This is a genomic window from Acinetobacter sp. YH12252 (assembly GCF_013417365.1).
GTDB lineage: Bacteria > Pseudomonadota > Gammaproteobacteria > Pseudomonadales > Moraxellaceae > Acinetobacter > Acinetobacter towneri.
Genome location: NZ_VPEA01000009.1, coordinates 1 through 86,651 on the forward strand (window position 1 = coordinate 1; position 86,651 = coordinate 86,651).

Sequence of the window (86,651 nt, forward strand, 5' to 3'; positions counted from 1 at the left end):
TCAACAATACAAAAAATTTCTGTAAAATCGTACATGGTAGTTAGAGCCTTTGGGTTGTGTCGTAACTTTCTAAATGGCTCTAACTACCTTTTTTTCAAGGGCTTTTCTTATCCGTAATTCGGGTTAATATAGTAATGAATCGGCTGTTTTAATGCGGCAAGTGCCTGAATAAAATCATGACGACTGCTGGCATCAATTAAATCACAACGCAGACTGTGTAATTGCAACTGAGGATACTGCTGCGCCAGACTTTGCTCTAGTTGTTGCAAGGTGTCTTGCTTACGCCCAACCAAAATTAAGTTTAAGCCTTTTTCAGCAAAATGATGCGCAATCGCATGACCAATCCCGCCTGTTGCCCCGAAAATCACCGCAGTTAAATTTGACATAAAAGATACTCTCAATTTTAAGATATTCGATACAACTCAATTATAAAAATGCAGGATTCAGTCCCAAGCCCATACAAATATAGAGTTTACGATCTTCTAATGGCACCAATATTTCACGTCTGCCATGCATAAAGCGCTTGTTATCAATGAGCACCACATCACCATCTTGCCAGTCAATTTCTGAGGTTTCACGCTCGCATCGCTCTGCCAACTCTTCCAATAATTCCGCTTGGATTTCGCTGCCATCGGCAAAGTAAAAACGCGGCTTTTCGTAATTATAAGAAGGCCCCAACAAGGTGTTGGCAAAGGCAGGCACAGCTTTTAAATTGTCATGGCGAATCATCGGCATGCTTAAATCGTACTGTACGCCTTCATCATGCGCAGGGCGAATCCGTTGTCTAGGAATCATCGCAATAAAATGAGCGAGTTCCCGCTGCCCGACATGTGCAGCATCGGCAATATTGAGTGCAGTTGCCACATACTTTTGCCACATTACTTTAGGTAAGTAACGGCTGATGGTCATCGGTTCAGCAAATTTCTGTTTCAGTGTATCAGGCAGTTTTTTCCATACCTCATGTCCATCACATAAGGTGGTCTGCGAACCACGCGAAGCACTTTTTTCACTAAAAAAAGCAATAATATCAGGCGGCATTGGGGTTGAACCATTTTCTATATGCAGCCCCATTGCCTGCGTACCTGCATCTACTTTTTGCGATTGTCGGGTCACATTTTCACGTGCAGGGTCATAGGTCAGCTTTTGGCAAATATTGCTCATCAGCCCACTAAACGCATTCACATCATAATGTTCATTTCTAAGTAAAACCCAACCGTGTTCCACCAAACGATCTTTAATTTGTTGTGGGGAATGTTTGAATTGCTGTTGTGCAATATTCATGTGATTTCTCTCTATCTCTATTGATGACTGACAGGTATGTCTATCTGTGAAACATCTCCAAGATCAGCCATTTAATACGTTGTAGGATGTGCCAAAGCTGTCTGATACTGTTGCTGAATGACTGCTCTACGCAATTTTCCGTTATCGGTTAACATCTGATTATTTAAAGAAAAAGGTTGTTCAGCACGGCACCAGTGTTTAATTTGGGCATAATCAGGCATACGGGTATTGGCACGATAAATCGCGGCTGCCAATTGCGCATCTGAACGATGTTCCTCGGCATAAATCACTGCAGATAATGACGGCTGCGCTTCACCAAACACGGCAATCTGTTGAATTTCAAGCTCACTCAAACTGTTCGATTCAACCCATTCTGGTGAAATATTGCGCCCAAAACTGCTGACAATAATTTGCTTGATACGCCCCGTGATATATAAATAGCCATCTTCATCAAAATAACCTGCATCGCCTGTGTGAATATCGGCTGATACCGCATCCTGCTCACGCCCAAGTTCATGCATATATCCCAACATGGCATTGCCCTTGACCACCACTTCTTGATTGGCAGCAATTTCGACTTGAACATGCGGTAATACGCGGCCAACACTGCCAATTCTGCGAGCTTCAGGCAGGTTTAAACTCACGACCGATGCACATTCAGACAGACCATAACCTTCATAAACAGGTAAATTGAATTGCTGACACTGCTTGAGTAAATCTGCAGACACCTTGCCACCACCCACGGCAATAAACTTCAAAGTGCGCAAGCCCAAATCGCCGTGTTGATGGATATATTCCACAATCGCTTTGAGCATTTGCGGCAATAAAATCACGCTTTCAATGCAATATTGCTGCACGGCATCGACAAAGCGTGAAACATCAAACTCATGGTTGGTCAGCAAACCGAACTGGCTGACTTCACCCACCACCACTGCACGTCCCATGTGAAAAGGCACATACACGCCTGCGATATTTTCAAGCAATGTTGCAAATGGAATTAGACACAAATGCCGCCCAAGCTGGCTACTTTGTAATGCCTGACTTAAAGAGTGTGTAATTGAATTGATGGTGGCTTCTGCCAAACACACACTTTTGGGTGTACCTGTACTGCCCGAGGTATAAGTAATTTTTGTAGGCTGCTCAGCAGAATTTGGGGATAAATGCGGTTGTGCTGTTTCAACGCTTAGACGAAACAACTGCCCTTGATATAAATCTGATGGTGGCAAAACCTGTGCCTGAACTGCATCAATCATCTCCAACAAAGCTTCTGGAATAGCAGTATTTCCAATAGCCGAGTTAACATTGGACGGAGTATCGCTTTGTGCAGTATCCGTCAAAATACACAGCAACTCCGCTTGGCTGTCTTGCAGTAAATGTTGCACTTGTGCAGCAGTAAAAAATAAAGGCACAGGAATGACTGTCATTGCAGCTTTACGTGCGGCTAAATCGACCACAATCCAATCGGCCTGGTTCACACCCCACAACGCCAAACGCTGTACTTGATAAGTTGCCAATTCTGCACTGAGCAACTCAACCCGTTGCTGTAATGTGGCATAACTCAGTGTGGTTTGTGCCGTCACAATTGCTTCACGCTCAGGGTCTGTTTGAGCATAGTGATTCAGGTTTTCAAATAACTCTTTCATCTTTCAATTTCCGCCTTTCTGCATGACCTTAGGCATAAAAACAATATTGCTGTTGCGTGACCGCCAACGCTGCTGCAACGTCAATCGCCAGTACATAAGGCTTCTGTTGGTAATAACTGCCCCATTGATGCTGTGCATCGCCCAAGGCTTCGGGGTTGGCTTTTTCTAGTACCTGAAAATGCAAACCCATTTGCTGTAACACATAGCGCACTGCTGCTGTTCCTGTGCAAACTGCCCACGACACATTGTTCTGCGATAAGTGAAAGACCAAAAAAGCCACCATCAATTTGGCTTTGCTCATGTCTTGCGCTGCCAAGTTGCCAATTTCAACAATCTGCGCGCGCGTTACAGGCACTTGGCTCAATTGGGTTAAAATGGTTTCAATGGGTGCACCTAAATACTGTTCCAAAAAGGCTTGGTTTGCGCCCAATGGTTGCATGCCAATCACCACTTGCATGTCGTGGTTTACATAGCCTGCAAACAAGGTATCTGAAAAAGTATTTATGGATGCCTGATGGACTTTTTGGTATTTATCTCGAATAAAATGCTCTAATGCCAAGCGTTGTTTGCTAGCATCTTGGGTCACAGTTGTCACATTTAAATGTTGTGCTGTTGTGTGTGCTTGAATCACCGAGGCATAGCTGTGTAATACATCTAAATGTGGCTGTTCTAGGTTCAACTGTTTTGGGTTCGTTTGTGGTTTATACGGCTGCGCTACAGATGCATACCCGTTGAATTGTTTTTTATTTTTTTGCTGATGAAAATTCGCATCCAGAAAATGCGTTTGACTGGATGATTGAGCATCAAAATTAAATTTGATCATGTGCATCACATTGGATAGAAAATAACTCAATGCTCAAGATAGAAATCTAAACTTAAAGAAAACTTAAGTCGCTACAAACTGTCACAATTCAAAAAACTCTTCATGCACACAAAAAAAGGAGATGATCACTCAACTCCTTATATGTTTAAAACAATAAACTAATCAAAAATAAACAGTCATCCAATTATGCAAAACACAATTGTTCGCGCCCTACCTTAGATTTTAATAGGCATAAGACGCAATTGCCGTTGCAATTGGTTTATCTTCATCATTGACCATCGTCATACGCATGGTGCAGCCTTTACGCCCTAAACGCAAAGTTTCCGCACGGGCAATAAAATACTTGCCGCGTCCCGGTGCTAAATAATCCACTCGCATATCTACGGTAGCCAAACGAGTGACTTTTTTAATGGTATCGGGCAAATCGTCAGGTTCTGTCCGTTTATATAACTCCCCCATTGCCACAATACCGCCCACACTGTCCAAAATGGTTGCAGCAACACCACCATGTAAAATTTGGAAAGCCACGTTGCCCACCATATACGGTTGCATCTCAATATAGGCTTCAATTTGACCATCTACCACACGCATGCTCATGCCATTGTGTTGAAAAAATGGCGATCCATTAAATGCATTGACCAATTGTCTTAGCACGACATCAATATCGACTTTCGCGCCTAAATGTATATTCCCAGTCCAATTTTTCTCTGCATTACTCATAACGTGCCCAAAAGTCCAAACAACTCAATTTACCAACAATAAAAACAGCCAATGTATGCCCAAATGAAATTTAAGGGGCTACAATAGTCGTCTAGTTTAATACTGATCAGTGAGATTTTTATGACCTATACGTTCAATCGCCCTGCATTTCCTGCCACTCGTATGCGTCGTATCCGTAAAAATGATCAATTACGCGCCATGGTTCGCGAAACTCACTTAACCACAGATCACTTGATTTATCCTGTATTTGTTTTACCGGGACAAAATCAAACCCAAGATATTCCAAGCATGCCGAATATTCAGCGTTTATCGGCAGACTTATTACTCAAAAAAGCCGAGCGTTTAATGCAGTTGGGCGTGTCTAAACTGGCATTATTTCCAGTCACACCACAAGAAGACAAAAGCCTGACCGCAGAAGCAGCATGGCGTGAAGATGGCTTGGTGCAAAACACACTACGCCTGCTGAAAAAAGAATTGCCAGAGATGGTACTTATTACCGATGGCGCACTCGACCCGTACACCACTCATGGTCAAGATGGCATTATTGATGACACAGGCTATGTCCTGAATGATGAAACGGTTGAATGTCTAATTAAACAGGCTTTAAGTCATGCCGAAGCGGGTGCAGATGTGGTTGCGCCAAGTGACATGATGGATGGCCGTATTGGTGCGATTCGTCAGGCGTTGGAAAGCAACGGGCATATCTATACCTCTATCATGGCTTATTCAGCCAAATATGCCTCTAGCTTTTACGGTCCTTTCCGTGATGCAGTCGGTTCTGCCAGCAACCTAAAAGGCGGCAACAAATACAATTATCAAATGGATATTGGCAACCGTGCCGAAGCCTTGCATGAAATTGCACTGGATATTCAAGAAGGTGCAGACATGGTGATTGTAAAACCAGGCATGCCTTATTTAGACATTGTACGTGAAGTGAAAGATAACTTTGGTGTGCCAACCTTTGTCTATCAAGTGAGTGGTGAATACGCCATGCTTGCTGCCGCGATTCAAAATGGCTGGTTGTCGGACAGTGTGATTATTGAATCGCTAATGAGTTGCCGCCGTGCAGGTGCAGATGGTATTTGGACATATTTTGCCGAAGAAGCAGCACTCAAACTTAAAGATATGGCATAAACAGGCGACTTTCATGCACATCGCAATCATTGGTGCAGGCATCAGCGGTTTGTTGTCTGCACTCGAACTGGTAGAGCAGGGCTGCTCTATCAGTATTTTTGATCAACAACAAGCAGCACAAGCGGCATCATGGGCAGGTGGTGGAATTCTTTCTCCCATGTATCCGTGGCGTTATCCTCAAGCGGTCAATGACTTAGCCCAATTTGCCAAACCGCAGTACCAAGCATGGAATGAAAAACTCAAACCTATTACAGGCATTGATTTTGAAATCCATGAAACAGGCATGTTGATTTTTGATGAAGATGATTTTGAGATTGGTATAAATTATGCCGAACGTCATCATGAACCGATGCAGCAAGCTGAATGTCTGAATCGGGAACAGCTCGAACAAATTAACCCGCATATCCACCCCAAATTTAAACAAGCCCTGTATTTCTCACAACTTGCCAATGTGCGCAATCCGCGTTTATTACAATCGCTCACGCAATATTTGAAACAACATCCGCGCGTGCGATTTTTTGAACACTGCCCAATTCAGCAATTTCAGATCACTGAAGATCGTATTCAAGCCATTCAATCTGCCGATGGTCGCTTGCATCGTGCAGATCATATCGTGCTTGCGACAGGTGCATGGTCACAGCACTGGGCGGCACAACTGGGTTTAGAGATTCCTGTACAGCCTGTACAAGGGCAAATTGTGTTATTTAAAACCCCTGCACAATGGTTGCCAAGCATGTGCATGAACAAGGTAATGTACTTGATTCCACGTCAAGATGGGCATGTGCTATGCGGTTCCAGTATGCGTCACGTTGGTTTTGACACCACACCAAACCCGCAAACCCAACAAGATATTTTAACGGCTTGTTTTGAAATGGTGCCTGAATTGGCACAGTTCCCCATTGTGAAACAATGGGCTGGTTTACGTCCAGGCTCGCCTACAGGTGTGCCGTATATCGGCAAAGTGCCAAGCCTAAATAATGTATGGATGAATTTCGGACACTTCCGTAATGGCTTATGTATGGGCACTGCTTCAGCGCAGTTATTAAGACAGCTCATGCTTGGGCAAGAAACGATTGTTGATCCTGCCGCTTATGATCCAAAGCAGTTACAGCCCACCTCAATCTGTGCATAACACTCAGCAGCATCCTCTGTTTAAGTAGAGGATGATGCACCCAGACAAGCCGCTAGCGCCTGTTCAAGTTTTGGATATTGAAAGCAATAGCCTGCTTGTTCTAACGCTTGTGGTTTAACATATTGCCCATTCAGCACCAATTGCGATTGCTCGCCCAATAACCAACGCAAGACAAAAGCAGGTAACACCAAAAATGGACGACGTTTTAAAAGCCGAGCTGCGGTTTCGGCAAAGTCTTGCTGACTGGTTTTTTCAGGTGCAACCACATTCAAAATTTTGGCGTCTACAGGTTGCGTCATTAACCAGTGAATGGCCTGTAAAACATCTTGTATATGCACCCATGCAACAGGCTGCCGTCCATGCCCAATCCGCCCGACGGCATTTAAACGAATTGGTAATAACATTTGCGGTAAAATGCCACCACCGCGCCCAAACACCACGCCCAAGCGCATAATTTTAGTATTTTGCTGGCTGAAGCTTAACGCAGCCTGTTCCCATTGCTGGCACAACTGCGACATAAAAATATCTTGTGCTGCACTGTGTTCGGTACATACTGCTGACCATTGTTCCTGCGGGTCAATTCCGTAATACCCCACTGCCGAGCCTGAAATAATACACTTGGGGAAAATACGGCGCTTTTCAAGATATTGATATAAGTGCAGTGTGGTCTGAACTCGACTATCAAGCAATTTTTGTTTGCGTGCTGCTGTCCATCTGCCCTGCCCAATACTTTCTCCCGCCAAATTAATCACATAATCAATTTGTTCGGTGTCGAGTTCATCTAACTGCTGAATCCAGCGTAATTGTGGATGTTTGGATACTCGATTGGGCTGTCGGGTTAGCCCCACCACCCGATAATCCTGTTGCAATAAAAACGGCAACAATTGTGAACCAATAAAACCACTTGCCCCTGTTACCAGTACCAAAGGTTTATGCATCTTCCAATCTCAGCATGATGAAAAATATAGTTTTAGCTATACGTGATTTAGACTGAATGTTCAAGTCTGAGCAAATCATCATCACATAACTGATCATGTATATTTGAAGAAAATCAGATATTAACAACTTCTTTTATCAGCCAAACATTTTAACTGCCATACGCTGTGCCTGTTTACCATAAAACCAATAGGTCAGCAGATACAATGGAATTGCGATCAACAAGAACATGATCACCACCACACTCATAAATTGTGGCTGTTGCAAATACTGTAAAAAATCTTGCCAAATGCTTGGGTTTTGGCGAGAAAATATCGCCAAACCTAATAATAAAAACGCCAAGTTATAGCCCCAAAAAATCAGGCTAAATCCTAAAGTAAATGTCTTGCGTTCCTTGTCATTCGGCGCACGGCGTTGTTGTTTTAAAAACTTATACAGCACTAAAATCATGGCAACCAAATAAGGCACCGCAGTTAAAATCCCGCCTACACCCGCAGGTAATAATGCAGCCAATACGCCACAAATACAGGTCATCACAAAGCAATACAAGAAAAACCAGATAAAATAACGGCTTAGCGATACCATAAAGATGACTCAGACAAAAGATTCAGCCTAGTATAAAAAAAATTGATTTTTTTTTCATGAAATTGTCAACCGAATACAAAAGCCTGACGTTATATAGGCTACAAGGTCACAACAACCGTTAATGTGTATGGCATCCACAATATTTTCGGTGACCTGACTAAAGCAATAAATCGCATACAGTCATGCTTTGAACAGCAGCCAAAGCTTTACTGTATCGCAAGTTTTTCTTTGACCGACGATTTCATCATCACTCGAATCGTCGGTCTTTATTTTTTAAGGTCTTTTTTTAGCCTTTCTAACATCAGTATTTTAACTCTCTATATTTTTCTATACAGATCACGACAGATTTTACTTTCCCTTCTCTTTAAAATCTCTACGACCTAAATTGTCGCTTTAAAAGCAGAAAACTGGTTTTTTGCCGCAGTGTTGCGCTCAGTTATGTTAAGTTATCCCATAATTCAACATCAAGATTGGAACACGCATGGCTGTTCATTTTTTACATACGTCTGATTGGCATTTGGGGCAATTTTTCCATCACCATGAACGTGAATATGAACATACTGAATTTTTAAATTGGCTCTTAACTCAAATTAAAAGCAAACAGCCGAATGCCCTGCTCATAGCAGGCGATATTTTTGATGTGGTCAATCCTGCTTCGAGCGCTCAGAAACAACTCTATCAATTCCTTACCGATGCGCATGTGCTTGCTCCACACATGCAAACCTTAATGATTGCAGGCAATCATGACTCTGGGTATCGCATTGAGCAAGTTGAACCCTTTTTAGACCGCTTCAACGCCAAAGCTGTGGGCGTGATTGGTAAAACAGCCGAGCAAAAATTAGATTTAGATAAACTCCTAGTGCCTATTTATGACGCTGCGCAAAATATTGTGGCATGGTGTCTGACCCTGCCCTATTTACGCAGTGCAGAAATTACAGGTTTAAATGAACATAGCAGTGACAATCAATCTGCGGTTGCTTACTTACATCAACAACTGATTGCAGAAGCCAAAGCTCGTAAACAGCCAAATCAAGCCCTGATTTTAATGTCACATGCACACATGCAAGGTGGCGAAACTTCCGACTCAGAACGCCCCATTGTAGTGGGGAATGAAGAAGCCTTATCGACTGCGCTGTTTGATGAAGTGATTGACTATGTCGCACTCGGACACTTACACAAACCGCAACAGGTCGGACAGCCACACATTCGCTATAGCGGCTCACCCATCCCTTTATCATTTAGCGAGCTGAATTATAAACACCAAGTCCTTGAAGTTAGGATTGATCCATTACAGGCTGATGCACAGCGTTTCCAATATGAAAGCTTGCTTATTCCACGTACGGTAGAGCTGCTTCGGATTCGCTGTGAACTTTCTGAATTAATCACCGAACTGAATAAATTGCCAAAAGATGAAATTGCAGAAGTTTGCGCACGGCATTTTTTAGAAATTGAATATATCAGCGATGCCCCGCCACCCATTGATTTACGCCAACAAATTGAACAAGCACTGCCTGCCAACCGCTATCGTTTACTGCGCATTGCACGACGCTTTCAAAACTGTGAAAACTCGAACGTGCAACAATCAAAAATTGATTTAGAGCCGCCTACGCCTGAAAAATTATTTTTAGATTTATGGGAAAAAATGGGCTATCAACCTGACCCAGAAGTGAGCCAAGATTTTTTACAGCTTTTGGCCGAAGCCCAACAAGAACTTGATCAGAATAAAGCTTAAGGATTTGCCATGAAAATTTTACGTTTAAGTTTAAATAATTTGGCATCTTTGGCAGGCACGCATGTCATCAATTTTGAAGATGAGCCACTGGCACAGGCAGGTTTAATTGCAATTACGGGCAAAACTGGTGCAGGCAAATCGACTTTGCTGGATGCCATGTGTTTGGCACTTTATGACGAAATTCCACGTTTGAGAGGTGCAACAGGCAGCCTGACCGATACCGCAGGCAAAGAAATTTCCTTAAAAGACTCTAAACATATTTTACGTCGTGGTACGACTTCTGGCTTTGCAGAACTTGAATTTATCGCGCTTGATCAAAAACGCTATTCGGCACGTTGGCAAATTCGCCGTGCACATAACAAAGTGGATGGAAACTTAAAAGTTGAACGTGCCATTACCTGCTTAGATGAACAACGGGTTTTAAATCAAAAAATTTCTGAAGCTACGCCGATTGTAGAACAACTGATTGGTCTTAGTTTTGAGCAATTCACACGCGCAGTATTATTGGCACAATCGGAAGTTGGGGCATTTTTAAAAGCCAAAGACCATGAACGGGCAGATTTACTTGAATATTTAACCAATTCGCAAATTTTTACCGAAGTCAGTAAACGTGCAGCCGTTAAATTTAGTGAAATTAAACAAAAGCGAACAGATCTTGAAAATGTCATGGGGCATGTGGTGCTCCTCAGCGATGAAACACTAAAAGACTTAGAAACCCAACAACATGACCTAAGTCAACAATTAGCTTTGCTGACCCAAACCGAAAAACTGTATGAAAATGATGTGAAATGGCACAAAGATTGCCATGAACTCTATGCCAGCACCCAAGCTAAAAAAGAAATATATGATGTTCAAGTCGATGCCGATCTTAAACTCGCCTCTCAAAAACAATTGCTCAAACATTTAGATGAATTTCAAACCATCCGCGAGCAATTTGTCTTGCGTCAGCAAGCAGATACCGAGCTAAAAAATCTGAATCAGCAGCTTTTGAAATTTGAACCAAACTTGCAACAAGCGGAATACGCACAACAGCAAGCGATTAGTCAGCAACAGCAAGCGGAAAAAGACCTTCAGGCATGGCAACAGCATGTTGAACAATTGAAACCACAACTTGAAATTGCGGCACAGTTACAACATGAAATTTCTAGCAAACTTCAACAATATACCGCTTTGGATGCTGCACAAAAATTATTTGCAGAGCAGCAAATTCAGCCTGTGCAAAATAATTTGAAGCAACTGACGACTCAACTTGCAACCGAGCAACAACAACAGCAACATTTACAACAGCAATTCAAACAGACTGCGGCATGGGCAAATTTTGATGATAATTTAGCCCTTACGTTGCAACGTCTGCAAGATTATTTGCAGCTTGAACAGCAGCTACGTCAGCAAAACCCTACGCTGTTCCAATCTGCATTAGATACTTTAATTGAGCAACAACAACATACACAGCAACAACTGTTGGTTTGGGAAAAACAATATCAACATCCTGAACAACTTGAGCAGCAACTCACGGCAGAGCAACAGCAATTACAACATGCTTTAAAGAGTGTGCATGTTTTAGAGCGCTTGCAACAGGCACTTGAACAATGGCAACAACAGACCACCCTATTTGAGCAGTTACAACAGCGTCAGCAAGAAACTTTAAGTCTGCAACAGCAGACACAGACTCAAATTCAAACCCAACAGCAGCAAGTGCAAATTACTGAACAAGCCTTGCAACAATTACAGCAGATCTTTGAACAGCAGCGTTTATTGCAGCATCAAAGTGTGCAGGATTTACGTGCCCAATTAAAACCGAATGAAGCCTGTATGGTCTGCGGCAGCCATGAACATCCGTTTATTCAGCATGAAAATTTACTCAGTGACGCTTTAAACCAATTGCAGGATCAGCAATTGCAGCAGGCCAAAACTGAATTTGAGCATGCGCAAAAACAGCTACAACAATTGGAGCGTGCTCGCAGTCAATACGATGCAACTTATCATCAACAACAACAACGCAGTCTTGAACTGCAACAGCAACTTGAACAACAACAGACATTGGTGCAACAGCTTGCAACATCCTTATCTTTAGATTTGGATGCAGCGCTGCCTGTTGCAAAGCAAATTGAACACGTACAGCAACATTGGGCAACAACACATCAATCCACTCAACACTTGCAGCAGAGTATTCAACAAGCAAACGATACCCTGAAACAATGGCGCAATGCTGCACAGCAGGCAGAACAACTCAAATATGCTATTCAACAACGCCAAGACCTCGCTCAGCGTTTACAGCCTATTTTGTCGCTTTTAGATGCAGAACAAAGACACGCTTGGCTCAATCAACCGATTGAATACTATCAAAATGCCTTACAACAGTTAGAGCAACGTCATCACTTGCAGCAGCAGCAAGTTCAACTGAGCAAAACGATTGAACAACTGACTCAACAACAGCAGCAAGTGCAAGAAAAGTTGCTATTTTTACAACAGCAACATGCAGAGAAAACCCTACAACTGCAGCAGATTAAAACTGCAGGAAGTGAGCTGCGTGATCAAATTAAGCAGCTTACAAGAACTCATGCGGGATGTGAATATCAGACCTATCAAGAATGGCAGCAGGCTTTAGATCAGCAACAACAGCAACTCAATCTTGCACTTAGCACACAACGAACTGTACTTAATCAAGCAGAACAGGTGTTAAAAGACTTACAACTGCAAAAACATGGTTTGGATAGTAGAATTCAACAGCGCATGCAGCAACACACTGAATGTCAGCAACACATTGCAACGTGGCAAGCGACACACACGCATTTTCAAGCCAGCATCATTGATAAATGTTTACAGATTTCTTATGCCGAACATCAGCAAATACGCAACATGCTGCAGCAACAACAAAACAGTTTGGAGAGTGCTAAAACGGCTTGGCAAACATTGGAAGAGCAATATCAAAAACACTTAAAGCAACAGCCACAACTGAGTTTTGACGAGGTCACCACGCAACTGGCAGCGCTGCAAACAGACAAAGCCAAACAACAGCAAAACTATAATGAGATTGAGGCACAGCTACGCCTGAATAGCACCAATCAAGGGATTTTTGCTACCTATCAAACTCAAATTGAAAATATCAAAGCTGAAGAATATCGTTGGGGACGTATTTACGATTTAATTGGGCATAAAGAAGGGACAAAATTTAAGAAAATTGCCCAAGAACATCACTTGGATATTTTGGTGGAATACGCCAATCAGCAATTGCTACCACTGAGTTCGCGTTATCAATTGCATCGTATTCCAGACAGTTTGGGGTTAGCGATTATTGATTTAGATATGAACAGTGAAATTCGCCCTGTTCTGTCTTTATCGGGTGGCGAAACCTTTTTGGTTTCTTTAGCTTTGGCACTGGCAATTGCCAATATGGCATCTGGCTCAATGAAACTGGAATCGCTATTTATTGATGAAGGCTTTGGCACTCTCGACCCGACTTCCTTGCACATGGTGATGAATGCCTTAGACCATCTGCAAAGTCAGGGACGTAAAGTGGTGCTGATTTCGCATATTCAGGAAATGCACGAACGAATTCCTGTGCAAATTCAAGTCAAACCAGTGGGTGCAGGGGCAAGTGAAGTCAATGTGGTGGGTTAAAGCCAATACTGCCTAAAATCTGAAGATTATTTGTCGATTGAAGAATTATTGAGATGACTGTGAGATTTCAGATTTTAGGCTTCCATGAAGTTGTATTGAATTTATTTTAAAATCACCCACACTTTAAGTACTTAATTTTATGGATATAAAAACGATTATTCTCTTTGCTGTATTGCCCAGTTTAAGTATTATTTTTCTCACATGGTTAATACGTTTCCCTAAACCTTGGGTTTTTAAAGCGGTTTTAATTTTTGAAATCATTCTCACCGTCTGCACTTTAGTCATTGAGTTGGATGCAAGAAAAACACCTGGAAATAGCGGTTGGACCATCATTTTCACAGGCTTCTTTCAGTTCTGTTTTTTGCTATTTTTACTGATTGCCCGTATTCGAATCTGGATAGAAAATAAATCTTGAATGTCTACTTCACCTATTTACTGGACGGGAGTGGCGCTTTCTAAAAATAGTGAAGGTTATTAAAAATAATCTACACAAGCCAAAACTTTGACAGCTTTACAGCATACATAACTAAAAAAGCCTCGACATCCTGTCGAGGCTTTCTAGATTCAGTTTTTGGTATAACTCCTGTCGTACCAAGCACTTCCGTGTTGTTCTATTTCTTATTCTTCTTATTTAGGAAACTCCCTGTTTCCCGATAAGTTCATATTAAGAAAATCCAACCTTCAGCACTAGCCGCAAAATTCCGCATTTCATGTCAGCCAAAACGTACAAGATAATGTTTGCAAAATCTTGGCAGATTCTTTGTTCATCTAGCAATTAAGCCTTGGAATAGTCACGTGCGCCAAACAATGCTGTACCAATCCGTACCATAGTTGAACCTGCTGCAATTGCGGCATTTAAATCGCCCGACATCCCCATACTCAAAGTATCCCAATCTTCAGGTTGTGCATGTTGTGCTTTCACTGCATCAAACAATTGTTTGGCATCTTGAAAAGCTTGAGGATGATCAGGTGCAGGAATCACCATCAAACCGCGTAGTTTTAAATGCGGTAATTGGCTGATCTGTCGGACTAATTCTGCAACTTCGCTCGGCTGACAACCATCCTTCGTGTCTTGCGCATCAATATTTACTTGTAAACAAATATTCAGGGGCACTTGTTGAGCATCGCGCTGATTCGATAAACGCTCGGCAATAATCAAACGATCTACCCCATGCACCCATGCAAATTTTTCTGCCAAATGTTTGGTTTTATTGCGCTGCACATGCCCAATAAAGTGCCATTCAATTTCTAAATCACTCAGGGCCTGCATTTTATCCAAAGCTTCTTGCAAATAATTTTCGCCAAAAGCGCGCTGCCCTGTCACATACATTTCACGCAAGGCTTCACTCGGATGAGTCTTAGACACTGCCAACAATTGCACCGTATTTGGCTCGCGCTGTGCCAACTGGCATGCCTGTTGAATTTGTTGCAAAACCTGAGTGCGCATAAGCTGCAGATTATTCATTGATGCATTTCTCATTTCATTCATCTTTTTTTACCTTGTCCAGCAACTAACAGTTGGTTAAGCTGATGGAAAGCCGTATTATTCTATCAAAATAATTAAGATTTAATTGATCTCGGGGACTTTCATGGATATTACAGAATTATTGGCGTTCTCCGCTAAAAACGGCGCTTCGGATTTACACTTATCTGCGGGCATGCCACCACTGATTCGTGTGGATGGTGAAGTTCGTCGAATTAACTTACCAGCATTAGAACATAAAGAAGTACACAAATTAGTGTACGACATTATGAATGATAAACAACGTCGTGATTATGAAGAAAATCTAGAAACGGACTTTTCTTTTGAAGTCCCAGACGTGGCTCGTTTCCGTGTGAACGCATTTAACCAAAACCGTGGTGCAGGTGCAGTATTCCGTACCATTCCTTCTAAAGTTTTGACCCTTGAAGATTTAGGCATGGGACAAATCTTTAAAGATATTTGTGAATATCCACGTGGTTTGGTATTGGTGACAGGCCCAACGGGTTCAGGTAAATCAACCACACTTGCCGCGATGATTGACTTTATTAATGACAATCGCTACGACCATATTCTGACCGTCGAAGACCCAATCGAATTTGTACACCAATCTAAAAAATGTTTGGTTAACCAACGAGAAGTACACCGTGATACGCATGGCTTTAACGAAGCATTACGTTCGGCACTGCGTGAAGACCCTGACATTATTCTAGTTGGTGAGATGCGTGACTTAGAAACCATTCGTTTGGCACTGACTGCTGCTGAAACGGGTCACTTGGTATTTGGTACGCTACACACCACCTCTGCAGCAAAAACCATTGACCGTGTGATTGACGTATTCCCTGCCGAAGAAAAAGACATGGTACGTGCCATGTTGTCTGAATCTTTACAAGCCGTCATTTCACAATCCCTGCTCAAGAAAAATGGTGGTGGTCGTGTAGCTGCGCATGAAATCATGATTGGTATTCCTGCAGTGCGTAACCTGATTCGTGAAAACAAAGTAGCTCAAATGTACTCGGCAATTCAGACTGGTGCCAACTACGGTATGACCACCCTTGACCAGAGTTTGAAAAACTTGGTATCGCGCGGTGTGATTAGCCCACAAACGGCTCGTACGGTTGCAAAACAGCCTGAATCATTCTTATAAGTTTAAAATTCGAGATACGCGATGGACTTTAATGATTTACTGAATTTAATGATTCAGCAAAAAGCGTCTGACTTGTTTATTACAGCCGATGTTGAACCTTCCATGAAAATTCATGGACAAATTGTGCCTGTAGCCAAAAGTAAACTTACAGGTGAAATTGTCGGTCAGCTGCTTAACTCAATTATGAGTGAAAAACAGCGCAAGGAATTTGCCGAAACCCGTGAATGTAACTTTGCGATTACCAACCGTGAAAAAACAGCACGTTTCCGTGTCAGCGCATTCCAACAACGTGATGAGCCGGGCATGGTACTCCGTCGGATTGAAACCAAAATCCCGACCATGGATGACTTGAAACTGCCACCTATTCTCAAAGATTTGGCGATGACCAAACGTGGCATCATCATTTTTGTAGGTGCGACTGGTACAGGTAAATCGACTTCTTTGGCGTCTATTATTGGTTACCGCAACCAAAACTCCAAAGGTCATATCATTACCATTGAAGACCCGATTGAATTTGTGCATGAACATGCAGGCTGTATTATTACCCAGCGTGAAGTCGGAATTGATACTGACTCCTTTGAAATCGCCTTAAAAAATACTTTGCGTCAAGCACCTGACGTGATTCTGATTGGTGAGATTCGTTCCCGCGAAACCATGGATTATGCAATTGCCTTTGCCGAAACAGGTCACTTGGTATTTGCCACCCTGCACGCCAACAACGCTAACCAAGCAATTGACCGTATTATTCACTTCTTTGAAGCAGACCGACATAACCAGTTGTTCATGGATTTGTCGCTAAACCTGAAAGCGATTGTGGCACAGCAATTAATTCCAACCATAGATGGCAACTCACGTCGTGCTGCGATTGAAATTTTAATTAACTCACCATTAATTGCAGATTTAATCCGTAAAGGTGATGTGCACGAAATTAAAGACCTAATGAAGCGTTCTCGCGAATTGGGCATGCAAACCTTTGACCAAGCTTTATACGACCTCTATAAAGCCAAGCAAATTAGCTACAAAGACGCACTTAAACACGCCGACTCGCCAAACGATTTGCGTCTACAAATCAAATTATCAGAAGAAGGTGGCGAGCGTTTGTTACATGCAACCTCGAATATTACCTTCGATGGGCAATAACTTCGCAACAATGCTTAAACACAAACAAAATAGGCTTCCATACGGAAGCCTATTTTTTATGCTTACAGCAAATTATTTCTTGCGTAAGGCTTCACGACATTCTGGCGCATCACAATAACCATATAAATTCAGCGAGTGCCCTGTGAGCTCAAAACCAAATTTTTCAGCTACATCATGCTGTTCTTTTTCAATGGTATCGTTAATAAATTCAACCACTTTGCTACAGTTCAAGCAAACCAAGTGGTCGTGGTGATCTTCCTGCATAATTTCAAACACAGAATGATTGTTCTCAAAATTATGACGCTCAATAATGCCTGCAGCTTCAAACTGTGTTAACACACGATACACAGTTGCTAAACCCACATCTTCACCCTGATCGAGTAAAGTTTTATAGATATCTTCTGCACTTAAATGATGTTGTTTTGAATTTTCTAATAATTCTAAGATTTTAATTCGTGGAAGGGTAACTTTAAGTCCAGCTTTGCGTAATTCTTGATTTGAAATAGGCATGAAAAAAGGTCTCTCAACAAAATTAAAGTTGGAATATGCAACAAAGTTAAGATGCAGTATGATCTAACACTGGATCAAGATCAAATGCATCATAATTAATTTGGGATAGTGTAGCAAAATGCAAAAAATCATGTTGACGTTATTGGTCACTTCACTGCTCGCAGGCTGTTCGACCTTGGGCGTTTATAAAGTCGATATTCCACAGGGTACACCTTTAACCCAAGCTCAAGCGTCTAAAGTCCAAGTCGGTATGAGTCATCAACAAGTCCGCTTTTTGCTGGGCAGTCCTACCATCGCCGACCCGATGAATCCATTACGTTGGGACTACATTTACAACTATATCCCAGGAACTTATGCTAAAAAAGCCAAGATCCCTGCCGCGCATGGTCAGCATTTGAAAATCTTTTTCAATCAAAATGGTATTGTAGAAAAAGTTGAAGGATTGGAAACGATTCCAGAATCTCAACCAGGCCTACCAGGATCGAAAGAAGCGATTCTCAACGCGCCACCACTATAGCCGCTTTAGAATAAAAAGAAACCCCTCACTGAAATTCATCTGAGGGGTTTTTTAAATCATTGCAATTGTCTCAAGCGATTGCTTTTGGCATAACGCCCTACTGGGTTCTTTGCGGCACGTTTACGACGAATATCTTTCGGGTTAATGGTCAAAGCACGATAAATCTCAACCCTATCACCTGCTTGTAATACATGCTGCGGCTCAACCCGTACACCAAAAATACCCAGCATCAACGGTTCAGGTAAAGTCGTTGCTGTCACAAGTCCACTCTGCTGAATTGCATCCAGTACAGTCATGCCCTGCTGAAATGCGACAGCCACATGCCATTGTTGTTCGGGTGTGGCATACGCCACCCAAACCTGCGCCATTTGACTCATGCGATCCACTGTCCAATTAACGCCACCATCGCCACTACGATAGATACAGGTAACACCACACGTACCGCAATACGCCAAATGTTATAAAAGGCTTCACTGCTAAAGTTCATGGCTTTACGCAAATGGCTGATTTTCATAATCCAGCCTGCAAAAATAGCGTAAATCAAACAAATAACTAAGCCCCAAAGCAATAAGGCAAAATTAAATACAGGACTAATGGCAGGAATTGCCCAAGCCAAAGTTGCTGCAATCAATACAACCCACTGAATCGCAACCACCATTTGACGTTGTGCCAATTGTTCACGTGCCAATTGTAATAAAACCGCTGCTGCTGCAACAGTTGCCACCACCAAAGCCAATGCTGGAATTTGTGCTTGCACGGCAAAGAATGCAAAAGCAACGACTGCCAATAGCTGAGCAATCCAAATTGGCAATACCGTTGAAGTTGCTGCAGATTGTTGCTGTACTTGCGGCAAACTAGTTTGCCAGTACAAGCCCATGCCTAAACCACTGGCCACCAAAGCCAAAACGGTTGCACTGCCCCATTCGCTAAACTCAATTGAGGTGACTTGCCATGCAGGGAGTTCTGAACCCATCACCATCGATAAAACCAAAGCCGCCACAACAGCAACAGCGGTACATAGCAATAAAATTTGACGCGGCACTAATGACAATGCCAGTGCGAAAATAGCCACAATCACAAACAAGACATGACTAGCCAAGTCTGCAGCGGCATATTGATTTAAAATTTGCGCAGCATTAGACAACAAACCGCCTGCTAAAAATGGAATGAACACCACTGCAAGCCAGCCCACCAAACGCCATTTTTGAGAAGCATCGGCATCACGGGTTAAACTTAAAAGTGCTTGTAATGCTGTCGTTTTTGAGCGTTTGGCTAAGGCAATTTCCAAATAAGTAATCGGTAATGCCAAAATCAGCATAGTTGCTAGCCACAACAACCAAAAGTCGAGCTGACGCTCAACCTGAATACCTGTCATTGGTGCGAGTGTGGCAATAATAATGAATGATAAACCAAATGCCATCAGCGGCGATAACCATCGTGACATAGCATTGTCCTGCATGACGCTGTCCTAATAAAAATCTACGGCTATTTTGCCTTTGTCATCAAGGAAAAGCAAAACCTCAAAAAAGAAAAAGCAAACTATCGTTAGATAGCTTGCTGCGCAAATTTATAATTTTTATTCTTTCATTTTTTATGGCTTCAGACTTATGAGAAGAAACGAGCGAACCAACCTTTACCTTTCTTCTTCTCATTTTCCTTAATAATGCCCATCATATTCTCTTTCACAGCACCAACATAATCGGCGTCATCGTGTTGAATATGATTAATTAACCATTTTGATAAGACTTCATGCAATTCGCCTTCAATGGATTGTCCCATTTCATAACGATCGCGATAAGACTCAATTTTTTTAATGAATAAATCATGCACACGTTTATGTGGTACGCGGTATTTATAACCCGCTTCTTCTTGTAATGATTCTTCAAACGTAAAATGCGACTGGGTGTAATCAATAATATTATCTAAAATCTGCTTTACACGTGCTCGATCTGTACCATCGCTAATTTCAACAATTTCATTAATATAATCGAGGATACGTTTATGCTGATCGTCAATCACATCGATACCAGTGTTGTATTCTGGAACCCATTTCATCTTCATACGACCACCTTACAGAAATAAATGATTAATCACATTGCGGAATGGTAGCCGTATTTCCCATAAATAAAAATGAAGCGAATTGGTAGGGATTGGTTTAAATCGCACAAAAACAACACAAGACATTGATTTAAATAAATTTTAACAAAAATACCCGACTAAAAGAATCAATTATTAATTAACCAATTTATACATTTTCATTCTTGATTTAATTGAATTGTACAATAATAAAATGAATATTTTTCAACCACACATACCCGTATAAATTAGTATTGATCCGCTTTGGTGATCCGTCTTAATTCAGGATTTAAACGCTCACGTTCCAAACGCGCAATATGTGTCATTTGGGTTTTAATTGGGCGTCCATGTTGAAATAAAATCATTTCACCTGGCTGAAATGCTGTCCATGTTTCATTTTGAGTCAAGGGTTCAGTGGTAATCACTGCCACACAATCCTCTGCTGTAGTAACTTGGCTAAAATCGACCTCAACATCTAAATCAATTAATTGTGCAGGTTGAAATGGATAAGCACGCACCAACCAATGTAATTTGGTCACCGCATAACTAAATAATGCCTGACCATTGGACAAACAAAAATTAAAAGTGCCATGTTCTGCAATTTTAGGAGAAATTTCGGCTAACAAGTCAAAAATTTGCGTCAGGCTAGGCTCATCATAACCAAAACGATTAACAAATTGATCAAGTAAATAACAAAATGAACGCTCACTGTCAGTATTACCCACAGGGGTAAAACGTCCCGACAAACGTGGATGAAAATCGTGTAAGTCTCCATTATGGGCAAAAATCCACTGACGCCCCCACAATTCACGGCTAAACGGATGTGAGTTTTCTAGATTAATTTTACCTTGTGTGGCTTTACGAATATGCGCAATCACGTTACGTGATTTAATTGGATAATTACGGATCAGCTCGGCAATTGGTGACTCGACTGCAGACTGATTATCGACAAATAAACGACAAGCTTTATCTTCAAAAAAAGCAATTCCAAAGCCATCTGAATGATCTGATGTAATTCCAGCGCGCTGCGAAAATCCCCGAAATGAAAAGGTAATATCGGTAGGTGTCGCACAATTCATTCCAAGCAACTGACACATAAGGCTTTATCTATACACAATAATTAGTTAATTTTATTATTGTGCATCAGCCATCATGATATTTCAAATCAGAAAATTTGAACTGCAGGCTTATGACGCTTTGACTTTCTTTTGTCGAATAAAATGCTTTGCCATCTGCTTCACATCTAACAATACAAAATAGTCCAAACAATTAAATTCGCGGTCATAAAATGCCTGAGTTGAGAGTTTGGCATTCATTTTTAAATACACGTCAAATAATTTAGGGATACGTTCATCTTGACTAAAGCTATGACTTGGACAACTCGGCACAAATGCATCTTGAGATTGAATATCACAGCGTTGATTTTCAGACAATTGCTGAATCGCTTGATGGGTGTAATAGGCACGTGCTTCATTACCTTCCAAGCGAATACTGACACAGCCAATTAAATGTTTGGCACGCATTTCCCATAAAACTTTTGGAATCAAATTCAGCCATAAAATAGACAAGGTTTTTCCCGAACGGTAGCGTGGATGCACACAAGTTCGCCCCATTTCAACAATATTTGAGAAATGTCCCAATTCATCTATAATTTTAAATTCATGTGCACTATAACTATTGGCTAGCTCATGCCCTTGCCAAAGTTTTAAACGGGTATACGCCACAATTTCACCCGTTGCTTTATCTCTAAGCACAGCATGTTCACAGCTAAAATCATATAAGTCTTGGTCTAACCCTGACGCAAACTCAATGCCAAATTGTTTAGAAAATTGCTGAGCACGAAAGCGTTGTACCTCTTGTAATTGTTTTAAATTTTCGACCCATTCAAACGCATATTGTGTGGCTTTGCTATTTTTTTTCTGTGCTTTGCCAACTTTGCTTAATGGAAAACTTAATTGTTGACGGTATTGATTTAATTTTTGCAGCATCATAGATACCTCGTGTTTTCTCTTACACTAGGACAGCTGCATGACACTATGATGACTGATTTTTAGCAGAATTCTGTTTTACTCAAATCAGCCTGATTCGGCATTTAAAATCAACAAATGACTATTGTACGGCATAAAAAAAGAGCCTCCTTTGAAGCTCTTTTCAATCTTTTGCAGACTTAGCACAATGTGCAAACCCACTCAAATGAACTATTACTTACGTGCCTGCACTCGGTTGGTAATTAAAGTACCAACTCCATGATCGGTAAAGATTTCCAGTAAGGTTGCATGCGGCACACGACCATCTACAATATGTGCGCTGATTACACCGCCTTTGACTGCATCTAATGCACAGCCAACTTTAGGAATCATACCGCCATAGATCACACCAGTATCAATCAAACGATCCACTTCCTGCGTAGTCAAACCGGTCAATAAGTTTTTATTTTCATCTAGCACACCAGTAATATTGGTGAGTAGAATCAGTTTTTCTGCACCTAATGCTTCTGCAACTTTACCAGCCACCAAGTCGGCATTGATGTTATAGGTATTGCCTGTATCATCGACACCTAAAGGTGCTATGACAGGAATAAAGTCGCTGCTGGTAAACATTTCTAAAACGTCAGTTTTTACCCCAACCACTTCACCGACTAAACCAAGGTCAATCTGCTCGACTTCGCCTGTTTCGGTGGTTTTTTGCATCAATAATTTTTGTGCACGAATCAAATTACCATCTTTACCTGTCAAACCAATGGCGCGACCACCATGTTGGTTAATCAGATTCACAATGGACTTGTTCACACTACCACCGAGCACCATTTCCACCACTTCCATGGTAGCAGGATCGGTCACACGCATGCCGTCAATACGGTCAGACTCGCGTCCCAATTGCTTAAGCATAGAATCTACTTGTGGGCCGCCACCATGCACAACAATTGGGTTTAATCCAACTGTTTTAAGCAGCACGATGTCACGTGCGAAAGAACTTTCCAGCTCAGGATCAGTCATGGCATTGCCGCCATACTTTACAACAAGGGTCTTGCCCGCAAAACGTTGAATATACGGCAAAGCTTCAGTCAAAATTTGTGCTTTGTCGATACCAGTCTGTTGATGTGGCATTCGCCTCTCCTTATTGAGCATCTAGAATGTCTTGGGCGATTTCAGGGTATCGCTCACTTAACATGGAAACAAATGTATCGCGAATATCATTCAGTCGTGATGGATTATCGGCATCAAAACGCACCGTAAAATATTCGCCCGTATTGGATGCTCGAATAATGCCAAATCCATCTTCAAAATCAAGCCTTACGCCATCAATTTTACTTAATTGTGCGCCACTCTGCTGACTACAGCTTTCTACATCGTTTAAAACAGTGCTTGGTTCAATATTATGCGTACTAATATAAGTATCTTCTGTACAGCAGCGCTCAGGATATTTCTGCATCAGTGCTGAAATGCTACCGGCTTCACTTTGACTTAAATATTCCAGTACCCGCAAGGCGGCGTATATACCATCGTCATAGCCAAAACCACGCCCGTCATTAAATACATAATGCCCTGCATATTCGCCACCAAACACGGCTTTACCCTGCGACTGAGCTAAATAACGGCGCAAGAAAGTACTACCTGTACGAATCATCACCGCTTGACCGCCTAAATCACGCACGGTATTGCGTACCATAGTGGAGCATTTTACATCAAACACCACCTCATGCTGTGGATGAGTTTTTAGACACATTTCTGCAAATAAGGAAAGCAAACGGTCTGCTGAAATAACCTTTGCCTGTTCATCCAGCAATACCACACGGTCACCATCCCCATCTAAAGCAATGCCAATATCTGCCTGATGTTCAAGTACCGCAGTTTTTAAATGTTGTAAGTGCTTTTCTTGAGATGGGTCTGGCGCATGATCTGGAAAATGTCCATTGGCCACACAGCGTAGTACCACCACCTCACAGCCCATTTTTTGTAATACCAATGCAGCGCAATGCCCTGCCGAGCCATACATACCATCCAGCACCACTTTATAAGGGCGTGCCAAATGAATGTCCTGTAACATGGCATTTTGATATTGCTGGCAAGCATCTTCTATAAATTCATGTGAAGTAGTAGCGACAGAATTAGCCCATCCACTGTTACTTTGATTCAACACATAATATGGTGTGGCATCAATTGCCACTTGCTGAATCATTTCAGGCGTTGGCGGTTCACCCTGCATAATCCATTTAATACCATTGTCAGATTTTGGATTATGACTGGCGGTCAGCATAATGCCATTACCTGCAGTATGCCGTGCCATAAAATACAACATCGGGCTTGAGCAACAGCCCACCATCGTCACTTGAAAATGATGCGCAAGAAAAACCTGTCGCATCATTTCCGCATAAGCGGGACTATTTAAACGAGCATCGTAACCGATACTAATCTGGTTCTGTTGATGCTGTTGATACTGCTGTACTAAACCTTGTGCGATTGCATGTACGAGGTTTGCTGTTAATACGCTTTCTTTACCACGAATGTCATAAGCACGAAAAATATGCAGAGGAAATGGAGATAGTGGATGGTTCATAGGCTTACAACTACAAGAATGAGCCAACATAAATTGAATAAATCTCAGCTCTATAAATTTTAAAAATTCTAATTAGACTTTTTTAAGGATGCGTTATCGTCTCATATGATCTAGAAATATGCTTGTCATTATTAGTACATATTTGGTTACTTTTCAAGAATTGCAGGTAAAGTTTTAGATGAAACTTTACCAAGCATTATAATTCAATGAACAAACTATGTTTAAGTGACTAAAAAAATTAGTTTTTCCCTGTATGCCCAAAACCACCAGCACCACGTTCTGTTGCCACAAATTCATCGACCTGTTCAAATTCTGCCTGTACCACAGGGACCAATACATACTGTGCTAAACGCTCACCAGGTTCTAAACTAAATGCGGTTTGGCTGCGGTTCCAAACAGATACCATTAACTCGCCTTGATAATCTGAATCGATTAAACCGACCAAGTTACCTAATACAATACCGTGTTTATGCCCTAAACCTGAGCGTGGCAAAATAATGCCTGCAAAGCCTGTGTCCTGAATATAAATTGCCAAACCTGTTTTCACCAATACCGTTTGACCCGGTTCAATGACAGTGGTGCTATCCACACAGGCACGTAAGTCTAGACCCGCAGAACCTGCAGTGGCATAAGTTGGCATAGGCCATTCTGTACCTAAACGTGAATCTAATACTTTAACTTGAACTTTCATGAAATTTGTCCTGTTCTTCAATTTTTACTGTGGCTTTTGATGCAGTTTTTGCATCAATATAGCTGTATGTTTTTTAAACTTAGATTAGCGTTTAATCAGTGCGCGTAAATTTTCCAAATAATGCTGCGCCTGTTGTTTTGGATCAACATCACCTGCCAGTTTTTTCTTGCGTCCGAGCCATTCCAGCTCATCTTGCGGTAATTCATCCAAGAAACGACTTGGTGTCATTTGTTTCATTTGCCCACCCGCCTTGCGCTGTTCTGCCAAGGTAATGGTTAAACCCTGACGTGCACGGGTAATACCCACGTACATTAAACGGCGCTCTTCTTCAACGGTATCTGCCACAATCGAGTTTTTATGTGGCAACAACTCTTCTTCCAAGCCAATCAAATACACGTATGGAAATTCCAAACCTTTAGAAGCATGCAAGGTCAGCAAATTGACTTTGTCGGTGTCTTCTTCTTCTTGTTGCTGCTCAAGCATATCCAGCAGCACCATTTTACGAATCACACTTTCAATATTTTTTTCATCGACATCTTCAGCGCGGTTAATCAAACTTTGAATACTGCTGTATAGCACTTCAATATTGTCTAGCTTGGTTTTTTCCTGCGCAGGTGTGGCCGCTTGCTCTTTAATGTAATCAATATAACCTGCTTCTAGCATCATCTGACGAATGATCGGCACAGGTTCATCATCTTCCAATAAGTTACGCGTGAAATTGCTAATAAAATCTGCAAACTCAGCCAACTGTGTCGTGGCTTTTTTCGGAATTGCCATGGTTAGGCGCTGATCACCTGCAGCAGCCAATAATGACAAATGGTTTTCCTGTGCAAACAGCCCTAGTTTTTCCAAAGTCACAGGACCAATCGCGCGTTTAGGCGTGTTAATAATGCGTAAGAATGCGCTGTCATCTTCAGGGTTAATAATCAGACGCAAATAACTCATGATGTCTTTGATTTCAGCACGTGCGAAGAATGACTGCCCCCCCGAAAGCTTGTAAGGAATTTGCATTTGACGTAATTGGGTTTCCAGAATACGTGCCTGAAAGTTCCCACGGTACAAAATTGCATAATCTTTCCAGCTTTTGCCGTTCATCAGTTTATGTGTAAGTAAATCTTTCACCACGCGTTCTGATTCATCATCATCATTGCGGCATGTAATTACCCGAATCACTTCACCATGACCTTTATCTGACCACAGTTTTTTGTCAAAAATATGCGGATTATTACCAATCACGGTATTGGCAGCTTTCAGAATACGGCTGGTCGAGCGATAGTTCTGCTCAAGTTTAATCACTTTTAAATTTGGGAAGTCTTCTTTAAGCAAAGCCATATTTTCTGGCTTGGCACCACGCCATGCGTAAATGGATTGGTCATCATCACCTACTGCGGTGAACTGCCCCATCACGCCCACCAGCAATTTCACCAAAATATACTGTGCGGTGTTGGTGTCCTGATACTCGTCGACCAATAAATAGCGAACACGGTTCTGCCACTTGTCACGTACTTCAGCATTTTCTTGCAATAAACGAGTCGGCATCACAATCAAATCGTCAAAATCGACTGCGTTGTAAGCTCGTAAATTACGTTCATAGAGTTGATATAAATGCGCAAACTGAATGTCTTCTGGCGTTTCACAAGTGGTATGTGCCTGCTCTGGTGCTATCAGATCGTTTTTCCAATCTGAAATCATCTTCATGGCTTTGGCAATCAGTTCCTTGCTTTCTGCACCTGACAAATTATCACGGTGCATTAAATCCATCAGAATACGTTTGCAGTCATCGGCATCTAAAATAGAAAAATTGGCTTTTAATGGCGTATGTTTTAATTCAAGGCGCAACAAGTTCAGACCAAAGGTGTGAAAGGTCGACACCGACAAACCTTTGGCTTCTTCACGAGACAACAATTTGGTCACACGCTCTTTCATTTCACGTGCAGCTTTGTTGGTAAAAGTCATTGCTGTAATGCGATACGCAGGAATGCCGCAATGCTTAACCAAATAAGCAATTTTTCGGGTAATCACCGATGTTTTACCTGAACCAGCCCCTGCAAGCACTAACAAGGGTCCTTGAGTGTATTTCATCGCTTCAAGTTGCTTGTCGTTTAACTGACTTGCCAGTGACATAGTATTTCCTCTATTTCGGTTCGAGCTCGATTATAGTCATCTCAGACTAAGATGACTAATCTAAAATGCTGCTTTAGGCGTCATTGTCTATTTGCTGAGTGTGCAACTACGCAATACTAAATTTTTGACATGAAAAAACCGCCCGAAGGCGGTTCTTTACAACTTATGCTATGCCAAATTATTGGATTGCATAAATGCTGATTTCTACACGACGGTTTTGCTCACGACCTTCTGCAGTCGCATTCGATGCGATTGGGTTTGCAGCACCGTGACCTTGTGCATTAATACGTGAAGTTGATACACCACGGCTAGACAAGTAGTTTGCAACCGATTGAGCACGTGCTTGCGACAATGGGATGTTGATTGAGTCATTACCAGTGCTGTCAGTATAACCAGTCACTAAAATACCGCTCTTGTTATCTTGGGTTAGCGTTTGCGCTACTTTGTCCAAGGTAGAATAGAAGTTTGGTTTGATGTTTGATTTGTTAGTATCAAACGTGATGTTACCCGGCATGATCAAGCCAACAGAACCATCGGCATTACGGTTTACTTCTACGCCTGTACCAGCCATTTGTTGACGAAGTTGTTTTTCTTTATTGTCAAGATAAACACCCGCAGCAGCACCCACTACAGCACCAATTGCTGCAGCACGGTTGTTTTGTGCACTTGTATTTGCGTTACTTTTAGAGACCCCATAACCTGCAGCAGCACCAATTACTGTGCCTAACGCAGTTTTGTCATATTCCATACCACCAAGGTTGTTACCAGTCGTTTGACAACCAGTTAAAACCATTGCCCCTACGACTGCTGCTGAAATTGCTAGTGCACGCATGGCATGCCTCCTTACTTTGTGTTTTGTTGTATGATGCAAATATTGAATGAAAAAATAGACTTAGACCATTGATTTTTTGTTAATAAAAAAACTTTTGCTTACAAATCTTCATGATCGTGTACAAATCTTGGTATAACTTCATCACAATTTCTACACACTTTCACTTCAACACTTTTTTATTTTAAAAACAACATTTATATTGAGTCTATAAATCAATATGTGACGCATTGGACGATTTTTCTTCAGGACCGATTTTTATGTCATCGCAAGCTAAAAAACACCCTTTATTAAAAAAAATCACAAAAGGACTCACCGTGGGTACAGTCATTACTGGCAGTACATTTTTTCACGGTCCACCTGTGTTGGCGCTGGGCTTGACCAAACTGCTTAAACAGTCCCGCAAGGTCGATGAAACCAATATTCAAATTACCAACAGTTGGCTAAGTGTCAATAACTGGCTGATTGACCATGTTTTACCCAACACAAAGTGGGACATCAGTATTGATGAAGACTTGGCACTCAGTATGCAAGGTCGTTACCTGATGACCTGTAACCACCAAAGCTGGGTAGACACTACGGTCAATCAATATTTTGGTTTAACCCGCATGCCACTGACCCGCTTCTTTACCAAGTGGGAACTGATCTTTATTCCATTTGTTGGTCAGGCCTTTAAAATTTTAGGCTTCCCAATGATGAAACGGCATACCAAAGCCCAGATTGCTAAAAAACCTGAACTGAAAGATCGTGATATGGAAGAAGCACGTAAAGCTTGCCAACAGTTGTTGAGTCAGCCCTTTACCCTGCTCAACTATTTAGAAGGCACTCGCTTTACTCAAGAAAAACATGATCAGCAGCAATCGCCATATCAACATTTATTAAAGCCTAAAGCGGGTGGTTTAGCGCTGGCTTTGAATATTTTGGGCGATCAAATTGATGCTTTGGTGGATATGACCATTGTTTACCCAGACGGCGTGCCTGGCTATAGCGAGTTCTGGCTCGGAGAAGTTCCTCGCATTGCGGTAAATTTACGAAAAATCAACATTCCAGACTGGGTCTTGGGTGGTAATTACGAAGATGATGCGGAATACCGTGAGCGTTTCCAGCAATGGGTGCATGAATTATGGTTGGAAAAAGATCAGCTGATTGAATCCATGCAACAAAAATTTGCTGCCCCGACGGCCTAACCCAATCAGGTGAACCATGAAAAAGTCTGAAGAGCCTGTAATCAAATCCTCATTCCATACCCTGCCTAAAGATTCATGGGGTTGGAAAATTGCCTTAATTTATGACTTGTTCTTGATGGGTTTAATCATCTTCAACTTGTTCTGTTTAAGTGCCAATGCCATTTTAATGAGTGATTTTGGTGAATGGCTGTTCGACTTTATTCGCCTGCCTGAAATCTTACAGTTTTATCGGGGCGAGTTACGTCCTTGGGTGATTATCACCGAAGGTTGGTTTACCACATTTTTAATTGTGGAATTGGGGGTGCGCTGGGGCATTGCCATTATTTTTAAGCATCATCAACGTTGGTGGTTCTTTCCGTTTGTTCACTGGTATGAAATTCTCGCAATCATTCCACAGCTACGTTTTTTACGTTTATTACGCGCCTTTGCTATTGGCTACAACCTGCATAGTCACGGTTATAAAGTTATCCCAAATAGCTGGTATAAACGTGGCAACTTCTATTACAGCTTATTGATGGAAGAACTGAGTAGCCGAGTGGTACTGACGGTGCTGAATGGCGTACAGCGTGAACTGACCACCAGCACCACACACAAACAGTTTATTGATGATTTGGTCGAGCGGCATCGTCAGTTACTGGCCATTGCACTGGCGGATATTCTGCAAGAATCCTTGGGTAAAGAGTTGCAAGCCCAACGCCACCTGATTGCAAAAAACGTAGGGCTGGTGGTCAATCAAGCCATTGAAGATACACCTGAGCTAACTCAGCTTCTGCGTCTGATTCCATTGGTTGGCGGTCGTATTGAACAGCAAATTCAAAGTATTGGTCAGCGACTGGGCGAAAACATTACCCAAGGTTTGATTGAACCTTTTGCACAACACAACTCACAGTCCAGCAACCCGACGTATCAAATGATTGCCGAAAAAATTAGTCAGATAGAAGTTGAACATAATCAGCATATTGATAAATTAGTAGAGTCAGCAGTATTTGAAAGTTTGGAAGCCATTCGTAAACAAGTAAAAGTCAAACAATGGCAACAAATTTTAGATGAAGGACAACAACAGCATATTTCATGAGTGCGTTTTAACATTTTTACGATTGGGATAAATATTTTTAGTCATGCAACTAGAGAATTCACCCGATTTGTTCTAGGATTTGCTCTATTTATAATATGACTTCGACAACCAGCAGAGTCAGAAGTGTTAAGGAATTATTATGGCTGACATACGGATAAAAGGCAGATTGGTCAATGCGATTCGCATTAGCTTAGACACCAATGATCATGATGCGATCCGCCAGCAACTAAGCCCAATGTTGCAAAAATCATTTCCACCAGGTGTTTTGGTGGTCATTGAAAGTTCAGTCGAACAGGAACTGATTGCACTGATTCAATTACTCATCAGTTTAGAGGCACAGCCAATTGCGGTGACCGAAGGACTATTGGGCGATCAGGCACGTGCCATTCAATTTCCTGTGATTCCACAAGACCGCCCACTTCAGGAAGTGAAAGCGACCAAAGAACAAGTGGTGGAAGTTAAACCTGAGCCTGCCGCAGAACAACAGGCTGAAAATCAAGTCGCTGAAACGGCACCTGCAGTGGCACATATTACGTCGTATCACGATGAAATTTTGCGTACAGGCCAATGTCTGGTACAGCATCAGGGCGACATCATTTTAACCGCAGGCATTAACAGCGGTTCAGAAGTGATTGCTTCAGGAAATATACATATTTATGGTAGTGTACGTGGTAGAGTCATTGCCGGCGCGGGCGGGAATATTGCAGCACGAATTTTCTGCCATTCCCTAGAAGCAGAATTGGTATCTATTGCAGGCACATATTGCGTTGCGGACGACATTCCACAGCATGTGACCAAAAAACCTGTGCATATTTACTTAAATGATAACCAAGAGCTTGTATTTGAAGCTCTACAATTTTAATGTATAAATAATCACCAAAAATCCCCAAAAAATATAGGGGAATTTAAACCATAACAGGAGTGGATTCGGTGGCGAAAATTGTTGTCGTAACATCAGGCAAAGGTGGCGTAGGTAAAACCACTACAAGTGCATCTTTTGCAACAGGTTTAGCCCTACGTGGTCACAAAACTGTTGTTATCGATTTTGACGTGGGTTTACGTAACCTTGACTTAATTATGGGTTGTGAACGTCGCGTTGTTTATGATTTTGTGAATGTTTTAAATAATGAAGCGCGTTTACAACAAGCATTAATTCGCGATAAAGATATTGAAAACCTTTATATTCTTCCAGCCTCACAAACCCGTGATAAAGATGCCCTCACCGATGAAGGCGTGGCACGTATTATAGATGAGTTGGCACAAGAGTTTGATTACATTATTTGCGACTCACCTGCAGGGATTGAGCGCGGCGCTATTTTAGCGATGTATCATGCCGATGAAGCGATTATTGTGACTAACCCTGAAATTTCTTCAGTACGTGACTCTGACCGTATTATTGGTATGCTAGACAGCAAAACTAAAAAAGTAGAACAAAACGAAGGTCGTATCCGTAAGCACCTGTGTATTACACGTTACAACCCAGAACGTGCCGATAAACAAGAAATGCTGACGATTGATGACATTTCTAAAGATATTTTACGTGTACCTACTTTAGGCGTAATTCCTGAATGTAAGAGCGTACTTCAAGCATCAAACGAAGGTAAACCTGTCATTCTGTATAGCGATGCTGCTGCAGGTCAGGCTTATGATGACTTGGTTGCACGATTCTTAGGTGAAGAACGTCCGTTTCGCCATATTGAAGCGAAACCTAAGGGCTGGTTAGCACGATTATTTGGAGCGTAGACATGGCAGGATTTTGGAGCAAATTATTTAGCGGTGAAGATAAGCCATCTAGCGCACAAACAGCAAAAGATCGCTTAAAAGTGATTGTTGCTTCTGAACAAGGTCTTGGTAAACGCTTAAGCCAAGAAAAAATTGATCAGATGAAAAAAGAAATCATGCAAGTGGTAAATCGCTACGTGCGTGGTGTCGATGAACAACATATTCAAATGTCTGTGCGTTCAGAAGCCAATATTGAAATGTTGGAAATGAATATCAATTTGCCTGAAGAGCGATAATCTGAATACTGATTAGTCAAGCAAATTGAATCAGGGCAAAATATGAGACTGGAATAGCAAAGCACTGCTTTGCCCAGTCGCAAGACGAGAAGCTGTGCTTCGAGTGGACTGGATGTACAAAGTTTACTTTGCCGTCGCAAGACGAGAAGCTGTGCTTCGAGTGGACTGGATGTACAAAGTTTACTTTGCCGTCGCAAGACGAGAAGCTATGCTTCGAGATAAAGTGTACTAAAACACTTTTCCGCTTGTGAACTCATATTTTGCCTTTTTTATTTATAGAACAATACCTGGAGATTGCCATGGCATTATCTCAACCTGCGACCTTTAACGAAGCATGGTCGGATGAACGTGTATTTGCCTATTTGAATCAACTTCCACCTGCAGGTGTGAATGCAGATTTTCACGTACTCTATCACGCATTTAAACACATGCGTCCAAGTGACTATGAACGTCTATTGACACAATTTGTTGCCGATGGTCGCGATGTCAATGCCACTAATCCTGAAGGTCAGCGTATTCACGATGTGATTGCTGAATTTCCACGTCAAAAAGATGGTTTTTTAGCAGTTTTAGCCAAGTTTGCTTAAACTGTTTAAACACAATCTCTGGCTAAATTCAGCCAAAAAGATTGAGTGTAAAAAGAAAAAATCCCGCAATTGAATTGCGGGATTTTTTTATAGCACTACTTGATTCAAAATCAAACAGAAAGTGAAAGCTTTACACTAAAATTTCACGTTTCCCATTTGCTCCTTGCTCGCTCACAATGCCTTGCTCTTGCATCTGATCGACAATACGTGCCGCACGGTTATAGCCCAAGCTAAATTTGCGCTGTAAAGATGAGGTCGACACTTTACGTGTTTCCAAAACAAATGCTACACACTGATCATACAACACATCACGGTCTGGACTGCCTTCACCATCTTCAAAACCACGTGAAGATGGTTCTTCATCAAATGGCGTCAAGATTTCATCGACATAGTCAGGATCGCCACGCTCACGCCACGCATCACAAATACGGTTGACTTCATCATCCGAAATAAATGCGCCATGCACACGTTCTGGCTCAATTTTACCCGGTCCTAAAAATAGCATATCACCATGACCAAGCAGGTCTTCTGCACCGCCCGCATCCAAGATAGTACGTGAGTCAATTTTCGAGTTCACACGCAAAGCTACACGGGTTGGAATGTTGGCTTTAATTAGACCTGTGATCACATCCACCGATGGACGCTGAGTTGCTAAGAGTAAGTGAATCCCTGCTGCACGTGATTTTTGTGCCAAACGGGTAATCATTTCTTCCGCTTTCTTGCCCACTTGCATGATCATGTCGGCAAACTCATCTGCCACAATCACAATAGATGGCAATGGTGTTAAACGCGGTGCACGTTCTTGCGTTGCTGAATCTCCCGGCTTCCAAGTTGGATCAATTAAATCTTCACCATTGGTAATAGATTCTTCAACCTTACGGTTATAGTCGCTTAATTTACGAATTTTCAGGAAAGACATTAGCTTATAACGACGTTCCATTTCATTGACACACCAATTTAAAGCGCTGACGGCATCTTTCATATCAGTCACTACAGGCGTCAATAAGTGTGGAATATCGTTATAGTTGGCGAGTTCCAATTGTTTCGGGTCAATCAAAATTAAGCGTAATTGATCAGGCTTGTATTTCAGCAACATCGACAAAATCATCGAGTTCACTGCCACTGATTTACCTGAACCCGTTGTCCCTGCTACGAGCATGTGTGGTGCTTTGCCCAATTCAGTAATCACAGGATTGCCTGAAATGTCTTTCCCCATCGCCATAGATAAAATGCCGTTTGGATCTTCAAAAGCAGGCGTTTGTAATAACTCAATCAAACGTACCATTTCACGTGAACTATTCGGTACTTCAATGCCAATATACGGTTTGCCTGGAATCACTTCGACCACACGTACCGATGCCATCGACATTGAACGCGCCAAGTCACGAGAAATATTGGTTACTTTTGAAGCTTTGACCCCAGGTGCCAAATCCAGCTCAAAACGGGTCACGACAGGACCAGGCTGTGCTTCAACCACTTTGGCTTTGACATTAAATTCCTGTAATTTAATTTCCAGCAATTCCGACAAGCGCGATAATTGTTCTGCGGTGAAGTTCACTTTTTTGTTTGGATCGACTTTATCAAGCAAATCCAAACCTGGTAATGGCGATAAATCACGACGTTTTTCTGCAACCTGCATGGCGCGTGACATCGGACGACCATGTGCATCGGTCAGCGGCGCATCAAAATCAAAGTCATCTTCGTCTAGTGGTTTGCCTGCGGTTTCCTGCCAAGCTTCGATAAATGCTTCTTTGGATAACGCCACTTTTTCTGCTTGTTCAGCCTGTGTAGCAGTCGCTGCGTTTGCCATCACTGCGGCAGTGGCTGCCGTCTGAATAGGTGCCTGAACAAAAGCAGAACTTTGTGCATAGCTACTGGTACTACGCGCTACAGGCGCTTGATCTTGAAATGCATCTTGCTGTAACTCATCACCCAAAAGATCATCCACCAACAAGTCATCTAAACTGTCTAAATCATGCTGCAAATGGCGCTCTTGGCGTACAGCATGATTTTGCGTATTCGAAGCACTTGACGATGGCGGGTTAAAATCTGACTCAAATCTGCTGAGATCATCGTTAAAATTGTGAGCCGTAGGATTCGAGTGCGGATGCACTGTTTCTTGCTGGGTCACAGACTCATCTAAAGTATCCATTGCCCCGCTGTTTTGGAATGGGCTGTGTAAATCACTTGCAGCTTTGCCTTGCGGAACTGCTGCGAGCAATTCATCAAAAATTTGATCATCATCCCAATCTAACGAAGATTTTGCAGTGGCTTGAGATGCCGTAGATGCAGGACGCACTTCATCAAAAGGATTCGATTGTAGATGTGGCTCTGGTTCTTCAGAAGCACGTAATAATGCATGAATGTCTTGGTTATGCTGACTGTCGGTATTTTCTTGTAAAGCACGCCACACTTCGCCTGTCGCAACAATACGCTGGCTGTCTTGTTCTAAGCGATGCGCCTTTTCGATGGTTTTTTCTAACTCAACATCATCAATTTCATCTTGCACCAATAGCTGTTGCTGCGCCTGTTGCTCTTCTTCTTCACGTTGCTGCATGTGATTAAACATACGCTCTGCCGCAGGATGTGGCGCAGTTGTTTCAGCTTCTTTCGCCTGTGCAACCACGGGTTCACTTGCTGCTTCTAAATCAGTTGATGCCACTTCAACAGCAACCACAGGTGCAGCAGCGACAACGGTCTTTTTCACCTGTGGTGTAGAACGGTCAAAGTCAGATTCTGCTTCAGGTACATTGCGATAGAACAAATCTTGCAGATAAGCAGGTGTAGCTTTTAAAGTTGCCCACGTTCTGTTCCACTTCACCCCAAATGCGAGGGTAAATAAGAAAATCCAAAAGACGACTAAAAAAAGTGTTGCTCCATAAATGGTTAAAATTTGCGATAAACTTTTCCCAAGTTCAAAACCAATGATGCCGCCTGAGGCATTGTCTAACGTATCGGCAGGTACTTGCCAAAATAAATACAGCAAACTTGCTGTTGCCAATAAAATGAAGAATTGTGCAGCATAACGAAATGGTCGGTTTAAAAAACTACGTGGCCACCAGACTTGTAAGGCTTCAATAAAAAAATAAGCAGGAAGAAGCAGACTCGCCCAACCTAAAAAGCCAAACAGTAAATCGGCAATCCACGCACCTGCGATTCCACTCGCATTTGAAACCTGTTGGGTGTCACTGGAAATGTGCATCCAACCTGGGTCAAATGGAGTATAGGTCACCGTTGCAAGGAACAGATATATTCCAAAAGAGACCAAAAATAATGTCGCTATTAAGCGATGTGCATAAGCACCCGACACCGCAGTCATATATTGTCCTGTCGCCAATTCTTCATCAATGTTTTTTGTTTGTTCGATGGTCTTAAAAAGCCACCTGATTCGGAGCGTCTGTATTTCATTTAGCTGTGTCATTTAAGTTGCATTTCACGATGCAAGCTTCACCACACAGCAAGCTATAAATTATAACAGACCTTCTATTATGCATGTGTTGCCTAGAAAAAGATGCAAGATTATTGAAGTGTGTTGTTAACTTTTTCTATATAGCTCAAATCGATTTACATGATCAGTAATATCAACTTTAATCACACAGCAAACTCATCCTGTTTCACGTATAATTCCATAAATTTCTAAATAAAAAAAGGATGCTGTGCATGAGCGCTCGTCACTCACGTTTAATTATTTTAGGTTCAGGCCCTGCAGGTTATAGTGCTGCAGTATATGCTGCACGTGCCAACTTAAAACCGACTTTAATTGCAGGCTTACAATTGGGTGGTCAACTCACCACAACTACGGAAGTTGATAACTGGCCAGGTGATCCTGAAGGTTTAACAGGCCCAGCGTTAATGGAACGTATGCAAGCTCATGCGGAACGCTTTGGCACAGAAATCGTGTATGACCATATCAATGAAGTAAACCTGAATGTGCGCCCATTTGTACTGAAAGGTGATATGGAAGAATTTACCTGTGATGCTTTAATCATTTGCACAGGTGCGACTGCACAATATTTAGGTTTAGAATCTGAAGCAGCATTTATGGGTCAAGGCGTAAGTGCTTGTGCTACCTGTGATGGTTTCTTCTACAAAAACCAAAAAGTGATGGTCGTTGGTGGTGGTAACACGGCTGTTGAAGAAGCATTATACCTGTCTAACATTGCATCACACGTGACATTGGTGCATCGTCGTGATTCACTTCGCTCTGAAAAAATCTTGCAAGATCATTTATTTGCCAAAGAAAAAGAAGGCAAAATCAGTATTCTTTGGAATAACCAAGTTGATGAAGTCTTGGGCGACAACACAGGCGTAACTTCAGTACGTTTAAAATCAACCACTGATGGCTCTACTCAAATTGTTGATGTGTCTGGCTTATTCATTGCGATTGGTCACAAACCGAATACAGGCATGTTCGAAGGTCAATTGAACTTGCGTGATGGTTATATCCAAGTACAAAGCGGCACTTCAGGCAATGCGACTCAAACTTCTGTGGCTGGCGTATTTGCTGCAGGTGATGTGGCCGATTCAATTTATCGCCAAGCAATTACTTCTGCAGGTTCAGGCTGTATGGCTGCATTGGATGCAGAAAAATATTTAGATGCACTTGGTGAATAATTTTGTGACCAAGTTTAAAGACCGCTCTCCTTGAGCGGTTTTTTTATCACGACATTTTTAGGTATGATGAAATCAAGTTCATCGCAAAACTTCTTACGGCAATTGATATGCACACACTCCCAGCTTCACAATTCATTTTCCCTGATCCCCTTGAAGTTGATCCTGAAGGTGAAGGCTTGATTTGTGTAGGTGCAGACCTCTCCCCTTCTACGCTCTATGAAGCTTATACACATGGCTTATTTCCATGGTTTTCAGAGGGTGATCCTATTTGTTGGTGGAGTCCTGAGCCACGTTGCGTGATTATTCCGCAACATTATCAGCCGAGTAAGTCTTTAATCCGCAACATGAAAAAAATGGATTATCGCATTACTGTCAATCATGCCTTTGAACAGGTAATTCGCAATTGTGCCTTGCCCCGTAGCTATGCCAATGAAACTTGGATTTCTGAAGAGATCATTCAAGGTTACAGTCAGCTTTTTGCAGCAGGTTATGGCTACAGTGTCGAAGTTTGGGAGCAAGATCTTTTGGTCGGTGGTTTATATGGGGTCAGCATTGGCAAGGGCTGTTTTGGTGAGTCCATGTTTAGCCATCGCACTGATGTATCTAAAATGGCATTTTATAGTTTGATGCTGCTCGGACAAGAACAACAATTGCCTTGGATTGACTGTCAATTGGTCAATGACCATTTAATCAGTCTCGGAGCATGTACACTTTCTCGCCAAGACTATCTTAAATCGTTACAAGATGTTGTAAAACAACCTGCAATCAATTGGAAAAAATATCAGGACAGTGTATTTTCAAGTAAAACAATAGCGCAGTATGCGCGCCTACTTGAATGACAATAACAGAGAGGGATCTTGACAATGAATTCATATCACCCAAAATCCCTGCTAAATGATTTGCAGTATTACATTACTCCGCCGCATGATTGCAGCTATTTACCTGAAAAATCTGCGCGGATGGTTTTTTTAGATCCTGCACATAAAATTGATGTGCTGACTTTGTCTGAACTCTCTCGGGTCGGTTTTCGTCGCAGTGGCGATTTTGTCTATCGTCCTGAATGCCATTTGTGCCGCCAATGCCTTTCTTCACGTATTCCTGTCGCTGAATTTAAAATGAACAGCACGCAAAAGAAAGCTTGGAAACGCAATCACGATTTACAGATCAAAATCACCAAGCCACAAGATGCAGGTGATTTGCATTATGCGCTGTATGAACGCTATATCAATGAACGACATGCCGATGGCGATATGTTCCCTGCCAGCCGTGACCAATTTGAAAAATTCCTAATCCACAGTTGTACCAGCAGCTTCTTTTTAGAGGTTTGGCAAGATGATCGCTTAATTGCAGTATCGACCTGTGATTATTTAGATGATGGTATTTCTGCGGTCTATACCTTTTTTGACCCAGACGAAAGTCGTCGCTCACTCGGAACATTTGCGGTATTAAAACAAATTGAACAGGCACAGCATTTGGGACTGCAATATGTTTACTTAGGTTATTGGGTACCACATTCCAATAAAATGAACTATAAATCGCAATATGTGCCCCTTGAGCTACTGCTTGATGGTCAATGGCGACGCATTAACCGCAGCCTAAATACCGATGAGGTGCAGCAATTGGGAAACTCCTTAATGACCACGCTGCCCTTAGGCTGGAATAACTCCATCATCAAATAAAAATGTAATGATGCAATACTGATTTTTGCATCGATCAGATTCACTTAAACAAACTGGCAAAATCATCGCTACAAGATTTCACCATAATAATGGCATGCTCCCGTGTGCCATCCGTTTTAGGATAATAATTTTTACGTAAATCAATTTGATGAAAACCTGACTTTTCATACAGGGCTATCGCAGCTAAATTACTTTCACGTACTTCTAAAAAAATCTGCACAGGTTGGTTTTTCAAACCTGCAATAGAATGTTCTAGCAGTTGATAACCTAAACCTTTGCCTTGCTGACTTGGATGCACCGCCATCAACAACAAATTTGCTTCATCCAACACAGGTTGCAAAATACAAAAACCCACCACTCTCCCTGCATGTTCAATCACGGTACTGTGATAACTCTCTACCGCTTCGGCAAATTGTTTGGCACTCCACGGATGACTTTGTACCAAATTTTCAATCGCAACCACATCGGCGACATCATGGGCTTGCATTAAACGAATCATAAGAAATGATCTTGTGCTGTTCTAAGATGTAGGCATTATAGATTTCACGACAAAAAAATCGAGCAAAAAAAAAGGCAACTTACGTTGCCTGACCAAAAGGAAAAGTTTAAAAGCCTAATTTAGCTTTCCAAGTATTTAATAATGTTGTGGTATCAAAATCGTTAGGATGAAAATTCGGTTTGAAATAGAACAACATTTCTTTGCCCATGCCTGTAATAATCCCTTTAGATGGACTATAGGCATAACGATAAATCATGCGTAAATTTTCCAAATTCAACTGCTTGTCTTGTTTTAGTAAACGCCACAAAAAATAGTTTTGTACAAAAAATAAAGTCAGCATCGAAATAACCAAAGAACTTGTACGTAGTGCATAGGCTTTCAGACCTTTGCCAAACACACCTTCAAATACATCATACGCAACAGCTTTATGTTCGTTTTCTTCAATCGCATGCCACAACCACATAGTTTTCATGGTGTCATCGGTCATCAATTCTTGAATATGTGAATTGGTCAATAATTGTGAGGCAATCGTAGCTGTGAAATGTTCTAGCGCAGTGGTCGCAGTTAAATCTACCATTTTCTGTGTAATGCCAATCGGTTTAGCCAACTTTGCCATAAATTTGCGTGTAGTTTGAATCACAGTATCTGTATAACAATCCAAAGTATCAACATCATGCCCAAATTTCTGTGCAGAGGCATTAAAACCGACATGCTCATGCGTGTGCATGGCTTCTTGTCCAATAAATGCACTGATTTCTTTCTGTAAATCTGCATTGTCTTTCAGCATTGGGTGATAACGCACAGCACGCACACTGTCTATAAAGAACTTCTCACCTGCGGGAAATAACGCAGATAATGCAGTCATAAAATGCGTTAGACCTGCATTACCATTCATCCAATATTCAGGTACAGCATCAAAGTTGAAATTCATTCGACGGACAGGAAAACTCGCCCCTGCACGTTCACTAATACTCACTTTAGCATTCATGTTGCTCACTCCTGAGGTTACAACAATGAAGTCATTCATTTCCTGTAACCCGCTATATTTTTTATTTTTCGGTATGAGTTCATATTACGGTTTTCTGTGCGGTATTTAAGTGCAGTTAAGGACAGTGAGTTGTCAGTTCAGGACATGAGGAATAAAAAATAATGATAAGTGAAATTATTTTTTGTGACGCAAGAGTAAAAAATAGACAATGAAATTATTTTTACGACGCAAGAGTAAAAAAATAGACGATGATTTTTTATGACGTAAGAGCAAGAATAATTAGACAGCAAAATTATTTTTATGATGTAAGAGAAAAAAAGGCAACTAAACCGCAGCAAAAGAATGTTCATAAAATGGTTTTAGATTGATTCAAGGTTTAAAGAACAGCTATTTCATCCATCAATACAGTAGGACAAGCTTTCATCCACCTGGAAACTAGCACACAAAATACAGCCATAAAAAAAGCGCCCCAAATGGAGCGCTTTTTCACACTATAAAGTGATTATGCTGTTACTTTAGCAACAACACCAGCACCTACAGTACGACCACCTTCACGGATCGCAAAACGTAGACCTGGGTCCATTGCGATTGGGTGGATTAATTCTACTGACATTTCAACGTTGTCACCTGGCATTACCATTTCAACGCCTTCTTTCAACTGGATTGCACCAGTTACGTCAGTTGTACGGAAATAGAATTGTGGACGGTAACCGTTAAGGAATGGAGTGTGACGACCACCTTCTTCTTTAGAAAGTACGTATACTTCCGCATCGAATTTAGTGTGTGGCTTGATTGTACCTGGTTTAGCAAGTACTTGACCACGTTGTACGTCTTCACGCTTAGTACCACGTAAAAGAACACCACAGTTCTCGCCCGCACGACCTTCGTCAAGAAGTTTACGGAACATTTCTACGCCAGTTACAGTTGTTTTAACTGTGTCTTTGATACCAACGATTTCAACTTCTTCGCCTACTTTCACGATACCAGTTTCTACACGACCAGTTACTACTGTACCACGACCAGAAATAGAGAATACGTCTTCGATTGGCATTAAGAATGCTTGGTCGATTGCACGTACTGGCTCTGGGATGTAAGTATCAAGCGCTTCAACAAGAGCAACTACAGCATCTTCACCATATTGACCTGATTCACCGTTAAGTGCAGCAAGTGCTGAACCACGGATTACTGGAGTGTCGTCGCCTGGGAAGTCGTAAGTAGAAAGAAGTTCACGAACTTCCATTTCAACTAATTCAATTAACTCTTCGTCGTCTACGATATCGCATTTGTTTAAGAATACGATGATGTAAGGTACACCTACCTGACGAGACAGAAGGATGTGTTCACGAGTTTGTGGCATTGGACCATCAGTCGCTGAACAAACAAGGATCGCACCGTCCATCTGAGCAGCACCAGTGATCATGTTTTTAACATAGTCGGCGTGGCCTGGGCAGTCTACGTGCGCGTAGTGACGAGTTGGAGAATCGTATTCTACGTGAGAAGTATTAATTGTAATACCACGTGCTTTTTCTTCTGGTGCAGAGTCGATAGCAGCGTAATCTTTCGCTTCACCACCAAACTTACGTGCACATACTGTAGCAATCGCAGCTGTTAAAGTTGTTTTACCATGGTCAACGTGACCGATTGTGCCCACGTTAACGTGTGGCTTATTACGTTCGAACTTAGCCTTAGCCATGAGATCTTCCTTTTTAAAACAACTCATGGAGGATCACTCCATGAGCATTAGGTTTTTAACTATGAATTAGTTTGCGCTTATAGTAATCGAAAGATTACTCGTCGTCACCTTTTTTACCACCAGACTGGAATTTAGCAATAATGCCATCAGCCACGTTACGTGGAGTTTCAGCATATTTAGCAAATTCCATAGAGTAAGTCGCACGACCTTGAGACATAGAACGCATATGAGTTGCGTAACCAAACATCTCTGCAAGTGGAACTTCAGCACGAATTGCTTTAGTACCGCCAGGTAAGTCGTCCATACCTTGAACCATACCACGACGACGGTTTAAGTCACCCATGATATCGCCCATGTAGTCTTCTGGAGTTTCTACTTCAACTTTCATGATTGGTTCAAGAAGGATAGGATCTGCTTTCATGAAACCATCACGGAATGCGTAAGAACCTGCCATTTTGAACGATAATTCGTCAGAGTCGACATCGTGGTAAGAACCGTCGAACAATGTAGCTTTAATGCCTACAACTGGGTAACCAGCCAAGACACCATTCTTCATACGTTCTTGAATACCTTTGTCTACTGCACCGAAGAATTCTTTAGGTACTACACCACCTACAACTTCTTCAGCGAATTCGTAATCTTTACCAGCTTCAGGATCAAGCGGCTCTAAACGTACGAATACGTGACCGAATTTACCTTTACCACCAGTTTGACGTACGAACTTACCTTCTTGTTCGATAGACTTTTTGATCGTTTCACGGTAAGCAACCATTGGTTTACCAATGTTCGCTTCAACGTTGAATTCACGCTTCATACGGTCAACGATGATGTCAAGGTGAAGCTCACCCATACCCGCAATAATCGTTTGGCCAGATTCTTCGTCTGTACGTACGCGGAATGAAGGGTCTTCTTTCGCCAAGCGACCTAAAGCTACTGACATTTTTTCTTGGTCAGCTTTAGTCTTAGGTTCAACAGCCAATGCAATTACTGGCTCTGGGAATTCCATACGCTCTAGTGTAATCACTGCGTTTTCGTCACACAATGTATCACCAGTGGTTGTATCTTTAAGACCTACACACGCTGCGATATCACCCGCACGAATTTCTTCGATGTCGTGACGGTCATTTGCGTGCATCTGTACGATACGACCAATACGCTCACGCTTCATTTTCACTGGGTTATAAACCGGGCTACCCGCTTTAAGAACACCTGAGTAAACACGTACGAACGTTAAGTTACCAACGAATTTGTCGTTCATGATTTTGAACGCTAACGCAGCAAACGGTGCTTCATCAGACGCTTCACGAGAACCTTCAGTTTCGTCTTTGTCGTCTAAGATACCTTTAATTGCTTCAACGTCAGTTGGTGCAGGTAAGAATTCAATTACTGCGTCCAACATACGTTGAACACCTTTGTTTTTGAATGCAGAACCACACATTGCAGGTTGAATTTCACCCGCTAATGTACGTTGACGTAAACCAGCAATGATTTCTTCTTTAGAAAGTTCACCATTTTCTAGGTACTTGTCCATGAGTTCTTCTGATGCTTCAGCAGCAGCTTCAACCATGTTAGTACGCCATTCTTCAGCAGTTGCTTGAAGATCAGCTGGAATCTCGCCGTATTCAAACTTCATACCTTGAGAAGCTTCATCCCAGATGATTGACTTCATTTCGATTAAGTCAACAACACCTGTAAATGTGTCTTCTGCGCCTACTGGAACAACGATAGGCACTGGGTTAGCACCCAAACGTGTCTTCATTTGTTCAACTACGCGGAAGAAGTTTGCACCAGTACGGTCCATTTTGTTAACGAACGCTAAACGAGGTACTTTATATTTGTTTGCTTGACGCCATACAGTTTCAGACTGCGGTTGAACACCACCTACAGCACAGTAAACCATACATGCACCGTCAAGAACACGCATAGAACGCTCAACTTCAATTGTGAAGTCAACGTGTCCCGGTGTGTCAATTACGTTAATACGGTGTTGGTCAAATTGGTTACCCATACCTTTCCAGAAGCATGTTACAGCTGCTGAGGTAATAGTAATACCACGTTCTTGCTCTTGTTCCATCCAGTCAGTTGTTGCTGAACCTTCGTGAGTTTCACCAAGTTTGTGACTTTCACCTGTATAGAACAAAATACGTTCTGAAGTTGTTGTTTTACCCGCATCGATGTGCGCAGAGATACCAATGTTACGGTAACGAGAAATTGGGGTTTGACGTGCCATGATTTCTAGCATTCCTAAATTTTGTTGTTTAAAACAGGACGCTTTAAGCTGCTTAGCAACTTAAAGCGATTTGATGACAACTCAGTGACAACTGATTCATCACCCTCCTGATTAGGGCCTGTTTTATCCGCTTAGAAACGGTAGTGAGAGAAGGCTTTGTTGGCTTCAGCCATACGGTGCACATCTTCACGTTTTTTGATCGCTGCGCCTTTACCTTCAGATGCATCAAGCAACTCGCCAGCAAGACGTAACGCCATAGTTTTTTCAGAACGCTTAGCAGCAGCATCTACCAACCAACGCATCGCTAGAGCAGTACGACGGGATGGGCGTACTTCCATAGGAACTTGATAAGTAGCACCACCAACACGGCGTGCTTTTACTTCGACCATTGGACGAACTTTTTCAAGCGTAGCTTCAAAAAATTCAACTGGGTCTACTTTAGATTTTTCTTGAACGCGGTCTAAAGCACCGTAAACGATACTTTCAGCAATAGACTTTTTACCATCTTGCATTACGTGGTTCATGAATTTAGCGATTGTTTGGCTGCTGAATTTAGGATCCGGAAGGATTTCACGAGCAGCGACTACGCGACGTCTTGGCATTTTAAACTACCTATAAATATGACACTTCAGGGTGATCCAGCCGTAGCACAAAGTGTCGTGTGCATTTCGCTGGCCTTACTACACGTCGCTTGAATTTCACAAAATTAAATGCAGAAATCAGACAAGCGAGACGATAAAGGATTGCAGTTCTACGAACTAAGGGCTTAATCTTTAAAAGATTATTTCTTAGGACGTTTAGCACCGTATTTAGAACGTGACTGGTTACGATCTTTCACACCAGCACAGTCTAAAGAACCACGAACGGTATGGTAACGTACACCTGGTAAGTCTTTAACACGACCACCACGGATAAGAACAACACTGTGCTCTTGTAGGTTGTGACCTTCACCACCGATGTAGCTAGAAACTTCAAAACCTGAAGTTAAGCGAACACGGCAAACTTTACGCATTGCTGAGTTAGGTTTTTTAGGTGTAGTTGTGTAAACACGTGTACAAACACCACGACGTTGTGGACAAGCCTTCAACGCAGGAACTTTTGATTTTTCAACCAAAGTCGTACGACCCTTACGGATCAACTGATTTGTTGTTGCCATGTGGCAATTCTCCCGTTAATAAAAAGCCCCAAAAACATACTACTTTTTGAGGGCATGCAATTGTAAGCGAAGATAGAAAAATGGTCAATATTTCATAGGCAGTTAAAATACCAACCAAATTTCTACTTATCACTTGTTTTTATTCAGCTTTTGGCTTGCGAGTACTTGTACGAGTTCTCGGCTTTTTTGTAACCTGCTTTGCAGTTTCTGTACTTGATGTTACTGGATTTTCCGAAACAGTTTCAGCCACTTGGGTTGAATCTTCCACAGGCTCTAAAGCATCTTCCAGCCTATATTCATCAATTTCTTCTGCAGGTACAGCAGGTTTTTGCGGTGCAACTTCAGCATGTGGCTCTAGCATTTGATCTGCCAATTCTTCTAGACCTTGCTGAATATTTTCATCGAGCTGTGCTGCAGTTGTTTCCACTTTGTCCGATTTTTTCTGCACTTTTACCGCTCGGATACTTTCATGGTCTGATACGGTTTGCACTAAAGCATCTGACGGCGCAGATTCCGCGCGCTCTTGCCCCGCTACTAATTCATCTTGCTCCGCATGTTTAGCTTCATTGCCCTTCAATTGCTCCAAGAGTTTAGGCGCAGCCTGTGCCAGCAATTCCAACGATTTTTCATACGCATGAATGGCTGATAAATTGCTGTCTTTATGCTGAATTAAATAGCTACGGGCATTGGAAAACACTTGCTGTGCCTTGTGATGCACATCTTCCACCAATTTCCAGCTATATACTGCACTCACCGATGCGGTTGCTACAGGCGTGAGTTTATTCAACATGGAAAACTTAGGTACATGATTCAACCACGGCCATTTGACTTGACCTTGCTCATTCAAGAAGTATTTCTTTAATGCCTCATAATCATTGCTTGAACCGAGCATATTTTGTAATTGATGCACATCATGAGTTTGCAGCATATTGGATAAGGTTTTTAGCCCCATCAGTACCGCTTGCTTTTCTGCAATGACGCCTAAATCAATTTGTTTAAAAATAAACTGAACAATTTCTTGCTCGGTGTCTTTGTTCAGTTCAAAACCGTATGCACGTCCCACCTGATAAATGGTACGCAAAGACATCACAATAGATGCAGGCACATCAATAGTTGAACCGATTACTCCTGTTGCACCTGTCAATGCGCCTTGCAGTGATGCAATCCATTTATTTTGTTCTGCGAGTGCCTGACTAATTCGTTTAGAACGATCTACATCTTGAGTCAATTCTTCTAAATCGCGCACACCTGCTTGATCAAGCACATCATCAACAGAGCTAATATTGGAGGTAAAACTATTCAGCTGATCAAATAAATAATCTGAAATTTTGTCGGAAAAATCGGGCGACACAAAACTCGCTACCTGATTGACGCGATTATAGTGACGTCCTAAAAGCTGACGTGAAACTTGTGGCACATGCTGTCTGAGCATGTGTTGAGGATTGTCATACTGACGCGCTTGAAAAGCACTAAAACTACGTGCCTGACCTTCAATAATTTGCCCTGATTTTGCACTGTGCTCATCCTTCGCTACAGTACCCGGTGCAACTTGCTGCAATACATGGATGCCTGTACTGCTGAGCTTTTTAGCCACCCCAATCGCATTCGAGAAGAATCCGCTTGATTGTTTATTCTTGGAATCTGACATTCTTACTCCTCATTTTTAATTTCTATGATTTATGGGTAGATACTAGGTGTAGTCTAAGTTTATCTCAATATGATTGTGTATCTTTTGGTTGGCTTCCTGCATCTCATTTACCGCTTCGCTGCGGTTTGATCTTCCCTGCAAAGTGGCATCATATTTGCCATAAGAATTCAAAATTCTTTCTGCTATTATGAACGCAATTGTAAGACATGAGTCATACCGTATCAGCGATTGCTTGGCAGTCACGGTGTTCGGCTCAACATTATCACCATAAAAGGGATCTGTAGATGAAACGTGTTGTAATCACCGGCATGGGCATTAACTCGTGCATTGGTAATACTTTAGAAGCTGTGACTCATTCTTTACAAAACGGTATTTCTGGGACACGTTCCAACCCAACTTATGCTGAACTTAATTTCAAAAGCCACGTAAGTGCAGCAGCAGAACAAAACTTTAACCACATTGACCGTAAATTAAAACGCTTTATGGGCGTGTGTGCGATGTACGCTTACAACGCTGCAGTAGATGCCATTGAACATGCGGGCTTAAAGCAAGAAGATTTAGCAGGCAACCCACGTTACGGTATCGCGGGTGGTTCAGGCGGTAACTCAACTGCATCTGTTGCAGAAATGATTGAGCTACTTGAAGAAAAAGGCGCACGTAAAATTGGCCCGTTCTTCGTACCACGTAACATGTCGAACACCATTACGGCAAACTTGGGTGTTGCGTTCAAATTACAAGGTATCGCGCACTCAATTACCAGTGCATGCGCAACTTCTGCCGATGCAATTGGTTATGCCTACAACCTAATTCAATTGGGTAAACAAGATTTAATGCTTGCAGGTGGCGGTGAAGAAGATCACTGGTCACAAAGCTTATTGTTTGATGCGATGGGTGCTTTGTGTTCTAAATACAACGACACACCAGAAACAGCATCTCGTCCGTACTCTGCAGACCGTGATGGTTTCGTCATTGCAGGTGGTGGTGGTTTCGTGGTTCTTGAATCACTTGAACACGCACAAGCACGTGGTGCAAATATTTTAGCTGAAGTGGTTGCGTATGCTGCAAACTCTGACGGTGCAGACATGGTTGCACCAAGCGGTGAAGGTGCAACACGTTGTATCTTGATGGCTTTAGACGAAGCGAAACAACACGGTGTAGACGCAATTGACTATGTGAACACACATGGTACTTCTACTCCAGCAGGTGACGTGACTGAATTGAAAGCCATGGAACGTGCGTTTGGTGAAGGTAAAGTGCCTGCTCTTAGCTCAACGAAGTCAATGACTGGTCACAGCTTGGGTGCTGCAGGCGTTCAAGAAGCAATTTATTCTGTCTTGATGATGCAAAACGACTTCATTGCACCAAACATCAACGTCACTGAACTTGATGAAGGCGCGAAAGCATTTGATATCGTACTTGAAAAACGCGACACAAAATTGAATACTGTGATGAGTAACAGTTTTGGTTTTGGCGGTGTAAATGCCTGCCTTATTTTCAAGAAGTGGGATGAATAATCTCCTATAGGATAGTCGATGGATGCACCTTCTGATGCTTTTTTATGGGTAAAAGCATTACATATTATTGCCGTGGTTTGCTGGTTCGCTGCATTGTTCTACTTACCACGTTTATATGTTTACCATGCCATGAGTGAAGATACACTGAGCCATCAGCGTTTTGAAATCATGGAGCGCAAGTTGTACCGAGGGATTATGTGGCCGTCTATGATTGCCACCCTCATCACGGCACACTTTTTGGTAGATTGGGGCGATGCGACCCGCAATTACCACGATGCGTTATGGTTTTACCTGAAAGTAGCATTGGTCGGTTTATTGGTGATTTACCATTTGGTTTGTGGCTATTACCGCCAAAAACTGATTGGCAATGCGCATTATAAATCACACAAGTTCTGGCGATTCTTCAATGAAATGCCGACTGTGCTGCTATTAGCGATTGTAATTTTAGTCGTGGTAAAACCACAGTTCTAAAATTTGAAACGCCAAGTATCCTGACATCTCAACCTGATTCGGTTGTAAAAAAACCTCAGTGCAAAGAACTGAGGTTTTTTTATGGGTGACAACTAAAAACAGCACTTATGCTTTAATTCAACGTATTTGTGAGTAAGGCTGAAAGCCCAATGCCGCTGCTTGTTTCTGCTGAGATTGAGGAATCGTGACAATAGCAATTTTTCCATCTGCACCACCACAGACCTGTGCATACATCCGCCCATCTGAACCTACACTGGCCCGCTTCACCTGAATCTGTGCTTGCTGTAAACGCTGAACAATTTCCGTAAGGGTTAAACCTGAATCTGGCTCACACTGTCGATGTTGCAATGATGTGTACATTTCGACCTGCGCAGTAGGTGTTGTGGATGTAGCAGCATGATTGGCACATGCAGTCATCAGTATTGAAACCGCTACTACTGCAATAGATTGACTAAATATCTTCATCACATACCCTCTTTCAATATTAAAATTAAATATTCAAATTAAATATTGAAGCACGATCTTTGCAATAACACTGCGCTAGAAATGCAAACAGATGTAAGCATCTCGCTCATCCAGATAACTGTTCAAGCACCGACAAAATTTGCGCAAAACACTGAATTCTATGTTTTGGTGCAGCCAAGTCTAACTCCTGAGCCGAACCATAGCCGTATTCGACTGCAACACAATCGACTCCATTGGCTCGTGCACCTAAAATATCGTGTTCACGATCTCCAATCATTAAACATTGTTCAGGTTGCAATTGTTCTTGCTGCAAAATATAGGCAATTAAATCCGCTTTATTGGTACGCTCACCATTTAGTTCGCTACCGTAGGGATATTCAAAATATTGCAATAAATCGAAGTGATCTAAAATTTGGCGTGCATAAATTTCAGGTTTGGCTGTTGCTAAAAACAGTCGATAGCCTTGCTGTTTTAAATCTGCCAATGTTGCAGCAACATCTTCAAAGACATGATTTTCAAATAAGCCTGTTGCAGCAAAACGCTCTCGATAGCCTGCTAAGGCTTGCTCTGCCAATACGTCATGCACATCTACATGAAGTAATTTTGCCAAAGAGGCTTTTAAGGGCGGCCCGATAATCCAATCAATATTTTCCGTATCTGCAATAGGATGTCCAACCTTAGCCAAACCATAACGCGCAGAAGCGGTAATGCCCTCTTTCGGGTCGGTCAGCGTGCCATCTAAATCAATTAAAAGGTTCTTTATCACAATGTCAGCCTATGTGCCTAAATGACTATCGAGTGTTACTCCAAAGTTGCCTATACTAACGTAAATAGAAGCAATTAAGGATATGTGTGTGCGACCAACAGTACTATGTTTTTCTGGTTTAGACCCTTCGGGTGGCGCTGGTTTACAGGCTGATATTGAAGCCGTTGGCAATAGCGGTGCACATGCAGCGATTGCCTGCACAGCACTGACCATTCAAAACTCTCAGCAAGTATTTGGCTTTGAAGCAACGTCTAAAGAATTGTTATTGGCGCAAGCCAATGCGGTGGTGAATGATTTGCCCATTAAAGTTGTAAAGTCGGGCATGTTGGGCACCACTGACAATATTGCAGCGCTGGCAGATTTTTTACGTGCACATCCTGATTATTTATATGTGCTTGACCCTGTTTTGGTTGCCAATAGTGGTGGTTCTTTAGGTGATCAAGCGACTTTGGTTCAGGCATTTGTCGAGTTGATTCCACTGGCGACTTTAATCACGCCAAATACTGTGGAATTACGTGCCTTAACGGGTGAAGATGATTTAGAACGCGCAACAGCTAAATTATTTGCAATGGGCGCGCAGGCCGTTTTGGTCAAAGGTGGGCATGAAGATACCCCTGATCATATTCGTAATGCACTGTATATTAACAATGAAATGGTTTCAGAAACCCGCTGTCCACGGCTTGAAGGTGAATATCACGGTTCAGGCTGTTCATTGGCGAGCTTTATTGCAGGGCGCTTGGCAATGGGAGATCAACTGAAACAAGCGGTACAACATGCTGAAACTTGGTTGTTTGGTGTGCTTAAATATGCGGAAACGCCTGTACCGAACGGACAGAAAATTCCGAAAAGGTTTTAGTGCTTATCGTTCAACTCCTTCAAACCCTGATCACCTTGTATCAGGGTTTTTCATTGCAACTTTTTAACGTTCGTGCCGTTGTTTCAAATTTTCGACATGTTGACGATTGGTTTTCCAAGACTTATCAAGTAGTTCTTTTTCAATTCTCAGCTGAATACGTTTCAGTTTCATCGGTGAAATGACTTCATGCCGAAAACCTTTGACATACTCAACCCATGCACTGCCTTTAAAAACATTGTTGGGCAAAGAGGTCTTAAACTCACAGTCTGGCATAAATACAATCACAGAATGCAGATATTCAGGCTCGACAATATCGCTCAATACTGATTCCAAAACTTTTATATGCTTATAGTTCTGATAGACAGGATTTTGAAACTTGTAGGTCTTTTTATAAATTTTTTGTGTCCATACTTTTTGGCGTTCTCCACCAAAAATCCAGCCTTTATAGTTTTTTGTTTCAATCACAAAAACCCCAAAAGGACTCAATAAAATATGATCTATTTGGGTTGTTCCTGTGGATTCATCAGGCAAAGTTACATCATTCAACAAGATATAACGTTCATCTAAATACAACTTCACATGCGTACTTACTGCGAGTTCCCCCACCTTTCCCTTTAGAAAAGGTTTGAAAATTTTGATCAGCCCTACACCTGCAACAAGCAGAATAAGCCACCAAAACTGCAACAATAATGTTTTTAACATTTCCCCTGCTCTATTTTATTTTGATCAAAATTGTTGTTGAATCTCAGTCATTTAAACTTTTGAAGTTGAAGATTCTAACTTTAACAAAATCGCTTTATTATCCAACCCGCCTGCAAAGCCCACCAATTTTCCACTTGCACCCACCACCCGATGACACGGTGCAATAATCGAAATTGGATTTTTGCCATTTGCCGCCCCTACGGCACGCATCGCATTCTCACTACCAACTTGTTCGGCAATTTGCTTATAACTACGAGTTTCCCCAAAAGGAATGCTTAATAACGCCTGCCAGACTTTCTTCTGAAATTCAGTGCCTTCAAAATCAAGAGGCACATCAAATTGCTGACGCTGACCTGCAAAATACTCTTGGAGTTGCTGCTGAGTTTTGAGCAAAATTGGATGATCATCTTGTCGAACTAAACTGGCTAAACGTACCCGTTTATGATCTTCGTTATCCCACATTACCGCAACCAATGCGTGATCGTGAGCCACCAATTTAAGCACGCCTACAGGAGTGTCCATTTCAGTAAATGCCAATTGCATTATTTTTCTCCTCAAGCAGGTTGGGTATCAGGTCATCCTGTTTTTAACTCAAACCGATCTGTTATTGAGCACACACTAAAAGACTGCATTCCAAGTTAGCTGGATGAAATTTTCATAAGCACCAAACCTGAAATAATCAGAACTGCAGCCAACATACGCATAGCACTGGCAGGTTCGCCTAAAACAAAAATACCGACTAAAAATGAACCGACTGCGCCTATACCTGTCCAAATCGTATAAGCCGTGCCTAATGGCAAAGTACGCATGGCATAGGCCAAAAGCGCAAAACTTAAAATCATAAAAAAGATAGTCACGATACTGGGCGTTAATTTACTAAAGCCGTCAGACAACTTCATGGAGTATGCCCAAACCACTTCAAAAATACCCGCCAATATCAACATCATCCAGGCCATAACGCCCTCCTTCAATAGCATGAAATCAGGCCGTCCTGAAGATTTTTCTTGTCGAGTGTTCAGTCACTTTGACTATTTCTAAAAACCCAAACAAGGGAGGTCGTTCCTCCTGTTGCAATTTAAGCCACCGCGCAGCGATGATCCGTCTATTTTAAACTTAAAATTTTGCGCGCACCATTCAATACAAACATGGCCACAACTAAGCCAATAATCAGGTCTGGATAATTCGACCCTGTCAGCATCACCAAACCGCCCGCGATAATCACACCTAAATTCACAATCACATCATTGGCGGAAAAAATATAACTGGCTTGCATGTGGGTTCCACCATCTTTATGCCCTGAAATTAGCCATAAACAGGTGACGTTTGCCAGCAATGCCACAGCACCAATGACCATCATCAACATGGATTCAGGCTCACTGCCTAAGAAGAAACGGCGCAGGACATCAAAGATAACCAGTGCAGCCAAACCCAGTTGTACCCAACCAGACAAATGTGCAGCTTTGAGCTGTTTCTTGGCGGATTGACCCACGACAAATAAAGCCAAACCATACACGGCGGCATCGGCAAACATATCTAAGGAGTCAGCAATTAACCCAGTCGAAGATGCAATTAAACCTGCAATTAATTCCACCAAAAACATAGCGGCATTAATACCAAGCAAGGCATATAGCACTTTTTGTTGTGCAGCGCTGTTAGATACAGGCAGTTCAGTTTGTGTATTGGCTTCAGTCTGTTGCAACACAGCACCCAAACCCAATGCTTCTAATTTATGGGTAATTTCTGTGGCAGATTGGTTGCTGTGATAAACCTTTAAAAGTCGTGCAGGTGAATCAAAAGACAAGGCTGCAATATCATTATGATCTGCCAAAGCAATCCGCACCATTTGTTCTTCTGCGCCACAATCCATTTTAGGAATATGGTATGCACTCACCCACGGACTCAAAAGTTCCGAATCCAAAATTGTTGCTTTATCTGCCTTGGCAGTCGTTGCAGATGTACAGCTATTTTGATCAGCACAGCTTTTTTCTGTATCGCAAGACGAACCACAGCCTGTATCGCCACATGACTTGGAGTGTGTAGGCGCAGTTGCACAAGGCTGGTTTACATTTTTTTGCGTATCACAACCACAGCCAGTATTGTTTAGATTTTGGTTTTCTAAGTTTTTATCTTGATTCGATTGAGGATCTTGAGTTGATGAAGACATACGCCACACCCAAAAATACAATAGGCTCAGTATAAACCAAGCCTATGTATTTAGGGACAATCTATTCTATTTAGAAGCAGCAACGATCCATTGACTTAATCATTGATAAATACCCCTAATCATTAAAACCTGAAACGCAAGCCTATCGCATATAAGCCGCTCTGCTCGGAATCGGTTGCAGACTGCCAATCAGTGTGTTGATCACCTTTCGTATACTCATAACCTGCACTGATATACGGCATGATGTTCTTGCTGATTTCATAACGCATTTCCACACCCACAGCTGCGCGGTTGAGTCCTGTTTTTTTCGCATATTTGGCATCATCCTGCAGAATAACATCTACATCTAAATAAGGCTGTGCGATCAATTTCTGAGTCAATAACAGATCCCGTGTGGTTTCCAAACTCAAAGCCGCATATTGATACTCACCCAAATAAAAATAAGCATCGGTTTCAAAAAAATATGGAGCTAAACCATGTAAGCCAAACACAGCGTCAAACTTATCTTCTCGGTCTGTTTGATGCTCTTGCTGATTCACTTCGTGTCGATAACGCACACCTGCTTGCACATCCCAAAAATCTGAAATCATACGACTGTATAACAACTTGGCATCATATTCAGTCGCTTGTGACTCTTGCTTATCGCTATGAATTTTCACAAACAACTTGTTTTCATCAGTTCCGATACGAGTTTGTAATTTAGATTTGAGCACTCCCTCGGCATGATCATTCACTTGCCATTGCGTATCTAAAGTGCTCACCGCGTACACCTGCGCACCATGTTCTTTACGATGATCGTGTGACTGCGACTCTTGCACGGACGAATCGGATTGATGCGATTGATGCGATTGATGCGATTGATGCGATTGATGCGATTGATGCGATTGATGCGATTGATGCGATTGATGCGATTGAGTATCAGCCTGAGCTGCAATTGTTGCAATCTCTGCTGAACTGGCATGTGCACTATGCACCTCTGTCGCTGCTAGCCCAACTGTACTGATGCAGCAGACAGAAATACTTAAAACTGTTTTCGCAAAAAGATTAATGTTGTGCATGTGCTGCTCCTTTTTGCGCTGTCGCTGAAGGGGTTTGAGTGGCTTGAATTGCTGTGGTTGAAAGCGGTTCATTTTCACTCACCTGCGCTACAATCAATTTATTCATCATTCCCGCGCTCATGTGATAGAGCAAATGACAATGTATTGCCCATTCACCTAATTCATCTGCAGTAAGCAGTGCAGTTACAGTTTGACCTGGCGGCACAATTAAGGTGTGTTTATTCGGCATTTCTGCTGCCGTTTGACCATTTTCCAACTGCATAAACATGCCATGTAAATGCATTGGATGTGCCATCATGCTGTCATTGATAAATTTAATCCGAATACGCTCACCATATTTCACCTTGAGTGGTGTGGCATCACTAAATTTCTTACCGTTGATTGTCCAGATATAACGCTCCATCGTACCGCCTAAACGCACGACCAATTCACTGCTTGGTTCACGTGTATCTGCTTGTGGCTGCAGCGATTTCAAATCTTCATAGTGCAAGGCTTTATGCCCCGCGGGTGTAGAAGCATTTGCCCATCCATATACCACCGCATTTTTGTGTTCTGTTGAAGGCATGCCATATTGTGTATGCGTATTTTCAGACATTGTTGCATGGTTCATCTTGGAATGATCCATTTCCGACATTACCGCATGATTCATCTTGGAATGATCCATTTCCGACATTACCGCATGATTCATCTTGGAATGATCCATTTCTGACATCGCTACATGGTTCATCTTGGAATGATCCATTTCCGACATCGCTGCATGATTCATCTTGGAATGATCCATCTCCGACATTGCTGCATGGTTCATCTTGGAATGATCCATATCCGACATCGCTGCATGGTTCATCTTGGAATGATCCATTTCCGACATCGCTGCATGGTTCATTTTGGAATGATCCATTTCAGACATCGCTGCATGATTCATTTTTGAGTGATCCATTTCAGACATCGTTGCATGGTTCATCTTGGAATGATCATCGCCTGAATGCTCTGCAGCATGCCCCATATCTTGCATGGTGAGTAAAGCACGCGGGCGCGCTGCAGGGAGCTGTAGATTTGATGTTGCAGAATGAAGTTCACTCTGCAAGCTACCCACAGCAAAACCTGAGCGGTCTATTGATTCCGCTTCAATTTGATAATGCGCTGCTTGAGGTTCAACAATCACATCGTAGGTTTCTGCAGTGCCGATACGAAATTCATCCACAGTAACAGGTTTGACTGGCTGACCATCGGCACTGACCACTGTCATTTTTAAGTTTGGAATCCGCACATCATAAAACGACATGGCAGAGGCATTGATAAAACGTAAACGCACTTTTTCATTTGGCTTAAATACACCTGTCCAGTTCTGTTCAGGTGTCTTGCCATTCATTAAAAAAGTATAGCCTGTGACATCGGAAAGGTCGGTTTTCAGCATGCGCATCTGATTCCACATTTTGCGGTCTGACCATGTGGCTTTTAGCCCATCACGCTGTACTTGACGCCAAACATCACCTAAGGTTTCACGCTGATTTTGATAAAACTCGGCTGAAATTTTTAAATCTTTCTGAATTTGATTGCTAGATTTTTCATGAAAATCTGACAGCATCACCACATAATCACGATCTGTGTATTCATGTGCGTTTACGGCTGGCTTGGCTTTAGGATGAATCACCAAAGAGCCGTATAGACCATCTTGTTCCTGACCTTTGGAATGTGCGTGATACCAATAGGTACCACTTTGACGTACTTTAAATTGATAAACAAAATGTCCTTGTGGCTTAATCCCTTGAAAACCATTAAATCCAGGCACACCATCCATCAAACCGGGCAACAATAAACCATGCCAGTGAATAGATGAGTCCTGATTTTTTAATTGATTATTAACGTGAATTACCGCCTCATCGCCTTCTTCAAATTCGAGTGCAGGCGCGGGAAATTGTCCATTGACTGTAATACGTTGAACAGGTTTTCCCGTGATATTGACCGTTTGTTCTGCAATGGTCAGGTGATATTCCTTGACCGCAGCAAATGCAGAACTCGAACACAATGCACAGACTGTTAAAAACAGCGCAGGCTGATAAAATTTAGACATGACTTAATCCTTAAAATAAAACGTAAAGGTGTTTTGAATTCAGGATTAAGCTTTGGGTGGACGTAAAATTTGCTGCCAATGCCCAAGTAAATGTTGAGCTTGATAAGCAGGCAATAGAATATTGACCGATGTAAGTGCTATAGGTTGAATCAGTTCAGGGACTTGCACATTCAACACACTGTTTAAGCTTTGACAATGCAACTGCGCACAGTCCTGACAATTCGTCTTTGCAGTAGAAAAATCAGCCGAGCCATAACAATCTGCCGCATTTAAATCGGTATCCGTTGCGGATGTGTGCTGACTGAGATGATGGTTGGCCTTGGCATCATGCCCAGATATATGCTGCTTGGTTTCAGGATGCGTTTGTAAAGCTGCGGTATGACAATCTGGCAAAGATGTCATTTCACTCGCTGCGGTTGCAGAATGTCGAATCTCAGACCCTGCTGCCTGATTTGACATCATCCAATCATGTGCAGGTTTTACCGCAGCACTAACAATACCACTCCACCCTATGACAAATGCCATCAGGACAACAAACCACATTTGTTTGTAGGGTTGAGTCAGCACTAAATAAATTCCTGAGTATGAAAGATGCAGACCTGAACTTGCACAAGAATTGAACATTTTTGCCAAGTACAATCCACAATCTACAATGCACTCAATATAATTCAAGCCCCACTTATACACAATATCTTCTGCATTGAAAAACAGAGTGAATCCGTGCGATTTAAAAGCCAACTAAAACAATCAAGTTATATATTAAGCAACTTATTTTTATAATTAACTGAGTAAATACTCAATAAATTCAGTGTATTTAAAATAAACAAAAAGGATTCGACTGAATCCTTTTTATACTTATTTTGTATAAGTCATAAACAATTGATGTACAAATGTTTATAAATTAATCGGCTTATCCATAGTGTTATCAACATAGATATCCATACGGTTATCTACAAAGTTATCCACAGCATAAGCACTTGTGATTGTAGAAATTTATACTTCGACTGCGCCAACTTTTGCCAATTCAGCACGCATTTCATCAATCACCGTTTTATAGTCTGGCTTGCCAAAAATTGCTGAGCCTGCAACAAACATATCTGCGCCCGCTTCTGCAATTTCACGAATATTGGCAGGTCCCACACCACCATCGACTTCTAAACGGATATCACGACCTGAAGCATCAATGATTTGACGTGCCTGACGTAATTTCTCTAAAGTCATTGGAATGAATTTTTGCCCACCAAAACCAGGGTTCACACTCATGAGTAAAATCTGATCAACTTTATCAAGTACATAATCTAAATAATGCAGCGGTGTAGCAGGGTTAAAGACCAAACCCGCTTTTGCCCCACCCGATTTAATCAGTTGCAATGAACGGTCAATATGCTCTGAAGCTTCAGGATGGAACGTGATAATGTCTGCGCCCGCTTCTAGAAAATCACCAATCATGCGGTCTACAGGTTTCACCATTAAATGCACATCAATTGGTGCAGTAATGCCATAGTTTTTCAATGCCTTACATACACCTGCACCGAAGGTTAAATTCGGTACATAGTGATTATCCATCACATCAAAATGCACCACATCGGCACCCGCCTGAAGTACATTTTCCACTTCTTCGCCTAGACGAGCAAAATCTGCAGATAAGATAGACGGCGCAATTAAATAAGGCTTGGACATGGGAGAACCTAGCTAAATATTGGGATTGTGGCGCATTATAGCAAAGACTGCTTGGTGTGGTGGATTCTGTTACGATTGGATCATTCAGTTCGATGATTCAGGTCGATCAGCCAATTTGATAATTCTATCTCCGCAACGCTCTGTTGCAGCACTCCACTGTTCTTTCAGTCTGGCTTTGTTATGGTGAACACCATTACTCATTTGAACAACATGCTGGTTTCAACAGATGATAAACAGTTCTGCCCATATTCAAACAACGCAAGCAAGCCGTATTGCCAAGCGTCTACTCAACCACTGGAAACATAAATTTGACGTTGCAGAAAGCGCAACCCAATACCAAATTATGATGCCAAGTGCCTCAATTCTACTTATACCCCAAACACATGAGCTTGTAGTTGAAATTCAGGTAAAAAATACTGAAACAGATTTAAGTTACCTCGAACAAGTTGTGCTTGATCATTTAAGTCGTATGGCACAAACAGAATTGAGCGCGGTTTGGCAACGCCACTAACTGTTTCATGTTAAGGCGCTAAACGCTGCGTTTGTTCAAAATCCTTAACCACTTGAATACGTTTTTGTGTTGCAGGATGGCTTTGTAAAAAATCCAAAGGGCTTTTGGCGGTGTCTTCACCTGCATCTTCTGCCAAACGCTCCAGAAAATGGGCAAAATGAATGGTTGGAATGCCCTGAGCATGCATCGTATTTAAAGCATAATAATCTGCTTCAGATTCAAAATTACGTGAATAATTTGCCCCCACGAGCGCCACAGGCAAGGTCGAAACTAAATCTGTACCATCTCCTGTAATCGCGAGCAAAATAATACTAAACCCTAAGCTCGATAAAGCCTGTTGCAAGCTGTGTCGTTCTACCAAATGCCCTTGTTCATGTGCCAACACGCCAATGATTTCCTGATCATTCTCCGCCAATTCCACCAATTCATCGGTCAAAATAATGGTGTTATTCGGAATTGCCAGAGCATTCGCGCCTAAGCGATCACCTTGTCGAAACAGCACTTTGGCAGGTGTATCTCCTGCAATAAGCTGTCGATAATCTGTTAGAATTTTCTGCTGACGCGCTGCGGGCAGTTGGCTTGGCGCTGTCATGTCTAAGATATAACGCTCTGCTTCATCACCAATTTGCTTTAAGGTATTCGCAGGTAACTGAAAAGCAACGTATTTGGATGCACTTGGGATGCCCCATTGCACTGTGGCAAATACCATCAACAACACAAAAACCAGACTAAATACAATTAGGCTTGGCGTACGTTCCAATTTCCAAATAGAATGCTGCACCTGTTTATTTCGCAGTTGAAACCATTCAGGCAAGGCTTCGGAAAATTCAATACGTGCATCGTCTTTAAGTTCAATGACAGGTTGAATTTTACCTAGTGCGCCCACCAACATCATGTCTTGATAATGATAGTGTCGTTGTTGCTGTAAATTTTCACCATAACGAATAAGTACCGACTGAGCATCTATAGGAGAGATTTTGGCAGCCCATGGTTTAGACACTACACCATCATAAAACACCACATCCACGATCTGTGCTGCCATCTTCTTCTCCTAGCTTACAGCGATACATCAATATCAAAAATATCACTGAGTTCTTCTGCAAGTGCGCTATGTTCAGCTTGCAGTTGATTGATCATCAAATCTGGATCATTTTTTAAATGTAAACTTAAAGACTCAACCTGATAGCGATATAAACGAATAGCTGCCCATGGGGTCATTAAACCCAAACTCAGGACTTTCACAATCCAATTGGTCACCACAATCCAAGTATAGTGCCACTGCCCACAATCGGTCTGAAATTCACTACGACTGATACTGGTATTGTTCCATGTGGTGATAAAAATTCGCGCCGACATTAGTGGCCAAATTAAAAATATCCCCAACAGATAAACCGCTAAAAATAACCAAACCAACTGCGCAGGATTACGACTCAACTGTCCTGCCAAAGCCAACATTATCCCGACAGCAAGCAAAATGCCAAAGAACAAAAAAATAGGCATATACATTGCGCGCATATATGCTGGCCAGTCTGCTTTTAGTTTAAATTTAAGCTGTCCTGCATATAAATGGTCTAGGCAATAACGCTTATACATCCACACCAACACAGGAAAAAATAAGCCCAAAGTAAACAAATTAATTACGATACATTTTAGAAATACCCAATAGGCTTCTTTGTTACTGCCTGAAAAATAAAAACGGGCATTGCCAAATTTACTATTTCGCGCCTTAAAACGAATGGTTGCTCGAATCAACCACGGCACAGCCAAATATAAAGCCACCACGCCAATGACCATTGCTTTGACTGAATAATTGGAAATCACCGAGATCGCAACATAAATTCCAATAGCAATTAAACGTCCCAATAAAATTTTATGTGGGATGCCCGTGAAATCAAAACGACGTTTGATTAATTCGGTATTGCCATAAAAGTAGCGCAAACGACGTACTTTTGCCCACGGTGCATACAGCCCAAAGGTCACGATCATCAACAAAATATTGACAATCCAAATACCAAAATACTCTGAGGCGCTACCATGAAACTGAAAATGATGAATCCGTCCAAGTAATGGATTCCGTGCGGGTGGCGTTGTCGGTTCCACTGGAAAAAACGGGGAAGATGGCGTTGCTTGTTGTGGTGAATCCCATTCTGAATTGTGCATGTGATGCCTTATTTATTTTATTGTGCGGTCGTTATTTTACCCAGACACTCAAACCCAAATGAGCAATGTTTCCAAATGGTAAAAAAGCAAGTCTTCAACATTCTAATAAAAAGTGAACAACTTGCCTAGAAAAGTTTAAAAATCAATGCGTAAAATTGAGTACTTGGCTTAGTCCGCTTGCAATTGTACCGCATGGAATTGCAAATGCTGATCTATAAAGCTTTGAATGAAATAATAGCCATGATCATAGCCTGCATGTTCCCGCAAACTCAATTTTTGCCCAACCGCATCGCAAGCTTGCTGAAATAATGCAGGATTGAGCTGACTGTAGAATTGATCTTTCAATCCCTGATCAATCAAAATTTCACTGAACAATGCACCTTTGGCCTGCACCAAAGCAGTCGCATCGTGCTGTAACCATACTTGCTGATCTGTACCTAAATAATTCGAAAACGCTTTTTCACCCCACGGGCATTGGCTTGGCGCACAAATCGGAGCAAAAGCAGATACGGACTTAAATTTGTCAGGATATTTAAACGCGAGGGTCAATGCACCATGACCGCCCATACTGTGCCCCATGATGCCAAGGTGCTGTGCCTGAATTGGGAACTGTTGCAGTACCAATTGATAAAGCTCATCGGAGACAAACGTTTCCATTTGATAATGTGTCGCCCACGGTGATTGTGTCGCATTGATATAGAAACCTGCACCCTGTCCAATATCCCAATGGTCGCCTTTCGCAACAGCTTCACCACGTGGTGAAGTATCTGGACTAATCAAAATTAGTCCCAATTGTGCTGCCATGTGCTGCGCATGTGCTTTAATCGCAAAGGTTTCTTCGTTACACGTTAAACCCGCCAAATAAAATACCGCAGGACACGCCTGCCCCGCCAAAGCTTGTTCTGGTAAAAAAATGCCAAACTGAGTTTCAGTCTGTAAAGCATTTGAATGAAAACGATAAATCCGTTGCTCACCCTCAAAACAGCGGTTGTTCTGAATTAACTCCATCACCCTCTCCTCTTTGGCTTATTGAACAGATTGTGCACTCAATTGAATTTCAGCCGATGTTGCAACATTTTTTTGTGGAAACAAACGCTGCTCTAATTGTGGCAACATCAATTCCATATTTTTACCAATTGCCCATTGTGGCTCTGAAGGTTCAAAACCTTGCGCTTGCTCCCATTTCGCCACAGTCACTTTGGCTTCATTAAAAGCATTAGCAAAAGAGTTTTGTTCACGCATAGCCTGATCAAAAAAGGCACGACCAAAATAAGTATAATCAGCTTCGTTTGAACAACCAAACGACTCACGATCTGCTGCCGATGCAGTAATCACCAAGGTATTATCATCTTGCAAGGCGGATACAAAGCCACCTGAATAACAGGCTGAAATGACGATCACACGCCAACGAATACCCGATTTATCCAAAGTATCGCGTAACCATTTCGGATCGACCTGATTTAAGTCAAGTGGTGCATTTTCAATTTCAAAATGATCTTTTAAACCGTGTGAGGTCATATATAAAAACAGCACATCACTTTCACGGTTCATGCGTTGTCCAATACGGCGCAGCGCTAATTCAATACTAGTTTGTGAAGCAATTGGAATTACATTGCGGGTCATTGGGTTATTAATTAACACCATCGAACGCCCAAAAGTACCAAAACGAGTATCAAACTGTTCACGAATCCGTTCTATTTCAGACATAAATACGTCTTGATAACTCGCCCCTGCAACCCCTAAAAAGTACCAATGCGATTGAGCAAATTCCCCATATTGAATACTGTCTAAAGCTTTATTGAGTACACGACTTTGTGCATAAAAAGCTTCTTCGCTTAGACTTGGTGGAACTTCTTCTACCTTCCAAATGGGCTGACTTATCACTGACATTTGCCAAACCACCAAAGTGAATAAGGTCGCTAAAACAATCAGCGCACGTTCCCACCACGGCCAATGCAGCTCACGTGAAAACACCCACACTACTGCCAAACTTTGCCAAACAAACAGCACCATAAAAATGGTAGGTAAATAGTCATATAACACATACGGCAAGACATCCATCATGCCCATGTATTGAATCAAGCTTTGCAATAAAGCAACGTGAGTATCTAATACCAACCACAACAAAGCAGGTACTAACAATAAACGCGGGTTATTGACACGCTGAGAAAGAATGATTCCGACAATTAAAGCAATAAAAGGCCATAAGGCATAACTGACCAAACCCTGTGGGTTAAATTCGCCCACTTCTCCCGCGACCAACCAACTGAATAAGGTATTGGCAAGACCACCTAAAATCCCCCAAAAAATCAGTTGTAAGATAGAAGGACGAATAATTTGCAAAGAGCGTCGCGAACCCAAAAATAACCAAACGCCTGCGGCTTGGTTGCTTTTAAAATCGTGCCAAAAATTAATGGAGGGTTTGAAGTCAATCATAGGATTCTGTTAATCGCAGCTCGCGTTTCCAAACTCCAAGTTTATGCTTGTCGTCGTAATTATCAATTGTCAATTTTAACTATATAACAAATCTTTGCGCATTATAGAAGCATTGAACGCCTTGCCACTGCTTTAGTGGTAGAAATCTACCCGTTGTTCAAATTGCTTGGAAATAAGCATCAAATCGGCAAGCATCACCCTGCCATTGATGTGTAGTTTCCTGCCCCGCCAAAAACACCGCCAAACGTGGACGCTTCACCACAACACGTTTGGCAATTTGCTGTGCCAAACCCAGTAAATGATCACCTAAATCCATTTCGCCATCTTCAGGTAACAGCAAATGTAATAACTGCATTTGTTTTTTGACTTGAGCCTGCTTTTTCTGCGCCTGTTGATGTTGATCTCGCTGCGGAAACATCGGATCTAAATACACCACATCAACAACTTTGCCCTGTGCCGCACAGTTGCGTAAATAATTTGCTGAATCTGTAAAAACCAATTGGATACGAGCAACAACACTTGCTAAAAAAGGATCATCTGCGGCTTGACGTTTAGCATCTTCCAACAAAGTAAAAAGAATCGGATGACGTTCCAACAACGTGACCTGAGCACCCAAATGTGCCATGAGCAAGCTGTCGTGTCCTAATCCTGCCGTAGCATCAATCAGGCTTGGTTTTTCCGACAAATTACAGGCACGGGCAATCATTTCCGATTTTAAAGAGGCACGCTTTAACCGCCCAATTTCAGCTTTCCATTCGGGTTGCATTTTCATGCCATGGGCACATAACCACAGCCCTTCAGCATCGACACACAATGCCAATTCAGGGTTCAAACGCAAAAAACGCGCATTGAGTTTTTCTATTGTTTCAATGCGCGTTTGCACGCCTCTAGACAAAAGCACAGCAGAATAATGCTGTGCTTGAGTGAGCCACTCGGCTTCGGTGTATAAGCGAAGTTCGCTTACCATAGTTTCCAGCCTGTGAATGCGAACAATAAAATGATTAAACCTGAAGCAATACGATACCAAGCAAAAATCATAAAATCACGTTTCGCCACATAAGCCACCAATGCACGGATCAGCAAAAGTGCGGAAACAAAAGAGACGATGATCCCGAAGCTGAGTACGGTCCAATCTTCGGTGGTTTGGAATACATCATAGCTTTGGTACAAGTCGAGTAATCCTGCGCCAATAATGACAGGAATCCCCAAAAAGAAGGAAAACTCGGTTGCTGCTTTACGCGACACACCTAAGAACATCGCACCAATAATGGTTGCACCTGAACGCGAAGTCCCCGGAATCAGCGACAATACCTGAATTAGACCAATCCAAATAGCATCTCGGTAAGTTAGGTCTTCAACCTCATGGGCACGTACTTGTGGTGGATGTTTTTCAATCCACATAATGATAAAGCCGCCAATAATCAAACCAATCGCCACGGCAACATCATTAAAGAGTAATTCTTTTACAGTCTGCCCAAAGGTCAATCCAATCAAAATAATTGGAATAGATGCCATGATCAGACCAAAGCCCAAGCGACGACCTTTTTCTTCGCCTGTAAACATGCCCGTAGCTGCGCCCCATAGACGTGTCCAGTACTCATAAATGACCGCTGCAATTGCCCCCATTTGAATGGCAATCACAAATACATCACTTTTTTCTTTGGTCCAAAAGTCCATCAGCTCTGCAGCGAGAATCAAATGTCCTGTGCTAGAAATGGGTAGAAATTCGGTAATCCCTTCTACAATACCCATAATTGCCGCTTTGAGCAGCAGTAAAAGATCCATAAATAACCCTAATTATGCCTTGCCTTGTTCTGGAATTTTTTTCCAAGCATTGTCACGTAAATAGACAGGCAATGCTTGTTCTGCGCTGACCCATTGCTGTTGCTGTGCACAGACGCGTGCAATAGTAGCAATATCTTGTGCGGTTGCACTTAAGCCTTTGTATTGTATTTGTTCTTGATCAATTAGACCTGCACCAGAACCGACCAATTGAAAGCGTACCGTCTGTGCAGCATCGCTATAATTCAATAATTGTTCCTGATCAACCGCCTGCATGATTCCTTGTGCATCTAGCTCAAAACTGGCGATATACACTTCATTCATGCGTGCATCCAACACAGCCGTAACCGCAGTTAATCCTTCAAGACGATAAGCCGCCTGCGCCAATGCCTGCAAAGTCGATACAGGAATTACAGGCACATCATGCGCCCACGCCAAAGCTTGCGTGACTGCCGCATTAATTCGCACACCGCTAAAAGAACCCGGGCCACGGCTAAAGGCAATTGCAGTCAGATCAGCCGTACTAATTTGAGTTTCAGCAAAGCCTTGCTCAATCATCGGTAAGATGGTTTGCGTTTGTGCTTTTGCTCGCGCATCTAATTGAAAAAAGAGTTCCTGTGTTTCATCTACAATCGAAACGGAACACTGCTCATTGGCAGTTTCCAATGCCAGCAATTTCATGCACAACCTTCAAGGAGTAAATATCAAAAATTGGCGTTATGATACTCCACTCCTGAAATTCACGCGAGGATTTACATCCCTTAGATTGCAATTCCTGAGTATAAAATTCTATGTAATTACAGCTAAAAAATGCGTTTGACTAAACGATGCAAATTCTATTTTAGAGTGTTGCAGGCTCTAGGTTTACAAAATGCTGAAAATGTTCAGCATAGTGCAGCGCACTCATTTTTAAACGTGCTTCTGCAGACTCATCCAAAATCTTAACCACTTTACCGGGAGAACCCATCACCACAGAATTATCGGGAATCACTTTCCCTTCAGGAATTAAAGCATTGGCGCCAATAATACAGTTTTTACCAATCACCGCATGATTCAGTACCACTGCATTAATGCCAATCAGACTGTTATCGCCCACGGTACAACCATGTAACATCGCCTGATGTCCAATAGTCACATAATCACCAATCTGCATTTCAATGCCTGCATCGGTGTGCAATACAGCATTTTCCTGAACATTGCTAAAATTACCCAATTTGATTTTACTGTTATCGGCACGTATCACAGCCCCAAACCAAATACTGACTTTCTGCCCCAACTCAACCTGACCAATGACCGTGGCATTATCCGCCACCCAACCATCCCACGGTTGCTGCATTGCTTTCGGGGCATATCCTTTAAATTTATACAACATGGTTCCTTCCTATTTTCACATCAAAATTTTTCTATTTCTTAAATGTTGGTGAATTTAACAAAAACGGCCATTCTTTACGATAATCCAAACCATATTCAAATAAAGACACCAACATCCGCGCTGTTAAACCCCAAACCACTTCATCTTCAACCTGCATGCTCGGAAAATATAATTTTTGTTGTGCAAAGCTCACTTCATACGGCGTTGGTGGCGCTTCCATCAAATGCTGTAAAGAAGCAAAAAAGATCCGATCAATTTCTGAAGGTTGTGCAATTAGTTCTACTTTTGGGGGAATCAGCCCCACCACAGGTTTGACTAACATTCCATTACGGGCTTTTTGCATTGGCAAGTCACCAATCAACTGCACTTCAAATGGATTTAATGCAGTTTCTTCCTGCGCTTCACGCAATGCCACCACAATATTACTGGTATCTTGCGGATCGCGTTTGCCACCAGGGAAAGACACCTCACCCGCGTGATTATTGAGTAAGGTAGAACGGCGGGTTAGCAATACCTTTGGATCAGACTCGTCGGTAATGGCAATCAATACCGCTGCATGCGCTTCCATGAACGTTTTAGAAAAGCGCAAACGTTGCTGTAATAGATGCGTGAGCGAATGATCAATCATGCCTTATAATTCTCCTTGTCTAAGTTTTCATCATAGCTGAAATAGGTGGGCAATAGATAGAGAGGATGCCAAAGTTGAAATTTTCAGTTATTCTGAGAACTCCCTTCAACAATGACGATCACTATGAACTTTTGTGGAAATTGTGGACAAAAAACAACAATGAAAATTCCGCTTGGCGATCAGCAATTACGTCAAGTGTGTAGCGCATGTGGCAATATTCACTATGTCAATCCAAAAGTCATTTGTGGTGCATTGGTCGTTTGGGAAAATAAAGTATTGTTGTGTCGTCGTGCAATTGAACCACGCTATGGTTTGTGGACTTTACCCGCAGGCTATATGGAAATGTTTGAAACCATGGAGCAAGGTTCTGCCCGTGAAACCCGCGAAGAAGCCGAAGCGGAAATTGAAATCGAACAACTTTATTGCATGTATAACATTCCACGGATTGGGCAAATTTATGTGCTGTTCAAAGCTCAATTGTTGAATGGTCAATTTGGTGCAGGTGAAGAAACCATCGAATCACGCTTGTTTAGTGAAGATGAAATTCCGTGGTCTGAATTGGCTTTCCCAAGTGTAGAACGTACTTTACAACACTACTTTGCAGATCGAAAAAACAATCATTTTACGACCCACTTAGAAACCTTAGGTTCACGTACAGATCATACGGGTTAAAAACCCCACATGATGTTCATTTGAATCAAGCTAAAATTCGAATAATAAATAGCCCACTCTAAAGTGGGCTATTTTCATCACTATGTCACCTAAAATTAATGCTAAATACGCACTTTATTTGGGTTATAACACTCAGCAACATCTAGACTTACAGCTCCACCTTGGGCTTTCACCAAAGCTTTATCTGCATCAGTTGCTAAAGCAGGGTTTTGAGCCACGTAAGTTGCAAGTTGCGCATGATAAATATTGCTCCACTTCACTGTTGAGCCATTGAAATCAGACAATGTAATACGTGTAGAGTTGGCTGCAACTAAATTGCCAATATTGGCACGTGCACCGCCCACCACTTGACCATTTCCACCTTCAACCGCTTCAATTTTGGTATTCAAACCAATGACTGCGCCATCAAGTTTATGAAATTTTGGATTGGCTAAAATCATACGTAAAGTGACTGCTTTATTGTCGATATCGGTTGCACCTAACACACCTATACGGTATTGCTGCACACCATTTGTATCAACATATTCAGCACCAGACTGACGAATTGCTGCACACTGACCAGACATATCGGTTTCTGTGGCATTTGGTGCTATATCTGTACGAATATTGCCATCCTCATCTAAAACAACACCTAATTTGATGCTATCTGTAGTCGTTCCGCCATCAAAATTAAAGGTCAAGGTTGCATAAATTGGGAAAATATAGCGACTGCCTAAAGGTACATTTTTCTGGGTTTTAAAAACGCGATTATCCAAAAAGTTCACAGAAAAGAATTTATAGGCATCAAAAGAACCTTTGAACTGATCGGTACCTATGGTTTGTTGCCATTGACCATAATCTGCAGGATTCGCTGTTGTAGATTTGGTCAATAATTTATAAAAACCTTCCGTGCCTGCAATTAAATAATCATTAAACACCTTACCTTGGGTAATTTTAAAATCATCAGCCGCATTGTCATTCACACTAAAACGGAATGGCCCCTGAATACGTTTATTCAATGGGTTGACCCATGTGGTTTGTGCTGCTGCAACCATACGCTCAGGACGCACTTTACGAATCAATTCACCACTCACCGTTAAAATTGGGTTAGTCGTGTTCGCAGACACCGCACCTTTCCACTGCATACCATAACCGAAGGTATACCCTGAACGGTCTCTAATCAGTTGATACTGCCCAATGAGGTGTTTCAAATCTGCGACCGTAGATTTACAATCTGCCAAATTACAGCCATATAAACCCTGTGGTAATTGTGAATCTTCTTTGGCTAAAATTGGATAGTTAGCTTGATAAGATGCCGAGTTATTCATGTAAACCAAGGTGTTTAATGCTTGATAAGCATCATCTTGAGATACCTGTGACACATCTACCCACGGGCGTAAAATACTGGCATAAGCCCCTGAACGATAGTCACCAAGCTCAACGGACTCAGCAACATTTGCCAATTGTTCTTTTTTGAGTGTCGTAATCGTTAAAGGCTGAATATCGCCTGCGACAAAATTTTTATTTTCAAGAGATAAAGCCTGTAAAACACGTACAATTGCAGTCGCGACCTGTATCGTTTCGTCACTACTACTTAAACTCGTTGCTTGGCGTCCTGTTAATCCACGTGCCATATCTAACACACTTAAACGTGGATAACCCGCGCCTGCAGTACTGACCATTCCAATATCAGACAATGATACTGTGCCTAAATCAATATATTGATTGGTCTTTTCCTGAATAAAGAAGTGGACTTTATCTCCTTCACTACATTTACCTGTTGCCGCATTACTTTTCGGCTCAATCATGGTGATGTAGGTTTTACTGGTATCACTGCTACAGGTAAAATTCAAACCATCCACAGGATAATCCAATGCAAATTCCACGCAGTTTTTTTTTGTACTGGCACAACTCCCGTTGATATACGCCACAGCATTAGGCTCTGGATTAATATTGGCACTTTCTCCACCACAGCCACTCAATGCCGCCATCAATGCTGTCGTTGCAAAAGGTAAAATATGTCTTGTTTTCATCCTGAATTCTCTTATTGTTGTTAGCGTATCGCAATGAGTTTTAATTGCCCTTGGTTACTGAGCGCGCGATGTTCCATATCCACTGCAGAAGCCAATGGCGTTAATAATACATAGTGGCTATTTTTTGGAAGTTGCAGCATGCCCTCTATCACCTCGTGTTGTAAGACATTGCCTGCAGTATCCTGATTTCTAAAACCACCAGCACCTTCAATCACACAGCCTTTTTGATCCAGAAAAACCACAAAAGGCCAATAAAAGGTAGGTTGATTTTGCTTCGTAGCATAAGAGTTGATTTGAATATTTTGAATATTGCCTTCTAACTTCACCAATTCATAATCAAATTTTTCGGTTAAGGGAGCTCTAGGCCACAAATTTAAATCTTGTTGTGCTTTTAAGGTTTTAGCTTTATTTTTTTTGCTTTCAGCAAAACATTGCTGCCCCAAACCCTCAATTGCTTCAGCTTGATTAACACGATAATAGTCTGCAGCCAAAACAATGGCTTGAGGTTCAGCAACCGATTGCTTTTTAAATAATTTATTGAGAATGGAACGGCTTACACCACGTTCACGTTCGACCACTTGCATGCGAGTACCGCCGCCATTTTTTGTGTCAATCATGCCTTCTGGCATACTGTAAAAGCGTTTTTTTCCTTCTAAATTAAACTCCTGATCTTCCAAATACTCACTTTTAACATACTGTTCTCCCGCCATCTCCATAAAACCCGTTTGTTGGGCAGATGCATGCGATGCTTGATCTGGTGTTTTTTTAGAAACAGACACTGTGGATGGATCAATCGCAAATTGCTGAGGAAGCTGTTGTAAATCCTCTAGTACAGATGGTTTTACCGCGACTTTGTTGATCGCTGCTTCTTTTGCCAATCCTGTTTGATGAACAGATTCCGCACTGGAAATATCTTGCTGCACTGCATTTGGCTCAGTGTGTGATGCACGCAATGATGAGTTCTCTTTGCTTTGACTAGCCTGATTTTGTGACATAGCGGATTGTTCTGAGATATTCGGCTTAGACAAATTCAGTTGCTTGCTCGCCTGAACAGAAATATTTTTAGATACCTGAACGGATGTTTGAGCAGTTATCTGCTGTACTTGATGCACCTTGTCTTGCTTAAACTGGTCTTGTTGTTGGTTTTCTTGTAGTTGCTTTTGTTGGACTTGCTTTTGCTGTTGTGCGGTTTCCAACGCCTGTATCGTTTGCTTTTTTTCTGCAGCATTACGCTGCACCACAATTGGACGACCATCTGGTCCAATAATGGTGTAAAACTGATTCGCGTAACACACCGATCCCATACTGAAAATCAGTGTGAGTATCGACTTTGAAAATAAAGTCCGTTTTATTTTCCGTACTGAACTTACCATCGTGTTCTATAACTCAATCCAAGAATTGTAATTTTTGTATCCGTTTTCACATTCAAACCCGCATAAGGGTTTAACAGCAGGTTATTCACACCTTCCTTATTGGCTAAGCTACTGGTATTGGCTGGAATTTTATCCTTACTTTGTAAAAAGCCGATGGATAAATCAAGGTCTGTATCTGCATCAAAACGATATCCCACACCCAGACCGAATAAACGTGCATTATTAATTGGTACCATAGTGTTACGTTTATTGTCAGGAATCGCACTACCACGTGGTTCATAACCCGCACGCAGTTTTAAACGGTCTGTGGCTGAATATTCGATGCCAACACCCCAGTTCCACGGTGACTTAAACTCTAATGGCAAAGCTAAACTGTCATCAGACACATGCTCCGAAAGCAATTTTGCAATTTTTAATGCCGAGATTTGACGGTCAAACTCGAATTTGAATTTATCCCATGCTTTATAGTCAGTCCAACCCACATCAAAATTGACTTGTAAATCAGGCATGACTTTATATTTTATCCCCGCTTGAAAGTGCGCAGGATATTCAAAATCCATAGAAACCAAACCAGACTCACTGGCTGGAATATAACTTGGGAAACCTAAAATTGCCGCTAAAATCTGCCCTGTTGGTGAAGACATCAAACCATTAATTAACTCACGCGGTGCTTTCGAGTTATCAATATGATATTTGCCCTTCAAGCGCATTTTAGCTGCACTCTGATACACCATACCAAAGCTAAAATCTTCTGTCGGTTCCCACAAAATACCCAAGTTATAACTCGGGCTTAAACTTTGCTCAACCGCCAATTGCATTTGCCCAAAACGCGAAAATGGATTCATACCTTCTTCGGCATTACAAATCCCGAGCAACAAAATATCGGTAATGATGTCTGAATTTTCTTTAAATGGCGTACAGACGACCTCATCCACCATACGCAACATCCCGATTAGTTCATTCGGGAAGCGCAAATCGGTATTCATGGCGATAGCTTGGTAAGACATCCCAATTGACGCACCGACTGACAATTCATCATTGACTTGATAGGCAATAGATGGAGAAAGATAGGTGATACGTTCTAAGGCAACCTGTTGTCCCATAAAGTTACCAGGGTTACCATTTTCGGCACCAAAGCCTGCAATCAGCGGTGCATATAATGCGGTGGCAAAGGTCACTTTGGAACCTGGTGGATTATAGGCAATACCGTTGGTTGGCGCTGCCAGTGGCATGCCTTTACCCAAATCGACAAATTTTTTCAGAATCGGGACATACAGCGTTGGATATTCTACATCGGCTTGTACTGTACCTTTAAAATCGGTACAAAAATCGGCCAAAATTTCTGGCCCATCGTTACACACCACAGGGTCATCAGAATAACCAAATACGTCATAACCTGCTGGAACAGAAAGCTCACGCTGTACATCAAAATGTGCCAATACCCCTTGCACATCTGTTTGCAAACCTTCAATTTTGGTCAGTGCAGCAGGGTTAAAGTGAATCGCACTAATACCAGGAGGATCTGCAGTGACCGCATTCCCCATAGTCAAAGAACGAATATCGACAGATAAGTTTTGTCCAAGCTGCGCAAAAGCAGCCCCTGAACAGCCCGACAGTATAATTGCAGTCACTAACGGGCGAAGTCGTATCATTTTCATGCGACTAGCCTCTTAGCGAATTTTTTTACCGAAACCGAGAATATCCAGTGGGAATGACAAACCAAGTGATACGTCTGGCGCGTCTTCGGTCAGACCGATTCCTACCGTACCATTCACAATGGTTTCAGGCGAAACGCGCACGCCTAATGAAATAGCTAAAGTCGCACTGGTTTGGTCTGCAGGCGAATAGCTTTCACCTCCTTCATAAAAAAACTCAGAACCAGTATTGAAGCTCTGCTGATAAGACATGGTCATCGACACATCGTAGTTAAACGAATATGCAAAACCAAAAGCAAAACCACCACTAATCCCTGGCTCAAATTCTTCAATTATACGTCTACCGCGAATTTGATTGAGACCGCTTTCTTTAAAACCATAGTTGGCTGAAGCAGAAGCAAACAATACAACAGGGTCAATATATTTACGCGTACTTGCACCGATGCCTGCAGAGTAGTAACCCTTACCTGTTGATAAATCTTTAACAGGATTAATCTCGTAAGGACTATCCCCCGTTTTGGTCGATAAATTTGCGAATAAAATTAAAGGTAAACGCCCCGCTTTTAATGGGAATGGCTCCCAACGTGCACCTAAAGAAATATCCCCCAAGCCTGCTGCCGTGGCATCTTTTAACAAGTCTGACTTTGCAACCAATGGTACAGAAGCAGATAAAGTTAAATTGTCACGCAAACCATATTGTGCGGTGAAGGTGTTAGTTAATGCGTGGGACGCATTTTCTTGCACACGAAGCTGATACAACTGACCTTGAGCCATTTCAAGGTCAAGCTGCGTATCACGATGATAGGTATAATCAATATCATAATAAGATGAAATTTCACCTTGTCTCATAAGGGAATATTGACGCTCATTCGAGGTAAACACTTCCTCTAAATTCGCCTCTTTGGTTGCGTCGCCCTCTTGCTGTTGCAAAGCAGATGATGCTGCTTGTGCACCATTTGCAGCGACAACCGCACTATTTGTTTCAGCACTTGTATCTGCAGTTGATGCTGCTGTATCTGATACTTCTGCCTGTTCAGCTGTAGTTTCATATTCCCCTAATTGCGTCTCCTCTGCGGCATAAGCCACCCCAAATACCATTTGAATACTGAGAGCCAATAAGGTTTTATTCATCCATTTACGATCCATGATTTACCCCTTCCATTTTTTATTTTTGTATTTCGTGAACAACTGATTATTTGTTTTTGTAGTAGAGTCTTAAATAGCGATGCTCATACTGTCCATAATTTTCAGAATCTTTATTTAAATTACGCTCTAAACGTATAGTCGATGCTTTATCTGCAATTTTTTCCATGGCAAATTGTGGATATTGAATATCGACAAAGGCATAGCGATTCACAGTTGCGTCTTCCACATGACGCAAGTCTTTTTCTTGTAATGCCAACATAGTTTGACGATTTTGCGGTGCGACATTAATTAGAAATAAGGTGTTATTCTCCCAAACTTCTTTAAAGCGTTCTTCATCGAAACTGATATTGCCTAATGCAGGGTCTGCCACATAGACACGTCCATTTTTATATGCCTTATACACCACAAAATGTTTAAAACCTGCATAGGAAATCGGCACAATTGCAGGCTGTCCTTGTTTAACTAAATCCGAAAACTCCCCGCGATATCCACCACTTTCCATGCCCAAAGCTGCGACAAAGCGCTTCATATCCAATAGCGAAAAACTACGACGTTCAATAATTCGGTCGTATTCTCCATAACGCAGCAAGCCACTCATGGTTTGTTGCTCGTTTAATTGTGTTCCTACATAACCATTCAGCAAGGTTGTTAAAGCTGCAGAACCACAACTGTAGTCATAGGCTTGGCGCACAATTCCGCGAAATTGATCTTCTAAAGCAGGTTTAATTTGCACAGGCTCTCTGTGCATACGGGTAAAGGAATTATTTCTAGAATCCAAAGTTTCTGTGTAACGCACAGTTTCAGGATGCTGTTCTTTTAAATCAAAGGCTTGTGTGGCAGCGTAATAGATCAATGCCGAGCCCAAAGCGATCTCTAACATATATTTTTACTTTTTAGTTCTCGGCAATACCTGCCTAATATTTTTATTTTAGAGTTTTCACTCTACTTCCTTGTATTTAGAAAGATACTCGTTTTATAGAAAAAAAAAAGAGCTTTCTTTATTTTTTTGCGAACTCATCAGTTTATTTGTAAAAAAAAGCGCGTGAATTCACGCGCTTTTTCAGTTTTTAAATTAGTGACCTGAAATGGTGATAACAGCACCTTTGGTATATACACTAGCAGCTGGACTAAAGTAAGTTTGTAAACCTTGAACTTCCATATCACCAATAGAAGCAGCACCCTTACTGCCTAAATGGATACCTGCTACATAGTTATCTTTAGCACCACCAGTACTCACAATACGGATATAACCATTGTTAGTACCTTCCTTACCAATCACACTAATGTTTTGTTTTAAGGTTAAGTCCTTAGAGTTTGCATCAGTAAGTTTAATGCTATCTACATAGATTTGGCCTGCTGCACGATTACCTACAGTACCATCTCCAGTACCTGCTTTAGTAGAGTTATCTAAAATACCTAGGTCTTTGATCTCTAAACCACCCACCATTGTGGTGTTTAATTTAATCATTGCACCTTGTGGAGCCGCACCCAATTGAATATTGGCATCCATTTTACCTGTTTTTAAAGTTAAACCAGATAAAATTGCATTATAGTTTTTATCATCGTTACCACGGCGAATATTAGTTGCACCAGCTGCTGGCATAGCATTCGATGCAGATACACCAATTTCACCAATTTTGATATCTAAGCCAGATACTTGTGCCGCCACGTTGATAAATGCACTATTGGTACCTGTACCAGCGTCTGTATCAATCACTAAGTCAGCTAAGTTACGAGAAGCTAACAAGTAAGCACCATTATCATCATAGTTTGCGCCAATCACAATACCATGCTTTTCGTTTGCATTTCCAGCAATACCATTGCCTTTAATTACGATAGCACCTGCCTTTGAATTACCACCGAAACCTAAGTCTCCAGCAGCACCTTTTGCAGCCAAACCATCATTATCATGGATTAAAAGTTTTTCGATTTCGATTTTAGAAATACCAATCCCGATGCTTAAACCATCTTGACCAGTAGTTGCGCTTAATGCAGTATCGTCCATTGCCTGCATTGCCATTGCATTTGTCGTTAACGCGATTGATGATACCAAAGCAAGTTTAGTAAATTTTTTCATCTTGTTACTCTCCCGAGAGTATTATTTTTTTGGTTTTACCACTCAGTGCCAGTGATTGTGTTTTTATTTGATGAGGACAACACTGACACACATTCCTTGAGTAGCCGGTTTGCACATACAAAGGTATATCTGAGTTATTTTTTGTTCAACTGCTGTTGGTCGCAATCCACATCTTACCGACAAACGGTTATTTGCTTTTTATCTGCTGCAATCATGTAAAATAGCCTTTTAAAATCTCTCAGCTGTTTACGCTTTATGTCCTATCCTACTCATTTTAAAAAATTATTCTGTGAACCTGAATATGAGGCTGCAAGAATTTTGCAAGCTTTGGCAGCACTTTCACATTGTATTTATTTGCAAAATAATGGAAAGGCACGTATTGCTTTTTTGGCTGAACGCTATTGTGTGCAGCAAAACCATCAACATTTTTACTTTCAAAAAACGGCATTGGATCAATATGAATTAAGTCCAACTCAATTAGATTTAACAGCTCATCTCGGTGCTTTAGAAGATGCTGACACCGCCCCATTTTGCAGTGTAATGGGGTTTGTTTCGTATGATGCAGCAGCACAGCAACACATCAATATGCAGTCTCGCGCCCAACCCAGTGTTTTTTTAGGTCAATTTAAAAGCTATTTACAACAAGAAGCGACTGGTTGGTATTTTTATAGCTCTGATGAGTCTGCTGCAGAAATTTATGATTTTATCGCACACCATATACTTCAAACAGCACCCGCCAAGCCTTTCCATCTCATGACGCCTTGTCAGGCACGCTGGGATTTAACCGACTATCAACAGGCATTTAAGCGTGTACAAGACTATATCGTGGCGGGTGATTGCTACCAAATCAATCTGACACAAGAGTTTACAGCCCAAGCTGAGGGTCCGCTTTTAACAACTGCCGCAGAATTCTGGCAACTGACCAATGCGCCTTATGCAGGTTATTTACGCATCCATGATTTTGAAATTCTAAGCTGCTCACCAGAGTTATTTATTGAATTTGAAGCAGATCGTAAAATTACCACCAAGCCCATTAAAGGCACCACACCACGCTATGATGATCCGCTTTTAGATCAGCAATCTAAACTTCAATTACAAACGTCCCAAAAAGATCAGGCTGAAAATGTGATGATTGTGGATTTATTACGTAATGATTTAAGTGTTTATGCCGAAACTGGCAGCGTCAAAACGCCAAAGTTATTCAATATTGAGTCTTTTAACCAAGTGCATCACATGGTCAGTGAAGTGACCGCAACACTAAAAGCCGAGATGAATCCTTTTGATGTGTTGATGTCTGCCTTGCCAGGTGGGTCAATTACAGGCGCACCGAAAATTCGTGCCATGCAAATTATAGATGAACTCGAAGGTGCAGCACGTGGCGCCTATTGCGGCTCTATGGGTTATTTTGATGCCGATGGAACGGGTTCTTGGAATATCCTGATCCGTTCTATTCAGAAATATCAGCAAGATGTTTCATTATGGGCTGGTGGTGGCGTCACGATTGCATCTGTTTGTGAAGCAGAATATCAAGAATGTTTTGACAAGGTTTCAGCGATGTTGGACTTATTGAACCGCTGGTACAAACCTGCGCAATAGCATGTCGCAAAAACAAAAAAAGCGAGTGAATTCAATGCTTCACTCGCCTCTACGATATTTTAACAATTAAGCCAAAATATCGTATTTTAAAGTATCTACTAAGCGTTGATTTTGATCATCTGTACCAATAGTAATGCGCAAATATTGATTGATGCGTGGTTTATTAAAATAACGCACAATAATACCGCGTTCACGTAATGCTGCAGCTAATTCACCCGCATCCTGTTGAGGATGTGATGCAAAAATAAAGTTGGCGTGTGATGGCAATATCTTAAAGCCCAAGCTCGTTAAATCCGTCACCAATTTCTCACGGCTTGCAATAACTTTTTGGCATTGTGCTTCAAAATACGCCTGATCTTGAAAAGATGCCACCGCTGCTGCAATCGCAAAACGATCCATTGGATAGGAGTTAAAACTATTTTTCACGGCTTCCAGTGCGGCAATTAAATGCGGTTGCGCAATCGCAAAACCAACACGTAAACCTGCCAAAGAACGTGATTTAGATGTGGTTTGACACACCACAAGATTATCGTACTTTTCTACCAATTTTACTGCAGACTCTGCACCAAAATCGACATAAGCCTCATCAATCACGACCACTGAATTTGGATTGGCCTGTAAAATTTCTTCAATAGCGCTTAAACCTAAAGCAATACTGGTCGGTGCATTCGGATTGGTGATGATAATGCCACCATTGGCTTGCTTATAGTCATCAACTACAATTTCAAAATCATCATTTAAAGGCAAAATTTTAGTTTTCACCCCAAAAAATTGACTATATACAGGGTAAAAGCTATAGGTGATATCCGGATACAGTAACGGCTGTTCCTGAACAAAAAAAGCCTTAAAAATATGTGCAAGGACTTCATCTGAACCATTGCCAACAAAGACATTTCCAACAGCTACATTTTGCTGTTTCGCAATGGCTTGCTTAAGCTCAGACGCATCTGGGTCTGGATATAAACGCAGTGCATCTGCCGAGTTTTCTAAAACCTTTTGCACCGCTTCCACCACTTTAGGCGAAGGTGGATACGGGTTTTCATTGGTGTTTAATTTTAATAAATTTTGAATTTTTGGCTGCTCACCCGGTACATAAGGCTCTAGCTCACGTACTTCAGGGCTCCAAAAACGCATTTGTTCTGCTGTGATATTCATTTTGTATTCTCTTTAAACCCTCTCCTAACCTCTCCCAAAGGGAGAGGAATTTTCATTACTAAAGACACAAAATTTGTGTGGTTTAAATTCCCCTCTCTTTATTAGGAGAGGGTCAGGGAGAGGTTGTAATGCTATTTATGATTGATAACGATAACGTGCTGATCGTGCATGCGCATCCAGATTTTCCTGCTTCGCTAAAATATCAGCGGTTTTCGCCAAACTTTTCACGCCCTCAGCTGAACACATAATCAAACTTGAGCGTTTTTGGAAATCGTAAACACCCAATGGTGATGAAAAACGTGCCGTACCTGACGTTGGCAAAACGTGGTTTGGTCCTGCACAATAATCACCAATCGCTTCTGGTGTATAGCGCCCCATGAAGATCGCACCTGCATGACGAATTTCTTCTGCCATCGCTTGTGGATCATCCATACACAATTCTAAGTGTTCGGGCGCAACTTGGTTGATCAATTCAATCGCCTCTTGACGATCTTTGACTAAGATCAATGCACCACGATTTGCAATAGAAGTGCGGGCAATTTCAGCTTTAGGCAAATTCGCCAAGTGCTGTTCAATCGCTTGTTCAACCTGATTCAGCAATTGCGCATCTGGTGTAATAAAGATAGATTGTGCAACCGTGTCGTGCTCGGCTTGGGAAAGTAAATCCATCGCCAACCATTCAGGATTATTTTCACCTTCGGCATAAACCAAAATTTCGGATGGCCCAGCAATCATATCAATGCCAACCTGACCAAATACAGCACGTTTTGCAGCCGCCACAAAGCGGTTACCTGGCCCCGTAATTTTATCTACCGATGGGATGGTTTCTGTACCATAAGCCAATGCAGCAACAGCTTGCGCTCCGCCAATGGTAAATACACGAGTCACCCCTGCTAAATATGCAGCCGCCAAAACCAATGGATTGAGTTCACCATTCGGTGCAGGTACCACCATAATAATTTCAGGTACACCAGCAACATGCGCAGGCACGGCATTCATGAGCACAGAAGATGGATAAGATGCCAAACCACCCGGTACATAAATACCAACGCGATCTAATGGCGTGACTTTTTGCCCAAGTGTATTGCCCAAAGCATCAACATAAGTCCAGCCATCCTGCTTTTGCGCTTGGTGAAATTCACGAATACGTACAGCAGCCAATTCCAAAGCTTCACGAACTTCGTTATCTAAAGCATCAAATGCGGCTTTCAGTTGTTCCTGACTTAACTCAAGTTCTGAAAATTGATGCGCTGGATGTCGATCGAACTGTTGAGTGAGTTTAAGAACCTGAGCATCACCGTGCTGACGCACATCAGCAATAATTTGATCTACAGTTTTTAAAAGTTCAGGATCACTGACAGTTTCAAAAGCCAACAAGTCTGCAAAGGCTTGTTTAAAGCTTTGATCTTGAGTCGATAAACGTCGCATCAATTTACCCACAAGGTTTGATAGAAAAGTTTAGTTTACCTTGTTTCTAGGGCTTTGTGGGAATCTATACATGGCGAAAGCAGTATGTTTTGATGGAAATTCACGTTCAAAATCATTCAAGAACAGAATCATGGGTGGACATAAAAAAACCGTCATTAAATGACGGTTTTTTGAGAAGGCAGGATGATGGATACAAAGTTAAGCAGATTGTTTTGCCAACTCTCGTTCTGCCACAGCTTTTTCAAGTTGTGCCAAAATTGGATTGAGCAAATCTTGCTTGCGCTTAAAACTGGCTTTATTGACAATTAAACGTGAAGATACTTTACAGATTTCTTCTAGCGGCTCTAAACCGTTGGCACGTAAAGTATTACCTGTATCAACCACATCGACAATGTAATCACCCAAACCGACCAATGGTGCTAATTCCATTGAGCCATAGAGTTTAATGACATCAACCTGCTCACCTAAGCTGGCATAATATTGACGGGTCAAATTCACATATTTAGTGGCAATTTTTAAACGACCTTTTGGACGCTGCATACCAACTTTGCCCGCAGTCATTAATTTACAATTGGCAATTTTCAGATCCAGCGGCTCATATACATTTTGAGCGCCATGCTCCATCAGCACGTCTTTACCCGCAACCCCAATATCTGCCGCACCATTTTCAACATAAGTTGGTACATCAGAGGCACGTAAAATTAAAATACGCACTTGTTTATGTGTGGTTGGGAAAATCAACTTACGTGATTTATCTGGATCTTCCAGTAAATTAATTCCCGCATTTTCTAATAAAGGCAAAGTTTCTTTTAAAATTCGCCCCTTACTTAATGCCAAAGTTAAACCATGATCAAAATTGCCCATGACGTCAAAATTTGGATCATCGTTTCTCATGTCATTCATCAATTTACTCGCTTAATTTGGGCGCCTAAACCTTGTAACTTTTGTTCTACATTTTCATAACCGCGATCAATATGATAAATACGGTCAATCAATGTTTCGCCTTCTGCCGCCAATGCTGCTAACACCAACGAGAATGAGGCACGTAAATCAGTTGCCATAACAGGTGCAGCAGAAAGTTTTTCTACGCCTGTCACCACCGCATCATTGCCTTCTACCTGAATATTGGCACCCATACGTGACAACTCAGGGACATGCATAAAACGGTTTTCAAAAATAGTTTCCGAAATGGTAGCAAAACCGCGTCCAATCGCATTCACCGCCATTAACTGTGCTTGCATGTCTGTTGGAAATTCAGGATGTGGTAAAGTTCTGAAACTCACGGCTTTAGGGCGCTTGCCCATCATGTCCAGTTCAATCCAGTCATCGCCACGTGTGACTTCCGCACCCATTTCTTCAAACTTATCTAACACAGATTCTAGCAAGGCAGGATCGGTATGTGTGGTTCTGATTTTACCGCCCGTAATTGCAGCTGCAGCCAAATAAGAACCTGTTTCGATACGGTCAGCAACTACTGAATACTCACAACCATGCAAGTGTTCAACACCTGTAACCACTAAAGTATCGGTGTCTAAACCTTCAATTTTAGCGCCCATTTTGATGAGCATTTGCGCAAGGTCGGTAATTTCAGGTTCACGTGCAGCATTACGAATAGTGGTAACACCATCTGCCAATACCGCAGCCATGAGAATGTTTTCTGTTCCGCCAACAGTGACCATATCAAAGACCACTTCGCCACCTTTAAGGCGACCATTAACTTTGGCATTCACATAGCCATTTTCAACTTCAATTTCTGCGCCTAAAGCTTCAAGTGCTTTAAGATGCTGATCGACAGGACGTGAACCAATTGCACAACCACCTGGCAAAGATACTTTTGCACTACCATAGCGCGCGACCAATGGGCCAAGCACCAAAATAGAAGCACGCATGGTTTTTACCAATTCATAAGGTGCAAATTGGTTGTCCAACGTTGATGTATCTGCAATGACTGTATCGCCTTCATAAGACATTTTAATGCCCAAGCCTGCGATCAACTTCACCAAGGTATTTACATCTTTTAAATTTGGAACATTTTTCAATGTAATTGGCGTTTCTGCAAGAATCATTGCAGCAAGAAGTGGCAAGGCTGCATTTTTTGCACCAGAAATACGCACTTCACCTTCGAGCTTATTACCGCCCTGAATTAAAAATTTATCCATTAAATTATTAAGCTCCAAATAAGCTTGCTTTACGCCATTCTTCTTGTGTCATTGCACGAATTGTAACCGCATGAACTTCACCGCTGGCAATATAGCTATTCAATGGTGCATACACTGCTTGTTGACGAGCAACAGGACGCTTACCTTCAAACTGATTATCTACAATACGAAGATCAAACTTGCCGCCTTGCCCACTAACAGCAACTTCAGCCTCTGGAAAAGCAGCTTTTAAAATTTCAGTGAGCTGTTCACTATTCATCACAAAGACCTCTTATAGGACCAACGGTGTAAAAACCTGTCATTTTACTATAAATAGAAAAAATAATTCATTAATCCTATACATTATCGCAATAAAAAAAGAGGTTTATCCAAAACCTCTTTTTAAATCACATTTTAACTAGATGGCTAAAGGCTGATAATCCAACTGCATCTTCCGATGTTTCTCTAACTGACGTTTTAATTTTTCTGTCATCATCTTAATTGAAGTATACATATCATCTGCACTAGCCTGCGCAAAAAGCTCCGTTCCAGGTAAACGAATAATCGCTTCTGCAATATGATTGGCGCTACCTTTTTTAGAATGTTTATCGATTTGATGATCTTTACTTAATTTCACCTGCATACTATTGACCTGATCCAGATGTTTGGTCATTTGTGCAAATTTAAGTCGAATATTTTCTTCAATTGCAGGGGTGATAGCTAAGTGATGTCCACGAATTGTTATTTGCATAATTCTATCCCTCACCTTCATTAGGATTAGGAAGGCATAGTTCACATGATTGATTGCCAAATAACAGATCACTGTAGCGGTCACTTTAAATCATGTCTAACTATTCCTTCAAAAAAGATTCATTATTTGGTCATAATGAATCCTTAGAATAGACCGATTTTAAAAATTAGATCAAGACTTTTCGTTCAGAAGATGACGGAATATTTAATGACTCACGATATTTCGCAACTGTTCGGCGTGCTACATCAATTCCCTCTTCCTTGAGAAGGTTTGCAATTGTGTTGTCTGACAAAGGTTTACGTGGATTTTCCTCTGCAATTAATTTTTTTATCTTGGCGCGAATCGCAGTTGAGGATGCTTCTCCACCTGAACTTGTTCCAACATGACTTGAAAAGAAATATTTCAATTCAAATAAACCACGTGGAGTTAACATATATTTATTGGTGGTCACCCGTGAAACTGTAGATTCATGCAACCCCACCTCATCGGCAACATCACGCAAAATCAACGGTTTCATTCCTTCAGCACCAATTTCTAAAAATTCACGTTGATGTTGCACAATGCAGGTTGCGACTTTTAATAAAGTTTTATGACGCTCATCGACACTTTTAATAAAGTTTTTTGCATCCAACATTTGATTGCGCAAATATTGATTGTCTTCGCTTTGATCTGCGCGTTTAATCATATTGGCATAAAATGAATTGATTCTAAGCTTCGGTACAACATCAGGATTCAGCTGCACCTGCCAATGGTCCTGCTTTTTACTAACCACCACATCTGGAATTTGGTAGTCTGAATCCTGATCTTCAAATGCAGTACCAGGATGCGCTTGTAATGTTTTCAACAATGCCACGGCATGTTGTAACTGCGTAGCGTTCAAACCTGTTTGCTTCAATAGTTTTGGCAAATCATTAGAGATTAAAAGCTCATAATGTTGCATTAACTGTAGCGCTTCCTGACGGTAAGGCACATCTATAGCCAAACTTTCGAGTTGAATAGATAAACATTCCGCCAAATTACGCGAACCAATACCAATCGGCTCTAAACGCTGAATATGTTTCAAAACGACCAAAACTTCATCGTCTTCAACTTCATCTTCGTATTCCATGGAGATCAATAAATGTTGCACAGATGTAGTGATTTCAGATATTTCACAATCCAAGAAACCATTGTCATCCAAAGCATCGACAATACAGTAGGCAATGAGCTGCTCGACTTGAGAAAAATGCAACAGATTGATTTGTTGCATCATGTGCTCTTTTAAACCTAAATGTCCCTGACGATTATCCTCGCGCTCTTCATATTCCGCTGCTCCCAAACTCGTGGGTAAATGAGTGTACACATCATCCCAGTCTGTATCGACAGGCAAGTCATTCGGTAGATGATCTGCATTTAATTCTTTAGTCAAATCCTTTTGATCATGCTCTTGCTCTTCTAAGGTGGATAAACTTTCGACACTACTTTGTTCTTCGACTTTTTCTAATAAGGGATTACTGTCCAACTGAATTTGAACTTCTTGTTCAAGTTCCAAGCTCGAAAGTTGAAGCAAACGAATGGCTTGTTGTAACTGCGGTGTCAGTGACAAGGAGTTTGCAACTTTTAATCCAACCGATAACTTCATTTTCACCCACTCTTTTAAATTTATGTTTTTCAACAACTTAATATATAAGTTTTTGATAAGCAATTTCTATGCCGTTTTATTAGGTATAGCACAGATTTATCAAAAGACATAAAGATTTTAATCAGAAGTTCTATTCAATTTATTATTGTTTTTCTAACTTTATTTTCTCTCTTGCATAAAAAAACACCCCCAACGCTAGTTGAGGGTGTTTAGAATAATGAGCTGGCGATGACTTACTCTCACATGGGTAACCCCACACTACCATCAGCGCGAAGAGGTTTCACTTCTGAGTTCGGGAAGGGATCAGGTGGTTCACTCTTGCTATGGTCGCCAGCACAA

At 41.7% G+C, this 86,651-nt stretch carries 82 protein-coding genes and 1 rRNA gene; 23 read left to right on the forward strand and 60 right to left on the reverse strand.

What is annotated here, in order from left to right:
- Positions 1 to 107: 107 nt before the first annotated feature.
- From FTV28_RS09950 to FTV28_RS09970, 5 genes are all read right to left on the reverse strand, one after another.
- Complete coding sequence (locus FTV28_RS09950; RefSeq protein ID WP_257222832.1) at positions 108 to 386, reverse strand: SDR family NAD(P)-dependent oxidoreductase; 279 nt, start codon at positions 384 to 386, stop codon at positions 108 to 110.
- 40 nt (positions 387 to 426) lie between these two features.
- A complete protein-coding gene (locus FTV28_RS09955; RefSeq protein ID WP_179990285.1) occupies positions 427 to 1,281 on the reverse strand; it encodes a TauD/TfdA family dioxygenase in 855 nt (284 codons plus the stop codon).
- A gap of 71 nt (positions 1,282 to 1,352) precedes the next feature.
- Complete coding sequence (locus tag FTV28_RS09960) at positions 1,353 to 2,924, reverse strand: AMP-binding protein (protein ID WP_179990287.1); 1,572 nt, start codon at positions 2,922 to 2,924, stop codon at positions 1,353 to 1,355.
- A gap of 28 nt (positions 2,925 to 2,952) precedes the next feature.
- Positions 2,953 to 3,747 carry a thermostable hemolysin gene (locus tag FTV28_RS09965; protein WP_167846200.1) on the reverse strand — a complete coding sequence of 265 codons (795 nt, stop codon included), beginning with the start codon at positions 3,745 to 3,747 and terminating at the stop codon, positions 2,953 to 2,955.
- A gap of 222 nt (positions 3,748 to 3,969) precedes the next feature.
- Positions 3,970 to 4,467 carry a thioesterase family protein gene (locus tag FTV28_RS09970; protein WP_096902274.1) on the reverse strand — a complete coding sequence of 166 codons (498 nt, stop codon included), beginning with the start codon at positions 4,465 to 4,467 and terminating at the stop codon, positions 3,970 to 3,972.
- Positions 4,468 to 4,587: 120 nt separating this feature from the next.
- Here FTV28_RS09970 and hemB point away from each other — a divergent pair, with 120 nt between their 5' ends.
- Entirely contained in the window at positions 4,588 to 5,601 is a 1,014-nt protein-coding gene (hemB, locus tag FTV28_RS09975) for a porphobilinogen synthase (protein ID WP_004975342.1), read from the forward strand.
- A 13-nt stretch (positions 5,602 to 5,614) separates the two neighbouring features.
- A complete protein-coding gene (gene thiO, locus FTV28_RS09980; RefSeq protein WP_004975341.1) occupies positions 5,615 to 6,733 on the forward strand; it encodes a glycine oxidase ThiO in 1,119 nt (372 codons plus the stop codon).
- A gap of 20 nt (positions 6,734 to 6,753) precedes the next feature.
- On the opposite strand, the gene FTV28_RS09985 is transcribed toward thiO, so the two are convergent.
- Together FTV28_RS09985 and FTV28_RS09990 are read right to left on the reverse strand one after the other, a co-directional pair.
- Complete coding sequence (locus tag FTV28_RS09985) at positions 6,754 to 7,671, reverse strand: TIGR01777 family oxidoreductase (RefSeq protein WP_004975339.1); 918 nt, start codon at positions 7,669 to 7,671, stop codon at positions 6,754 to 6,756.
- A gap of 136 nt (positions 7,672 to 7,807) precedes the next feature.
- Positions 7,808 to 8,254, reverse strand: coding sequence for an ABZJ_00895 family protein (locus FTV28_RS09990; protein WP_004975337.1), 447 nt, complete (start codon positions 8,252 to 8,254; stop codon positions 7,808 to 7,810).
- Positions 8,255 to 8,735: 481 nt separating this feature from the next.
- On the opposite strand from FTV28_RS09990, the gene FTV28_RS09995 reads away from it, so the two are divergent.
- The 3 genes from FTV28_RS09995 (at position 8,736) to FTV28_RS10005 (ending at position 14,022) form a co-directional block, all read left to right on the forward strand.
- Positions 8,736 to 9,986 carry an exonuclease SbcCD subunit D C-terminal domain-containing protein gene (locus FTV28_RS09995; RefSeq protein WP_167846202.1) on the forward strand — a complete coding sequence of 417 codons (1,251 nt, stop codon included), beginning with the start codon at positions 8,736 to 8,738 and terminating at the stop codon, positions 9,984 to 9,986.
- 9 nt (positions 9,987 to 9,995) lie between these two features.
- Positions 9,996 to 13,607, forward strand: a complete 3,612-nt coding sequence (locus tag FTV28_RS10000) for an AAA family ATPase (protein WP_179990289.1) — start codon at positions 9,996 to 9,998, stop codon at positions 13,605 to 13,607.
- 139 nt (positions 13,608 to 13,746) lie between these two features.
- Positions 13,747 to 14,022 (forward strand): hypothetical protein, encoded by a 276-nt coding sequence (locus FTV28_RS10005; RefSeq protein WP_004975329.1) that lies wholly within the window; start codon positions 13,747 to 13,749, stop codon positions 14,020 to 14,022.
- Positions 14,023 to 14,382: 360 nt separating this feature from the next.
- Here the strand turns inward: FTV28_RS10005 and FTV28_RS10010 are convergent, their stop codons facing one another.
- Positions 14,383 to 15,072, reverse strand: coding sequence for a YggS family pyridoxal phosphate-dependent enzyme (locus tag FTV28_RS10010; RefSeq protein ID WP_167846204.1), 690 nt, complete (start codon positions 15,070 to 15,072; stop codon positions 14,383 to 14,385).
- A gap of 124 nt (positions 15,073 to 15,196) precedes the next feature.
- Between FTV28_RS10010 and FTV28_RS10015 the strand changes: the two genes are divergently transcribed.
- Together FTV28_RS10015 and FTV28_RS10020 are read left to right on the forward strand one after the other, a co-directional pair.
- A complete protein-coding gene (locus FTV28_RS10015) occupies positions 15,197 to 16,234 on the forward strand; it encodes a type IV pilus twitching motility protein PilT (RefSeq protein ID WP_104852405.1) in 1,038 nt (345 codons plus the stop codon).
- Positions 16,235 to 16,255: 21 nt separating this feature from the next.
- Positions 16,256 to 17,374, forward strand: a complete 1,119-nt coding sequence (locus tag FTV28_RS10020) for a PilT/PilU family type 4a pilus ATPase (RefSeq protein WP_004975326.1) — start codon at positions 16,256 to 16,258, stop codon at positions 17,372 to 17,374.
- A 72-nt stretch (positions 17,375 to 17,446) separates the two neighbouring features.
- Here FTV28_RS10020 and fur read toward each other — a convergent pair whose 3' ends face one another.
- The gene (gene fur / locus FTV28_RS10025) at positions 17,447 to 17,884 is read right to left on the reverse strand and encodes a ferric iron uptake transcriptional regulator (protein WP_004975325.1); all 438 of its coding nucleotides are present in this window, start codon (positions 17,882 to 17,884) and stop codon (positions 17,447 to 17,449) included.
- Positions 17,885 to 18,002: 118 nt separating this feature from the next.
- On the opposite strand from fur, the gene FTV28_RS10030 reads away from it, so the two are divergent.
- On the forward strand, positions 18,003 to 18,401 hold the full coding sequence (locus tag FTV28_RS10030; protein WP_004975323.1) for an outer membrane protein assembly factor BamE: 399 nt from the start codon (positions 18,003 to 18,005) through the stop codon (positions 18,399 to 18,401).
- A gap of 56 nt (positions 18,402 to 18,457) precedes the next feature.
- Here FTV28_RS10030 and FTV28_RS10035 read toward each other — a convergent pair whose 3' ends face one another.
- The 10 genes from FTV28_RS10035 to FTV28_RS10080 all read right to left on the reverse strand — a co-directional run bounded on the left by FTV28_RS10035 (position 18,458) and on the right by FTV28_RS10080 (position 28,681).
- Positions 18,458 to 18,778: an RnfH family protein gene (locus tag FTV28_RS10035; protein ID WP_004975319.1), complete on the reverse strand. Its 321-nt coding sequence runs from the start codon at positions 18,776 to 18,778 to the stop codon at positions 18,458 to 18,460.
- Positions 18,775 to 19,860: a hypothetical protein gene (locus FTV28_RS10040; protein ID WP_004975316.1), complete on the reverse strand. Its 1,086-nt coding sequence runs from the start codon at positions 19,858 to 19,860 to the stop codon at positions 18,775 to 18,777. Before FTV28_RS10040 ends, FTV28_RS10035 begins: the two co-directional genes overlap by 4 nt.
- Positions 19,861 to 20,006: 146 nt before the next feature.
- Complete coding sequence (locus tag FTV28_RS10045; RefSeq protein WP_004975314.1) at positions 20,007 to 20,462, reverse strand: bacteriohemerythrin; 456 nt, start codon at positions 20,460 to 20,462, stop codon at positions 20,007 to 20,009.
- 263 nt (positions 20,463 to 20,725) lie between these two features.
- Complete coding sequence (locus tag FTV28_RS10050) at positions 20,726 to 21,574, reverse strand: class II glutamine amidotransferase (protein ID WP_179990292.1); 849 nt, start codon at positions 21,572 to 21,574, stop codon at positions 20,726 to 20,728.
- Positions 21,575 to 21,664: 90 nt separating this feature from the next.
- The gene (locus FTV28_RS10055; RefSeq protein ID WP_168418258.1) at positions 21,665 to 22,465 is read right to left on the reverse strand and encodes a GNAT family N-acetyltransferase; all 801 of its coding nucleotides are present in this window, start codon (positions 22,463 to 22,465) and stop codon (positions 21,665 to 21,667) included.
- Between the two features lie 213 nt (positions 22,466 to 22,678).
- Positions 22,679 to 23,584, reverse strand: coding sequence for an acetylglutamate kinase (argB, locus tag FTV28_RS10060; protein ID WP_168418240.1), 906 nt, complete (start codon positions 23,582 to 23,584; stop codon positions 22,679 to 22,681).
- A gap of 10 nt (positions 23,585 to 23,594) precedes the next feature.
- The gene (locus FTV28_RS10065; protein WP_179990294.1) at positions 23,595 to 25,034 is read right to left on the reverse strand and encodes a phosphomannomutase/phosphoglucomutase; all 1,440 of its coding nucleotides are present in this window, start codon (positions 25,032 to 25,034) and stop codon (positions 23,595 to 23,597) included.
- Positions 25,035 to 25,272: 238 nt separating this feature from the next.
- Positions 25,273 to 25,725: a dUTP diphosphatase gene (dut, locus tag FTV28_RS10070; protein ID WP_179990296.1), complete on the reverse strand. Its 453-nt coding sequence runs from the start codon at positions 25,723 to 25,725 to the stop codon at positions 25,273 to 25,275.
- Between the two features lie 84 nt (positions 25,726 to 25,809).
- Positions 25,810 to 27,849: a UvrD-helicase domain-containing protein gene (locus FTV28_RS10075; RefSeq protein WP_168418243.1), complete on the reverse strand. Its 2,040-nt coding sequence runs from the start codon at positions 27,847 to 27,849 to the stop codon at positions 25,810 to 25,812.
- Between the two features lie 178 nt (positions 27,850 to 28,027).
- Positions 28,028 to 28,681, reverse strand: a complete 654-nt coding sequence (locus tag FTV28_RS10080; protein ID WP_179990298.1) for an OmpA family protein — start codon at positions 28,679 to 28,681, stop codon at positions 28,028 to 28,030.
- A gap of 257 nt (positions 28,682 to 28,938) precedes the next feature.
- On the opposite strand from FTV28_RS10080, the gene FTV28_RS10085 reads away from it, so the two are divergent.
- From FTV28_RS10085 to FTV28_RS10110, 6 genes are all read left to right on the forward strand, one after another.
- Positions 28,939 to 29,865 (forward strand): acyltransferase, encoded by a 927-nt coding sequence (locus FTV28_RS10085; protein WP_168418245.1) that lies wholly within the window; start codon positions 28,939 to 28,941, stop codon positions 29,863 to 29,865.
- Between the two features lie 16 nt (positions 29,866 to 29,881).
- Positions 29,882 to 30,940 (forward strand): preprotein translocase subunit SecA, encoded by a 1,059-nt coding sequence (locus FTV28_RS10090; protein WP_179990300.1) that lies wholly within the window; start codon positions 29,882 to 29,884, stop codon positions 30,938 to 30,940.
- A gap of 139 nt (positions 30,941 to 31,079) precedes the next feature.
- Positions 31,080 to 31,802: a septum site-determining protein MinC gene (gene minC / locus FTV28_RS10095; protein WP_019838277.1), complete on the forward strand. Its 723-nt coding sequence runs from the start codon at positions 31,080 to 31,082 to the stop codon at positions 31,800 to 31,802.
- Between the two features lie 68 nt (positions 31,803 to 31,870).
- Complete coding sequence (gene minD, locus FTV28_RS10100; RefSeq protein ID WP_179990302.1) at positions 31,871 to 32,683, forward strand: septum site-determining protein MinD; 813 nt, start codon at positions 31,871 to 31,873, stop codon at positions 32,681 to 32,683.
- Positions 32,684 to 32,685: 2 nt separating this feature from the next.
- Positions 32,686 to 32,958 carry a cell division topological specificity factor MinE gene (gene minE / locus FTV28_RS10105; protein ID WP_004975292.1) on the forward strand — a complete coding sequence of 91 codons (273 nt, stop codon included), beginning with the start codon at positions 32,686 to 32,688 and terminating at the stop codon, positions 32,956 to 32,958.
- A 299-nt stretch (positions 32,959 to 33,257) separates the two neighbouring features.
- Positions 33,258 to 33,545, forward strand: a complete 288-nt coding sequence (locus FTV28_RS10110) for a PA4642 family protein (protein WP_004975291.1) — start codon at positions 33,258 to 33,260, stop codon at positions 33,543 to 33,545.
- Positions 33,546 to 33,675: 130 nt separating this feature from the next.
- On the opposite strand, the gene FTV28_RS10115 is transcribed toward FTV28_RS10110, so the two are convergent.
- Positions 33,676 to 36,864: a DNA translocase FtsK gene (locus FTV28_RS10115; protein ID WP_179990349.1), complete on the reverse strand. Its 3,189-nt coding sequence runs from the start codon at positions 36,862 to 36,864 to the stop codon at positions 33,676 to 33,678.
- Positions 36,865 to 37,205: 341 nt separating this feature from the next.
- Between FTV28_RS10115 and trxB the strand changes: the two genes are divergently transcribed.
- The 3 genes from trxB to FTV28_RS10130 all read left to right on the forward strand — a co-directional run bounded on the left by trxB (position 37,206) and on the right by FTV28_RS10130 (position 39,838).
- The gene (trxB, locus tag FTV28_RS10120) at positions 37,206 to 38,159 is read left to right on the forward strand and encodes a thioredoxin-disulfide reductase (RefSeq protein ID WP_004975288.1); all 954 of its coding nucleotides are present in this window, start codon (positions 37,206 to 37,208) and stop codon (positions 38,157 to 38,159) included.
- 107 nt (positions 38,160 to 38,266) lie between these two features.
- Positions 38,267 to 38,998 carry a leucyl/phenylalanyl-tRNA--protein transferase gene (gene aat, locus FTV28_RS10125; protein WP_179990304.1) on the forward strand — a complete coding sequence of 244 codons (732 nt, stop codon included), beginning with the start codon at positions 38,267 to 38,269 and terminating at the stop codon, positions 38,996 to 38,998.
- Between the two features lie 24 nt (positions 38,999 to 39,022).
- On the forward strand, positions 39,023 to 39,838 hold the full coding sequence (locus FTV28_RS10130) for an arginyltransferase (RefSeq protein ID WP_131261724.1): 816 nt from the start codon (positions 39,023 to 39,025) through the stop codon (positions 39,836 to 39,838).
- Positions 39,839 to 39,878: 40 nt separating this feature from the next.
- Here FTV28_RS10130 and rimI read toward each other — a convergent pair whose 3' ends face one another.
- From rimI to FTV28_RS10165, 7 genes are all read right to left on the reverse strand, one after another.
- Positions 39,879 to 40,337 (reverse strand): ribosomal protein S18-alanine N-acetyltransferase, encoded by a 459-nt coding sequence (gene rimI, locus FTV28_RS10135; RefSeq protein WP_004975283.1) that lies wholly within the window; start codon positions 40,335 to 40,337, stop codon positions 39,879 to 39,881.
- Between the two features lie 106 nt (positions 40,338 to 40,443).
- Entirely contained in the window at positions 40,444 to 41,325 is an 882-nt protein-coding gene (locus FTV28_RS10140) for a metal-dependent hydrolase (RefSeq protein WP_004975282.1), read from the reverse strand.
- 502 nt (positions 41,326 to 41,827) lie between these two features.
- Complete coding sequence (gene tuf / locus FTV28_RS10145) at positions 41,828 to 43,018, reverse strand: elongation factor Tu (RefSeq protein WP_004975768.1); 1,191 nt, start codon at positions 43,016 to 43,018, stop codon at positions 41,828 to 41,830.
- 94 nt (positions 43,019 to 43,112) lie between these two features.
- Entirely contained in the window at positions 43,113 to 45,248 is a 2,136-nt protein-coding gene (gene fusA / locus FTV28_RS10150; protein ID WP_179990306.1) for an elongation factor G, read from the reverse strand.
- A 131-nt stretch (positions 45,249 to 45,379) separates the two neighbouring features.
- Positions 45,380 to 45,850 (reverse strand): 30S ribosomal protein S7, encoded by a 471-nt coding sequence (rpsG, locus tag FTV28_RS10155; protein ID WP_004975277.1) that lies wholly within the window; start codon positions 45,848 to 45,850, stop codon positions 45,380 to 45,382.
- A gap of 179 nt (positions 45,851 to 46,029) precedes the next feature.
- Positions 46,030 to 46,404, reverse strand: a complete 375-nt coding sequence (gene rpsL, locus FTV28_RS10160) for a 30S ribosomal protein S12 (protein ID WP_000246374.1) — start codon at positions 46,402 to 46,404, stop codon at positions 46,030 to 46,032.
- A 139-nt stretch (positions 46,405 to 46,543) separates the two neighbouring features.
- Complete coding sequence (locus FTV28_RS10165; protein WP_179990308.1) at positions 46,544 to 48,052, reverse strand: EcsC family protein; 1,509 nt, start codon at positions 48,050 to 48,052, stop codon at positions 46,544 to 46,546.
- Positions 48,053 to 48,336: 284 nt separating this feature from the next.
- Between FTV28_RS10165 and FTV28_RS10170 the strand changes: the two genes are divergently transcribed.
- Both FTV28_RS10170 and hemJ read left to right on the forward strand, forming a co-directional pair.
- Positions 48,337 to 49,566 carry a beta-ketoacyl synthase N-terminal-like domain-containing protein gene (locus FTV28_RS10170; RefSeq protein ID WP_004975268.1) on the forward strand — a complete coding sequence of 410 codons (1,230 nt, stop codon included), beginning with the start codon at positions 48,337 to 48,339 and terminating at the stop codon, positions 49,564 to 49,566.
- Between the two features lie 18 nt (positions 49,567 to 49,584).
- Positions 49,585 to 50,037, forward strand: a complete 453-nt coding sequence (gene hemJ, locus FTV28_RS10175) for a protoporphyrinogen oxidase HemJ (RefSeq protein WP_004975266.1) — start codon at positions 49,585 to 49,587, stop codon at positions 50,035 to 50,037.
- 117 nt (positions 50,038 to 50,154) lie between these two features.
- On the opposite strand, the gene FTV28_RS10180 is transcribed toward hemJ, so the two are convergent.
- Together FTV28_RS10180 and FTV28_RS10185 are read right to left on the reverse strand one after the other, a co-directional pair.
- Positions 50,155 to 50,502, reverse strand: a complete 348-nt coding sequence (locus tag FTV28_RS10180; RefSeq protein ID WP_004975264.1) for a hypothetical protein — start codon at positions 50,500 to 50,502, stop codon at positions 50,155 to 50,157.
- Between the two features lie 106 nt (positions 50,503 to 50,608).
- Positions 50,609 to 51,268 (reverse strand): HAD-IA family hydrolase, encoded by a 660-nt coding sequence (locus tag FTV28_RS10185; RefSeq protein ID WP_019837216.1) that lies wholly within the window; start codon positions 51,266 to 51,268, stop codon positions 50,609 to 50,611.
- 88 nt (positions 51,269 to 51,356) lie between these two features.
- Between FTV28_RS10185 and FTV28_RS10190 the strand changes: the two genes are divergently transcribed.
- Positions 51,357 to 52,124, forward strand: a complete 768-nt coding sequence (locus tag FTV28_RS10190) for a hydroxymethylpyrimidine/phosphomethylpyrimidine kinase (RefSeq protein ID WP_136144318.1) — start codon at positions 51,357 to 51,359, stop codon at positions 52,122 to 52,124.
- Between the two features lie 63 nt (positions 52,125 to 52,187).
- Here FTV28_RS10190 and FTV28_RS10195 read toward each other — a convergent pair whose 3' ends face one another.
- The 8 genes from FTV28_RS10195 to rpe all read right to left on the reverse strand — a co-directional run bounded on the left by FTV28_RS10195 (position 52,188) and on the right by rpe (position 59,799).
- Positions 52,188 to 52,826 carry a nuclease-related domain-containing protein gene (locus tag FTV28_RS10195; protein WP_179990310.1) on the reverse strand — a complete coding sequence of 213 codons (639 nt, stop codon included), beginning with the start codon at positions 52,824 to 52,826 and terminating at the stop codon, positions 52,188 to 52,190.
- A gap of 51 nt (positions 52,827 to 52,877) precedes the next feature.
- Positions 52,878 to 53,369, reverse strand: a complete 492-nt coding sequence (locus FTV28_RS10200; protein WP_004975257.1) for a methylated-DNA--[protein]-cysteine S-methyltransferase — start codon at positions 53,367 to 53,369, stop codon at positions 52,878 to 52,880.
- A 95-nt stretch (positions 53,370 to 53,464) separates the two neighbouring features.
- Positions 53,465 to 53,782 carry a quaternary ammonium compound efflux SMR transporter SugE gene (gene sugE, locus FTV28_RS10205; RefSeq protein WP_004975255.1) on the reverse strand — a complete coding sequence of 106 codons (318 nt, stop codon included), beginning with the start codon at positions 53,780 to 53,782 and terminating at the stop codon, positions 53,465 to 53,467.
- A 146-nt stretch (positions 53,783 to 53,928) separates the two neighbouring features.
- Positions 53,929 to 54,990, reverse strand: a complete 1,062-nt coding sequence (locus FTV28_RS10210; protein ID WP_004975253.1) for a cation transporter — start codon at positions 54,988 to 54,990, stop codon at positions 53,929 to 53,931.
- A gap of 122 nt (positions 54,991 to 55,112) precedes the next feature.
- On the reverse strand, positions 55,113 to 56,048 hold the full coding sequence (locus FTV28_RS10215) for a copper resistance protein B (protein WP_179990312.1): 936 nt from the start codon (positions 56,046 to 56,048) through the stop codon (positions 55,113 to 55,115).
- Positions 56,035 to 58,119, reverse strand: coding sequence for a multicopper oxidase domain-containing protein (locus tag FTV28_RS10220; protein WP_179990314.1), 2,085 nt, complete (start codon positions 58,117 to 58,119; stop codon positions 56,035 to 56,037). Before FTV28_RS10220 ends, FTV28_RS10215 begins: the two co-directional genes overlap by 14 nt.
- Positions 58,120 to 58,164: 45 nt before the next feature.
- On the reverse strand, positions 58,165 to 58,686 hold the full coding sequence (locus FTV28_RS10225) for a hypothetical protein (protein WP_368856241.1): 522 nt from the start codon (positions 58,684 to 58,686) through the stop codon (positions 58,165 to 58,167).
- A gap of 426 nt (positions 58,687 to 59,112) precedes the next feature.
- Positions 59,113 to 59,799 carry a ribulose-phosphate 3-epimerase gene (gene rpe, locus FTV28_RS10230; protein WP_004975246.1) on the reverse strand — a complete coding sequence of 229 codons (687 nt, stop codon included), beginning with the start codon at positions 59,797 to 59,799 and terminating at the stop codon, positions 59,113 to 59,115.
- A gap of 229 nt (positions 59,800 to 60,028) precedes the next feature.
- Between rpe and FTV28_RS10235 the strand changes: the two genes are divergently transcribed.
- Positions 60,029 to 60,310 carry a DUF2218 domain-containing protein gene (locus tag FTV28_RS10235; RefSeq protein WP_179990353.1) on the forward strand — a complete coding sequence of 94 codons (282 nt, stop codon included), beginning with the start codon at positions 60,029 to 60,031 and terminating at the stop codon, positions 60,308 to 60,310.
- Positions 60,311 to 60,320: 10 nt separating this feature from the next.
- Here FTV28_RS10235 and FTV28_RS10240 read toward each other — a convergent pair whose 3' ends face one another.
- The 9 genes from FTV28_RS10240 to FTV28_RS10280 form a co-directional block, all read right to left on the reverse strand.
- Positions 60,321 to 61,352 (reverse strand): M48 family metallopeptidase, encoded by a 1,032-nt coding sequence (locus FTV28_RS10240; protein ID WP_179990316.1) that lies wholly within the window; start codon positions 61,350 to 61,352, stop codon positions 60,321 to 60,323.
- Between the two features lie 14 nt (positions 61,353 to 61,366).
- Entirely contained in the window at positions 61,367 to 62,470 is a 1,104-nt protein-coding gene (locus tag FTV28_RS10245) for a YjgN family protein (RefSeq protein ID WP_179990318.1), read from the reverse strand.
- A 168-nt stretch (positions 62,471 to 62,638) separates the two neighbouring features.
- The gene (fghA, locus tag FTV28_RS10250) at positions 62,639 to 63,478 is read right to left on the reverse strand and encodes an S-formylglutathione hydrolase (RefSeq protein ID WP_179990320.1); all 840 of its coding nucleotides are present in this window, start codon (positions 63,476 to 63,478) and stop codon (positions 62,639 to 62,641) included.
- Between the two features lie 18 nt (positions 63,479 to 63,496).
- Positions 63,497 to 64,906, reverse strand: a complete 1,410-nt coding sequence (locus tag FTV28_RS10255; protein ID WP_179990322.1) for a C13 family peptidase — start codon at positions 64,904 to 64,906, stop codon at positions 63,497 to 63,499.
- Between the two features lie 157 nt (positions 64,907 to 65,063).
- A complete protein-coding gene (locus FTV28_RS10260) occupies positions 65,064 to 65,873 on the reverse strand; it encodes a class I SAM-dependent methyltransferase (protein WP_179990324.1) in 810 nt (269 codons plus the stop codon).
- The gene (locus FTV28_RS10265; RefSeq protein WP_104852431.1) at positions 65,867 to 66,691 is read right to left on the reverse strand and encodes an undecaprenyl-diphosphate phosphatase; all 825 of its coding nucleotides are present in this window, start codon (positions 66,689 to 66,691) and stop codon (positions 65,867 to 65,869) included. Before FTV28_RS10265 ends, FTV28_RS10260 begins: the two co-directional genes overlap by 7 nt.
- A gap of 12 nt (positions 66,692 to 66,703) precedes the next feature.
- The gene (gene tsaB, locus FTV28_RS10270; RefSeq protein WP_096902124.1) at positions 66,704 to 67,369 is read right to left on the reverse strand and encodes a tRNA (adenosine(37)-N6)-threonylcarbamoyltransferase complex dimerization subunit type 1 TsaB; all 666 of its coding nucleotides are present in this window, start codon (positions 67,367 to 67,369) and stop codon (positions 66,704 to 66,706) included.
- Positions 67,370 to 67,529: 160 nt separating this feature from the next.
- A complete protein-coding gene (locus tag FTV28_RS10275; protein WP_004975229.1) occupies positions 67,530 to 68,060 on the reverse strand; it encodes a gamma carbonic anhydrase family protein in 531 nt (176 codons plus the stop codon).
- Positions 68,061 to 68,091: 31 nt separating this feature from the next.
- Positions 68,092 to 68,688 (reverse strand): CoA pyrophosphatase, encoded by a 597-nt coding sequence (locus tag FTV28_RS10280; RefSeq protein ID WP_179989108.1) that lies wholly within the window; start codon positions 68,686 to 68,688, stop codon positions 68,092 to 68,094.
- A 123-nt stretch (positions 68,689 to 68,811) separates the two neighbouring features.
- On the opposite strand from FTV28_RS10280, the gene FTV28_RS10285 reads away from it, so the two are divergent.
- Positions 68,812 to 69,360, forward strand: a complete 549-nt coding sequence (locus FTV28_RS10285; RefSeq protein WP_179990327.1) for an NUDIX hydrolase — start codon at positions 68,812 to 68,814, stop codon at positions 69,358 to 69,360.
- 101 nt (positions 69,361 to 69,461) lie between these two features.
- On the opposite strand, the gene FTV28_RS10290 is transcribed toward FTV28_RS10285, so the two are convergent.
- The 6 genes from FTV28_RS10290 to FTV28_RS10315 form a co-directional block, all read right to left on the reverse strand.
- Positions 69,462 to 71,372: a flagellar protein FilF gene (locus FTV28_RS10290; protein ID WP_179990329.1), complete on the reverse strand. Its 1,911-nt coding sequence runs from the start codon at positions 71,370 to 71,372 to the stop codon at positions 69,462 to 69,464.
- Between the two features lie 20 nt (positions 71,373 to 71,392).
- On the reverse strand, positions 71,393 to 72,745 hold the full coding sequence (filE, locus tag FTV28_RS10295; protein WP_179990331.1) for a putative pilus assembly protein FilE: 1,353 nt from the start codon (positions 72,743 to 72,745) through the stop codon (positions 71,393 to 71,395).
- A complete protein-coding gene (locus FTV28_RS10300) occupies positions 72,739 to 74,403 on the reverse strand; it encodes an OmpP1/FadL family transporter (protein WP_004975217.1) in 1,665 nt (554 codons plus the stop codon). The genes filE and FTV28_RS10300 overlap by 7 nt, the downstream gene beginning before the upstream one ends.
- A gap of 12 nt (positions 74,404 to 74,415) precedes the next feature.
- Positions 74,416 to 75,546 (reverse strand): hypothetical protein, encoded by a 1,131-nt coding sequence (locus FTV28_RS10305; protein ID WP_179990333.1) that lies wholly within the window; start codon positions 75,544 to 75,546, stop codon positions 74,416 to 74,418.
- Between the two features lie 46 nt (positions 75,547 to 75,592).
- Positions 75,593 to 76,426 (reverse strand): C39 family peptidase, encoded by an 834-nt coding sequence (locus tag FTV28_RS10310; RefSeq protein ID WP_179990335.1) that lies wholly within the window; start codon positions 76,424 to 76,426, stop codon positions 75,593 to 75,595.
- A 192-nt stretch (positions 76,427 to 76,618) separates the two neighbouring features.
- The gene (locus FTV28_RS10315) at positions 76,619 to 77,623 is read right to left on the reverse strand and encodes a DUF6160 family protein (RefSeq protein ID WP_179990337.1); all 1,005 of its coding nucleotides are present in this window, start codon (positions 77,621 to 77,623) and stop codon (positions 76,619 to 76,621) included.
- A 255-nt stretch (positions 77,624 to 77,878) separates the two neighbouring features.
- On the opposite strand from FTV28_RS10315, the gene FTV28_RS10320 reads away from it, so the two are divergent.
- Positions 77,879 to 79,219: an anthranilate synthase component I family protein gene (locus FTV28_RS10320; RefSeq protein ID WP_179990339.1), complete on the forward strand. Its 1,341-nt coding sequence runs from the start codon at positions 77,879 to 77,881 to the stop codon at positions 79,217 to 79,219.
- Between the two features lie 66 nt (positions 79,220 to 79,285).
- Here the strand turns inward: FTV28_RS10320 and hisC are convergent, their stop codons facing one another.
- The 8 genes from hisC to rrf form a co-directional block, all read right to left on the reverse strand.
- Complete coding sequence (hisC, locus tag FTV28_RS10325; protein ID WP_179990341.1) at positions 79,286 to 80,374, reverse strand: histidinol-phosphate transaminase; 1,089 nt, start codon at positions 80,372 to 80,374, stop codon at positions 79,286 to 79,288.
- Positions 80,375 to 80,509: 135 nt separating this feature from the next.
- Positions 80,510 to 81,814, reverse strand: a complete 1,305-nt coding sequence (gene hisD, locus FTV28_RS10330; protein WP_179990343.1) for a histidinol dehydrogenase — start codon at positions 81,812 to 81,814, stop codon at positions 80,510 to 80,512.
- A gap of 186 nt (positions 81,815 to 82,000) precedes the next feature.
- The gene (hisG, locus tag FTV28_RS10335) at positions 82,001 to 82,705 is read right to left on the reverse strand and encodes an ATP phosphoribosyltransferase (RefSeq protein ID WP_179990345.1); all 705 of its coding nucleotides are present in this window, start codon (positions 82,703 to 82,705) and stop codon (positions 82,001 to 82,003) included.
- Positions 82,705 to 83,961, reverse strand: a complete 1,257-nt coding sequence (gene murA / locus FTV28_RS10340) for a UDP-N-acetylglucosamine 1-carboxyvinyltransferase (RefSeq protein WP_004975199.1) — start codon at positions 83,959 to 83,961, stop codon at positions 82,705 to 82,707. The genes hisG and murA overlap by 1 nt, the downstream gene beginning before the upstream one ends.
- Before the next feature lie 7 nt (positions 83,962 to 83,968).
- Positions 83,969 to 84,220, reverse strand: a complete 252-nt coding sequence (ibaG, locus tag FTV28_RS10345) for a BolA family iron metabolism protein IbaG (protein ID WP_004975198.1) — start codon at positions 84,218 to 84,220, stop codon at positions 83,969 to 83,971.
- 138 nt (positions 84,221 to 84,358) lie between these two features.
- Positions 84,359 to 84,691: a ribosome-associated translation inhibitor RaiA gene (gene raiA / locus FTV28_RS10350; protein WP_004975196.1), complete on the reverse strand. Its 333-nt coding sequence runs from the start codon at positions 84,689 to 84,691 to the stop codon at positions 84,359 to 84,361.
- Positions 84,692 to 84,857: 166 nt separating this feature from the next.
- Positions 84,858 to 86,312, reverse strand: a complete 1,455-nt coding sequence (locus FTV28_RS10355; protein WP_179990347.1) for an RNA polymerase factor sigma-54 — start codon at positions 86,310 to 86,312, stop codon at positions 84,858 to 84,860.
- Between the two features lie 220 nt (positions 86,313 to 86,532).
- Positions 86,533 to 86,647, reverse strand: a 5S ribosomal RNA gene (gene rrf / locus FTV28_RS10360).
- Positions 86,648 to 86,651: the final 4 nt, after the last annotated feature.

What these genes read in the sequence shown, in the direction of transcription:
- FTV28_RS09960 (WP_179990287.1), bottom strand. Translation starts at nt 2,924, where the DNA reads ATGAAAGAGTTATTTGAAAACCTGAATCACTATGCTCAAACAGACCCT.
- FTV28_RS10265 (WP_104852431.1), bottom strand. Translation starts at nt 66,691, where the DNA reads ATGGATCTTTTACTGCTGCTCAAAGCGGCAATTATGGGTATTGTAGAA.
- FTV28_RS10355 (WP_179990347.1), bottom strand. Translation starts at nt 86,312, where the DNA reads ATGAAGTTATCGGTTGGATTAAAAGTTGCAAACTCCTTGTCACTGACA.
- rpe (WP_004975246.1), bottom strand. Translation starts at nt 59,799, where the DNA reads ATGTCCAAGCCTTATTTAATTGCGCCGTCTATCTTATCTGCAGATTTT.
- FTV28_RS10000 (WP_179990289.1), top strand. Translation starts at nt 9,996, where the DNA reads ATGAAAATTTTACGTTTAAGTTTAAATAATTTGGCATCTTTGGCAGGC.
- fur (WP_004975325.1), bottom strand. Translation starts at nt 17,884, where the DNA reads ATGCCTATTTCAAATCAAGAATTACGCAAAGCTGGACTTAAAGTTACC.
- FTV28_RS10300 (WP_004975217.1), bottom strand. Translation starts at nt 74,403, where the DNA reads ATGAAAATGATACGACTTCGCCCGTTAGTGACTGCAATTATACTGTCG.
- dut (WP_179990296.1), bottom strand. Translation starts at nt 25,725, where the DNA reads ATGAAAGTTCAAGTTAAAGTATTAGATTCACGTTTAGGTACAGAATGG.
- ibaG (WP_004975198.1), bottom strand. Translation starts at nt 84,220, where the DNA reads ATGAATAGTGAACAGCTCACTGAAATTTTAAAAGCTGCTTTTCCAGAG.
- fusA (WP_179990306.1), bottom strand. Translation starts at nt 45,248, where the DNA reads ATGGCACGTCAAACCCCAATTTCTCGTTACCGTAACATTGGTATCTCT.
- FTV28_RS10050 (WP_179990292.1), bottom strand. Translation starts at nt 21,574, where the DNA reads ATGTGTCAGTTGCTTGGAATGAATTGTGCGACACCTACCGATATTACC.
- murA (WP_004975199.1), bottom strand. Translation starts at nt 83,961, where the DNA reads ATGGATAAATTTTTAATTCAGGGCGGTAATAAGCTCGAAGGTGAAGTG.
- thiO (WP_004975341.1), top strand. Translation starts at nt 5,615, where the DNA reads ATGCACATCGCAATCATTGGTGCAGGCATCAGCGGTTTGTTGTCTGCA.
- tuf (WP_004975768.1), bottom strand. Translation starts at nt 43,018, where the DNA reads ATGGCTAAGGCTAAGTTCGAACGTAATAAGCCACACGTTAACGTGGGC.
- FTV28_RS10055 (WP_168418258.1), bottom strand. Translation starts at nt 22,465, where the DNA reads ATGCTGCAAAAATTAAATCAATACCGTCAACAATTAAGTTTTCCATTA.
- FTV28_RS10290 (WP_179990329.1), bottom strand. Translation starts at nt 71,372, where the DNA reads ATGAAAACAAGACATATTTTACCTTTTGCAACGACAGCATTGATGGCG.
- rimI (WP_004975283.1), bottom strand. Translation starts at nt 40,337, where the DNA reads ATGATTCGTTTAATGCAAGCCCATGATGTCGCCGATGTGGTTGCGATT.
- FTV28_RS10285 (WP_179990327.1), top strand. Translation starts at nt 68,812, where the DNA reads ATGAACTTTTGTGGAAATTGTGGACAAAAAACAACAATGAAAATTCCG.
- FTV28_RS10110 (WP_004975291.1), top strand. Translation starts at nt 33,258, where the DNA reads ATGGCATTATCTCAACCTGCGACCTTTAACGAAGCATGGTCGGATGAA.
- FTV28_RS10170 (WP_004975268.1), top strand. Translation starts at nt 48,337, where the DNA reads ATGAAACGTGTTGTAATCACCGGCATGGGCATTAACTCGTGCATTGGT.
- FTV28_RS10010 (WP_167846204.1), bottom strand. Translation starts at nt 15,072, where the DNA reads ATGAATAATCTGCAGCTTATGCGCACTCAGGTTTTGCAACAAATTCAA.
- FTV28_RS09955 (WP_179990285.1), bottom strand. Translation starts at nt 1,281, where the DNA reads ATGAATATTGCACAACAGCAATTCAAACATTCCCCACAACAAATTAAA.
- FTV28_RS10090 (WP_179990300.1), top strand. Translation starts at nt 29,882, where the DNA reads ATGAAAAAGTCTGAAGAGCCTGTAATCAAATCCTCATTCCATACCCTG.
- minE (WP_004975292.1), top strand. Translation starts at nt 32,686, where the DNA reads ATGGCAGGATTTTGGAGCAAATTATTTAGCGGTGAAGATAAGCCATCT.
- tsaB (WP_096902124.1), bottom strand. Translation starts at nt 67,369, where the DNA reads ATGAAATTGCTGGCATTGGAAACTGCCAATGAGCAGTGTTCCGTTTCG.
- FTV28_RS10320 (WP_179990339.1), top strand. Translation starts at nt 77,879, where the DNA reads ATGTCCTATCCTACTCATTTTAAAAAATTATTCTGTGAACCTGAATAT.
- FTV28_RS10275 (WP_004975229.1), bottom strand. Translation starts at nt 68,060, where the DNA reads ATGTTGTATAAATTTAAAGGATATGCCCCGAAAGCAATGCAGCAACCG.
- FTV28_RS09990 (WP_004975337.1), bottom strand. Translation starts at nt 8,254, where the DNA reads ATGGTATCGCTAAGCCGTTATTTTATCTGGTTTTTCTTGTATTGCTTT.
- FTV28_RS10075 (WP_168418243.1), bottom strand. Translation starts at nt 27,849, where the DNA reads ATGTCACTGGCAAGTCAGTTAAACGACAAGCAACTTGAAGCGATGAAA.
- FTV28_RS10065 (WP_179990294.1), bottom strand. Translation starts at nt 25,034, where the DNA reads ATGAACCATCCACTATCTCCATTTCCTCTGCATATTTTTCGTGCTTAT.
- rpsL (WP_000246374.1), bottom strand. Translation starts at nt 46,404, where the DNA reads ATGGCAACAACAAATCAGTTGATCCGTAAGGGTCGTACGACTTTGGTT.
- rpsG (WP_004975277.1), bottom strand. Translation starts at nt 45,850, where the DNA reads ATGCCAAGACGTCGCGTAGTCGCTGCTCGTGAAATCCTTCCGGATCCT.
- FTV28_RS10140 (WP_004975282.1), bottom strand. Translation starts at nt 41,325, where the DNA reads ATGAATGCTAAAGTGAGTATTAGTGAACGTGCAGGGGCGAGTTTTCCT.
- FTV28_RS10045 (WP_004975314.1), bottom strand. Translation starts at nt 20,462, where the DNA reads ATGAAGATGAAATGGGTTCCAGAATACAACACTGGTATCGATGTGATT.
- FTV28_RS10315 (WP_179990337.1), bottom strand. Translation starts at nt 77,623, where the DNA reads ATGAAAAAATTTACTAAACTTGCTTTGGTATCATCAATCGCGTTAACG.
- FTV28_RS10180 (WP_004975264.1), bottom strand. Translation starts at nt 50,502, where the DNA reads ATGAAGATATTTAGTCAATCTATTGCAGTAGTAGCGGTTTCAATACTG.
- trxB (WP_004975288.1), top strand. Translation starts at nt 37,206, where the DNA reads ATGAGCGCTCGTCACTCACGTTTAATTATTTTAGGTTCAGGCCCTGCA.
- FTV28_RS10255 (WP_179990322.1), bottom strand. Translation starts at nt 64,906, where the DNA reads ATGATTGACTTCAAACCCTCCATTAATTTTTGGCACGATTTTAAAAGC.
- hisG (WP_179990345.1), bottom strand. Translation starts at nt 82,705, where the DNA reads ATGAATGACATGAGAAACGATGATCCAAATTTTGACGTCATGGGCAAT.
- FTV28_RS10305 (WP_179990333.1), bottom strand. Translation starts at nt 75,546, where the DNA reads ATGGATCGTAAATGGATGAATAAAACCTTATTGGCTCTCAGTATTCAA.
- FTV28_RS10085 (WP_168418245.1), top strand. Translation starts at nt 28,939, where the DNA reads ATGTCATCGCAAGCTAAAAAACACCCTTTATTAAAAAAAATCACAAAA.
- raiA (WP_004975196.1), bottom strand. Translation starts at nt 84,691, where the DNA reads ATGCAAATAACAATTCGTGGACATCACTTAGCTATCACCCCTGCAATT.
- FTV28_RS10195 (WP_179990310.1), bottom strand. Translation starts at nt 52,826, where the DNA reads ATGTTAAAAACATTATTGTTGCAGTTTTGGTGGCTTATTCTGCTTGTT.
- minC (WP_019838277.1), top strand. Translation starts at nt 31,080, where the DNA reads ATGGCTGACATACGGATAAAAGGCAGATTGGTCAATGCGATTCGCATT.
- aat (WP_179990304.1), top strand. Translation starts at nt 38,267, where the DNA reads ATGCACACACTCCCAGCTTCACAATTCATTTTCCCTGATCCCCTTGAA.
- FTV28_RS10200 (WP_004975257.1), bottom strand. Translation starts at nt 53,369, where the DNA reads ATGCAATTGGCATTTACTGAAATGGACACTCCTGTAGGCGTGCTTAAA.
- FTV28_RS10165 (WP_179990308.1), bottom strand. Translation starts at nt 48,052, where the DNA reads ATGTCAGATTCCAAGAATAAACAATCAAGCGGATTCTTCTCGAATGCG.
- argB (WP_168418240.1), bottom strand. Translation starts at nt 23,584, where the DNA reads ATGCCACATCAACAGACTGGTATCGACAAAGCACAAATTTTGACTGAA.
- FTV28_RS10130 (WP_131261724.1), top strand. Translation starts at nt 39,023, where the DNA reads ATGAATTCATATCACCCAAAATCCCTGCTAAATGATTTGCAGTATTAC.
- FTV28_RS09965 (WP_167846200.1), bottom strand. Translation starts at nt 3,747, where the DNA reads ATGATCAAATTTAATTTTGATGCTCAATCATCCAGTCAAACGCATTTT.
- FTV28_RS10220 (WP_179990314.1), bottom strand. Translation starts at nt 58,119, where the DNA reads ATGTCTAAATTTTATCAGCCTGCGCTGTTTTTAACAGTCTGTGCATTG.
- FTV28_RS10040 (WP_004975316.1), bottom strand. Translation starts at nt 19,860, where the DNA reads ATGCAGGACAATGCTATGTCACGATGGTTATCGCCGCTGATGGCATTT.
- FTV28_RS10210 (WP_004975253.1), bottom strand. Translation starts at nt 54,990, where the DNA reads ATGTCTTCATCAACTCAAGATCCTCAATCGAATCAAGATAAAAACTTA.
- FTV28_RS10030 (WP_004975323.1), top strand. Translation starts at nt 18,003, where the DNA reads ATGCAAAAAATCATGTTGACGTTATTGGTCACTTCACTGCTCGCAGGC.
- FTV28_RS10215 (WP_179990312.1), bottom strand. Translation starts at nt 56,048, where the DNA reads ATGCACAACATTAATCTTTTTGCGAAAACAGTTTTAAGTATTTCTGTC.
- FTV28_RS09995 (WP_167846202.1), top strand. Translation starts at nt 8,736, where the DNA reads ATGGCTGTTCATTTTTTACATACGTCTGATTGGCATTTGGGGCAATTT.
- FTV28_RS10035 (WP_004975319.1), bottom strand. Translation starts at nt 18,778, where the DNA reads ATGAGTCAAATGGCGCAGGTTTGGGTGGCGTATGCCACACCCGAACAA.
- FTV28_RS09985 (WP_004975339.1), bottom strand. Translation starts at nt 7,671, where the DNA reads ATGCATAAACCTTTGGTACTGGTAACAGGGGCAAGTGGTTTTATTGGT.
- FTV28_RS10280 (WP_179989108.1), bottom strand. Translation starts at nt 68,688, where the DNA reads ATGATTGATCATTCGCTCACGCATCTATTACAGCAACGTTTGCGCTTT.
- FTV28_RS10015 (WP_104852405.1), top strand. Translation starts at nt 15,197, where the DNA reads ATGGATATTACAGAATTATTGGCGTTCTCCGCTAAAAACGGCGCTTCG.
- FTV28_RS10310 (WP_179990335.1), bottom strand. Translation starts at nt 76,426, where the DNA reads ATGTTAGAGATCGCTTTGGGCTCGGCATTGATCTATTACGCTGCCACA.
- FTV28_RS10245 (WP_179990318.1), bottom strand. Translation starts at nt 62,470, where the DNA reads ATGCACAATTCAGAATGGGATTCACCACAACAAGCAACGCCATCTTCC.
- FTV28_RS10115 (WP_179990349.1), bottom strand. Translation starts at nt 36,864, where the DNA reads ATGACTGCGGTGTCGGGTGCTTATGCACATCGCTTAATAGCGACATTA.
- hisC (WP_179990341.1), bottom strand. Translation starts at nt 80,374, where the DNA reads ATGAATATCACAGCAGAACAAATGCGTTTTTGGAGCCCTGAAGTACGT.
- sugE (WP_004975255.1), bottom strand. Translation starts at nt 53,782, where the DNA reads ATGGCCTGGATGATGTTGATATTGGCGGGTATTTTTGAAGTGGTTTGG.
- FTV28_RS10080 (WP_179990298.1), bottom strand. Translation starts at nt 28,681, where the DNA reads ATGCGTGCACTAGCAATTTCAGCAGCAGTCGTAGGGGCAATGGTTTTA.
- hemB (WP_004975342.1), top strand. Translation starts at nt 4,588, where the DNA reads ATGACCTATACGTTCAATCGCCCTGCATTTCCTGCCACTCGTATGCGT.
- FTV28_RS09950 (WP_257222832.1), bottom strand. Translation starts at nt 386, where the DNA reads ATGTCAAATTTAACTGCGGTGATTTTCGGGGCAACAGGCGGGATTGGT.
- FTV28_RS10005 (WP_004975329.1), top strand. Translation starts at nt 13,747, where the DNA reads ATGGATATAAAAACGATTATTCTCTTTGCTGTATTGCCCAGTTTAAGT.
- FTV28_RS10240 (WP_179990316.1), bottom strand. Translation starts at nt 61,352, where the DNA reads ATGGCAGCACAGATCGTGGATGTGGTGTTTTATGATGGTGTAGTGTCT.
- FTV28_RS10260 (WP_179990324.1), bottom strand. Translation starts at nt 65,873, where the DNA reads ATGGTAAGCGAACTTCGCTTATACACCGAAGCCGAGTGGCTCACTCAA.
- filE (WP_179990331.1), bottom strand. Translation starts at nt 72,745, where the DNA reads ATGGTAAGTTCAGTACGGAAAATAAAACGGACTTTATTTTCAAAGTCG.
- FTV28_RS10020 (WP_004975326.1), top strand. Translation starts at nt 16,256, where the DNA reads ATGGACTTTAATGATTTACTGAATTTAATGATTCAGCAAAAAGCGTCT.
- fghA (WP_179990320.1), bottom strand. Translation starts at nt 63,478, where the DNA reads ATGGAGTTAATTCAGAACAACCGCTGTTTTGAGGGTGAGCAACGGATT.
- FTV28_RS09970 (WP_096902274.1), bottom strand. Translation starts at nt 4,467, where the DNA reads ATGAGTAATGCAGAGAAAAATTGGACTGGGAATATACATTTAGGCGCG.
- hemJ (WP_004975266.1), top strand. Translation starts at nt 49,585, where the DNA reads ATGGATGCACCTTCTGATGCTTTTTTATGGGTAAAAGCATTACATATT.